Consider the following 115,343-nt stretch of genomic DNA (forward strand, 5'->3'; position numbering starts at 1 on the left):
AGACTCAGGAGGCAGCAGTAGCCTATTGGTTCCCGTATGCTTCTCCCTATACCGCTGAAGGGCATAGTGGCTGGTATGTGATGCCAGAGCTGGGGGATCGCGTACGCATTACCTTTCCGGCGCATCTGGAGGACGGGGCTTTCGCCAGCAGCTCAGCACGGGAGGGACGGAGTGAGGAGGGACAGCAGGGACAGAACCGTTTCAGTAATCCGCAGGTGAAGATTTTTCGTACCCCACACGGCAAAGAAATTCGGCTGACACCGGATGAGATCATCATTTCCAGCAAGGACGGAGCCGTCTTTATTCGCTTGAATGAGAAGGAAGGTATTCATATTACGAGTGATCAAGAGATCAGCCTCAGTGCAGGTGGAAGTATCTCATTGAGCGCAGGGGACAAGGTCAAGATCACGGCAGGACAGGAAATCCAGCTCTCTAGTCAGGGCAGTACGGTGTCTCTGGGCGGTCAGACGACGGTCATGGGCAGTGAGGTGAAGACGAATTAGCAGGAAAGAAGCTACAGAGAGAGACCATATGCAGACTTCAATTGATCTGTAGACAGGCTGAAGTAGAAGTAGAAGTAGAAGTAGAAGTAGAAGTAGAAGTAGGCAAGAGCAGTTTGAGAGAGACAAATGTTAGGAAATCAGGATGCGGTGGCCATGATGCCGCAAAGGAGTGAGGGTATTGTCACAGACAGGGAATAGTGCTTCTGCCGGGAAGGAAGATTTGCGGCCCGGAAAGGGAAGTAAGCTGGGATATGTCGTAGCCGGGGCCATTCTAAGCTGTAGCTTCGGCACACAGCCTACTCGGCTGAAGCGCCCGCTAAGCCATGGTGTATATATCAAAGGCAAGGCGCAAATGAATGTCGGCGATTGTGAGCCGGGAGTGAACATATCTGGCTTTGGCAGGTGCTGGTGTAAGGCCAACCCTGCGGTGAAGGCGAGCAAGCTGGTGGATATCTACGGAGTGCCCAAAGCACCGTGTGTCCCGGTCATCACGGGAGCATGGATTGGTGGAAAGAAGGATGTGCTGATTGAAGGTCAGCCAGCGCTACTGCAAGGCTGCTCTAACGCCTGTATGTATGGAGGCATGATTCGAATTGACGATGATGGACAGAACCTCGACTGAGCGGACGTTCATCACAAGGAAGGGAAGACGGGGGAGGAACAACGAGATGAGGAAGAATGGTGGTGAGTGAGATTCCGACCAATCAGAGCACAACAGTAGAACCTAGCCACATTCCACTGCATCGGCTGGAGCTGTCAGCGCCATTTGCGCTGCAACGGATTTCAGACATGCGAATGAGCCGCCCGCTGCACGATCACGCCAGACTGTTCCTGACAGGTATGGTAGACGAGGAGCAACAGGGACGCGTGCTAGAGCAGGCCCGAGCGGATCAGCCGCTCATACTTACGCTCCGAGGAGAGGAGGGACAGCCTGCCCGTACGCTGTTTCATGGGGAGCTCCAGCAGGTGCGCATGAGCATGGTTCGAGGGGTATACACCGTTGAACTGGAGGCGGTGTCTCATACCTATCAACTGGACGTCAGACCGCGGATGCGTTCATTCCAAGACTCGCAGATGACTTACGCTGAGCTCATTCGGCAGGTGCTGGAGCTTTATCCCGATGCGGACTGCATCCAGATGGTTGGCGACGAAGTGAGGCTTGGTGAGCTGCTCGTCCAGTATCAGGAGACGGACTGGGCATTCCTGCAGCGGATGGCCTCCCGTTTTGGAACGGTGCTGGTTCCTGAGGTGACGCTTCCTGGTCCGAAGCTCTGGTTCGGCGTACCGGAGGGACGCCCCGTCAGCTTGGACAACGCCCATTATCGGCTGAGACGGAGCTTCGAGAAGGACGCCACGGCGGAATTCAACCATATATTAGAGAGCGGAACACAGGCCCAACCGGGAGATGAGGTCGAGTGGGCGGGAACGAACTGGACCGTCGGTGAGATCACGACGAGCACCCAAAGAGAACTGTTGCTCCATGAGTACCGCCTGATGCCTGAAGGCAGCATTCATAAGCCGCTGCAGCACAATGCAAGATTGACAGGGGCGATACTGGAAGGCAAGGTGCTGGAGGTCAAAGAGGATCACCTGCGTGTGCATCTGGAGGTGGACGAGCAACAGGACCCTGCGAAGGCGTGGTGGTTCCCATACGGAACGCTTTATAGTGCCGAGGGGCATAGCGGCTGGTATGTCATGCCGGAGGTCGGGGATCAGATTCAGGTCTACTTCCCGAACGTGCGGGAGGCGGAGGCTGTGGCAACGGCCTCGATCCGTCGGGCCAAGTCAGCGTCAGCGAAGCTGGCTGATCCTCAGGTGAAGGTGTGGGAAACGGCGGCGGGGAAGTCAATACAGCTCAGCCCATCTGAATTGACGCTGACGGCGAGCAGCGGAAAGGTAGACATCCGACTTCACTCTGGTGGTGTGCAGGTGAGCAGTGAAAGTAACTTGTCGGTCTCTGCAAAGAGCCGTCTGTCGCTGCATGCAGACAGGCGTGTGCAGGTGGATGCAGGTAGCGCGATCTATCTACATGCCGGAGGCAGCAGCCTCGTACTGGACGGTGAGACCGATCTGCGCTCAGCTCAGGTGAAGCTGGAGGGAACGGTGAAGCGCCCGGTCTTCGTAGCGGATCTGGAGCCGATCTGGGAGCCGCCTATTGCTGGAGCCCCGACACCTGGAGACTCGTCCAGTGCTTCCGGGGGAGAGGGTGGAGACTCCTCTTCAGGTGGCAGTTCCGCGAACTCGAAGGGAAGTGAAGGGGGCCAAGCTGCGACAGCTCCTACGGCCAATCTGATGGGGGCACAACTCCATGCGCTGAAGCTGGGTCAGGCGGTAGCGGGCATGATTCCGGCTTTGGGAGCAAGCCCAGTGACCGCTGCTATTGGTGCCGTTGTCGCTGTGGCGATCGCTGGTGCGATGCCGTTCATGGGCCATGTATCACCGGGAGGAGCCAGAAGACGTTCCAGTTCAGCCATGTTCGGTCAGCATCTATTGTCGATCGTGGGTGGCCCGCTACTGGGTAAGGCGTATACCGCCGCCAGATTGTTCGGCAGAACACCGATGGCTGAAGAACTCATTAAGGCGATGAAGGAAGAGATGAAGCGGAAGCAGCGGTATAGTACGTATATGGCCCTGCATATGGAGAAGGATCTGTTGCGTCCACCAGCCCCGACTCCGGACTATGATTTCAGCCAATACAGTAAGAAATTTGTTGGGAACATGTGGATACTGAGTAAGAACGGCAATGTAGATCAGGAAGCGGCGAAAGCGACTTTAGCGTATAATGAAGCAATTAAGCGCGGAGAAATCAAGTTGGAAGTTCCAGAGGACGACTCGCTGGAGAAATTTATCATTGATCAGAACAAGGCATTATTAGCTGGGTATAATCCGTATACGGGAGAGCCTGTGTCCAAAGCTTATGCGTATTCTGTGGTCGCTGGGACAAGCCTTTCGATGTTCGTAGGCATCGCATCGATTCGACCAGGTAAAATAAATGGACCCGTCAAGATCCCAAAAATTGATTTCGAGAAGTATAAACCTAAGCCTAAACCGAAGCAACCGAATAAAGGCGGGCCGGGTGTCAACCAACCGATTGATGAATTTGACGACAGGTTGCATTATCAGGGAGCTGCAGATGGTAGGAAGGCTGAGGGGATGGACACTACAAGAGTTGGGAGATGGATGTCTCAAGCAGAGTATGATAAAATGGTAGAAACTGGTCGTATACAAATGTCGGGAGACAATAAAGTTCATGTTGCAAATCCTGCAAATATAGATGCATTCGGTAAACAAGCTCCAAAAGGTTCATTGTATGTTGAATTTGATGTATCTAATAGCACTATGACTCCTGGTGGTGCAGACGGTTGGGGAATTATTAATGGTCCAGGCTCATTGTTGGATAGGTTAAATTCTAAAAAAGGATTACCTCGAATAACAGAAGTCCCAAAAGTTACTAATATAGAGAAAAAAGGGAGTAAGTAAAGATGAGCAATTATACTCTTAAACAAATTAAAGAAACAGTGTCGAGATGGAGTAAAAGTGATAAATTAAAGCAAATAATCGGAGCAGATGATATTGAAATAACAAAAAATGAAGATGAGGTACTACTAATTGATTTAACATTTGAATATTGTTTGGCTCAAATAGTAGTTTCCAATCCAACTTTTGCCCCCTATCAGTATGTATCATTTGAAGCGATGACATTAGATTCTAAAATAGCACAGGAAACTGGGCAACCAGAAATGGTTTACTTTTTCTATGATTCTGCTAATTTTTCAGAAAATGATGTTATGGATGAATTGAATTTTGGCGTCAAACTTTGTTCTGAATATGTACCAGACCAGTTAAGAGAAATGTATCTTAATAAAGGTGGTCTATTAAATTTGAAAAATGCAAATTTATATCATGTAATGCATCCAAATGATGTAGTGAAATATAGCGAGGGTTTGGTTGATGTTGAATTTATTTGTACAGATATCGAATCTCAATTTTTACTTGTTAAAAACAACTTGATTTCGTTGAGAGTTTTACCACAAGTATTTACTATTAAATAAAATTTTGATTTACCATGAATTATCTCTACAAGCTCTTTCTTACTTGAATCCTGAGTAGGAATGAGCTTTTTTCACATGCGTCCTTTGCCCAGACTGAGAGGGTCAGTCCCGAATGATGAGAAAATTATAAGCTCTATAAAAAAACTAGCGATACACCAGCAGTTGGAAGCCGTACTTCAGATGGTGGAACTACAACTTTGCATAGCGGTACTGTAGATGGTGCTGAAAAAGATGTTATTAAAGAAGGGAATAACATTTACTCCTGGATATCCAGTGGGAGGTAAACCACAGCGCCAGGATTTGAACCAATAAATTAGTGGATAGTGGAGGGGAATATGAATAATTTTACAAATTCATAACTGAAATGTCTGGAAAGAATGCTTCAGATGATTATTGGTATGATGTTGGAGTAAATGATGCGATGACTTTATTGGGAAAATTTTCTTAATTAGATCGGAAATTGCTTAAGGGAATATAATAGATAAGTCGTTAGAATGGAAAAAAAGAGTAGTATATTGCTTTGAGGAAGAAAATGATGCAAGAGAAATTTAGTTGCTTTGATCATGTAAACTTTAAATAACTATATGCTAAAATCCCCCAGTTAGCGCGAATACCGCGTGTGGCTGGGGGATTTTTGAATACCATAATAAATAGTGGCTCAGCGTGCTTGATGATGGTGCATCAAGCTTGAGTCATCCGTAAGTTATCGGCTTAACCAAGCTGCTGCGCGAAGGTAATCAGCACGGTCATCGTAATCACATTCACAAGTGTAGACAAGAGGACGGTCTGCGCTGCAAAATCAGGCTCGTTCTTGTACTCCTCAGCCAGGATGGCCGTGTTCACACCTGTAGGCATGCCTGATGCGATCAGCAGCGCTTGTGCAGGAATACCTTCAAGTCCGAGCAGCAGCACAAGTGAAAATCCCACCGCCGGTCCGACAAGAAGGCGAAGCACCATACTGAGATAGACGGAAAAACGCTTCATGCGAAAAGGATATTGTACGATCTGTGCTCCGAGTGTCAGTAGAGCCAAAGCAACCATCGAGCGACTGACATAGTTCAGCGGCTCCATAAGCAAGGGAGGTAGGGGCTCATGCAGCAGATTCAGACCAAGACCAAGCACGAGAGCGTAAGGGACAGGCATTTTCAGAAAGTTCATTAATATTTTACGCGGGCTTGCGCTGCCGTTCTGCACGACAAATGCACCGTAGGTAAAGGTGATGAAGCTTTGAAAGGTCATGACAAGGGCTTGGACAGAAGCAGCGACAGGCTCGCCCTTGAAGACCAGCTCGTTGATCGGAATCCCATAATTTCCGGAGTTATCAAGCATGACGCTATTGGTAAAAGCACCGCGCATCCCGGGACTGTATTTCATTGAGCGTGCTACGACGGTACTGATCAGATACAGGATCAAGACGTACAGGATGTAGAACAGGGCTACAGACCCTAGCAAGGAGAAGGGAATATTCGAGCTATAAAGACTAACAAATACGATGGCAGGAGTAATGTAGTAAAAATTGATTTTTGCCAATGTGTACAGATCCAGACGAAAAGCATACTGCATAATGCATCCAAAACCGATCAGCACGAAGATGGGGAGTACAACCTCAAGTAAAATAGATAAGAACATGCCAAAGTCAACTTCTTTCATCCAGTAGTTACGCCGTATCAAGAATCTCCTGAGACAGACACTGATAAAAATTATACTGCAAAAGTGAAAGCCATCGAGTAGCAAATTTCTGAAATCGATAATAAAAAATGTGAACAAAGTCAAAATTGCATCAATATGTGCACAGAAGCAGGCTTTGGATAACTGTAATTTTGTTCGTATTAGGCACGAATAAGAACGTACGTTCCTTGATGAACTGAGAAACATGCAGCAGCAATATGCAATCATCGCTCCGCCAAAATGAGCTCATTATATCTTTATTTTCCTTAATTCAACATATGAAAAATTCACAATAGTAAAAGCAACGAATCTTGTACATCCCGTGCTATCCCAGCCTATCCCACATATCTATATAGAGAAAAGTTCGAGTTCCACAAATCACCCCGCCTACATACACTACTTGAGACCTGTTTTTCTAATCACTCTGAAGGGAGAGACACTTTCGTGCATCGATTCTGGGAGAAAGTGATCAAACCGATTTTGGCCGTAGTACAGCCGTCATCCATTGTGGAGATAGGCTCCCTGACCGGGCTGAACACGGTGAAGCTTCTGGATTACTGCAAGCATCTGGACGCCGTCTGCTATGTCATTGATCCCCATCCTAAATTTGAGGTGGAGTGGATGAAGATCTATTACCGGGAGAAGTTCGAGCTTCGTCAGCAGCTCAGCCTGGAGGCATTACCCGAGCTTGAACAGTATGACCTGCTTCTGATTGATGGCGATCACAATTACTACACTGTCTATCATGAGCTGAAGCATGCAGAGGATATGGCAAAGCTCAGTGGGAGGTTCCCGGTCATTTTGCTACATGATACTGCGTGGCCGTATGGACGGCGAGATATGTACTACGACCCTGATAATGTGCCGGAGGAGCAGCGCCAGCCATGCGCCTTGAGTGGGATCGTTCCAGGCTCATCCGCGCTGGTCGAAGGAGCTTTCAATCACACGGTACATAATGCTCTCACGGAATATGGAGAGCGAAACGGTGTACTGACGGCGGTGGAAGATTTTGTGAAGCAATCCGAGGTCAAGCTGAAGCTGTATTTACTGCATTCCAACAATGGTCTGGGTATACTGCTTCCCGAGGATTCGGAGCTGAATCCGGTAATTTCATTTATTGTAAATACCTCAGGGCTATAGAGCTTGAGATAAGGGTAAATGGAAAGGAGGCGGCCTATGAGCCTAACATCTATTATCATTCTGACCCACAACGGTCTGGACATGACACGTGATTGTGTGGATAGCATCTTCAGACATACTCCGGAGCCGTTCGAGCTAATTTTTGTAGACAATGCTTCAACTGACGGCACCGTGGAGTACCTGAAGACAGTTCCACAGTCTAGACTTATTTGTAATGACTATAACGCTGGGTTTGCGGCTGGATGCAATCAGGGTCTACTAGCTGCAGAGGGTAAATACCTGCTGCTATTGAATAATGACACGATCGTAACGAAGCATTGGCTGGGCGGATTGGTGGAACGCCTGGAAAAGCAACCCGAGTTAGGGGCGGTGGGGCCTGTAGCGACTCATGTAGCGCCGATACAGTGTGTGTACGATTATAACGGGAACAATGTAGCGGACATTGATGCATACGCTGCACACCGAGCTAATACGCATCACGGTCAAGGCTTTTATTCCCATAAGCTGATTGGCTTCTGTATGCTGATCAAGAGAGAGGTACTAGAGCGGGTTGGCGGGCTGGATGAACGTTTTTTTCCAGGGAACTATGAGGATGATGACCTCTCGCTGCGCATTCGGATTGCCGGGTATGCCCTGTGGGTGGCACAGGATGTATTTATCTACCATAAGGGACAGGGAACGTTTGAGCACACCGCAGCACAAGTTGGCTACCGGCTAACGTCAATGGAGAATGCGGAGCGCTTCCGTGAGAAATGGAATGTAGGATTGTCAGCTTTTGAGATTGCACTGCGTGGCTACAATCCGACGGACATCGTCTTGCGGGATACGATCTTCATACCAGAGCGGCATTGTATCCCTATAATGTCAGTTAGGCAGGAAGAGGCCAATACAGAGCCATCTGCTAAGACGGAGGATTCAGCAACCGATCAAGAAGACTAATCAGCAATTTAACCATTTCGTGCAATACGTGCAAGGGTAACAGGTAAAAGTAGGGTGATGAGTGTATAGCAAGTTGGGTCTAGTCCAAAAGACAGTCCGATGGTAGCCTAGGAATGCTCTTGTCAACATTATTGGCACTACATGCCATAACTTGACTGGAGGATTACTCAAGCTATATCGGACTGTTTTTTGATATTACTCTGAAGCTGAAGCTAATGAATTGAACCTATCAAGCTCTTATTCCAGATTAAGACTTAGGAATATCGCAGCCTTCGTCCGTACAGACATTACCGCCATCGTCATCAGTGGAATTCAGCACAGTCAGGGGCGATCTCTCTGCCCAGGCTTTCTGAAGCGCGTCTCTGAATACCTCTGGTGGCTGTGCGCCTGACACCGCGAATTTGCGATCGAACACAAAGAATGGCACTCCGCGAACTCCAATCTGGCTACCCTCAGTCTCATCCGAACGAACCTCAGCTACATACTGATCACTCGCAAGCACGGCCGCGGCCTGATCTCGATCCAGCCCCACTTCAGCAGCCAAAGCTGCTAGCGTATCTGGCTGCCCGATATGCTTCCCTTCCATGAACACAGCCTCGAACAAGCGCTCACTTAATTCAAGCATCTTATGATTAGCAGCTGCCCAATGTGTCAAGCGGTGAGCATCGAATGAATTAGTTGGCACCATATCATCGATCTGATACTCCAATCCTGCAGTTCTTGCGTTAGTCTTCATGTTATCATTCATGGCCTGCGCTTCCTCCAGGCTTACGCCGTATTTTGCAGATAGCTCCTCTTTGATTGTTTTTCCGCTATTGAGCTCGGCATCTGGATTTAATTCAAAGCTCTTGAATGTAATTTCGACTTCATCCCGGTGAGGGAATGTGGCAAGCACCTGCTCCAGACGGCGTTTGCCAATATAACAGAAAGGGCACATATAATCGGACCAAATTTCAATATTCATCAATAGACCTCCAATTGTAATTGCAGTAAATGAAACATTGATAGTTACATAATCAATCAAATTATAATCAATCTAAGAGTAAAATTCAAAATGAATTATACCAAGTTAACTCATAAGAATTATTGACTAACATTTGTGGGAGGGAATATAATCACCCTAATTCCAGATCAGTAGTCTAGAGAACGGATGTTCTAATCTAAAATTAGTCACATTTAATACTATAAAATTACAAAATATGATATGAATTTGATACAAATATATGGAAATGATCTCATAAACAAGCTAAAATGACTTATATCAGAGTGAGGGAACTTATTGGTATTGAACGTAATTAATCCCTCTCAGACTAAGAGTCTACTAATTGATAAATAATGATTTTGTAAGAAAAATATGGGAATACAACCCGAAAAATAACTGTATGTTGCTTTTTCGAGACTCGTTAATCATCTCTGATTAGTAACAAGTAATGATGTGGAGGTTTACATGCTGAACAAAGATTTTGAGCAATTAAAGCTGGAGCACGATCTGTTGTTACATCTTTCCAGATACGATACGCCTGTAGGAGCGACGACGCTCGTGCTAGTCATGGACAAGGAATTCGGACTAAGTCAGGCTTCGATCGGCAGAAAGCTGATGGAATTCGATGCTCTGGGCTATACCGAAAGTGTGGGGCGAAAAGGGCGTGTACTGGCAACGACTGGACGAGAGCGGCTCAAGAGCCTTGAGCGGGAGCTGGCCAAGTTCCGCGACAACGCCAAGCTGATGCAGGCTCTGCATGTATCGGACAAGCAGTCGCTTATTGATCTGCTTGTCGCAAGACGAGCCCTTGAAAGAGAGACCGTATGGCTGGCGGCTCAGCATGCTACAGAGGAGCAGGTAAATATGCTATGGGAATCCATTGCGCGTCAGAATAAACTAATGGCTGACGGAAAGATTCCAATCCAGGAGGATCGCGAATTCCATGAATTAATCGCCAAAGCCTCGGGGAACTTCATTCTTCTCCACGCACTTCAGCTTGTGTGGGGTGAAGGAGCACATCTTCCTGCTACTGCGTTAATTCGCAGGTCAGTAGGGAGTGAGCTGGTCGTCGATCATCAGAAGATTGTGGAATGTATTGCCACTGGCTCTCCGTATGAAGCAGCATCGGCCATGGTTACGCACATTAATCAGATGATTGAGGATGTTCATAAATATTACGATCAGATTCATGCGCAGCAATAACACGGTTCACAAGTGAAGGACATTCTAGGTCAGGGCTAGGCAGCATGAGGCATTGGACTGGCAATTAGGGGGAACAGACATGTCAACATACAGGCTCGGCATTGATATCGGGGGGACATTTACAGATGTCATGCTAACAGATGAAGCGGGTCACACGCACGCACTCAAGACACCTTCGGTACCCTCGGCACCGGAGCAGGCCATATTTAACGCGATTGAGCAGTTAAAGGAAAGAAATATACAGCCTGCTGAGGTAGAGCTGTTCGTGCATGGCACTACACTTGGGGTAAATACGCTCATTGAACGTAATGGCGCTACCACAGGACTGCTAGTAACGAAGGGATTTCGAGATGTACTGGAGATCCGTCGTCTGCGGCTGGAGAACACGACCGACCTGTATGGGGACAAGACAACGCCTTTGGTTCCCAGATATCTTGTGCGTGAGATAGACGAGCGAATGCTTGCGAGTGGACGGAAGTATCGAGCACTAGACGAGAACGAACTCAGGACAGAAGTCCAGGCTCTTGTAAAAGAAGGAGTAAGCGCCATAGCTGTCTCATTCCTGCATGCATATCACAATGCGGCACATGAGCAGCAGGCGGTGGAGCTGATCCGCCGGGAATTCCCGCAGCTATTCGTGTGCTCCAGTAGTGAGGTGTGGCCGCAGCAGCGTGAATACGAGCGGACTCTTGTCACGGTAATGAACGCATATGTAGGCTCCCGAATGAGTGAATATTTCCGTGGACTTCTACAAGGCACAAGAGAACGTGGGATGAGTGCTCAGGTGCTATCTACCATGTCTAATGGCGGGGTGATGACAGCTGAGAGAGCGGCGGCAGAGCCAGTAAAGACACTGTTATCTGGTCCAGCTTCTGGTGTAATCGGAGCTACCTATGTAGCAAGAATGGCTGGTATGGACAAGATTATTACCTTCGATATGGGAGGGACCAGTGTAGATGTTGCCTTGATTGATGGAGAGCCTGCGTATTCTACCGAGAATCAGATTGGTGATTTTCCCGTCATTATCCCGGCTGTTGATGTAACAGCAATTGGAGCGGGAGGAGGCTCTATCGCCTGGATCGATTCGGCGGGGGTACTTAAGGTCGGTCCGATGAGCGCTGGTGCAGATCCGGGTCCAGCCTGTTATGGCAGAGGTGGGGAGCAGGCCACCACGACGGATGCCTATGTACAACTGGGAATAATCCATCCTGACCGTTTTTTGGGAGGAGGAATGCAGCTGAATCCTGAATTGTCCAAGCAAGCACTTGCGGCGCTGGGTAGCTCGCTTGGGCTGAGCCCGACGCAGACCGCGCAGGCCATTCTGGATGTGGCGACTTCGAATATGTATGCCCAGTTCACTCCATTGATGGCACGCAAAGGGATTGATCCGCGTGATTATACGTTGCTGGCTTACGGAGGAGCAGGCCCAACACATGCCTTTCTGCTAGCAAGAGAGGTAGGGATCACAAAGGTGCTCATTCCTCCATCCCCCGGCACCCTATGCGCGACGGGCTGCATTGTAGCGGATCTGCGAAATGATTTTGTACACACCTTATATAAGGGTGGGGATCAGTTGCAGGACGGAGAATTGGAGCAGCTGTACGCCAGATTAGCTGGGCAAGGGCAACGGTGGCTGGAGGAAGAAAGTAGTCGTGGGATACCGCTGGAATCGACTTACTTGCTCTACAGTGCAGACATGCGATATGAGGGTCAGGCCTTTGATATTGAAGTGCAGCTCCCAGCTCATGCCGAGGGTGGGGGATGGATTCAGACGGCTATCGAGCGTTTTCACAGCCAATATGAGAGCATTTTTGGGATCAGTCAGCAGAGTGCGCCTGTGTCCTTTGTTAACTTGCGAGTCACAATTGTCGGTGTAACCCGCAAGCCAGCAGGCTCGCATCAGCCGCTTCGGCAGGCAGAGAGTAAAGTTAGCGACTTCCGCCTTATTCAGTTCGATGGGGGCGAGTGGGAGGCCAGTGTTGTTGGCCGGTCGAGACTATCTCCTCAGGAATGGCTCTCAGGGCCCGTCATCGTCGAGGAATATGATACGACTGTCTTCGTTCCACCAGGATACCGGGTACAGGCTGATGAGCAGGGTAACATCGTTGGGGAGGTGGAAGCATGAGTGGTCAGCAAGTTGATACCCAGATCGAAGGCATGACAACAGATCGTGTGTTTCTGGAAATATTCAAAAACCGGGTACAGGCAATTGTTGAGGAAATGGCAAATGTGGTGCTGAGAACAGGCTTTACGGCCTTCGTCAAAGAGACGGGAGATTTCGGTACTTACCTGCTGTCAGCCACAGGCGAGACTTTTGGTTCCCCGCTGGATACGGGATACAGCCTTTCGCTTGGCATTCCGGTAGAGGATGTACTGGCTACCATTGGGGAATGGCATGAGGGTGACATTGTCATCTGTAATGATCCATATTCCACAGGTGGGATGGCTACTCACTTGCCGGATGTATATTTGCTAAAGCCTATCTTTTATGACAACAAGATTGTAGCTTACGGCCTATGCTTCATTCATTCCTCCGATGTGGGTGGCAAGGTACCTGGCAGCGTCTCGCCGAGCTCGTATGATATTCATCAGGAAGGAATCCGACTCGCGCCAATGAAGCTCTATGACAAGGGTGTGCTGAATGAGCAGCTGCTGCGTATTTTTCTTGATAACTGCCGTATTCCCGATCAGAACTGGGGAGATCTTCGTGCCCTCATGGCCGGGCTTCATCGCGGTGAGCAGCGGATTCAGGAGCTGATCACCCGTTACGGTCTGTTGAAGGTGGAGCAGGGGATCGAGGATTTGCTGTCCTATGCGGAAGTAAGGGTTCGGCAGATGATACAGGACATTCCTGACGGTGCTTATGAATTCTGGGATTACATTGAGGATGGTCCCGGTGGCTACCCGGTACGCCTGCGCTGTCGAATGGTCGTGGCGGCTGATGAGATTTTTCTCGATTTCAAGGGGACCGATCCACAAGTGAGAGCTTCCTTTAATATTCCTACGCTGAACAAGCAAGGACACTATTACTTAGTGCCAGCACTGATTCGGTATTTCCGAACACTGGACCCATCCATTCCTTGGAACTCGGGTATGGTTCGCATGATCTCCAATGATGCCCCAACAGCCAGCATTCTGAACCCGGAATTTCCAGCGGCGATCGGTGCCCGTGCGGCGACATTCATCCGTCTCATGGATGTGTTGACAGGTGCGCTGAGCAAGGCGCAGGAGAACAAGCTGCCTGCGGCTGGCGCTGGACAGGCTGCCATTGTCATGCTGGCCATGACCGATCCGGTAACAGGCAAGCGCAAGGTGGGCGTCATTCAGCCGATCTGCGGGGGCTCAGGCGCAAGGCCCATGAAGGATGGTATTGATGGCATGGATTTTGCCGTCGGCCATCTCAGGAATATTCCGGCAGAGACGGTAGAAGCAGATATGCCGATCCTGATCGAGCGTTATGGGCTGCGGGCGGATTCAGCTGGAGCTGGCAAGTATCGCGGGGGCTCCGGAATTGAGCTACAGCTCAAGGTACTTAGTCCCGATACGGTACTGACGGCGCGAAATATGGAGCGGATGCAATTTCAGCCATGGGGCAGACTTGGGGGCAAGGCTGGTGCGGCTGGCATAGCAGTGAAGAATGCTGGATTGCCTGATGAGCTGGTGACTGGACGAATTGATGAGTTACTGCTACAGCCGGGTGATTCTGTTTCATTTTTTTCCCAAGGCGGTGGTGGATATGGTCATCCTTATGAACGGGCGACGACTCAGGTTCACCAGGATGTGCGAAATGGTCTGCTGTCAGTAGAGTCAGCTCTTGACGAGTATGGCGTTGTGATTCATGACGATGAAGTTAATGAAGCTGAGACTGCAGCAGTGCGGGCGGGAGGAGAACGCAAGCAGTCTCCATTCGACTTCGGCCCTAAACGTGAAGACTATGAGACTGTATGGACTGATGAACTGCAGCTCGCCGTGAACGCAGCGCTGATGCAATATCCTCTTGCTCTACGCGATTATTTGAAACGACGTACGATGCAGGATATGGATGAACGTGCGCTGCGAGGGGAGGTGCCTCGACCAGCAGACGCTGCCACGATCATGAATCAGCTTCATCAGAGCATTGTATCGCAATATGCATAGCCCTGGATAGCTAGCCTATATTGGCGTTCGGTGATGGTCTAATCTGATGATCCAGGGAAGGTAAATTATCGTTAGCTCATTATTAAGGGAGGTAATTGTTCATGAAACAACCATTTAGAAAGTCTGCGACCTGGCTCTCGTTACTCCTTACACTCACGATGTTTCTCTTAAGCGCATGCGGAAATGCAGCAGAGCCAGCAGCTACACCGGCAGATCCTGCAGCATCTGGAGATAACGGTGAGAAAATCAAGCTCACCATGTTCATCTGGGCGGGTGCGAATCAGGATGTCGTTCCTAAGGAAGTCGTTGCCGAATATGTGAAGAATCATCCGAATGTCGAAGTGACCTTTGAGGAATCTTCTAACTCCGTCATGTATCCGAAAATGGTTGCTGCCAAAAATGCAGACCCGAATAATCCGGTTGTGAATTTCGGTTATTTCAATGCAGATGCCTCCGCCAAGGGGATTAACGATGATATGTGGGAAGCGCTTGATCCATCGATCGTCACGAACATGAAGGATATACCGGAGCAATACCACACACCGGATAATCGCGGCATTGTATGGGGGGTCACGAATTTCGCTCTTGTCTATAACAAGGATCTGGTGAAGACACCTCCAACGAGTTGGAGCGATCTCTGGGAGAATCCAGAGTTCAAGGATAAGGTTGCCCTCTGGGATTACATGTTCTATGCCTATATCGCACCCGTCATTGAGTTGAAGGGTCAGGAACTGGGAGCAACCTACGAGAATCCGGAGCCTGCATTCAACTTCTGGGCTGAGCACACGGATCAGATTCGTACACTAGTCACCTCTAACGACCAACTTAAAAACATGCTGATCTCTGGTGAAGCCTTGATTGCACCGTTCAGCTCCCAGACTGCACAGACCTGGATTGATGAGGAAGGAGCACCGCTTGAGGTCGTAATTCCGAAGGAAGGCTTCGTATCGTTCCCGTACTCACTACAGGTAGTCAAAGGCTCTTCACCAGAACAGATCAGAGTAGCGAATGAAATCATTAATGAGCTGCTGGCTGCCGAAAATCTGCAAAAATACGCCGAAGCAACGGGTACACCGTTCACGAGTACAGCTGCACAGGTACCAGACAAATTCAAGGATGATCCTTCCTTCTCCGTAGAAGAGCAGAATAAGGGTCTGAATCCTGAATGGTCTACCATGGCTCAGAATGCTTCAGTCTGGAAAGACCTGTGGGATCGTATTGTCAAGACCAAACTGTAACTAGCAACAGGGAAGCGCACAAGAGGAGGCACAGTCATGTCCGTAACCGGGAATCATACAGCGATCGAAGCGCGTCAGGTGGTGAAGCGATATGGCAGCAACTTTGCTGTCAAGCATGTATCCTTTCAGGTCAAGCAGGGAGAGTTCGTCTCTCTGCTTGGACCAAGCGGCTGTGGGAAGACCACACTGCTGCGGATGCTGGGAGGCTTAGAACTGCCGGATGAAGGCTCCATCTATCTGTCTGAGAACGATGTGACCCGTGTCCCTTCTTATGGAAGAGACACGAACATGATCTTTCAGCAGCTGGCACTTTTTCCGCACATGGATGTCTACAATAATATAGCCTATGGACTTAAGATGAAGCGCTTGCCCAAAGCCGAGATTCGTTCGCGGGTAGAACAAGCTTTGGCTTTGGTGCAGCTACCAGACTATGGACGTCGCGCGATCTCTCAGCTCTCGGGAGGACAAGCCCAGCGGGTAGCCATTGCAAGAGCACTCGTCAATGAGCCGAAGGTATTGCTGCTCGATGAGCCATTGTCCGCCCTGGATGCGCAGCTAAGACTTGATATGCAGAAGGAGCTTAAGCGAATCCAACGTGAATCGGGCACGACCTTTATCTTCGTAACCCATGATCAGAGCGAGGCCTTGAACGTATCGGATCGTATTGGAGTCATGCATCAGGGTGTTCTGCTACAGTACGGTACACCGGATGAAATCTATGAGCAGCCTGTGAACCAATTTGTGGCCAAGTTTATTGGTGATACCAATCTGCTGCCGGCTCAGGTACAAAGCATGAATGAGGACCGTATGACGATTACTACCGTGGAGGGACAATTCACCATACATGTGAAGCCGCCAAAGACAGGCAAGGTCGAACTGGGCGAGCGTGGAGACATTTCCATTCGTCATGAGTATATTCGTATGGGAGAAGAGGCAGAGCAACTGGATAATCGACTGAAGGCCCTTGTCACAGAGGTGCATTATGCAGGTACCCTGCTCCGCTACGAGCTTCGCATTGATGGGCAATTGACCTTGCTGGCGAATGTCCCTCATGCTCCCGGAAAGATTCGCTATGCGGCGGGGGATATGGTGACCGTTGGCTGGAATGTGCAGGATGGAATCTATCTGACTCGGCGGGAGGAGGGAAGCTCGTGAAGCATCGGGTTGACCGTGTGCTGAGCTGGCTGACGCCGAAGCACTCGTCATGGATAACGCCGCTCCTGCTGCTTGTCCCTTCTTTACTCTTGATGGGCATTGTATTTATCGGCTCGCTGCTCATCTTTGGCAGATACAGCTTTGATGCCTTTGAGAATGGGAGATTAATGCCTGCCTTTCAATGGGATGCGTATATTGCCTTCCTGGCAGACCCGTATTACTGGAGTATTATCCGCGACACCTTCAGTCTCACGCTGAAAGTAACCGGAATTACGCTATTGCTGGCCTATCCGCTGGCCTATTACATTTCACAGCTACGTAATGGTACCTGGCGTCAGATGATCCTGCTGATCACGTTCATGCCGCTTCTGGTCAGTGCCGTTGTGAAGTCGTACGCGTGGATGGTATTGCTCTCCCGCCAGGGACTTGTGAATTGGTTATTCATACAGAGCGGGATCACGGACACTGGATATGAGATGACGTTTAATGAAGTAGGGGTTATTATCGCACTCGTGCATATTTTCTTGCCCTTCATGGTCATTCCGATTCTAAGTGTGCTGGATCAGCAGCAAGGCCAGCTGAAGGCAGCAGCACATGATCTCGGTGCAGGCAGTCTGCAGACCTTCTTAACGATAACCTTGCCGTTATCGGTTCGGGGCATTGTGTCAGGCGTTCAGATTGTATTTACACTGTGCCTAACAGCATTCACGACACCTGCTTTGATCGGCGGGGGACGAGTCATGACACTGCCGACATTCATCTATCAGCGTACCCTGGATACCAATTGGCCGATTGCTGCAGTAGCCAGCTTGTTCCTGATTGTATCCTCAACAGTTGTAGTATGGCTATTAAATCGACTAGCAGATCGCTTGACCTTCCTGCGTTCGAGAGGAGGTGAGGAGCGTGCGGCATAGACCATTATGGGTTACTGGCCTACTAACTGCGGCGGCATGGCTGGTATGTATTTTTCTGGCGACCCCGCTGGTCATCGTCGTAATTACTTCTCTGAATTCTGCGGCTTATAGTGTATTTCCGCCGAAGGACTTATCCTTCCGTTGGTATGAGAATCTGTCGTCGCAGCCGCAGTTTTTGCAAGCCTTTGGAAATAGTGTATTTACATCATTATGTTCCACCATACTGGCACTTGTAGCAGGGACGCTTGCAGCCCTTGCCATACAGCGCTACGAGTTCCCCGGAAGAAATCTACTGCGGGCTATCTTCATGTCACCGATGGTCGTTCCAAAGATTGCGTTGGGCGTGGCTTATCTCATTCTATTCTCCAAACTGAAGATTGCCGGGGGCTTATTTGCACTCATCCTGGGTGAGGCAGTAACGGTATTGCCCTTCGTACTCGCCATTGTGGGCAGTACATTGGCCAACATCAAGAAAGAATACGAGGAAGCCGCGGCGGATCTGGGGGGAGGACCCATCCGGGTGTTTTTCACGGTGACCTTACCCCAAATGAGGCTAGGCTTGCTGCTTAGTGGTGCTCTTTCATTTATATTCACGTTTGATCAGGTAGAAACGGCTTTGTTGATCCTAAGGCCACCCAATTATACACTGCCAATTGAATTGTTTCTGTACATGGAAAAATGGCAGGACCCTACGATTGCAGTAGTCTCTTCATTAATGCTGCTGTTTGCCATATTGCTCTTCTTCGGACTGAAGCTGATGCTTCGATCTGTGCCTGAGGTGCAGAAGTTTGTGAATAAGCAGCATGAGAAGTAATAGGATAGACGGTACCTGTTGATACAGAACGAAGCAAGGAGGTAATTTGCTGCATGAACAATCCATTGGAGATGAGGAACACAGTATCTGCCGATTCTGCAAGTACTGCGCATCGGGGACGTGCTGAATACATTATGGAGCGAGAGGGTCTGCAAGCGCTGGTTGCCACCACACCTGAAAATGTATCCTACGTCATCGGTTCACAGCTACGGGCGACGAATTGGACGATGCAGATCTATGCCGTACTTCCTCGGAGCGCTAAAGCAAGACCACGGCTCATTATGCCGACCAATCGGCTAGGGGTGATTGCCCAGATGGGATTGCCTGAAGCGGACATTTATCTCTACAGCGATTTTTTCCTCGAAGGCTCTCCAGATGGGAAGCCCTCTACAGCCGATATTGATCTCTTGTATCATTTGTTAGGCTCAGTACAGACATACTCCGGGCCACTGGAGGCACTACAGGCTGCGCTGAAGGACCTCGATGTGAATGATGGACCACTGGGCGTCGATGAGATGCGGATGTCTCCGGCGATCTATGGACGATTAAGCGACAGTCTTTCTGCAGGGGCACTTCGTTCAGCGTATGGCTTGTTCCGGGAGATTCGTCAGGTCAAGACCCCACTTGAATTGCTGCGTCTTCGTACAGTTGCGGCGTTAAACGAACGGATTGAGTTAGAGCTCATTCACAAGATCGCGGCCAATGTGCACGAAGAGGAATTAGCAGAGCATTACCGGCTAGAAGTAGTCAGAGCAGGAGGAGTACCTGCTATGGTCGCAGTCGGGGCAGGACCACGCAGCGCGTTGCCACTGATTGAACGTTACTTCCATCGGGTGCAGCCTGGTGATCTGGTACGCTTTGACCTTTGCTGTCAGCTCGATGGCTATTGGGCAGACACAGGCCGAACCGTTGTGCTGGGTTCTCCGTCCCCATGGCAGCGCAATCACTTTGCAGCTGTCAAGAGCGGATGGGAGCGGGCACTCGAGCTGGTGCGGCCCGGTGCCAAAGCATCCGAGATATTTGAAGCAGCCGTACAAACGGTTCAACAAAGTGGAATTCCGCACTATCGGCGCCAGCATGTTGGACATGCCATTGGCCTGGAGCTATATGATGATATCGTACTTGCGCCGGGTGATCAGCGGGTACTGGAGGAAGGCATGGTGTTCTGTGTAGAGGTTCCATACTATGAGCTCGGTGCAGGAGGCTTTCAGATTGAAGATACCGTTATTGTCACCAAGGATGGGTTCGACTCGATCACACATATGGAACGCAAACTATATCAGCAATGAGGTTCTCGCATGAGTTATATCCAAAAAGGAACCGGCTTGTTCCGTAAAACAAGCCTGGCCATGTTCGCCGGAGGGTTCAGCACCTTCGCTATTTTATACTGTCTTCAGCCGCTCATGCCTGAGTTCTCGAAGGAATTCGACGTATCTCCGGCTGTCGCCAGTCTATCGTTATCCATATGCACAATTGCTATGGCAGTGACAATGTTATTCGTAGGGACGATCTCGGATGTGAAGGGTAGGAAATTCATCATGTGCTGCTCCTTGGCCGGGGCAGCGCTGATTACCCTGCTGATTGCTGTCAGTCCGGGGTTCGAGTATGTATTACTGCTTCGGATTGTCCAGGGAATGATCCTGGCTGGGCTACCTGCGATTGCCATGACGTATCTTAGTGAAGAGATTGATCCGGTCAGCTTGGGCTATGCGATGGGATTGTATATTAGCGGTAATTCCATCGGTGGTATGGGCGGAAGAATTGTGACGGGCATTGTGACAGATGTCGCGAACTGGAGGGTGGCCCTTGCGATCATTGGCCTGATTAGCCTGATCTCCTTTGTCCTATTCTACTATTGGCTGCCATCATCCCAACATTTTCAGAAGCGTCGCTTTCGCATTAGAGACTTGACCAGCACGCTGCTGGAGCAGTGCAAGGACCCTCGGCTTCTTTGTCTGTATGGTCTGGGCTTTGTACTGATGGGCAGCTTCGTGACGCTTTTCAACTATATTGGCTATCGCCTGATGGACCCGCCATATGAGCTAAGCCAATCTCTGGTCGGCTGGATATTCCTGGTCTATATCATGGGAACAATCAGTTCAACATGGATGGGAAGGCTAGCAGATCGTTATGGGCGCTACATTGTACTTAGTATTGCTGCAGGAATCATTTTAATTGGAGCCGTCTTGACGCTCGCAGAGCCGCTGTGGCTTGTGATTTTGGGAATATCACTTTTCACCTTCGGATTTTTTGGAGGACATTCCATAGCCAGTAGCTGGATTGGCCTGCTTGCCTCTGAGCATAAAGCTCAGTCTTCTGCGCTATATTTGTTCTGTTACTATGTAGGCTCCAGTGTGAGTGGAACAGCAGGAGGGGTATTCTATATTTACTATGGCTGGAAGGGTGTCATTGGCATGATTGTGTGCTATATGATTGCAGCTTTACTGATGAGTCATGCCTTACGTAAGCTTGGTTGTCCGAAAAATCAAACAACTCCATTATAGGATATATATGGAACTTTCTGAGAACAGCTCAAATTGTTTGTTTTGATTCAATCATGTGGTTAACATAATAATAATTATGTAAATTTATGTGAGAGATAAATTCCAATCCAGCTACTCATAAGAGAAGCTGGATTTTTTTGTGTGCGAATTATGGGAATGGGAAAGGCTCCTATAAGGCAGTCACCGCCCAGGAAACGATTAACAAGAAGGTTTCTTCCATCTAAATACCGAATACTATAGGTGCTCTCTGATATATTAGAAGACCATCAAAAAGGTGAGCTGATAATAGAAGATAAGGCAAATGAAGCAAAACAATCAATAATAAATAGATTAGAAAATGATGGCAAGGAAGCTTTAAACAAACCTGATGGTGATATATTTGGCATATCGCGATCCACGAATACCCTTATTTCCAAAAATATTAGCAATTTGTGTAGTGGCGTATGCTTTTAGCCCTGTGGACTTGATACCTGATTTTATACCGATCCTTGGATATCTTGATGATTTAATTCTTGTACCGCTAGGCATCTATATAGCTCTGCGACTGTTTCCAAAGGAAGTACTTGAAGAGTACCGTACAAAGGCAGAGGAACAAAGGAAATTGGGCAAGCCTAAGAATTGGAACACAGGCACACTTGTAATAGCCATTTGGATTGCATTAGCTGTATGGAGTGGTTGGTATATCTATGAACTATTAAAATAACTGTTGGAGGATTAATCTCTCAGCCGCGTGCCCTTGCATTCGAAAGGGTTTCGCGGTACAAAAATTCAAATTTATGTAGACTTTTCGGCACTTTTCTTTCACTCCTGTTTGTGCCGACGTAGTCGGAATGGAGATTATTATGAAAAGAGTTGGAATTATTACTCTTTATTACAAAAATTATAATTACGGTGGCCAACTTGGAGCGTATGCACTGCAAAAAGCTATAGCTAAATTAGGATTTCATTGTGAGCAAATTACATTCAAGTGGCTAAACGAATACACCTTACAAGCATATGAAAGCGCTATAAGTGCTGAAAATTTTAGGACTTTTTCCGAAAGCATTCCCCACAGCGAACGCTTATATACAGTATCTGATATTGCAGAATGTGTTGATGATTACGATATTTTTGTTTGCGGTAGCGACCAAATATGGGGTTTACCATGGGTTATTTCCGACGACATTTTACCCTGTATGGCACTTTCTTTTGTTCCAGCATCAAAAACGAAAATTGCATACGCAGCAAGCATGGGAGGAGCAGAAATAGAGCCCGATCGAAAAAATATCCTTGCTCCACACGTTAATTCCTTAGACTTTGTTTCTGTTCGTGAAAAAAGTGCAATTCCTTTTGTGAAAACGATGAGAAATGGAGAGGTTACTCACGTATTGGATCCTGTAATGCTACTTGATAAATCCGAATGGGATGATATAGCTGCTACTCCGCCAGAAAAAGCCTATATACTCACTTATGATTTACGAGATACAGGGGTTCAGGAATATGCTGAAGCACTTTCACAAAAGTACGGATACGAGATTATATCTCTTGCAACTACTGGAGCAGCTACGGTTGGTCCGAAGGAATTTGTAGGGTACATAAAACACGCTAAATATCTTATTACTAGTGCTTTTCATGGGGCCGTTTTTGCCATTTTATATAAGGTTCCATTTTTGGTTTTCCCAGTATCTGATAATCCACAAGACCCCAGATCAATAGATTCAAGACTGATAGCTCTGCTGGATACGTTTGGCTTATCTTCTTGCTATGTTTATGATGCATCAAATATTCCAAATATTGATGATGTTACTTTCCATCATATAGACGAATCACAAACAAGTGCATTTCGTCATGCGTCACTTCAATTTCTTAAAATGATTAAAATAAAATGAACCGATCCTTGCGGATACGGGGCTTTTTGGCGTGAATGGAGAGTGATTAGTGACTTATCATATATTAGGGAATAGGCGGGCGTGTTATATTCGAACTTAACTTAGCATAGTACCGGAAGAGGTGGACACATGTAAGTCATAGCCGCAGAATACAATATTCGAATTAATCCAGTAAAATATGACGCAGCCTGCTATACGTTCGATATGGCCGGTTGCCGGGATACGTGTAGCATCGCTTGTGTTTACGATAAGGAGATTAACGGCGATGAACTTAACATGGGACTTGGAGAGTCTGTATCCCTCATTTCAGTCGGAGAAATATCAAAAGGATTATAAACATGCAGCAGAGCTTGCAGATGAACTTGGTGCGAGGGCAAAGCTTCATTTACACACTCAAGAGAAGGCTGCGATTCTAACGGAGGATTTTCTTAGGCAATATAATGCATTCAGGAGCGTGTATCTGTGCTTATTCAGCTATGCAGAGCTGGTATTCAGCATTGACAACGAGAATACAGAAGCTGCAAATCAGATGAACGTATTGGATGAAATGGAAGCTGATTCAGTAGAAGCTCTAGCAAGCTTCAGCAAATGGCTGGCTGGTATGAGTGCGGAAGAGCTTGATACAATTATTGGCTCGAGTGAGTATGTGGGTCACCATGCTTATTATTTGCGTCAGCTGCAGCAGCGGTCAAGGTATCTGCTCAGTGAAGAAGCGGAGGCGGTCATTGCTCGGATGCAGCTTACCGGCGCCAAAGCGTGGGAGAGGTTGTACATGAAGATACAGTCTAACTTGCGCGTAGAGGTCGAGATGAAAGAGGCAGTGCACCAGCTGTCTTTGGCGGAGCTGCGCAATCTGGTGTACGACCATGATTCTCAGGTTAGGCAGGCGGCATACGAAGCGGAAGCCGAGGCTTGTCGCAGTGTTGCCGAACAGAGTGCTGCTTGTCTTAATGCGGTGTGCGGAGAGGCGATAGGAATCTATGAGCTAAGAGGGTACAAATCGCCGCTGCATAAAGTACTGGAGACCTCACGTATGGATCAGGAGAAGCTAGAGGTAATGCTGCAAGCGATTGAGGAGAGCCTGCCTGCGTTTCATCAGTATTATCTTCACAAAGCAAAGCTTTTTGGTCATGCAGGACCGCTCCCTTCCCATGATATCTTTGCTCCGGTTAGAGGGAATTCTTCCGTCAAAATTAGCTACCTGGAGGCACAAGAGATTATTGTTGCCGGGTTTAACTCGTTCAGTACAGAACTAGGTGCGTTTGCCCGCAAGGTGTTCACCTCCAGTTGGATCGATGCGGAGCCACGGGCAGGAAAAGTGAACTTTAGTATGTGCCTCGATATTGCTCCAATCCAAGAGAGCCGGATTATTACCAGCTTCACCGGGAGCTATATGGATGTAGGTGTGCTGGCGCATGAGATTGGTCATGCCTACCATAGCAGTTGCCTTGCCGGAAAGACTATGGTCAATACGGATTATCCGATTCCGATTGCCGAGACGGCGTCGATCTTTTGTGAGAGTCTGATTAATCAAGAGCTACTACTGAGTACATCGGAAGGAGAAGTGTTGCCGATTCTCGAGCGGAGCCTCTCGGATGCCGGTTATTATATCGTTGATTTCTACGCCAGTTACCTGTTTGAAAGCCAGCTTTATGAGCAGAGGAAATCAGGTTCACTAACGGTGGAAGAATTGAACAGTCTGATGCTGGATGCCATGTCTTTGGCCTATGGAAGCAGTATTACCCCGAATTCTATTCATCCCTACCAGTGGATTAGCAAGGCCGGTTATTATATGACAGGCAATGAGTTTTTGAATTTCCCGAATTCGTTCGGGCTGTTGTTCTCTAAAGGGCTATTCGCGCAGTATAAGAAACGTGGGAGCGGATTCGTAGAGCAATATCAAGCCTTTCTGGGCGCCAGCACTACCTCCACAGTTGCAGATATTGGGCAGTTAATGGGTATCGATGTGCATTCATCGGAGTTCTGGAGAGATGCGCTGGCCTTAATTGGGGAGGATATTCAGCACTTCGTGGAGAGAATGTAGACGTTGTATCCTTCTTCGTATGGCCTCTCTCATTTCAAGAAATAAACTCATGAGCTGTTGAAGCGCGGTCTGGAGGTCCAGATCGCGAACTTCATCAGCAAGGAGGAAACAGGATCCTCCCAGTGTCCGGTCATTATTCAAATGACGCCGTTCGCATTCCATATTTGACTAACAAGATTCAAGTCAATAAAGGAGGAAAGGAACTGTATGCAAATAGAATCACTTACTTATAGCGATAAGTTATGGCAGGCCGTTGCTGAGTATGCGCAGAATTGCTCCTGGAAAGCAGGGGGTAATTTAGCGAAGCAAATGAAAGAAGGGCAATTTTCGGATTGGGAAAGAGTTTTTGCAGTATTTGATGATGATCATATTGCTGGTTATTGCACTTTTGCAAAAACCGACTGCATACCAGATGTCTCATATACACCGTATATCGGGTTCATGTTGTGGGGGAGCAGCACAGAGGCAATCGATTAAGCGAAAAGCTGATATTATCTGTTTTGACTTATGCGAAGGAACTGGGTTTTGAAAAAGTATACCTCGTTAGTGACCATGTTAATTTATACGAAAAATATGGTTTCGTGAAGATAGATGAGAAAGAAGCACCTTGGGGAGCAATGGAGACCATATTTATGCACCTGACGTAACGTGCTGCCACCTTGCAAAGGGCAATCCCACAAAGGATGGCCCTTATACTTCCCGTTAAAGGAAAATAAGGCTTCTACTGAAATGCGTTAGTAGGAGATATTCCCATGTTAATGGAAGCCTTATGAAGTATATTTCTCCACCATTTTATGCAAATAATCACGGAATTCATCAACATAGCTACTCGGCTCTACTACTTCCAGATTTGTTCCGAAGCTCGCTAAAAATTGAAAGCCAATGCTGTTTTGAGGAACATAGATGGTGGCTAAGAGATATTCAGGACTATAATTATCAATACATTTTCGACCGTATCTTTCAATGAATTGATCTGCTATGCCGGGCGAAATCAACACCTTAATAGGGACTAATTGCGGTTGAGCATTTGCTTCCTGCTCTTGTTCCAATACATAATTTCTAGGGGGAAAAGTGTTCTCATTCACAATAAGCTGGTTGATTCTGGATAATTTAAATGTTCTATAGCTCTGACGAGATAAACAAAATGCCTTCAAATACCAACTCGATTCACTAAAATGAAGTTGGTAGGGCTCCGCCATTCTACTCGTGGTACTCCCATTTCTATCTATATAATCAAACGTAACTAGCCTTCTCTTCACAATCGCTTCTTGGCAAATCCTCAAGGTGTTCGCAATCTCAGAGCGTCCCTCCCAATCATAAAATGACAGTTGGATTGAACCTGTGGCAGACAATGGGCTAACCATGGCTTCTATTTTTTTAATGGTGACTTCAACTTCTTCGCTAATTAGAATTTGTTCCAACCCACTGAGCGCGGTCAATATATTCTCCAAGTCAGAGCTACTTAAAAGACGTTTATCCACCTTGTATTCATCCATAATGCCGTAGCCACCATGAACCCCCTGGATAGAGTAGATCGGGATGTTGGACACACTCAGTGTTTCCATATCACGAAGAATCGTTCTTTTGGAAACGTTAAATAATTGTGAGAATTCTTTTGTTGAAACAGTATCCCTTCTCAGCAATATCATGATGATAGATATTAATCTCTCAACCTTCTCCATATTGTCTCCTTTATTTTGTTGAACTTTATTTTAAAAAGGTGACATACGTATGTCGCCGAATATACATTATACTTCATTTATCACAAGAAGGAGGTTTAGCTTATGGCAGCTATTGTATATTTAAACTTTGATGGAGTGGCAGAGCAAGCGATTGCATTTTATGCAGAGGCTTTAATGGCAATCAAGGTGAAAATGGTAAAGTTCAGCGATCTTCCACAAGATCCAAATTATGCAATGCCAGAAAATGAATTAAGTATGATCATGGAGTCTTCCATCGAGTTCGCTGGTGGGAAAATTATGATGTCGGATATTGTGCCTTCGATGAAAAGTGTGACAGGGGAATGGGTCCAAGGAAACAACATAGTTATTAGTATTGTAATGGCTAATAAACAGACCATGAAAAATTACTTTTCTAATTTGTCCGTAGGAGGCCATGTTATCATGCCTTTATCTGAGGTACCTTGGTCATCCTGCTTCGGAATGTTGGTTGATAAATTTGGAGTGGTTTGGAAATTTAATAGTGATGCAGATAGGTTCCTGGATGAAGTGATTTCCAATAAGGAAAATTTGAAAATTTAGTTCAGTAAATTCGATATAAGAGTTAAGAGGTTGGCTGCAAAATAATTTTATAACAGAAAAGTGTTGCTGGGTCTTAGTAAACTACGAAACGTATATGGTTAACATAATATTTATTATGTAATATCACTATGCTAATCTCATAACCTATTTCAGATGACAAGAAGTAGTCTTGATAGCGCTGCCTAAGAAATATGTAATATGCTGATTTGAAAAAAAGTAAACAGCTTAGAAGAGAAAGCAAAGCAGTTGCAGCTTAGTAATACAATGCCTCCAGCTAGCAACTGCTTGCCTACGTGTTCACTATCCTCCAGATGGACTATGACGGAGTTGGCCAGCTTCCTTGCTGCTTTCTTAGCAACACGATCTGCCCAATATGATAGGCATCATGTATCAACCAAGGGACAATCAGCTCAGCAAGGGTGGTAGTTTTAGTGGGGGTGAAGTAAGGCACATGAAGCTGCTCTTCGTTCATAGAAGCTAAGGTCTCCTCCAGAGACAGGGAAATCTTTGTCGTAAGAGCAACGGTATGTTGCCATGCAGCTTCATCTTCAGCATTCCCTGCTGCGCCAAAGGTTTCTTCATTTGTAATCGTTGTCGGTGCCAATGGGGCAGTGTCTCCAATGCGATTAAGCATGCGCCGATTGTAGTAATTCATATGGTTCACCATCTGCCAAATGGTTAAGCCGCCTACTGTTGGAATCCAGGCCGCCTGACTGGCTGTTAGACCTTCAATCGCTTTGGCTAATGGAACGATCCAGTCCTCTTGAGCCCACGTGTGTTGTCTTTGCAAGACAATGTAATCATTCAGGTTCATACTCATCGTGTTGCCTCCTTTTTCATTTATCCAATATAGAGAGCAGCAAAGGAGAGTAAGTGTAACTAGCTATTAGCTGTTATATTGGTTACAATAATCATAACACAAAGCATGGTTATTGGTAACTATCAATATTGTTTTTTGGTGGTTACACGCAAGTGATTCACCATGTAAAGCTTAGAGAGAGGTTCGTTATATGGAGAGATTATGGACAGATTTTGTTAACAGCTATTGGCGCGATTGGCGAGGCAGTGGTCATTCCGAGGATCGACTGGAGAAGAGTGAGTGGCAGCAACGCTGGCTGGAACGTTGGGAGCTACATGCACCAGTACCAGCATCTGTGTCAGAGGTGGACAACATGCGGGGCTTTAGGGAGCAGCTTCAGCGGACGGCTCATCGTTTAGCTGATGGTGGCTTATTAAACGAGGAAGATCGTGAGTGGCTGAATTTGATCTTGGCCAAGGGCTCAGTCTACCGCAGGCTTGATCTAGATCGGAGCCAGGAGGAGCAGCAGAAGATTCAACTCAAGCTGATTGCTATGGAACCTAGCTGGCAGCAGGTCATGGCTGAAGTGGCTGCTGATTTTATACAGACAATCGTGGAGGGAGAAGGGAGTAGGATACGGTTCTGCGATAATCCTGACTGCCTCTGGGTATTTTATGACGACACACGCAGTCGCACCAAAAAATACTGTGATGATAAAATGTGTGGAAATCTGATGAAGGTGCGCAGGTTTCGGGAGCGTCAGAAAAATTCCTAGTCGGAGATAAGAAGGCTTGGATGAATATGGAATATGAATATGAGCAGAAATACCTTCGTGTATGAAAAAGAGGACAGATGCTGGCATCCGTCCTCTTTTGCTTGTGAACTATTTCAATTGTAAGAAACGAAGAAACGATCTACAAGAATTCAATCCTACTTACAATCCGAATTGGCGTCCATTCTCGTCAACATACAACGACTGTACGATGGTGCGACGGTAAGGGAAGCCCTTCTCCGTGATGCCTTCTGTCTCAATTGTTATGCTGTAGATTCCCGGTTGGCTGATTGTAGACAGCTTAAGCCCCGAAGAAGAAGTATGTACTTTGTCTGAGAGGGAAGGGGATGATAGCTGGGATGCACTGGAGTCACCAGGATTACCATAGTAGTAGACACTATACGTAACATCGGTAACACTGGCTTGTCCTTGCTGTTGAAGCTTGATTTCAGATCCAGAGGACTTCAGGCTGATTTTGAAATCTTCAACACGATTGAACTGGGCGACCATCAGATAAGCACCAGCATCGGAAGTGGAGGCAGTCAATTGATAGGTCCCAGGTTCAGGCTGCTGCAGCACTGCCGTATGGTGCCAAGCTCCCTGGAATACCTCAGAGTCCTGATAGACATCGAGTTGAACGCTCTTGATTGAGCCGTCGGGCTGCATTAATTCCAGATTCTTCAGCGGTTGATCATTGATCCAATCCAGTTTGACCGTGTCTACTCCATCTTCAATCATAAGCGTCTGTGATGCTTGTCCATCATGCTTGCCACCACGAATGTAGAAGTTGCTGGAGGATGGGGAGGCCGACGAATGAATTGCACTCTGGTCATATGTGAAGCTAGAAGAGCTTAGCTGCGCAGGTTCTTTTTGCTGCAAATAAGGAGATAACAGAGAATATACATGAGAGCCAGTACGAACGGTGGAATGGTTCCAGGAGCCTACACTAATCATGCGTGCATGTGGAAGATATGAGTTCTGTACGGTCACGACACCATCGTTGTCACCGAAGGATGATAAATACAGGCCACCCCAAAAATGCGATGTACTGCCAGAGGACCAATTGTTGCCTGCGAGGGTATAAAAGGGAACAGCTTTGCTAGCACTTAGGCCATCTGTCTGGGAACGGAAGGATTTCATATATGAGGTCTGTACGGAGGCAGTACCCGGACTTTGTGAGCCGATAAGCTCAGCCAGCCAGCCGGCCCAACTACTGTATGCAAGGTCTGCCAGCTGTGATCCGTGGTGGGGGCTACCAAGGGTAATGACACGCTGTACATAAGGTGCTGCATCGTAATGGACGATCGCAGTCTGTGTATCCACGCCACCTTTACTGTGGGCCACAATAATGAGCTTCTTGCCGAAATGCTTGCTGATCTCTTTGATCTTGTCGGATAGCAAACGGCCATTGTCCCACATGCTTTGCGATGTTCCTGTAATGTCATACAAGTTGATAAACGCTGTCTGGTACCCATTGCTATGGAATTTTTCATACATATCGTTGTTCTCATACCATACACCTGCACTACTGTTCAAGCCATGCACGAATAAAATGGCTGGCTTGGATGGATCAATTCGATCAGGTGGTGTTCCTTCCGTCCAGCTCCCAGGTACACCTCCCGTATTCGGATTTGTTGGTTTGCCGGCTTGCACCGGTACTGCTGTGATGCTGTAAGTGAGCAGAGCAACAAGCAACAAAGACATCCACCTTTTCATCATAATCTTGAATCTCCTTCCAAAATTTATCATTTCTATGCTATTTTAGCACGTTTATTGAATGGAAAGTATATATTTTAATGCAAATTTTCGTTAAATATATTACCTTTTGTTAAATGTTGTTATCATGACTGTTGAAGGTTGGTATATACTGTGAAATTTAAATATTTACTGAATAATAGTAATTTGATACAATAAATACAGATGCATACGAATATGCAAAATAAGTAATGGAATAGTGCGGTAATAACATCAAGAATACGTATGGCATCTAACGACCTAATATATATGTTAGGAGAGGATGCGTTATGGAAAAGAAACAAGGCTATCTGCTCAAAAATGGCTGGGTGCTTACGATGGATTCGAAGCTAGGGGCATATCGCAAGGCTGATGTTCTCATTCGACATAAGCGAATCGAAGTCATTCAGCCGAATATGGAGCTTAATGATGAGCATGTGGAAGTGATTGATGCATCAGGTATGATCATTACTCCAGGCTTCGTGGATACGCATCGGCATGTGTGGGAATCTGTCGTGCGGACTGTGGGCACCAACTGGTCACTGCCAGTCTACTTACAAAATCTTTACTACGGCGCTATGGGAAGCAAGCTTCGCCCACAGGACAGCTACATCGCGAACTTGCTGGGAGCATTGGAAGCGCTTAATGCTGGGGTTACTACGTTATTGGACTGGAGCATGCCGTATTCGCCGGAGCATACCGATGAGCTGATTCGTGGACTGCAGGATGCAGGAATTCGGGCAGTATTTGCTCATGGCGTCCCTGGTGAGACGGAATATTGGAATCGGGACAGTCGCTTGACCTATTCCGCCGATCTCAGGAGAGTGTCGGAGCAATACTTCTCCTCGAAGGATCAATTGCTAACGTTAGGTCTAGCGATCCGAGGACCGGAATTTAGCCATTGGGATACAACGGTGGAGGAGATTCGGCTTGCACGTGAACTGGATGCAATTTGTTCCATGCATGTTGGTTTTGGTAGCTGGGGGAGTCAGGATCATTCTATCACTCGTCTTCATGAAGCTGGCCTGCTCGGTCCGGATATTAATGTAGTGCATGGTAACACAATGAGTACAGAGGAGTATAAGTTGTTAGCCAGCAGCGGTGCCTCGTTATCCGTAACGCCTGAGGTTGAGATGATGATGGGTCATGGCTACCCAGCTACTGGATTTTTTCTAGAGCAGGGAGGGGAACCATCACTAGGCGTGGATGTAGTCACTTCCACAGGTGGGGATCTGTTCTCACAGATGAAATTCATGCTGCAGGCAGAGCGTTCTAGAGTCAATGAGCAAATTATAAGTAGAGGAGATATGCCAGGGGAGCTTAACCTGTTGTCAGAGCAGGTGCTTCGTGCTGCTACAGTGACTGGCGCCAAGGCGCTGGGGCTGGACCGCACAATCGGTAGCCTAACTCCTGGAAAAGAAGCTGATTTGGTGCTGATCCGTACGGCGGATCTTAACCTGTTCCCGGTACAGGATCCCATTGGTGCTGTAGTGCAATTTGCCAATCCATCCAATGTGGACACGGTGTTCGTGGCAGGCAAAATGGTAAAGCGTGGGGGACAACTGCTGCATGTGAATCTCCCGAGTGTGCAGGAGCAAGTGCTAGCCAGTGTAGAGTATCTGAATGAGCAATACCATTTAACGGATGCTGATCGCGTAGTCTACGCTTAAGCTGCTAATTGATTGAAAGAGTTCATCGCCGTGTTCCAAAACGATCAGGATAAGGAAGGATTACAGCTTAAGCTTGAACAAGGCTGCCAGTTCGCTGGTGGTCTTGTTCTGTTATGTCTATCGATAAGGATCTTTACAATTCAATTGTTTTTAAATTCGATAACATCTATATTATTGGTCACTTGAATCAGCGTTTGCTCTGCCATATAAGTTGCTGAATATTTAAAACCACTCTCTGCCCAGTACATAATTACACCTACACAGGCAGACATGCGGTAGCTTAACATAATCTCGTAATCAATGGAAATACCAGCAGCGTCCATTTCAATGTGCATTTCTTTTCTCATTGAATTTCTAAGTAGATTATAGATCGCGTTACCTAACTGGTTATTCACTGAGAGAAGTACAAGGAATTTATTTTTATTCGCTTGGATATGCTCGAACAAACGCAAAGTGGACGGATAGATCTGGTTCGCTAGTACACGCTCCATTCCTTGATAGGGTTCTAATAGAGCTTGTTGAACGCCCAGTAGAAATTGTTCTTCAATTTCCTTAAGCAATTCCTCTTTTCCTGCATAATGATTATAAAAAGTTCCCCGATTGTAATCTGCCCGTGCCGCGATATCCATAATGGTAACGGCTTCGTAACCATTTTCAAGAACGAGTTCAATAAATGCTGTCTGTAAGGCTTGTTTGGTTCTCTTTGTTCTTCTGTCGTTCTGATCAAGCATGATATTACTGCTCCCGTCTCTTCTTAAAGATGTAGATCGCATATGTTTATATCATTATAACATTCGAATCGGATTGTACCCAAATGGGAATACTTAATGAATCAACATCATTACTACAAATGTTCAAAATCAATCATTAATTCAACATTGTTAAAGTATTTGTCCAATAGATGACATTTCAATGAATAGTGATTATTGTCATAGATAAGTGGTGGGTGTATGATGATATAGAAATATAAGTTAGTTACTATAATTTAGTTACAGTATTTTAAAAAAGGGAGCGATATATAATGGCTCAATCTCAAGCTAAGACAGCGATTATCACTGGTGCTGCTGGAGGAATCGGAAAAGAACTTGCACGTCGTTTCGCAGAGCGCAAACTGAATCTCGTACTGGTCGATCTAAAAGAAGAGCAAATCCAATCCGTCATTCAAGAGCTGGGGCTTAATGAAACTAACTCACTTGCCGTAGCGGCTGATGTGTCCAAAGAAGAGGATGTACAAAACTACGTTAATAAAGCAGTTGAGAAATTCGGTACAATTGATTATTTTGCAAACAATGCAGGGATTGAAGGTCCAATGGGGCCAATCGAAGAGCAAAGTGTAAAGGGCCTGGATCTGGTATATAACGTGAACGTTCGTGGTGTCTTCCTTGGGCTGCACTATGTGATCCCTGTAATGAAGAAGCAAAAGTCTGGAGCCATTCTGAATACCTCTTCGCTTGCTGGACTTATGGGAGCACCAGGGATGTCTCCCTACATTATGTCCAAGCATGCGGTGATCGGTCTTACTAGAGTAGCTGCCAATGAACTGGCTTCCTTCGGAATTCGTGTGAATGCCGTTCTGCCAGGTACCATTGCGACACGTATGATGGAACAGATTGAAGCCAATTCGGGTAATGCAGAAGAATTCAAGAAGGCAAATGAAGCAGCGACTCCGCTTGGCCGATATGGTAAGCCTGAAGAGGTAGCAGCGGTTATGAACTTCTTGCTTTCTGATGAAGCCTCTTTTGTAACAGCTTCACTCTATACCGTTGATGGTGGTATGGTGGCTCAATAAACCTATTCAATACGATTGTAGATTAAAATTTCAAGATTAAGCTTTTCAAGCAGAAAAAAGAGAGGTTCGAGCCTTCGGGTTCGAACCTCTCTTTTTTCTGTATTCACGCAGTAACACATATCTAGCATAACGAATAAAAACTGCGTATAATATAAATTATACGCAGTTTTTATTTAAAACGATTTTTGGCATAAGGAATGGACAATTATCCACCTTAATTCATGGCCTATTCCAGCAATTTTATGGGACTATATTCCTGATTTGTCCAAGACGGACAGGACTCTAGACAAGTGATTGCGAAATGCTATGGAAGGAACACCGAATGGAAGGAACACCGAAATGTTACAACGGAACCTATGAACTGAATAAAGTAGTAGAAAAAGATAGAGGCATGTCTTGAAGGAGGAATACATATGATGCACCATAAGACACTTAATATTCTGGATGGACAGGGAGAGATTTCGACACTTGCTTTTGCAGACTCAGCACCTCTGTCTTCATCGGTCTTGATGATTCAAGATGCTGCAGGTCATTCGATAGCTGGTAGTAGCGATAAAGGTGTTATACCCGTGGATCCACATCAGCACTTGCTGGAAAGTCGAAAGACGGTTGTAGTCATGGAATATAGCAGGGAGGCGGCAAGCTCCGACTGGGCTGAGATGGCTTATGGCTGCGAGATCGGTATTCATCAATATCAGCTTGAGCTTCCACCGGACTGTCATTTTATTCTGGGTGAGGTTGACGGATTGGAAGAAGAGCTGGCTATTCGTTGGGAAGGGATGCCAGCGGGACAGCATCAGATTCGAATTGGGCATTACATGAAAACGCCACGCATTGCCGAAGGAGAGCTGACACCCGAGCAGTCAGAACTGGTCAAATATGCTCAGGTAATTACGATATACATACATGTATCTCCTTTCGATGCAGAGCAGGATGCCGGATTGTACTCGAAGAGCCAGCATTTATTCGATTCGTATGGCAGCAGTGGATTTATTCTCGCTGATCTGCCGCGCATGCGTGAGCGTATTCGTCAGGAGTTGGGTGAGGGCAAGCTGGACCTGCTGAATGCTTTCGTGAAGGCGATTTGGCCGATCGTCTGATGGAAGAAGGCGTGATGTCGATTGTATGGGGCCTGACTCCATGGTGTTATTCGATATTCGGGATGTCTGACAAGAACTTAACAGCACGCCTTCCACTTGAAGGCTTGCCTGTACAGACAGGGATCTATCGCATCGCTGCTGACCTCAAACAATTGAGTGTTATCCCTGTAAATGCCCTGCGTAACTGGGAAGAATGTGCGGAGCTCACTTGGCCTGAATTATTAATAGAGGGAGTGGGCAGCACGCTACGGCTGGAGCTGTATCTGACACAATGTCAGTCTATGAACGGGCTTCATGAGAGCCCACTCCCCTATTTTCTGGCCCGGCGCTCAGAGCAACAGACCAATACCATCGTTCCTTTGGTTCAGGTGGATATTCTGGAAGAGGCAGAAGTATAGCGGCTACTTAGGCTCACATCAATAGCTACTAAGCTGAGATTCAATGGAAAGCTATACTCGCGTATTTTGAATGGGAAGCAGCAGGTGATTCTTGGGATGATGACAATCGAAGTAACAGAGCAATATGCTGATGAGCTGGAGGCTTTTCGGATCTGGCTAAGAGATGCTGGCTACACCTCCTACACGGTCCGATCCTATACTGGTGATGTGCTTGAATTCCTGAATTCCCTGGAGGGAAAGTCTTTGGCAGAAGCCAAAAAGCTGCATGTGCTCTCGTTTTTGAGTCGGGCGCGTGAGCGAGGCATCAGTGATGCGACACGGAATCGTAAGCACGCCGCTGTGCAATGCTTCTATAAGGCACTCATTGAGCTGGAATTACTGACGACCAATGCAGCTACAGGCATCAAGAAGGCAAAGACCGTCAAGCATCAAGCGCCCGTGTATCTGGATGAGCAGGAGCTGGAACGCTTTCTGGGCTCGGTGAGCGGGAAATATCGCATGCGCAATCTGGCTATTTTTCTGCTGATGGGGTACATGGGGCTGCGGGTCGGTGAGGTGCATGCCCTGAACCGTAAGGATTACAATGCTGATCGGCTTACATTGCAGGTGTTCGGAAAAGGGCGCAAATGGCGCACGTTGCCTGTGCCCAAGGTAGTGGGGGACATTCTGCAAGCAGCCATGTACGACAGACTTACGCCCTGGATTGCTAAGGAGGATGCCATGTTCGTCTCACAAAAGGGACGTAGGCTATCTATTCGTGGCATCCAGCTGATTGCAACCGAGAGCTTCGAACGTTTTCAGGCACATCTGCCTGAAAGTCAGCGTCTGTCCTATTCTAGCCATAAGCTTCGGCATTCGTTCGCGACGATGCTGCTGCGCAAGGGAGCTGATCTAAGGACAGTGCAGGAATTGCTTGGACATGCCTCGATTCAGACAACTACCGTCTATACGCACGTTACGAATCGTGAGAAAGAGCATGCCATGAATCAATTAATGATTCCGGAGGTGTCATTTTATGAAACTAATTCATCCTCTAGAGGCGGCAGAACGTCTGATGCAGGATTTGGAGATTCCCTCTGAGTATAACTTAATGAGTGCGGAGATAATACGCAATTCCCAGCCTGATGAGCTTCCGTTGTATAAGCTTGAGCTGCAATGGACATTCCCGGAGATTTATGACGCGATTACGAAACATGACAGAAATACGGAAGAGAGAATGAAGGCGGCGAAGCCAAACGATGATGTCGACCAAGGAGATGACAAGCACGTAACGGACGAATTTGAGACTGAATTGGTAAGCAATAGAGCGATTTATGCCGAGATGGATGCGGTCACAGGCAGGCTGATCTCATTGATCCGCCATGATCTGAAGCCTGTCCTGAATAAGCATGCCTTACCGAAGCCAGCGGATACGGACATGGACGACGCCACATTCAACAGACTGCTACATCAGCAGCTGGATTGGATGGAACGGATGAAGTTGAATATTCGGACGGATGAGCTGCAGCTTCAGAAGGCAGTTATCAAGAATGACGGCGGCTATCGCTTTTGCTTTGCTAGACAGCATCAGGGGGTTCGTGTCAGTAGCTACCAGACGGTAGATATGGAATGTAATGCTCAGGATGAGGTCATACAATGGTTATGTAAATGGGATGACTGTGAGTTCGAAGTGGCTGAGCACACACAATCCATTGATGACGTTTTGTCTAGCGCAGGTGCCGATGCTCTCTCGCTCGGTTACATTCTTCCGATATCCAAGCGATACCCTTATTATGTATGTCTTGGAGAAGGATATCATGCAGTTAGCGGTGAGCTGATCTTTCGAGAGAAGGCTCAGCAGAGGGAGATGATTCAGCTTAATCGTAACGCAAGTGCGGAAGAGAATACGGCTTATTTTCACCTAGAGCTAGACTCAAAGCAGGAGCAAAGGCCTGTCTTTGCGGAGGAGCATTACGAGGCCTTGAAGCTGGCAGCAGGGGTTACAGAGGTTGACCCATATGCTCCTCATCCATTTGCACCTGTCATCTCCGACGATGAGATTGTTCAAGCTAAAGCTGCTGCTGTCTCTTATCTGGAACAACAATATGCCCATGAGCCTTATGAATTTGCTTTTCTGGAGAATACGGAGCAGAAAGCCGTCGAAGCCATGCAGGGTCATCAGCTACAGGTCGATGTACATCGAGTGCTGCATGGAATTGTATTAGGGGGCGGACGGATTCGTATGGTTATCGACCGGGGCAGTGGCAGGGTAACTCATGCCATAGATGCGTTGGAGCTGCAACAGCTTTTGGATATGGATGCAACGTCAAAAGAGACCACTTTAGCTGGAGTAAGCGGCAGCCGTGAGAAGCAAGGTACATTTCTTATAGCCGAGCGATCACTAGAAGAGGCTTGGCGAGTGCTGAAGCCACATATTGATGTAAGGCTATCTTATCGAATCCAATATAACGGTCCGCTGGCTGCACCAAGAGCAATTCCGATCTACACGTTAGCCTGTGATCAATTGTTCAATGCCGTGACAGGCGAGCTCGTCAGCTTACACTGATTTACCCTATATTGCACTATGAGCTGCTTTATATGGATACACCTTGATTTCTAATTGATATATCGTAATTCATGAACTTATTCTAACAGACATGGCTCATCAGATGTGGCTCTAACTGCGTTTCTCTCATTGAAATCGCTCACAGGAGGTATTCACATTGTTAAAAACCAAGCTGGAACAGATTCATTTCCGTGATCCGTACATCCTGACGTCACCTCAGCATGGAAAGTATTACTTATATGGCTCAATTGGTCAGAATGTGTGGGACGGTCCTGCCATTGGCTTTGATGTCTATGAAAGTGAAGATTTGCTTCATTGGCAGGGACCGAGGGAATGCTTTCGCCCAGCGGCAGATTTCTGGTCAGATCGTCATTATTGGGCGCCGGAGGTTCATGAATGGGCGGGACGTTACTTCATGTTCGCCAGCTTCAAGGCTGAAGGTGTGCCGAGAGTCACTGGCGTGCTGGTAGCAGAACAGCCTGAAGGCCCTTTTGTTCCGTGGTGTCGTTCGCTGACTCCGCCAGACTGGGAATGTCTCGACGGTACATTATATGTGGACGAGCAGGGAGAGCCATGGATGATCTTTTGTAGAGAATGGGTGCAGGTAGAGGATGGAGAAATGTACGCTGTACGCCTCAATGCTGAGCTGAACGGTACGATTGGTGATCCTGTATTCCTGTTCTCGGCATCCGAAGCGGTATGGTCTGTTGGTACTGGAGAGCAGCGCAACCGTTATGTTACGGATGGCCCTTTCCTCTATCGCATGGAGAACGGGGAACTGGTTATGCTATGGTCGACGATGGGGCAGGAAGGATATACGATGGGTCTTGCGCGCTCACAATCTGGAGGGCCGACAGGACCGTGGACGCAGGATGAGATTCCACTATTTGCTAAGGATGGGGGACATGGCATGCTGTTTCGTACGCTATCAGGTGAGCTGGCGCTTACGATTCACTCGCCGAATATTCACCCGGATGAGCGGCCCATGATCTTCTATATTCAGGAACAAGCTGGACAGCTGCGGCTAATAGACAATTTACCAAATAATAAGTATGATCCTATATGAATGATTATGAACGATCATGAATTAGCTCAAGCATGAACCTAGCTTAGATCACAGCCGTTTAAGCGGAATAAAGCCACAAGCGCTAGAAGCGTATCCGTGGCTATTTTGTTGTAGGGACGATTCTAACATGAAGCTAACATACGTCTTGAACAATCAGTGTTTACATTTTTTTACATAACAATTATTATGTAAACCAAATTCGATGAGAAAGCTATTTCCAACTTAAGTGAAGTTCGAAAGCAGCAGTTCGATAAAGCTATAGATAAATGTAGAGCGGATCGGAACAGTCCCATTAGAGTCGGAGAGAATTGGGCATATCTTACTGTGCTGAGTTGGAATGACATGTTGTAGGCGGGTACCTCTTTTGCAATGAGAATGATATAATAACCCGTACAGATTGAGAAGGAGAGCGCATGAATGAATTTTACAGTGGAATTTTTGTCTTTTTTTGTGATACAGATCGATGGTAAGGATGGTCAGGGTGGTAAGAATTATAAGCACTATGCCACGATGGACGATTACGATTATGAAGAGAGCGATGTGAAGAAATTCCTGGATGGGGAATTCAGCCGGATCAGCAAGCGTAAGGTAGAGAAGCACCCAAGCACCGAGCAGGCACCTACCAAGATAGGACGCTTCATTGTCGAGCCGGAGCATGATCTCAGTAGCAATCCGAATTTCAATATGTTTGCCCGGTTGAGAGCCGCGTCGGATAAGGAGAACTTCAAGAACGCCTGTGATGATCTGGTAAGGATGTATCTGGACACCAGCGCTGTCCGCGGTGGGGCACTGATTGTCGTCCAAGCCATCATGGGGACACATTCGGATGATCGTTTTATTTTTGTACTGAAATGTGATTTCGAGCCCAAGATTGCACGCATTTCAGAAAGCAAGCTCGTGTCCGAAGTAGAGATGGCGATATCTGCTCGTAATATGAAATCTATCATGTATCCATATCTGATTGAAGAGGGGATGCTGGACGAGTGGGAATTGAAAATTCATCAATCCTCTCATGCGCGGTATTTTGAGGATTTCTTGAAGTTCGTGACCTACGAGCAGTCCATGCCTGAGATCGTCAACGAGCATGTGCTGGGCTTCGTTCAGGATTATGTAGAGACACGCTGGCCTGATGCGGATAACGAGGAACGTCAGCAGGAGGAGCGTGAGCTGGAGCTATGGGCAGGCAGCGAGAAGAGGGATCTGCAGGAGAAGTGGGAGCCAGTTCAAGTCATGGAGGCTGCTGAGCGCATTGTGGAGCTGAAGCCAGAGATGGATATACGCTTCAAGCTGGATGATACCTCAATACGTGGCTTGCTCGCAGACTTTGGCGTAAAGCTTCATATTACCCGACTTCATGATCGCTATGCACTCATTCTGGAAGGCGATTCATTCATGTTCGATAAGTCCTACTCTCCTATAGAGCTGCTGCAGCCAGAGGATTTTTCCACCGTGGCACAGCGCCTGCAGGCCAAGCGCAACGATGAAGAAGAATAGCGGGAGACCGAGCTATAGTAAACAGACTATTTAAGAAATGCATACCTGATTAAGCGAATAGTTTAGTTAGATAAGACCTGGACAAGACCTGAGTAAGACCTGAACAAGGCCCAAATATAACCGCCCTTATAAGCGCTGGCTCGGAAGGTACATGGCAGCAGCTTGCAAGGACGGTTAGGTCTGGTTAGGCATGTATTTTTGTTAAAATATTGTGTATGCGCTTTCGCGTGAGTAAGCTTGATAGCTATAGATCAAGCTGAATTACAGGTCAAGCTTGGAGATCTGATCCTTCAGCTTATTGGCTGAGCGCTGGAATGCATCCTTTTCAACGTCATTCAGTGGCAGATCCAGAATCTCACGCACACCATTGTGATCTACGACACAAGGTACGCCCAGATACACATCGGATACGCCGTTATAGTCAGTCAGCAGGGTAGACACATTCAGCACAGATGCTTCGTCACCCAGAATCGCTGCGGTAATCCGGTCCAGAGCAAGAGCTATGGCATAGGAAGTAGCGCCCTTGGCATCAATGATCTCATAGGCTGCATTTTTGGTATTTTCAAAAATCTGCTCCTGATCCGCTTCAGGGATGTCAAGTGGAGTACCTGCGACATTCGCGAGGCTCCATACAGGCAGCTCCGAATCTCCATGCTCACCAATGATGTGAGCGTGAATGCTACGCGGGTCGATCCCCTTATTGAGTCCGATGAGGTAACGGAAGCGAGCGCTGTCAAGCAAGGTTCCTGAGCCGATGACCCGCTCCTTGGGCCAACCGCTTAATTTCCAGGATACATAGGAGAGGATATCCACAGGATTCGTTGCGATCAACAGTATGCCGTGGTCGTTCACCTTTGTAATGTTATCAATGATTTCTCCAAAAATGGATGCGTTACGCTTAAGCAGATCAATGCGTGTCTCACCAGGCTTCTGGGAAGCTCCGGCCGCGACAATGATAATATCAGCATCCCGGCAATCCTCGTAGGTTCCGGCCCATACTTTAACCCCACCGAGGAATGGCAGGCCATGATTCATATCCAGCATTTCACCGCGGGCTTTTTTTGCATTGACATCAATGAACACCAATTCGGACATTCGCTGCCTCAATAGCAGGGTGTAGCCAGTGGTAGTACCCACAGCTCCCATGCCGACAATGGCGACTCTGCTGCGTTTAAAGGGCTTCTGATTCATCAATGATCATCTCCTTCCTGAGATAAATGATGGACATGCTAATACCCATCATTAACCATAATCGCTTAAGATCATATAAAATTCAAGACATTTCTCCAAGTGTGTCACAAAAGCAGAGGCAACTTGCACAAAAGTGTGCGTCTATCAGCTTTATGCTATAATAGGCACTTGAGATGGTGGCTTTGGTAGATTCATTCAAATTTACTTACATTTGATCCAGTCAAGGTACTAGTATCGTAGAAGTTACATGATTTTATTCAGAGATACATATTGATGCATTCAGAAAGTATGCGCTGTACGTTGATTTCTATAGAAGACAGACATGGATATGGAGTCCTATCCTATTTAGAAGTCATATCTGTTAAACAGCTTGTCTCGGCAAAAGGAGGACACCTTACGATGAAAAAGTCATGGCGAGTATGGACAGTGGCCTTTACCCTACTCACAGGAATGACTCTCGTCTCCTGTACGTCTACGGAGCCTGATTCGGTTGTCATGCAGACACCTACCGAGCCGGCTCAAGAGGAAGGACAGACCATCACGATCATTCCTACAGATCAGGAAAAAAATGGCGTGGATACAACCAAGTATCAGATTCAGACGAGATTAACTGATTTCCATCTATTCGATGGTAACAGTGGCATAGCCTGGGGCGTCACTCGCAATGCCCTTAGACTCTACTATACACATGACGGAGGCGTCACCTGGACGAATATCTCCCCATCGGAGAACATTCCCTTTCCTGGTGAGCTCCATTACGGAACAGAGATTTTATTCGCAGATGCCCAGAATGGGTGGATTGTCCGTCAGGCTTGGGGGTCTGCTGATACGATTGTGCTTCGTACCTCTAATGGGGGGGAGACCTGGAATATAGCTGCATTACCCGATTCGGGAACCGTTGAAGGCATTCACTTCACAGATGGGTCCAATGGATGGATTGCTTCTGAGCTAGCTTATAGCGGCAGGATTCTGAGCAGAGCGGTCTATCGAACGACTAATGGAGGAGCCAGTTGGAGCAGACAAATGACGAACCCGAATATAGATGGACAGGTCGTCAACAACGTCAGTGAGCTATTGCCTTTGATGGGAGAAGTGACAGGTATTCATTTTACGGATGATGAGCATGGCTTTGTCTCGATGAATGTGAATAACAGGCCACGTATCTACAATACGTCAGATCAAGGCCGTAGCTGGGCTCCATCAAAGGCTGTCGAGACCCCGAACGCCTGCTCAGCCCCGGAGAATGGAGCGCCGCAGTTCAGAGACATCCGTGATCCTGACGGCTGGATGCCTTTGCAATGTGATAAGAATGGATACATAAGCTACAGCGGCTATTTTACCGCGGACGGTGGGCGCAATCATTGGCAGTATGCACAATTGAATCTGCGTGTACCAATGGGAATGGCTTCGACCGTACCTACTTTTCTCAATGACAGGCAAGGCTGGGTCTTAGTCGGCCCAAGCGTGTATTACACCGAGGATGGAGGCAAGGTCTGGACTTCCCTTGGAGCTAACAAGGTACTGCTTGATATGCTGGAGAAGTACCCAGAGCCGGTAAAATTGCGATTTGCCTCATCGAAGGTAGGCTGGCTGTTAATTGAGAAGGCAGAGGATCGCAAGTCCCTGTTGATGCAAACCATCGACGGCGGAAGAACGTGGAAAGTGCTGTAGATGATAGCTTGATCGACAGAAAGTCAGTAAATATCCAACAGATATTACTGGCTTTTTGCTTTTTCATTTTAAATTTTCGATTTCTTGTGAAATAAATCACAATATAATCTACTTACTGCTGTTATACTTAAGCCATAAAGAACAAGGAGTGATTACAATGAGAAGAAACGAAAATGGAACGGTTGATATGACACAATATTTCCTGCAATTCTGCTACACATGCCAGGACGCACATGAGTGTATGACGGAGGAAGAATGCAAAGAATGTGCAGAAAGATACGCCATGGAGACAGATGATGCGAACGATGAGACTCGTCACTTGCTACAAATGGTGCACGCTTAACATGTCTCTCGAAATCGTCGCTTCTCCATCCTTACCATCTATAAGCCCGTAAGCAAGAACCTCTGCGACCTAACGCGAGGTTCTTTTTGCTATGCTTGATCAAGATATAAGATCTCGTGCATATACTCTTCTTAGCAAGCTTTCACATGTCGGGCTGCAAGGGCGATGGGCTAGGGAGGGGATCGAAATGGGATTTGAATCATTGTGGATGTTTGATTGGCTCGGTACGGTATTGCCGGTCTTTTTTGCAGTTGTCCTTGGAATCGTCGTTCTCTCTATTGTCAGGGAGGCCTTGTCGTGGAATCGCAATCGGCAGCAGCCTGTCTTGACGGTCAATTCGAAAATTGCTGCACGCCGCACACATCTGAAGCAGGTACACCATGAGCCTGAGGCTCCGCATACGATTACAGTCTATTACGTAACCTTTGAGGTAGAAAGTGGTGATCGGCTGGAATTTCAGCTGTCTGGAGAAGACTATGGGATGTGTGCCGAGGGGGATGAAGGAGAACTCACCTTTCGGGGAACGAAATTCTACAGCTTCGAGCGTCGGCACCGGACGATGAATGGATCCATGGGTGGACATTCAAGTGGTTCCACTGCAGGCTAGAATAGGACCTCCGGAAGTGAGCTTCCGGGGGATTTTTCTGTTTTTGGCGGAATATCGTTTCTGCATGCTGTTCATCTGTTTGATATATAATAGGATGTTGTAAGACGAGGAGGCAGATCAGGATGAGATTCGTGGAACAGATCGTGGTTGTAACTGGAGCTGCACAGGGAATTGGACTAGCCTTGGCTGATGCATATGCCCGGGAGGGGGCGAAGGTTGTCTACGCAGACGTGGATGAGACGAATGGGGCTGCAGCAGCCGCTGCTGCGCGGAATCAAGGTCAGGAAGCCATATTCGTTCGCTGTGATGTAAGCATTGAACAGGATATAATTGACCTCTTCAAGCAGGTTCAGGAGGAATACGGTACGGTCCATACGCTGATTAACAATGCTGGTGTATCTGTCTGGAAATCTCCCTATGACTTGACCGTAGAGGAGTGGGACCGGGTGATGAATACCAATGTCAGAAGCTGCTTCATCGCGTCCAGAGAAGCGGCCAAGCTCATGCGTCATAACCAGACAGGGGGGAGTATCGTGAATATGGCCTCCACACGAGCAACAATGTCCGAGCCAAGCAGTGAAGCCTATGCGGCTTCCAAGGGGGCAATGGTTGCGTTGTCCCATGCGCTCGCAGCCTCGCTGGGGCCGGACCAGATAAGAATTAATTCCATCAGCCCAGGCTGGATCGAGACTGGAGACGAAGCAGCGCTTCGTCCCGAGGATCATAACCAGCATCCAGCTGGACGAGTAGGACGACCTGCGGATATTGTGCGGGCTGCCTTTTACCTGACAGATCCGGAGAATGACTTCGTGACAGGTGAGAACATCGTTGTTGACGGGGGAATGACCCGGAAGATGATATATGTACCATAAATGAATGAACTATTATGAAAATATCAGCCTGAAGTATGAGTACTAAGCAGATCCTTTCCGAAGGATTTGCTTTTTTTTCGTTCAGTTGAACTGCATCTGAGTATGAATTCGTGTCTCCTCTGTGAGGATAGGCAGTCTGTGCTGTGAAATAGGGAAGTCCCTTATAGCTCCAGTCTGACCTTACCGCCTAGAATTAAATAGTACCGAGTTCGGTGATGGGTGGAGCCAGCCATCATGCCGACTCCTTGTGCGGAATGTCGTGACTTATGATACACGAAAGGGTGTACACAGATGATATCCTTGGATAACACACGTAATTATGAGAAAGATCCTTTTATTGTCATTTGGGAGGTGACCCGGGCTTGTGCCCAGAAGTGCCTTCATTGCCGGGCGGAGGCCCAATATCGACCAGATCCGCGTCAGCTTTCTTTAGAAGAGGGCAAACGATTATTAGACCAGATCGCCGAGATGAATCATCCTCTGGTGGTCTTTACGGGCGGTGATCCGCTCATGCGTCCTGACCTGTTCGAGCTTGCCCGCTACGCGATTGAGGAGCATAAGCTTTCTGTATCCATGACGCCAAGCGCGACGCCCAAGGTCACACGGGGGGCTGTAGAGAAAGCAAAAGAAGTAGGATTGTCACGCTGGGCCTTCAGCCTCGACGGATCATGTGCAGAGATTCACGATCATTTCCGAGGCACGCCAGGGTCTTACGCAACCACGATGAAGGGGATCGGTTATTTGCAGGAATTGGGGATTCCGATTCAGGTGAATACGACCGTCTCCCGATATAATCTAAATGATCTGGAGAAGATTGCGGAGCGCGTTCAGGAGATGAAGGCGGTGCTGTGGAGCTTGTTCTTCCTGGTGCCGACAGGCCGGGGAATGATCAAGGATATGATTAGCCCAGAGGAGCATGAGGCGGTCATGAAATGGATGCAGGCCAAGCAGTCACAGATGACTTGCGGAATCAAGGCTACTGAGGCTCCACATTACAGAAGAGTTGTGCTGCAGGCTAGCAGGAATGCAAGTGATGCTCCCTTGGCTGCTGAACGCAAACGGCCAGATCTGCTAGGGAGAGCGCCTAAGGGTGTGAATGATGGGGACGGGTTCGTATTCATCAGTCACATCGGAGAAGTCTATCCTAGCGGATTCCTTCCTGTCGTGTGCGGTAATGTCAGGGACCAGTGCCTGGCTGATATCTATCGCGAATCGACTATTATGAGAAGCCTGAGAGACAAGACACTGCTCAAGGGTAAATGCGGTGTCTGTGAATTCAAGCAGCTTTGCGGTGGATCAAGAGCTAGGGCCTACGGAATCACAGGAGACTATCTAGAGAGTGACCCGTATTGTGCATATATACCCCAGAGATGGAGGGACACAGGAGTCAATGAAGCCAATTGCTAAGAAAGTAGTCATTTTGGGTGGAGGGATCAGCGGCTTAAGTGCGGCGTTCTATGTGCAAAAATTAGCCTCGGAAAGGCAGCTTCCCGTTGAGATCACCATTATAGAGAAGAGCAAGCGGATGGGGGGCAGGATTGAGACACTTCACCGACAGGGCTTTGTGCTGGAAAAAGGGCCGGACTCTTTCCTGTCAAGAAAGACCGCCGTACTGGATTTGACGAGAGAGCTCGGATTAGAGGAGGAGCTGGTGCCTACCAACCCACAAGCCAAAACAGCGTATATTCTTCACAAAAATAAGCTTCATCCGATGCCTATGGGCTTTGTACTGGGTATTCCAACCAAGCTTACTCCATTCATCCGCACAGGTCTGATCTCCCCGGCAGGCAAGCTGCGTGCGGCTTTGGATCTAATCCTGCCAGCTCGTAGGGAGAAGGAGGATGAGTCACTGGGAGCCTTCATACAGCGGCGCTTGGGACAAGAGGTGCTGGAGCACATCACAGAGCCTCTGCTGTCGGGAATTTATGCAGGTAATACACATAGCCTTAGCTTGAATGCAACCTTTCCGCAATTCAAGCAGATGGAGCTGACGCACCGCAGCCTGATCAAGGGGATGGCTAAGGGAAGCGGGAGTAAGCCGAGTCCCCACGCTACAGAGGGGCAAGGTGGATATAGTGCACTGGTAGCCAAAAGCATGTTCCTCTCCTATCGCGGCGGACTTTCTACACTGATCAAGCGCCTTGAGGAGCGGCTTCGTACGGCTCAGTATGTGGTCGGCCAAGGTGCCGTTGCTATTGAAAAAGAGGAGAAATATCATGTAGTGCTTGAGAATGGACAGCAGCTTGAGGCAGACGCGATTATATGTGCTGTGCCAGCCCGCGAGGCAGCAAGGCTGCTGGCAGAGGTGCCGGGGGCCGACCGTCTGCAGGATATTGCCTATGTCTCTGTGGCCAACATTTCACTTGCGTATCGCAAGAAGGACCTGGGTGTGGCCTTTGAAGGTACAGGCTTTCTTGTCCCGCGGAAGGAGGGCAGAATGATTACTGCCTGCACTTGGTCATCTAGCAAATGGAAGCATACGGCTCCTGAGGATTATGCGTTGGTACGAACCTATATTGGTCATGCGGGCGCTCAGGATTGGACGCAATGGACCGATGAAGAATTGGTTGAAGCTGCTCGCCGAGATCTACTCGAATTGACAGGATTGAAGGCAGAGCCGATGCTGGTTGAGGTAAGCCGCTGCAACGAGGCGATGCCACAATATCCGCTTGGACACTTAGAGACTCTAAAGAGCTTGAGGGATACGCTGGCAGAGCGCCTGCCTGGTATATGGTTATGTGGTGCAGGATATGGCGGTGTTGGTATCCCGGATTGCATCGCTCAAGGCAAGGCTGCGGTAGAACAGCTACTGGCCGAATATACAGATATTTAAGGCTCATCAGCGTATAGCTCAGATACAGCTCGGATAGAACCTAGATAGAACCTGAACCTAGATACAGCTTAGATACGTTACTAAGCCATATCGCTGAGCTATATTATTAAGGTACGGGCCAAGACACTTTTAAGAGCTATAAAACAGTCTTTCCTGATGCTACCGTGCAATATGAGTAGCTGTGCATAACGTACAATCGCGCCACCGTGCAAGCCCTACTGTGTAGGGCTTTTTTGCGTTAGAAATTGCGATTCCAAGCGGATGGATAAATTTTTTCTGAAGTAACAGTCACAACATGGGCGAATGTACAATACGATATCATGTGCAAAAGGAAGAAGAGGAGGGCTGAAGTTGGCTGTCATCAAAGCAAATTCGGAGGATGTAAAGACGCTGGCCCGTCTCATGAGAGCCGAGGCGGAGGGCGAAGGCGAGCAAGGGATGTTGATGGTAGGGAACGTCGGAGTCAATCGTATTCTTGGTAATTGTCTGGATTTTCGGAACATCCGATTGATGAATGACATGGTATTTCAGAGCCCGGGGGGCTTCGAGGCGACCCAGAAGGGTTATTTTTACCAAAGAGCCCGCGATCGTGACATTCGTTTGGCCCAGCGGGTTATCAATGGAGAGAAAATCCGCCCGGCGAGCAATGCGCTATGGTTTTTTCGACCAGCAGGAGAATGCCCTGGGACCTGGTATAACCAGGAAAATACCGGACGCTACAAGGCGCACTGCTTTTTCCGTCCTACTGCTGAGGACTGTCCAGCCGTCTATTAGTCTGCAACTGTACTTAATGTCATGAAGTAACAACAGGGTTAACAGCATGAATTAACACGATGAGGTAACGCCGAGACGTACTAACACACCATATTTTCTTATTGTCTGCAATGCCATTTTAGTTCGACAGAATCAAGGAGGAATCACGAATATGTATCCACAAGCTTTTCAACCGACGTTTTTTCCACCTGTTAGCGGAGCATCTTATCCTGCAAGAATGGCAGCCCCGAATTCGCCTAACATGCCTATGGTAAGTCCATCCATGACAGGTATGCCCAATTCCCCGATGATGGGGGGCATGATGGGAGCTTCGATGGCTCCTCCGCAGGTCAGCAGTGGAAGCGTAATGACCCCGTCCGGAACCGTTGTGCAGACACAGACTCCTCAATTCGAGCAATCGTATATTGAGAACATTTTGCGTCTGAACCTGGGAAAAGTCGGTACCTTCTACATGACCTATGAAAATAACAGCGAATGGAATGCAAAAATCTTCAAGGGTGTGCTGGAGGCAGCTGGACGTGACCACATCATCATCAGCGATCCCAAGACGGGTGTTCGGACGATCCTGCTGATGGTCAATCTGGATTATGCTACCTTCGATGAGCCACTTGTATACCAGTACCCTGGAGTACAGGGGAACCCGCCTACACGATTCTAGTCCATCCAGCGAGGCTAGATTGTGAGGATGCTGTGAACAGTGCATGAAAATATTGTATCCTATCCTCTGTGAAAGCAGAGGATTTTTGCTGTACATGGAAAAAAAGTGAAACTGAAGGACAAAACGTCGCAAAATCGGGCATTCAGGCCCTTTAATAGCTGAAAACCGCCGAAATTTGGGTGAAAACAGCTTCTCAACCAGTTTTGCAGTGATAGCTGACTGTTTCGTTGTGTATGGTATATCTATATAATTAAGTATAAGTTTTTACTTATGCTACGCATGTTGCATCAATCTTGCGAATGATATCCCATCAGCAGTAGGTAGGTGGAAAGCGTCTTGTAACGTCTACATAAGCTACCCCTGATTGAATACATTCGAATTATTATGCTATGTGCCGATGTGAAGAGAGGAGTGGGCCCATTGGGGAGTTGAAGCTGCAGTCTGCAGGAAGTCCGGTATATGTGCAAACCATTCGAAGGAGGTGCACCTGGCTGCTAATCCATTGGTGGTCAGGGAATTGATTGAGTAGTGACCCTTTACCCATTATATTTAATATTTTTGCAGTGTTTTTCTTGGTGCTGCTGAACGGCTTTTTTGTATCTGCAGAATTTGCCATGGTCAAGGTGAGAGGCAGTCGGGTTGATAGTCTGTTGGAAGCAGGCAACAAGAAGGCTGTATATGCATCACAAATGATTCACAATCTGGACGGCTATTTATCTGCTTGCCAGCTTGGGATCACATTAGCATCCCTAGGACTCGGCTGGATTGGGGAGCCAGCCATCGCAAGTCTCATTGAACCTGTATTCGCAGCTGCCGGACTCGGTCCGATTTATGTACATGGCGCTGCGATCATAGTAGCTTTTATCATCATTACCATCATGCATATTGTACTTGGTGAGCTTGCACCCAAGACATTGGCGATTCGAAAATCGCTTACGATTGTACTTTATTCTGCGATGCTAATGACCTGGTTCTACAAGCTTATGTATCCTTTTATCTGGGTACTGAACGGGCTGGCGAATCAACTGCTCAGATTGTTCCGCGTCGAACCGGTAAGTGAGCAGGAGGAGTCTGTTCACACAGAGGAAGAAATCCGTATACTGATGAAGGAAAGTAATAAGAGCGGTCTAATCGATAACACGGAATTGGCGCTTGTTGATAATATATTTGATTTTACTGATACGACAGCGCGCGAGATTATGATTCCCCGTACAGAAATGATCTGTCTATATAGTCATCTATCGGCGGAGGAGAACCTGGATATTGCTTCGGATAACATGCGAACACGGTATCCAATATGCGGTGAGGATAAGGACCATATTATTGGCTTTATCCATATCAAGGATCTGTTGCGTGACAGGTCACTGGATACCCGAACGATGATCCGACCGATTCTGGCTGTTCCGGAATCAACACAGATCAGTAGTCTGCTGAAGCAAATGCAGCGGAGCAAGACACAGATTGCCATCCTGATTGATGAATATGGAGGCACGTCTGGTCTGGTGACGCTGGAGGACATCATGGAAGAGATCGTCGGTGAAATTCAGGATGAATTCGACCATGAGCGCCCACCACTAGAGAAAATAGGCAAGGATGAGTTCTCTGTGGATGGCATGATGCTTATCGAAGAAATGAACGAGCGCTTCGATCTGGGTCTGGACAGTGAGGATTATGATACGATTGGAGGCTGGATGTACTCCCGTATTGAAATGATTCCACCCGACCCCGGGCAAAGCATCGCGTTCAATGGCTTTCTACTGCGTGTAGCGGAGACGGAGAATAAACGAATCTCGCGCATTCATATTTCCAGACTAGAAGATGAGGTAATGCTGGAAGAGGAGGGCGCGTAAGCGCAAACGCAAACGGTCTTCATTTCGGTGAAGCTTACCTATTTGATATATCCAACTGCTCTTATCTAAAAACTGAAAGAGGCCGGTACAAGGTAATCCTTGTCCGGCCTCTTTGCAGTATGTGCGATATTTACTAGTAATTTATACGGTGTTGTGCCTGAATCGCACATAATTCAAGTATTAACATCAGGCACCTACATCAAGTCTTTCAACAACAGCAGACAGCGACTTATCGTGCGGTTAGATCTAGATTGCCCAATTGCCGTCGCGGAATACAGCTTCTCTAGTGCCATCGTGGTTAATTCCATCGATGTTCATCTCACCAGAGCCGACCATGAAGTCTACATGCGTAAGACTGCTGTTCAGACCATTCTCCGCAAGCTCCTCCTGAGTCATCTTCTTGCCACCATTCAGTGTAAAGGCATAGGCGCTGCCAATAGCCAAGTGGTTGGAAGCATTCTCATCAAACAGTGTGCTGTAGAACAGCAGGTTGGACTCCGAGATAGGAGAATGATGAGGAACCAGCGCCACTTCACCAAGGTAATGGGAGCCTTCATCAATCTCAACCAGACTCTTCAGGGTCTCCAGGCCTTGTTCTGCTTCTACCTTCACGATCCGCCCATTCTCAAACGTGATTGTGAAATTATCAATGATGTTACCACCGTAGCTAAGTGGCTTCGTACTGGATACCTTGCCGTTCACACCTGTCTTCAGCGGTGCAGTGAACACTTCCTCTGTTGGCATGTTCGCAACGAACAAGTTGCCTTGTTCATTCTTGCTATCTGCAGCAACCCACAGATGCTCTTTCGGCAGCTCAATGGTAAGGTCAGTACCAGGAGCTGTATAGTGCAGCTTGTGATACTTCTTGGCATTAAGAATATCTGACTTGGATTGAAGGTTATCCATATGAGCCTGCCAAGCCGTAACCGGTTCTGGCTGGTCCACACGAACCATTTTGAAGATGGTCTCCCAAAGTGTATGTATGCGCTCTTCTGCAGGAAGATCCGGGAAAATCTTCTCAGCCCACGCTTCGGAAGGTACAGCTACGATCGACCAGCTGAATTTGTCAGCCTGCTGATAGGCTCTGTACTTGGCCATAGCTGTAGCCTTGGCCCGTTGGGCAGCGGTAATGCGGTCCTGCTTGATGCCAGCTAGCAGATCGGGGTTATCCGCAATGACGTGTAGTACAGCAGCACCTTGCTCGACCAGCTCGGTCATCTCCTCTGCATGCCACTTCGGTGGAATGCTAAAGCTCTCGTCTGGAGCCAACTCGTAGTACAGACGGGTGACCGCCTCGTCGGACCAGATCACCTTCACGTATTTGGAACCCACTTCGTAGGCTTTCTTGACAATCAAGCGAACGAATTCCGCTGCGGAAATCGGTGCGTTCACAACCAGGGTCTGTCCAGGCTGGACATTTACACCTACGCGAACGGCGAGCTCTGCATATTTTTCTAAATTTTGCTCAAAATCAGACATATGTTCTTCCTCCGTTAAAGGTAATTCGATACGCAGTATGCTACGTGTCACAACTATTGTACAATGGAATTATGAGGTTCACAAATGATCGCTTCAATCACCATGAATCATCATAAGCACAAAGTGATATTACGCTGAACAAGAAAGGATGTATGAACAAATGTCAGAGCAGTCCAAGGCGACAGTAATTAGTGCAACCATGCGGCAAGAGGAGGACGGAAGCTTCCTCGGACAGGCAGTATTTAATATGGAAGGACAGAAATCCAATTTTGAAATCTCCTTCTTCAGCAAAAAGGGCAAGGAGTGGGATTACAGTCTACATTTTGCTGAAGGAGAACGGGTCGAAGAGGAGCTATTGGCGATTGACGAGCTGCTTGAGGATGATGACGATCTGTTCGACATGCTGCTCGATGCGGCGAGAGCTGCGATGGAGTCCAAGTAATATATTGTCACATAAGCGTGCGCAAAGTAGCACTTTGACCCATTTCCAATAGGGGCCAATTCATGATATAGTCAAACCGAAATGATCAGCGCTTACAATGCTGCATGCTGCCCTTGCGCAAGTTACAAAAATGGCCAGTATGTAGCTGTGTTACTGTCTGGTTCTATACATATGTCAAGGAGGTTCGTATATGTCTTATCAACATACTGCACTAGAGGAGCCATTTCACGGCGTACCTGCTGTATGGCTGCGCTTTGCCGGTTATGAAGCAGCTGTTATACCTTCTGTTGGAGCTAATCTCGTTGCTTTTCGGGATACGGAGTACGGCTATCGCTTTCTAAGAGAGCCAGAGGCCGATGGAATGGAGGAGTTCCTGAGCAGTCCTGTGGTATTTGGGATACCGTTCCTGTTCCCGCCTAACCGCTACGAGGATGGTAAATTTCCTTGGAACGGTACAACCTACGAGCTGCCGATCAATGAGCCAAAGACCAACAATCATTTGCATGGATTTCTGCACAATGTGCCATGGAATCTGGAGGAGTATGGCTCATCTGAGGCAGAGAGCTATGTTATTCTGACACAGCAGGTGGATGAGGAGCATCCGATGTATGCCTTCCTGCCATTCACCTTCACGATTCAGCTTCGCTACAGCCTGGATGCGTTCGGACTGCGTCAGCAGTACACGATTGTCAATCAGGGCGAAGAGGCGATGCCGAATCTATTCGCATTCCATACGGCGATTAATGCGCCATTCGCTCCAGGTAGTAGTGCAGAGGATTATCGTATCAAGGTGACGATTGGTGAGCGAATTGAGCTAAGCGACCGCTCCTTGCCTACGGGCTCGCTGCAGCAGCTGTCTGCCGAAGAGGAGGCCCTCAAAGGTGAGGGGATCAATCCCTATTTTGAAGAGATGGATCACCACTATACAGCGGCTCCGCAGAACGGTCGCAATTACATGTCCCTGACTGATACTCGTGTGGGTGCAACGCTGATCTATGATGTAGGTACCAGCTATAAGCACTGGATGATCTGGAATAACAAGGCGTGCGGGCAGTTCATTTGCCCAGAGCCGCAGATGAACCGTGTCAATGCACCGAATTTGCAAGGCATTGCAGCAGAGGAATCTGGCTTGATTGCGCTTCAGCCTGGTGAGATTTTCGAACAAACAGCACGTCTGTACTGTATTCAACAGGTGGCTGAGTAACTGCTAATATGAGCAAGTGCAGTGCAGTGAGATAAATTAATGTTAATTAGAGGTAAAGTAAAGTGCTGGACCTAGCACATGTACAAGGTGTATATAGTTCTAGTACTGCGGGGGCCGTCTTTCGAGACACCCCCGTTTTGCGTTGGAGGATAGTGGCTATGACGGAGGATATACAGCACGACTCGGTTGGCATTGTTGTACATTTGTATATAGTTAGTCCAATCTGATCATCATTTCGCCTACCATAAAGCCTGCCTACCATATAAATATTCTTCATACAATTCCCCGTTCTCTGCCTTGTCAATGCTGCTTTGTTGCTTTTCTTCAGTTGCATGTCCATTGGATTAGACGAGATTCTCGGCGATCTATGTGTATTTGATTGGTTATGTAATCTCTTGACAATTAGAGACATCAAGGATATTATAGACTCTCAAAGTCTTTTATTTATTTGTTTGATTCTTCTTAGGAATGCTCACGAAGAATCTTCGAAGGAGGCGAATATTTATTGTCCTAACTATGACCAATAGGTTTCTCTAATTCCAGAATACTGAGAAAGTTTACGAAATAAAATCCAAGAATGAATCGGAATGGATAAAGTGCATGAAGGGATGAGATATCCCATACTTCAGCTAGACCCGCGATGCCAGTAGATTAAGATCATTTTTTCGGGAGGATTCTAAATGTCAACTATAAAATTGATTTCAGAACAGGAAGCTCAAGGCGAAGTTAAAGAGATGTTTGAACAGGCCAAGCAAATGTTTGGAGAGTTGCCACAATCTATACAAGCAATGGCTAATCATCCTGAGTACATGAAGATTGTAGCCCAGAAGGCTCAACTCTTCATGAATTCTCAAGAGCTCGACCAAAACACAAAACTAATCATTTGTTTGACAGTATCAATCATGAATAACTGCGAAATGTGTATTTCAAGTTATACAAAATATCTAAAGAATGCTGGCTTTACGGATAAACAGATCGTTGAAGTAATATCTATTATCGATTTTGCCGGTGCTATGAATCAATTTAATAACGCTGCATTATTGAAGCCGTAATGATGTAAATAAGACGGATTGTGCTGCTCCCACATACATAGAGTCTTGGTGCGTCGAAGGCTGAGACTCTCTTTACCCAGTGCATGAGGAACTTGACCAACATTTAGATGACATACGGCTACATAACACTAGTACAGTGATTTAGTTTACATAATATTTGTTATGTGGAATTATAGAAAAGCGTTTACAAAAAAATGTGAAGAACGCTGTTGAATCATGTATAATATGACAGAAGTCACATTCAGGCTGTACCTAGCTCATTACATATTTGAGGGAGGAATACACGTGCAATACCGGATTGAGAAAGATACGATTGGTGAGATTCAGGTCCCGGCAGATCGACTCTGGGGAGCGCAGACACAGCGCAGTAAGCAGAACTTCCCGATTGGTACGGAAAAAATGCCGATTGAGGTCATTCAGGCCTTTGCTATTCTCAAGAAAAGTGCAGCGATCAGCAATCACAAGCTGGGCAAGCTGGCTGAGAGTAAAAAGGATGCTATTGTCTTTGCTGCTGATGAGATTATCAGCGGCAAGCTGGATGATCATTTTCCGCTTGTAGTATGGCAGACAGGCAGCGGCACCCAGTCTAATATGAATGTGAATGAGGTAATTGCTCATCTGGGAAGCCAATGGCTGGCAGAGCAGGGCAAGGAAGAGCGACTGCACCCGAATGACGATGTGAACATGTCCCAGAGCTCGAACGACACGTTCCCGACTGCGTTACATGTATCCGGTGTTATTGCGGTAGAGGATCGCTTGCTTCCTGCCATCGAGAAGCTGAAGGCCACTTTGCAGGACAAGTCTGAGCAGTTCAAGGACATTATTAAGATCGGTCGTACCCATCTTCAGGATGCCACGCCGCTGACGCTGGGGCAGGAGATCAGCGGTTGGTATGCCATGCTAGATAAGAGTGCGCGTATGATTATAGATACCGTTAAATATATGAAGGAGCTGGCGGTTGGAGGCACTGCTGTCGGGACGGGCATCAATGCTCATCCAGAGTTCGGCAACTTGACGGCGGCTGAGATTTCTTCCTTTACAGGGAAAGAATTCATCTCTGCGCCGAACAAATTCCATGCGTTGACGAGTCATGATGAGGTAGTTACTGCCCATGGTGCGATCAAAGCGCTGGCAGCAGATCTGATGAAGATTGCCAACGATGTGCGTTGGCTGGCAAGTGGGCCACGAAGCGGCCTGGGCGAGATTATCATCCCTGCGAACGAACCTGGTAGCTCCATTATGCCTGGTAAAGTCAATCCGACACAGAGCGAGGCACTGACCATGGTAGTTACCCAGGTGATGGGAAATGACGCGGCTATTGGCTTTGCAGCTAGCCAAGGAAATTTCGAGCTGAATGTATTTAAGCCTGTCATCATCTATAACTTCCTGCAGTCTGTGCAGCTGCTGGCTGACTCCATCGTGGCATTCAATGATAACTGTGCTGTAGGAATTGAGCCAGATCGAGCGAAGATTGAGCACAATCTGTACAATTCATTGATGCTGGTAACGGCATTGAATCCGTACATTGGTTATGAAAATGCAGCGAAGATTGCCAAGCTGGCACATGCCGAGGGCTTATCCTTGAAGGAAGCTGCACTCCAGACAGGCTTGCTCACTGAAGAGCAGTTCGACCAGTACGTGGACCCTGCCAAGATGATTGAACCGAAGGCTTAGGTATTGCCGTAGAGACAAAGGCATTGCATTCAGGGCACGGCTTAAGCAGATAACTTAAAGTAAACAAAAAAATCGCACCTTTATGGACTATGGAGGCTTAATACTTCCATTAATCTAAAGGGCGATTTTTTTTTGTATCCAGTGCCCATTTATAACCTCCTGATGACCAGCACCAGTTTATCGTGTTATAATAAGTTACAAACAAAGGTATATAACGCGACATGTGAAAAGAATGGGAGGTCTATAACATGCAGCTTACGGTACAGGAGGCACTCGAAATATACCCGCTATCGGAAGCCAAGTTAGTTGCTGGGGCAGCGGGAACCTCTCGCAGGATGAATTCAGTTAATGTGATGGATGCGCCTGATATTGCCGATTGGGTCAAATCCGGAGAGCTGCTGTTCACTACCGGGTTCTTGCTCAGGGACAGTCATGAGGATGCGACGAAGCTGCTCAAGAAGCTTCACGAGCGAGGATGCGCAGGGCTCGGAGTCAAGCTTGGCCGTTTTTGGGACAGCATTCCGGAGACTGTGATGGCGGAGGCGGATCGTCTCAGCTTTCCGCTCCTTGAGCTGCCCTTTCAGTTCACTTTCTCGGATCAGATGAATGCGCTATTCAGAGCGGAATATGAACGCAGCACGAAGGCGCTGCAGTCCGTTGTCAGCAGGCAGAAGGAGCTTATGCAATTTGCCTTGCGAAAGGGAGCAGAAGCAAGTATTTTTGCGGGATTGTCTGAGATTCTGGACTGCCGAATCGCCGTTGTTGGATCGAGAGGCCATATCCTGTATACGAATGGCGAATGGGAGCAAGAGCAGGGCTGGATGAAGGGCTGGCCCTGGAAGTCGGTATATGCCCGGGTGAAATGGGATGCCGGCAGCTGCCATCGAGTACCGATTCGTCAGCTGGAGGAGGATTTTGGATTTCTGCTCGTCTTCACAGAATCCTCGATATCCTTCAAGGCAGAGGAGGGGTTGTTTCAGCAGGCAGCTGAGGTGCTTGCCTACTACATGAATCAGACGGATCAGGTGCATATGAGTCCGACCTCACAGGATGAGATGAAAGCTGTCATGATGCAATATTTGAACGGGAGGATTACGGCTAGCGAGCTTGCCGAGTACCTGGAGAGTAGGAGAATGAGTGTCTGTGAGGGCCCGTATCAATGCGTACTGACGACTCTTGAGCCAGAGGTTTTTGCTTCACATACCTTATTAAAGCAGCTGTATCATGAGCTTCAATACAATCCGTTGATGAAGCTGAACCCTGCGCGTCACTTTTTGGTGGATACCGGCATCTTGTCCATCTTCAGCAGTGTATCAGGGCAGGATGAGGGAGATAAGCTCGCCCGCTTTCTGACCAATCGCTTCAGTGACGTCATTGCCACACAGCACACGCGTGGAGAGCCTGGTCCTCGATTCTGGATCAGCAAGCTGAAGACCGAGCAGCAAGGGCTCCAGAGTGCATACCAGGAATGTGTGGAGACGCGCAAACTGGCTCTTCGCTTCGCTATGAGGGATACGGCGCTTCAGTTTGATAGCTTGGAATTCGCGTATGTGTTCCAGCATGTGCCTACCGAGATCATGGCGAATTATTGCAGCAAGCTGCTGGAGCCTCTCGTTCGTGAGGACCCGAATGAACTGCTGATGCATACGCTGGAAGCCTTCGTCGAGCATGATGGCCTCATTAACGAGGCAGCCAAACAGCTCTACGTCCACCGGAATACGGTCACCTATCGTATGGAGAAGATCGGTGCGCTGCTACAAATGGATTTCAAGAAAACTAATGATCTATTGAAGCTCAAGATGGTTTTTACATTTCGCAAGTTCCTTAAGCAACAAAAGGCACAGTGAGCCAAGCGAGCATATTCAATTCAATGCAGCCCAATGCAATGAAATCCTACGATACCCACCCGAATCCATTCCAACTCTAACCAATTCTATTCACCCGATCCATCCCAATCGAATTTATTGGAATTCAGCCCTCCCGTTCAATCGGGAGGGCTGTTCTCATGGAGCGGTCAGGAACCAAATACAAAAATCATACATAATGTTAGTTTAGGTAACAAAATTGCGTAATTATTATTGTCACGCTATATACATACATATACAATAACTCTCAATTATCCGATGGGGGGCTGACAGGATGAAGCCATCCACGCTTCAACTTATTAATGATATGCCACACGAAGCTTTTATGCATGAATTCGGAGCACTATTCGAGCATTCTCCCTGGATTGCAGAGAAGACTGCGGGGTATAGACCTTTTCCGGATTATACAGCCATGTTGGATGTAATGGAATTGATTGTTATGGAGGCTGATATCGAGCAGACCCTGGATCTTCTACGTCGACACCCTGATCTGGGCTCCAGACTGGAGATGAGCAGCAATTCTGTACAGGAACAGACAGGAGCAGGATTGAGCCAGCTGTCTGAATCTGATTTTCACGAGCTGCAACGTCTGAACGCGATATACACTCAGCGTTTTGGATTTCCGTTCATTCTCGCGGTCAGGGGCCATACAACTTCCTCGATCATTCAGATTATGCGCGAACGGGTGGAGGGCACAAGACAGGAGGAATTGAAGACCGCTACTCAGCAGGTATTGCGCATTGCATCAATCAGGCTGGAGCAGTGGGTCGAGCGCACTGAACAAATCTAACTGTTGATCAGGAAAGGACCTGTCTAATGATTACACATACAGGAAAATTAACAACTCACGTGCTGGATACAGGCCAGGGATTGCCCGGTAGAGGGATGAAGATTGAGTTGCTTTACTATGGAGAGACTACTTCACGGACTGACAAAGGGAATCTTCTAATTGAGACTACAACGAATGAGGATGGGCGAACCGATAAGCCATTGCTGCAGGGTGAGGCTGTGCGAACGGGGATCTATGAGCTGAGGTTCTATGCCGGAGCCTATCTGGAGGATACCAGGCATTCTTCTGGAGCCCATATAGCGTTGTGGGACTGGATTCCAATTCGGTTTCATATCCGGGACAGCCATCAGCATTATCATATTCCACTTCTGTTGGCACCTGGGGGCTATAGTACGTATCGGGGGAGCTAAGGGAGGAATTCGCAATGACAGGACATGGACAATTCGATCTGGTAATCAGACACGGTATGGTTGTGCTACCAGAGGTATGCATAGAGGCAGATATCGCTGTGAAGGATGGCAAAATAGCTGCTATAGGTCACCTTGAACACATTGCAGAGGAAACGACGGTCTTTGATGCAGCAGGGCTGACCATACTTCCTGGGGCGGTCGATATCCATGTGCATTTCAACGAGCCTGGTCTGGAGAGCTGGGAAGGCTTCGAAGCAGGCTCTGCAGCTCTCGCAGCTGGCGGATGCACAACATATGTGGATATGCCGCTAAATGGAGTTCCTCCAACGGTGAACAGAGAGGCGCTGAACCTGAAGCTTGCACGAGCACAGGAGCGCTCTTGTGTGGATTATGCTTTATGGGGCGGGCTTGTTCCGGGCAATATCGAGACATTGGATGAGCTGGCAGCGGCAGGGGTCGTCGGCTTCAAGGCATTTATGTCCGATCCTGGTGGCGAGGGCGAAGGGATCTTCGCACGCTCGAATGAGCTTACGCTGCTGGAGGGGATGAAAAAGATTGCCGCAATAGGCGGTCTACTGGCCTTGCATGCAGAGAGTGAAGATATTGTGCAGGCGTCTACGGCTTCAATACGGCAGCAAGGGCGTATGGGCATGCAGGATTATATTGAATCCAGACCTGTAATCGCTGAGGTGGAGGCCGTTAGTCGTGCTTTGCTATACGCAAAACATACGGGCTGTCGGCTACATTTTGTTCATATAAGCACACCAGAGGCTTTGGAGCTGATTGATGCAGCCAAGGCCAGTGGGATGGATGTCAGTACGGAGACTTGCCCTCATTATTTGCTGCTCACCAATGAGGATGCTGATCGTCTCGGAGCTGTGGCCAAATGTGCTCCGCCGCTGCGAAGCGCGGATAACCGGGAGCGGCTGTGGAATGCATTGCTCCATGGTTCAGTGGATATCATTGCGTCGGATCATTCACCATGCCCACCGTCGCTGAAGCAATCTGATGATATGTTCGAGATTTGGGGCGGAATCTCCGGCGCTCAGAGTACACTGTTGCTCATGCTGGAGGAGGGATATCTCGCCAGAGGCCTCTCACTGCCACAGATTGCTAGACTCGTTGCCTTGGCACCTGCCTCCAGAATGGGGCTGGACGACCGCAAGGGAAGTATTGAGATTGGCAAGGACGCTGATTTTGCCTTGGTAGATTTCAACAAGGCTTTTACGTTAACGGCTCAGGAGCTTCTTTATACCCATGTACAGAGTCCTTATTTGAATCACACGTTTCCATGCTCGATTGCGGCTACCTTTTGCCGGGGGAATCAGGTATATGACAAGCAGCATGGGGTTAGCGAGAGTCGGTCAGGAAGCTGGTTAAAGCCCAGGATGGCTGGGGTTGATCCAAGGGAGGAACGTTATGCGTGAGGCTCATGAGCAAGCAGTATCCTCACTCAATGGACATGAAGAACGACAGACTTATGGTCCCCAACTGATTGAGCTGCTTCAGGAATTGGCGGATATTGGTCGAGATGATACTGGGGGAGTTACGCGTCTTCTTTATACGAGATCATGGCTGTCCGCACAGCAGAAGCTTATGACATGGATGAAGGAGGCTGGATTGGAGGTGTTTTTTGATCGTGCAGGTAACCTTACTGGCAGACTTCAAGGAACAGATCCAGATCTGGCTCCAATTGTAACAGGCTCCCATGTGGACACGGTGACATCAGGCGGAGATTACGACGGTGCTTTAGGTATTGTAGCTGGCCTGCTGGCACTGATCGAGCTGAAGGAGCAATATGGTAAACCAACCAGAACACTGGAGGTAGTCGCGCTTTGCGAGGAGGAGGGTAGTCGATTCCCTACCGCTTACTGGGGCTCCGGAAGTATCGCTGGGCGTGTCCGCTGGGAGGATGTTGGCCTGCTCCCGGATCGTGAAGGCATCAGCATGCTGGAGGCTGCAAGAGAATGTGGCTTTGGGCCTGATAGTTCATATGCTGAGCCCGCGAGGAAACTGGGTGCTTACCTGGAACTGCACATTGAACAGGGCTCCGTGCTGGAGCGATCCAACATTCCGATCGGCATTGTATCGGCGATTGTCGCTCAGCAGCGGTATCGCATCCAGCTCCATGGCGAGGCGAATCATGCAGGAACGACACCGATGGGCCATCGAAAGGATGCCCTGACTTGTGCCGCCCGGATGATTGTAGCCGCCCAATCGTATGCACTGGAGGCTGACGATGGACTGGTAGCTACTGTAGGGAGTATCTCTGTAACGCCAGGAACCCCAAACGTCATTCCGGGTGGAGCTGAATTCACACTAGACATTCGCCATGCAGAGGATGCGGAGCTGCAGCGGCATAGCAGAGAGCTACTGCGACAATTTTCAGTAGTGGCAGAGGAAGATGAGGTCAGCTTCGTCAGCATTCAGACACTGGATGCAGCTGCTGTACCCATGGGCCGCCAACTGATGGACTCTCTGATAGCAGTGTGCCACAGCAAGCAATTGGCTTTCCGCGTAATGACTAGTGGTGCGGGTCATGATGCACAGATGTTCCGGCATGTCTGCCCTACGGCCATGATTTTCGTACCAAGTCGTGGAGGCATTAGCCACAGCCCGGACGAATACACGTCCCCCGAGCATTTAATATTAGGCTACAGCGTACTAGCATCAGCATTATATGAACTAGGTTACGGGGGTGCAGGCGCTTGAGTAGTTACAGAGAGCTTTCTCCATCACCGCGGACAATAATGACTCCAGGTCCCGTAGAGGTAGATCCACGAGTGCTAAGGGCTATGTCTTATCCGATTTTGGGGCAATTTGACCCGGAATTCACAGCGTTGATGAACCAGACGATGGAGATGCTGCGCATGATATATCAGACGAACAACCAGTGGTGCTACCCGGTAGATGGCACATCACGCTCAGGCATTGAGGCGGTCCTAACCAGTCTGATCCGTCCGGGAGACAAGGTGCTGGTTCCTATTTTTGGACGCTTCGGTCATCTGCTGGTGGAACTTGCCGAGCGCTGTGGAGCGGAAGTCTGTATCCTGGAGCGGGACTGGGGAGGGGTCTTTGACCCCGAAGATATCATTCAGGAGGCCAAGCGAGTAAGGCTGGATCTAGTGGCCATGGTGCATGGCGAGACCTCTACGGGCCAAATACAGCCGCTCGCTGAGATCGGTGCAGCTTGCCGGGAGATGGACATTTTACTTGTGGTGGATGCTGTGGCTACCATTGGAGGGGTGCCAGTCGAGACCGACGATTGGAAGCTTGATGCAGTTATGGGAGGAACACAGAAATGTTTGTCTGTCCCGGCAGGAATGGCCCCCCTAACCTATAATGAGCGCGCAGAGCAGCGGATTCAGGCACGGAAGCGAGTGGAACGGGGGCTGCGAGGTCCGATTGAGGACGCTAAGGTGGCACTAACGGTAACGGACCCAATCAAGTGTCGCCCCATTCAGAGCAATTATCTCGATCTGAGCCAGCTTCAGGATTACTGGAGTCCAGCGCGCCTGAATCATCATACAGAAGCGACCAACATGCTCTATGCATTGTATGAGGGCTTGCGGATTATTCTGGATGAAGGGCTGGAGGCACGCTTTGCCAGACACCGGCTGCATGAAGCAGCGCTGATGGCCGGACTTCAGGCATTGGGCCTGCAACTGTACGGGAATGTTGCGAGCAAGCTTACTGTAGTGACCTGTGTCCATATTCCAGTGGGAATCGATGGGGAGCAGGTGCGCTCGATGCTGCTTCATGATTTCGGGATCGAAATTGCTAGCTCATTTGGGCCATTACGAGGGAAAATCTGGAGAATCGGAACGATGGGCTATAGCTGTAGGCAGACAAATGTGCTGCATACGCTTGGAGCACTGGAGGCAGTATTGATTCGAAGTGGATATCGTGCACCAGCGGGAGAAGCTGTACAGGCAGCGCTGGATGTGTATCAAGGTAAGCATTAGAGGGGGAGCACATATGGGGAGTATTTTAATACAGAGAGCACAGATCGTTACCATGAATGCCGAAGAGGAGGTATTCATTGGCGACGTTCTTATAGAGAATCAGGTAATTAAGGAGATTGGTCCACATATTGAAGCACAAGCTGATCGTGTCATTGATGCTCGCGGCAAAGTACTGCTGCCAGGCTTTGTGCAGACGCACATTCATCTGTGTCAGACCCTGTTTCGCGGGCGCGCAGACGATATGGAGCTGATGGATTGGCTTCGCCAAAGAATCTGGCCGCTGGAGGCTGCTCACGATGAGGAATCCGTCTATTACTCGGCTCTGCTAGGCATAGGAGAGCTAATATCAAGCGGGACCACTACAGTGCTGGATATGGAGACGGTGCATCACACCGAATCTGCATTTCAGGCCATGGCCCAGAGCGGCATACGAATTATCTCCGGCAAGGTGATGATGGATCATGGAGATGAGGTGCCCCTCCCGCTACGTGAGCGCACAGAGGATTCCATTCAGCAAAGTGTAGACCTGCTGGAGAAATGGAATGGCTTTGGCGGTGGACGTATCCAGTATGCCTTCTGTCCAAGATTCGTAGTGTCCTGTACTGAGCAGCTTCTGACCGAGGTACGTGACCTGTCAGCACAGTATCATGTGCGGGTGCATACGCATGCTTCAGAGAATCAGGGCGAGATTGCGCTAGTTGAATCCGAGCGCGGTATGAGAAATATTATTTACCTGGATCATATTGGTCTGGCTCATTCAAGACTAATTCTGGCGCATTGCATCTGGCTGAGTGAGGAGGAGAAGGAGATCATTCGTAAACGCGGGGTGAAGGTGACTCATTGCCCGGGCTCCAATCTGAAGCTTTCCTCAGGCATTGCGGATATTCCTGATCTGCTGAACCGCCATATTCATGTCGGACTTGGTGCCGACGGAGCACCCTGCAATAACAATCTGGATATGTTCCAGGAAATGCGCCTGACTGCGCTCATTCAGAAGATTCCACATGGTCCAACGGCAATGGATGCACGTACTGTCCTGAGAATGGCAACGATGGGCGGAGCTGAGGTGCTGGGTATGGCCAAAGAGATCGGCAGCCTGGAGGCTGGGAAGAAGGCCGATATGATCTTGCTGGATCTGGATGACTATCACACATACCCATCGTATGATACAGACATTTACTCCCGCATCGTCTATTCCACTACCCGGAGCAATATGGACACCGTTATTATTGACGGAGCTGTAGTGTTTGAGAATCGTATGGTGACAACCATAGATCGGGGCATCGTATTGCAGGAGGCGGATAAATCCATTGCGAGGTTGATACGTACAATGTAATTTTCGTTTCTACTTGATGTGAACTGATGGACATTCATGGGATTGTTGCAAGTTCTGAACCGTTGGCTCTAGAGATTATTACGAACTATATAAGCTCGCGCAGCCAAGTGAAGCCAAGGTGCATACCACGCTGAAGGGAGGAAGCCTCGTATGGATATGGCGGAATTATGTGTTCATGCTGTCAAAGGCGGAGAACGAAAGGTGCTAGTAACAGCCGTATATGTTGAGGGTCATGCGTACCGCAAAGAAGGGGCTTCCATGCTGCTCGGGGAAGATGGGGGAGTCTGGGGGAGCATTAGTCCCGGCTGTATAGAGGAGGATCTTCGGGAACGGGTCTGCGAGGTACTGTCCACAGGGAAAATTGCCAAAGTTCCCTATGATATGAGACCTGTGGACGATCTGTCCTGGGGTGAGCATGTCGGCTGTGGTGGACTGATGCATCTGGTGCTTGAGCCAGTCGTGCAGCAGCTCCAGATGGCCATGGAGACGATGGTTGATCTGTTTGGAAAAGGACACCATGTTATCCTCACACGTACCTACGATTGGCTTGCCGAGTGCGCAGAATATAGGCTGGAAATTGCCGGGCATGCTATTGATAATGGGCTAGTTGCGTCAGGCAATTTGGCATCATTGGCTGCAATTCATGTAGACAATAGCCATGAGCAGATGCTCGCACATACTGAGCATCAGCCTTGGCCTGATAGCTATGTGCGGACTTATCGACCCCAGCCACGCCTTGTGATCTTCGGTGCTGGACCTGATGCGGAGCCCGTATGTAAGCTGGCTCTTGCCACAGGCTTCCGTGTAGTTATGGCGGATTGGAGGACAGCGCGGCTAACTGCAGAGAATTTTGCAGGAGCTGATCTGATCCATGGCTTCCCACAGGAATTATTGTATGGACAGCTTCGTATCATGGAGACGGATTTTGTGCTCCTCATGAGCCATCAATATCAGCGTGAGCGTGAGCTGCTAGAGCTGCTGGCAGAGAGCACATGTGCGTACATCGGCATTATGGGAACGAAGGGAAGAACAGCACGCTTGCTGGAGGGATTGCCCACATTCTTGAATTTGCATTCTCCTGTTGGGCTCTCCATTGGCTCAGATGGACCGGAGGAGATTGCTGTCAGCATCATGGCTGAGTTGATTGCGATTCGAAGGGGAACAGCCAAGGCGCAGTCACAGTCCTTGAAGGAGGGGTGGTATTATGAGCGTCACCGGAGTGATTCTGGCAGCCGGCCAAAGTTCGCGACTGGGTCGTGACAAGCTGGCGGAGCTACTGCTGGATGGTCGTTCGATCGGAGCAAGAGTAGTAGATACTGCCCTGAATTCACGGCTTGACCATGTGCTTGTAGTGGGACGGCAATGCTCCCAGCCAGATTGGCTTACATCCATCTTCGATGAAGCACTCCGACAAGACAGAGCAGAATATCTACATTGTACAAAGGCTGACACGGGCATGTCTGCTTCCCTGCAATGTGGACTGGAAGGGGCTATTCGTCGAGGAGCGCAAGCGATTATGATTTTGCTGGCTGATCAGCCTTTCATGCAGGCGAGTAGTCTGGATGCATTATTACAGCTTTATTATGATCTCCACAATTCCACTCGACCAGAGCAGAGCTTCGATTATATTGCTGCCCGTAACGGAGCCTCCCCCCAGCCCCCGGTTATATTGACATCCACCATGTATGAGGCAGTGCGACAGCTACAGGGAGACTGTGGTGCAGGCATACTGCTCAAGAGCGCTAGATACAGAGGTATCTATTGTGACTACTCTGCTGATCTGTTCATGGATGCAGATACGGAGACGGCGCTCATGCACCTTCGAGAACAAGAGAGGAGGGTGATGAGTCTTGCAAATGAATAGCCACTCGATCTCTCCTTCAATGAGCCAGCCGACTGTGAGCTTGCCAACGACACAGGAGGAGTTGCTGCATACCAGATCAGTATTGGGTGTCGGGGCAACTATCGTGGCAGGAGGAACCCTGCTACGGACCCAATGGGAAGGGGGCGCAGTGCCTGTCCCATCCAACCTGATCGGCTTGGATGCGCTTGAACAGCTGCACGGAATCTCTGAACAAGAACGTGCTCTACGCATCGGTGCGATGACACGACTGAAGGATTGTATCAGCAATACAGCCGTTGTAGAATGTGCGCCGCTACTGTCAGAGGCAGTTCGTCATATTGCTGCCCCTTCTATTCGGAATTTAGCCACGCTCGGCGGTAACATTGTATCTACGGTTGGCGATGCTCTGCCAGCTCTGCTGGTTATGAATGCCGAATTGGAATGGCTCGGGCAGGAGAGCTTCATAAGACAATCTCTTAGGGATTGGTTAGATAGCGCCCGTAGCAATGGCATTGATCGTGAAGCTGTTCTATGTGCCGCGCATATCCCGCGAGTGGCTGGACCCCAAGTGAGCTTTTTCAAAAAAGTAGGCAGAAGAGCGGCTTTCACCCCTGCCCTTGTGAGCGTTGCTTTTGAGGGAGTCCAGGATTCGGGCAGGAAAGTGGATATCGGCTGCTCTGGCGGCTGGTGGCGGTGCATGTATCCCAGCAAGACTCCCTCGCTCGGAGGAATTACTGTTATCCATGCAGCCATGGATGACAGATTACGGTAAACTTGCACGAACGATACAAGAGGAATTTGCGGCGAATACAGATGTGTTCGCTACAGCCGAATACCGAAGCAGTCTTGCCGCCAATCTGCTTACCGCTGGATTATTTGAGAGCATGGAGAGTATTCACAAAGCAAAGGAGTGAGCCGAATGTTGCTGAATCGTGAGAACAGCGGCACACGCTGGTATAAGCGGCCTGACGGACCTGAGAAGGTCACAGGCCGTCTTTCATATCTGACCGACCTATCCCATCCGGATATGCTGTATGGTCGTGTGCTACGAAGTGAATATCCACATGCCAGAATTGTAGCCGTTGATCTGGAAGCTGCGCTACGTCTCGACGGTGTACGTGCAGTCCTTACCTGGCGGGATGTACCCGGTCTGAATCGATTTGGCATCGCCACACCAGACCAGCCCGTCTTCTGTGAGGATCTGGTCAGATATACAGGAGACGCGATAGCTGCTGTTGCAGCAGACACGCCTGAGCTGGCGGAAGCAGCTCTGGCACTGATCAAGGTCAGCTACGAGGAATTGCCGGTTGTGGATTCGCCCGAAGCGGCACTGGAAGAGCAGGCACCGAAGCTACATCCCCAAGGCAACGTACTACACCGTACTGAGGTGAAGCGTGGCGATGCTGAGGCCGCTTTTGCGGAGTGTGTGCATGTTGTAAAGGAAACATATTATACCCCGCGCCAAATGCATACCTACATGGAGCTGGAGGGAGGCCTCTTCGTTCCTGAGGAGGATGGCAGACTTACGGTGTATGCTGCCACTCAGCACGGCTACAAGGATCGAATGCAGCTATCCCGCATTCTTGCCCTGCCCGAGGAAGCGATTCGGGTCATTTCCAGTCCGATTGGGGGCTCCTTTGGTGGAAAGGACGAGTTGAATGTACAGCCATACGGTGCGCTGCTTGCCCTGCATTGTGGTCGTCCAGTGAAATTTCATAACTCACGTAAGGAATCTGTCCGGGCAGGACTCAAGCGACACCCAATGAAGATCGAGATGATGACAGGTACGGATGAACAAGGCTACTTGGTTGCCCATCGGGTAAGAATGATGTCGGATACCGGAGCATATGCGACATTGGGCGCTCCCGTATTGAATTTTGCGACAGAGCACTGTCTCGGGCCTTACAGCATTCCGCATGTGGATGTAGAAGGAATGGCTGTATACACGAATAATGGTGTAGCAGGCGAGTTCAGAGGTTTCGGGGGTAATCAGACTATATTCGCCGTAGAAGGACAGATGGATCGACTTGCTGCTCTTCTGAGCATGGACCCTTGGGAATTCAGGCGCAGGAACATGCGGAGTAGCAGTGACCCAGGCCCCTTGGAGCAACGAATACTGGAGACGGAGGGGCTAGCTCAGGTGTGGGAAGCCGTAGAGAGCTCTTCGCTGTGGCAGAGCAGGAGAGGTAGTATAGAGGAAGAGAAGCGTCTACCATGGATACGTCGGGGGATCGGCGCCTCTCTAGCCATGCATGGAGCAGGACTGGGCTATGGACTACCTGATCCAGCAGGTGGCCGACTGTCACTTACCGAAAAGGGGCTTATTGAGGTGGCCTTCAGCTACGAGGAATTCGGTCAAGGATTGGTGGCTACGCTCGAAATGATGCTGATGGACCTGTTCAACTGCTCCGCCTCGGATCTTAGCATCATCATTGGGGATACAGACCTCGTGCCGCACAGCGGGTCAAGTACAGCTTCGCGGTCTACGACGATGGCATGGATGGCCCTGCAGCGACTGAAGGACCCTTTCCTGAAGCAAATCGTGGGGATTGCTTCAGCCTTGACAGGCATTATTCCAGAGCAGCTGGTTACGGGACCCGGAGGTGTATGGCAGGTGGAGGAATACAGGCGCATGGCTGCGACACGGTTACGTCCACGCGTGACTTATGCAGAGATTGTGGCAGCTGCGACGGAGCCCCTTGTGTTCGATACACGGTTCGATTATCCGACTACACCAGATGCGGTCATGGGCGGCCATTTTCTATATACGTATGCAGCCGTCATCGCAGAGGTGGAAGTGAATCTGTTGACTGGCGAAGCCAAGCTACAGGATACCCGTCATATCGTAGCTGCGGGGCCAGTTATGAATCCCATGGGATATTTGGGACAAATCGAGGGCGGTAGTGTCATGGCACTGGGCTTCACTTTGACAGAGGATGCGGTTATGACACAAGGCCGCTATGCAACACCGAATCTGGATACGTATATCATTCCGACGGTGCGGGACATCCACAGCTCGCTGGAGGTAGAGGCGATTGAAGCGCTGCCGGAGGGCGATCCTTACGGACCACGTGGTGTAGGTGAGGTCGGATCAGTGGCGCTGGCTCCTGCGATTGCTGAGGCTATATATCAAGCTACAGGTGTGCGAGTGAAGCACCTGCCAGTCAGAAGGGAGCTGCTCATGAGACCTCTTGATTCGCTCATAGGGCAGGAGAAAGGAGTGAAGTGGGGATGAGTGAGCAAGCGTATCTATGGAGAGCAGAGCTGAATGGCCGTCAGATCGAGCTTGCGGTAGCTCCTTCTCGCCGTTTGATCGATATACTACGTACAGATCTGCAACAAACAGGAACGAAGATTTCCTGTGAGATTGGACGATGTGGAGCATGCATGGTATTGATCGACGGGGTCGCAATGAATTCCTGCCTGCTCATGGCTTATCAGTGTCAGGACCGCAGCATCGTGACTATAGAAGGATTAGGTTCAGAAGACTGTGCTGACCGAGCCATTGCCAAAGATTCAACAGCAGAAGACGATCAGAAGATGAACACGAGCGTTATCGCTATCCAAGGAAAGAAGGCTATTCTTCATCCGATCCAGGAAGCCTTTGTGGAAGAGGGTGGCTTTCAGTGCGGTTATTGTACACCGGGTATGATTCTGTCCACCAAAGCACTGCTTGATCAGAACCCGAGCCCCGTGAAAGCAGACATTGAAGAAGCGTTATACGGCAATCTATGCCGTTGCACAGGCTATAGCGGAATTATTCGAGCTGTTGAGCAGGCTGCTGTGAAATGCCGACAGCAGAAGCTACAAAAGCAAGAACAGTGATATATAGAGTCTGCTTCCAATTCAGTGAGCAAAATAAATCTTGCAAGCAAGGCATCATGTATCTCACGGTTACTTCTCTTCATTACCTTCTGAATCGAATAGGATGCATCCCGGACTAACATAGTCGAAGGAAGGCTTCGCAGGAAGCGCTCACCTTCGACTTTTCTTTTGCTTCTGAAAGAAAAGGTATCAATTATGTTAAAAAAATGAAACTTTCCGCCAATTATATTAGTTTATGATAGGCGTAATTATTGCACATTTCGTCATTATGCATTCAATCCAACAATCGTGTAGAACGAGCATAAGGAGATGATCAGGGTGAGTGAGCGTCCCTTACCCAACAGGTCTGTTCGACGACAATCTGGCAGACGACAGCAACGAAGACGGCTGCGAAAAGCCACGCTACATGTCCTCGTCTTCTTCCTCATAGCTGGTCTAACAGGCGGCGGCTGGCTCATGTTCACATCCTCAGGTGAGGAGTTCCGTTACCGTATAGCGGATACGCTTATAACCACTCAGCATCGACACTGGGCCAAGTACATTATTGGACAGGACGAGCTGGATAAAAGAGTGGCTGAATACCAGGCCAGATTCGAGCAAATGGGCGAAGAGACGGATCATCATACGATTCAGACTCCTGCAATACCTGTTGCAGCCGTACAAGAGGAGCAGCCGCTAATAGAGATTGAGGAAGTATCCGGCAAGAGCTATCACGGCTTCGTAATGACGGTCCACGATCCTACCAAGATCAGATTAGGTGTCCCGGCACAGCAGGGTAAAGGCGAGAAGGTATCCAGCATGGTCAAGCGTCTGGGTGCCGTGGCTGGAGTGAATGGTGGTGGCTTTGCAGATCCTAACTGGAAAGGCAATGGCTTCAAGCCGATTGGTGTTGTCATTTCTCAAGGGAAGTTATTTTATAACGGCTTGGGTAAGAAGGCTTCTACCCAGATCGTCGGAATCGATAAGCAGGGCAAGATGATCGCAGGGCACTATTCTCTGGAAGAATTGAACCGGATGGAGGTTCAGGAGGCTGTAACCTTTCAGCCAAGGCTGATCGTGAATGGCAAAGGTCTGATCCGTAATCATGCAGAAGGGTGGGGCATTGCTCCGCGAACAGCCATGGGTCAGCGAGCTGATGGAGCGATACTCTTCGTTATCATTGACGGAAGACAGCCAGGTTATAGCATTGGTGCGGATCTCTATGACATGCAGAATATTTTGCTGGAGCGGGGTGCCGTCATTGCGGCGAATCTGGATGGAGGCTCTTCTACGGTGCTTGTACACAACGAAGCAATTGTCAATAAGCCTTCCTCCGAGTATGGAGAGCGTTACCTGCCAACGGCATTCCTCGTATTTGAGCATCCGGAGCAGGCGAATATACCAAATATCTGGGAAGGCTTGAGACCTGAGAATATTGATGCCGGGAAAAAGTAGATTGCCGCGTTAGTTTTAGCCTATGCAAGTCATGGCAAGCCTATGAAAGGGGATGAATGTCGTATGTTCAAGCAACGAAAAACAGTCATTCTTACAGCCATCCTAGCTGCTGCCGCTTGTTATCTGATTGCAGCGAACGCTGCTCTGGCATTCCCGTCCTCTGAGCTGGAATCCGTAGCGAGCCCGCTACCGGAAATCTACTTGAACTGAGCATTTTGCAAATCCAGCAAGCGATATTCAATCAACAATAGATAGATCGAAATGGTTCTATTCGTCTATCAATTGCACTTTATAGCGATACTAATCGAATCATGCAACATGCTTAAACTTTGAATAGAGTTGACGCATTCTTTATTTTGCTCCATAATTCTCCCATAAATTCTGATAACGGAGCGGAGGATTGAATGGAGCAGTTAAATGTACGTAGCAAGCCCACTATGGCAATTCGGGAAGACAGCTTCCTTCAGGGAGTGAAGGATTGTGTACCGACGTTGCTTGGGTATTTAAGCATAGGATTCGCAGTTGGCGTTGTTGCCAAGACAGCTGGTCTATCGATCCTGGAGATTGCCCTGCTTAGCCTACTGCTGTATGCCGGTTCAGCCCAGTTCATTATTTCAGGCATGGTGGTCGCAAGCACATCACCAACGGCAATAATTCTTACGGTCTTTTTGGTGAACCTCAGGCATTTATTATTGAGCGCGGCGGTCTCGCCGTATTTTCGGCATTTGAGCGCAGCGAGGAGCGGTCTTGTGGGCGCCTTGTTAACCGATGAGACCTTCGGCGTAGCTATGATTAAGGCAGCGGAGCATAAGAAGCTCGGCGAGAAGTGGATGCATGGTCTGAACCTGACGGCCTATCTCAACTGGTTCGTGGCGACCCTGGCTGGAGCTTACCTGGGGCAGTGGATTAGCAATCCGGAGCTATGGGGCCTCGATTTTGCATTAACAGGGATGTTCATCGGCATATTAGCTGTGCAAATTGCCAGCCGCTCCAAGCTGCTGGTGGATCTGATTGTCGCAGCGAGTGCCATCGTGATCGCCGTCGGGGCCAGTGTGCTGGTATCAGGTAGTATGGCTATTATCATTGCTACGGTAGGAGCGGCAACGGTTGGGATGGTGATGAGCCGATGGAAGTGAGTGGATATATGCTCGTTATTATTCTGGGTAGTGCACTTGTCACCGTCATTCCACGTGTGCTGCCATTGATGCTGTTAAGCCGTGTCCAACTGCCTGAGTGGGCTATGCGCTGGCTGCATTACGTTCCTGTGTCTGTCATGGCCGCGATGATTGGCCAGGAGATATGGATCAAGGATGGTGAGCTTGAGCTCTTCAATCTGAAGGTACTCGCCGCCGTTCCGACGCTGTTGGTTGCTATCTACACCCGAAGCCTGCTTGGAACAGTCATTACAGGGATCATTACCCTAATGATCCTGCGCTATTGGTTCGGGTAATTACTCGTATATATTCCTCTTCGTATGGGCTGTAATGGCACGTCTGGAGAGGTTTTTTTGTTGTAGGTGAGGCTTTGTTTTTTTAATTCAGTTTCAGGATGGCATTTGTACTAACTGAACAAGTACCTGTTAGTGAGAAGAAGCCATTCGAATACATATAGAAACAATAAAACATTTTATCATTGACTTACTTTTTGTTACATGTTAATTTATTGATAACAAATAACCAATCAGCCATAGTTATACAGAAGTAATCTTAGACTTTTACTTTAGGCAACATAGAATGACTGGCTTACGGTTGGGATAATGTAATGATTAGCCAATAAAAAAATGGACAAAAGGGGATTGAATCAAATGAACAAGTACGTATCTGCATTGCTTCGAGTGGGACTGGGGATCATGTTCCTGATCCATGGTCTGGACAAATTCCAGACAGGCATAGAGAATGTGGCAGGTTACTTTGGCAGTATCGGATTGCCTGGCTTCTTCGCCTATATTGTCGCTTCAGCTGAGGTGGCCGGAGGAATAGCACTCATTCTGGGCTTGCTGACGCGTGTGGTATCTGGCGGATTTATTCTCATTATGCTGGGAGCCATCATCTCAGTGAAGCTGCCGCTGGGGTTCCTTGGAAACGGACAAATGCCCGGGTATGAACTGGATATCGCTTATCTGCTGATTGCCTTGCATCTCATGTTCGCTCCAGCTACTGCGTTCGCAGTGGATCGCCTGCTGTTCAGAGACAAGTCTGGGGTAGGGGAAGTTGCTGAATAACAGCCACTTCTAAGATGAACTTAAGAACCAGGCGGATTAAGAGCCTAATTATGAAGTTAATGTAAGAAACTGATTAAGAGCCTTCTTAAACTTCAGAAAACAAATTCGTTCAATTAATATTATTAAGAGTTCTGCTCCGCTTTAGACGCCAGTCGTGAAATAATAGCCGCTGGAAAATCACCGGAAGTAGAAAATCAGAGAAAAGAGGAGTTCTAATGAGCCAAACATTACATTCAGCTACGAGAATTGGCAAGGTGGCCCTGAAGGTTAGCAATCTGAAGCGTTCCATTGTGTTCTACACTGAGGTCATTGGCTTCCAACTACTGCATGAGTCTAGTCAGACTGCCCAATTGACAGCGGATGGAAAGACAGTATTGCTGACACTGACCGAGCACAAGGATGCGTTAATTTTACCAGAGCGTGCAGGAGCGGGTCTCTATCATTTTGCCATCCTTCTACCTGATCGTGCTTCTCTCGGCCTGGCAATTCGGAATCTGGCGAAGCACAATATGGAGATTGGTCAAGGGGATCACCTCGTGAGTGAGGCGTTCTATCTGAATGATCCGGATAATAACGGAATTGAAATGTATGCAGATCGACCAAGAGAGACTTGGAAAAGAGATCAAAATGGCCATTATATTATGGCTACGGAGCAGGTAGATGTCCAAGGATTGCTGGACGAGTCGTCAGATAAGACCTGGACTGGGCTTCCCGCTGGCACGACGATCGGACATGTTCATTTCCATGTATCCGATCTGGGCAATGCTGAGAAATTTTACGTGCAGACGTTAGGCTTCGACATTGTAGCTATGTATGGTTCCATGGCCATGTTCATTTCCGCAGGCGGTTACCACCACCACATCGGTCTGAATACGTGGGCAGGAGTGGGTGCGCCACCCGTACCAGAAAATGCTGCCGGACTTGACTTCTATAGCCTTGTGTTGCCGAATGATGATGAGCGACAGGCTGTGCTGGATAGACTTCGTCAGGGAGGCTATCAGGTAAGCGAGCAGGCTGGCAAGTGGTTCGCCAAGGACCCATTCAATATTCAAGTCCAACTGGTGACGGAGCAAGAGCATCTTCTCGGGTAAATGTCGCCAAGGTAATTAACGACATGAACTATATGAATGACATGGGCTCCATAAGCTATGTTCCGGTCAATTGCGATTTTTGTGCATTTGATTAACTCAATGAATTATTAATGCAATTAATTTCTTGCTGATTGTGCGTGTTCTGATTCGTTATCGGAAGAAAAAGATGACGATCCAAAGCGCTAATTGCTTGCTACGGACTTACAACAAATAAGACTTTACTGCTAGAGGAACAGCCTTGTCCCCTAGCAGTAGAGTCTTATTTTTGTTGCTATATATACTCACTAGATCTACAGTTATTAACTCTGTGTACTCAGAACATGCTCCAGTCGAGCGACTGCGATATCGTCTCCAACAGATGAACCCCAGTCGTACTGTTACCCATCCGATTAAGCGCAGGCCCTATGACTCCAATCCCGTAGCGACCAGGAACCATGGACAGAATTCCACCGGACACACCACTTTTTGCTGGCAGCCCGACCTGTATGGCGAATTGACCAGAAGCATCGTACATTCCACAGGTGGTCATGAAGGTCTTGGCAATCTGAACATAACGGCGGGGAATGAGCGGGACGCCGGCCACTGGATCATAGCCGTTATAAGCCAGGATCAATGCCATCCGCGCAAGATCAGAGCAGTTTACAGTGATGGCACAATGTCTGAAGTAGACCTCCAGCACATCCTCAACCTTCCCCCTGAGAATGCCTTTCTCGGTAAGAAAGTAGGCTAGGGAGCGATTTAAGTGTCCTGTGGCAGATTCAGAGGCATAGGTGTCCTCATCGAACACAAGAGTATCATTCTGTGTCAACAGCTTGAAGAACTGGAGAATGCGTGTGAACTTCTCCTCGGTGCTGTTCCCCGCAATGAGTGAGGAGATGGCGATGGCCCCGGCATTAATAAGCGGGTTGAAGGGGATACCAGGCTCTACAAGCTCCAGCTTGAGCATGGAATTGAAGCGATCTCCGGTAGGCTCCATTCCAACTTTGGAAAATACGACCTCCTCGCCATTATCCATCAGTGCAAGGATTAGGGTGAACACCTTGGATATACTTTGCAAAGTAAAGCTCAGGCCGCAATCACCTGCGGATATGGATTGTCCCTTGCCATCCATGATGTATATCCCTAGCGCATCTCTCGGTGCCTTGGACAGCTCCGGGATATATGAAGCTACATTGCCATGAACGTGGTGCTGACGACTTTCTTCAAGCCATGCGGGTAAGTGCTCTCTTAATTGTTCCCATTCATAAGTTGACATGCTGCTTCCTCCGATCCTGCAGGCTCTGTATCTATAACTACTCTTATATACTTCTCCAATTTATTCTATCCATCTATGAGTCTCACCTCAAGAGATTACGCACGGAGTTCGCAAATTTAGCCTATGAATTCGCAAAAAGTTGACGTACAGGCACATGTATACTATTGTTTTGTTAATAACATGATGATTATATGAATAAAGAATATGAAATTACAGGTGATGAATAGATGCAGGAGCACTTGCCCGTTGATCGGAATGGTATGAATGAGGAACAGTTCTTGAAGCAATATGATGCTAGTCAATATGACAGGCCCTCACTTACAGTGGATATGTTGATCTTCACCGTAGCAGACAAGGAACAGAACAACTACAGGAAGCTTCCTGAGAAGTCACTGCAGCTCTTGCTGATTAAGAGAGGTGAGCATCCTTTTCTGGGGCAATGGGCGCTTCCAGGCGGCTTCGTGGGAATGCATGAAGATCTGGATTCGGCAGCACGACGTGAACTGAAGAGCGAGACGAATCTGGATGACGATCAGCTCCATTTGGAGCAGCTGTATACCTGGGGTGAGGTGGGACGAGATCCGCGTACGCGTGTGATCAGCTGTTCTTATATGGCACTTGTAGATCGTAGTGCACTTCAGGTGCAGGCAGGTGACGATGCTGCTGAAGCTTGCTGGTTCGACCTGACGCACAGGATTGTACACGAGCAGAAGACAACGTTGAAGGATGGCTACACGCTGGAGCGGCTAGTAGAGCTTTGCTTAACCCATGGGGAAGTGACATTGTCAGCCCAGGTCAAAGTGGTGCAGCGGGTAAGCGGCAAGTCCAACACGATAGCTCGCGAAATCGTGGCAAGTGATCAGCTTGCATTTGACCATGCGCGGATTATTCAGTATGCGGTCGATCGTCTGCGCAACAAAGTCCAATACACAAGCATCGCCTTCAATCTAATGCCGCCTTTATTTACTCTAACAGAGCTCCAGCAAGTGTATGAGGTACTACTGGGCAAGGAGCTGCTAGCTCCGGCCTTCCGCCGTAAAATTGCTGATATGGTGGAGGAGAGCACGGAGTACAGGAAGGATGCGGGTCATCGGCCTTCCAAGCTATTCAGCTATAGACCATTTGTTGATGGCGAGTGATCAATTCCTGAGTGTTTTTTTATGATATGTCCTACTTATCAAGTCGCCTCTTAGGCGGCTTTTTTGAGATGTTAGAATTTAAAGGTTTTCAGCGGAGCTGAAGCATTCGATCATGGCAAGAAAAACTTCAATTACGGTGGCCTGTCGTCTGTGAAAGTACACCAATTAACGAGCAATAGCAAAATTTGAATGATCATTTCAATTGATTATGTATGCCAAATGATGGATGTGCTACATTATTGCTAGTTCTACAATTATTGAGAATTAGACAATTCGTATCCAATCATGGTGTCGAAAAAAGCAAAGTGCTTTACACAGCTCAAATGATGCATATTGGAGCTGTAAGCAGCAGTCACTGAGCATCCTGATGATAGGGAGGTGATTCCAGGGCAGTGAATTGGCGGAGCTTCGTGGATACGTTCAAGCGGATGCGCTTCATGTGTCACACATCAAAATGCAAACGCTTACTTACTGCTTTTCCTGTGCAGTGGCTTGTAGCCTAACCTAGCTGGGTACACGAAAGGATGGATGTTAATGATCGCGAAGATGCGACAAATGGGCTTGATCTTACTTATGAGCGTTTTTACTTTGTCCAGTCTTGGATGGGGTACAGTATTTGGGAACGAGGCGGTGAGCGGGACGGCTGATAATAATGAGGCACTGGAGGCCATCGTTCATCAATTTGACTTCGGGCCTGGAGAAGCGGTTGCTGACTATACCGGGATTGACGCCTATACGCCGTATTCTGCAGAGCAAGGCTACGGCTTCACAGATCTGACACTCGTTAGAGCTGAGACGCGTGACACAGGCAGTTCGCTACAATCGGATTTTGTTGTGCTGGAAGCTGGAGCCGGATTCAATGTAGACCTACCTAATGGTGATTATACCGTCTCACTGATGGCTGGCGATCCAGAGGGAGACACGAATATTGCTATTAAAGTAGAGAATATGGACAAGGTACAGCCAACGACCAAAGCAGCTGGCGAATATTTGGAGATGGACTTTGATATTGCTTTGGTGGATGGACAGTTGAATTTTGTATTCTCTGGTACAGCAGCCAAGCTGAATGCCATTACGATTACTAAGCTGCCTGAACGCGATGCGGGTACCAAGCCGGTCGTATACCTTGTAGGTGATTCAACGATGCAGACCTACGATCCATACTGGAAGCCACAGGCTGGCTGGGGACAGATGCTGCCCGACTTTTTCAGCGATGCGGTAGAGATCAAGAACCATTCCATTGGTGGACGCAGCTCCAAGTCGTTCCTGTTCCAGGGCAGATTGGATGAGATTCTGCGTGTCATTCGTCCTGGCGATTATTTGCTGGTGCAATTCGGACATAATGATGCAACGATTAGCAATCCAGAACGCTATGCCTCGCCCGCTGATTACAAAAATTATCTTAAAACCTACATAGACGGGGCACAGCAGCGTGGAGCAACACCCATCATGATTACTCCAGTGGGACGTAGAGATTTCAATGCGGGGACGGGAAAATTCAATGTATCCTTCCCTGAGTATGTTCAGGCGATGAAAGAGGTCGTCGCTGAGAAAGAAGTGCCTATGATTGATCTCAGCAAACGGAGCGTTGAGTACTACGATTCCATCGGTCCTGAAGCAGCACTGTCCGTCTTCCTTCACGTTCCGGCCGGAATCTATCAGGCGTTCCCTAACGGGGCTACGGATAATACTCATTTTCAAGAGTATGGTGCCATTCAGCTTGCACGGATCGTAGCGGATGCTGTTCGTGAGCTGGATATTCCATTAGCAGCAGCTGTTGAGGATGCAGAAATACCAGCTGAGCTACCGGCGAAGCCTGTGGACCTCAGGGTAGGGGGTGTCAGTAATGCGGGAGCCGAATTGAAATGGACGGCCGATTCTGCAGCGGACATCTACAAAGTCTATAGCAAGCTAGCTGCAGAGCCTGAGTCATCGTATAAGCTGGCTGGAACGGCAACCGTACCCACGCTTACGCTCAGTGGTCTGCTTGAGGGCCAATCCTACACCGTCCGAATCACAGCCGTAAATGGACGCGGGGAATCTGAGGCATCAGATGAAGTTACCTTCACCACAAAGTCCGCAACATATCGTTATGACTTCGGTCCTGTAGGATCGCCGGTAGCCGAAGGATATACAGAGGTCAACCGGAATACGATCTATACTCCGGAGCGCGGCTACGGGCTGACATCATCAGCCAACATGGCAGATCGGGATCGCGGCGGTGCGACTGATGCCCTGCGTAGGGATTTCGTCATTTATTTTGGCGGCTCCTACGAATTCAAAGTGGATCTTCCGAATGGAACCTACGCTGTGAAGACGTACACAGGAGACTGGATTGGGTCCGCGCGGACCAATGTGAACATTGAAGGAAAGGATTATGGGACCGTATCCTCTGGTGCTCAAAATATAGCAGAGAAGGTGTACAATCAGATCCAGGTCCAGGATGGACAGATGAATCTGGTATTCAGTGGTCAGACTGCCCATCTTAATGGGCTTGAGATCACACCTGTAATGGTTGCTCCATCCCAATTAAAGCTGGATGAGCTGGAGCTGGGTACCGATCCGATTACAGCTACAATATCCTGGCAAGCGACTAGTGATGACGCACAGTATAAGGTCTATCGTCAGTCTGCTGGTGCCAAGAAGCCTGAGCTTCTGGCAACAACCGATGTAGCTAGCTATGTCGACAGTGAGATCGACCTGGGAATGGAATATGTATACACCGTGACTGTCGTTGACGCGACTGGCACGGAATCCGTGCCTTCCAATGCATTGGAGGTATCTACGCTAGACCCAAGTGTTGAGAAAGCTGCGGTACCTGCTGGCCTGAATGTTGTGAGTGTCAACAAAAGTGATGCTACGATAGGCTGGTCCGAGGTAGCTGGAGCACGCGCTTATCAGATTTATCGTTCGAACAGCGTAGAGGGACCCTATGAACTGATTGGGCGCACACAAGCAACGCTCTATAAGGATGCGACGATTCTGAGCACGATTCCTTACTACTATAAAGTCGCATCGGTCAATGCAGGCGGAGTATCTGAGCTATCAACTGTACTTGAGACTCCTGCGGTCACACAGTTGGACCGTGCGATGGAATACCTGGATCGTGCTCCCGTTGCTGTTCGCACAGAGCGAGGCAACTATATCGGCTGGCGTATGCTGGGGCTGGACCCGGAGTCTGTGACCTTCAACGTGTATCGGGATGGTATAAATCTGAATGACGAACCGATCTCGGGTAGCACGAACTTTGTGGACAGCGAAGGGGATGCCTCATCCAGATATCGGATCATGATGGTGGATAACAATACGGAAAAAGCAGTGACCAAGGAATTCGGTGTCTGGGAGGATACGTACTTATCCATTCCGTTACAGAAGCCTGCTGATGCATACACCAAGGATGGGCAGCCCTACTCCTACGTTGCCGGGGATGCCAGTGTCGGCGATCTGGACGGTGATGGGGAGTATGAAATCGTGCTGATGTGGACACCGACGAATGCCAAGGACAACTCCCATTCAGGTTATACTGGCATCGTCTATATGGATGCCTACAAGCTGGATGGAACCCAGCTGTGGCGCATTACGATGGGACCGAATATTAGAGCTGGGGCTCACTATTCTCCGTTCCTCGTTTATGACTTTGACAGCGACGGTAGAGCCGAGCTAATGATGCGTACTGCAGATGGTACAGTAGATGGGCAAGGCAAGGTTATTGGAGATGCCCATGCCGATCATCGAAATAGCTCAGGTTATGTGCTGCTTGGGGACGAATTCCTTACTGTCTTCGACGGGCAGACGGGAGCTGCACTGGATACGGTGGACTATGATCCTCCGCGGGGGGATGTCGCAGCATGGGGAGATGGATACGGCAATCGCGTGGACCGCTTCCTGGCAGCAGTTGCCTACCTGGATGGAGAGCATCCAAGCGCCATGTTCAGCCGCGGTTATTACACGCGTACGGTACTAGTGTCTTACAACTTCCGCAATGGCAAGCTTAGCAAGGTGTGGCGTTTTGACACCAATGACGATGGGTATGCAGGCTATACGGGGCAAGGCAATCATAATCTGTCCGTTGGTGACGTGGATGGAGACGGCAAGGATGAGATCACATTTGGGGCGATGGCGATTGATGACAATGGGAAGCCATTGTACAACACCAAGCTGGGACATGGCGATGCCATACATCTGAGTGATCTTGATCCGACCCGACCGGGACTGGAAGTGTTCGGAGTTCATGAGAATAAAAGCTCTGAGTACGGTATGGAAATGCGCGATGCAGCTACAGGCGAGATACTGTGGGGGGTGCACACGGGTCTCGATACAGGCCGAGGCATGGCTGCTGATATTGACCCGAATTACCCTGGAGCGGAAGTATGGGCAGCTACGATCACCAATGAACAGCATATTCCGATTACAGGACTCTACAGTGCTCAAGGTGAGCTGATCTCAACAGAAATCCCTTCCTCCACGAATTTTGGTATCTGGTGGGACGGTGATCTATTGCGTGAACTGCAGGATGGTATTCGAGTCGATAAATGGGATTACAACAATCAGACAACTGTGAATCTACTGACAGCCACCGGAGCAGCCTCTAACAACGGTACCAAGGCCAATCCGAGTCTGCAAGCCGATCTGTTCGGTGATTGGCGCGAGGAGGTCATCTTGCGCAGTCAAGACAGCTCGCATTTGCGTATATACACGACAACAGATGAGACGGATGTAAGGATCCGCACGCTTATGCATGATCCGATCTATCGTCTCGGCGTTGCATGGCAGAATGTAGCCTACAATCAGCCACCTCATACAGGCTTCCATCTGGGAGTGGGCATGGCTCAGCCACCTGCACCGAGCATTTATTATGTCGGTTCCCCAGCAGACCCGGAGGATACTACGCCCCCTGTCATTACGGGAATGCCTGCAGAGCGAATGAGCGAGGATGAGATATTGAGGGTAGACGTCAGGGCAGAAGATCCTGAGTCTGGCATCGTCCGACTTGAGCTTACATGGGACGGTGAGCCGGTAAGCTCTGGTGACGAGATTAGCCTAGAGGGTCTGCTAGGAACGCATACCTTCACCGCACGGGCTGAGAATGGCGTCGGCTTAGTTACTGAGCTTACGACAGAGGTAACAGTTGTAGGAGCGGATCAGGTGGATGGACCACCCGGGGTACCTGTTCTGTCCGACAATAACGGCCATGATACGGGGTTAGCCGATGGTCAGTACACCATAACGATGAACATGTGGTGGGGAAATAATGCGACAGAATACAAGCTATACGAGAACGGAGAGCTCATTGATACCCAGAAGCTTACAGCCGCGACACCTGCCGCTCAGACGGCAGTGACGGACATTTCTGGTCGTTCCAATGGCACATATGTATACACCTCTGAATTGATCAATGCAAAAGGCAAGACGGAGAGCAGCCCACTAACGGTGACTGTCCGCGATGCAGCCCCGACCAAGCCGGTCCTCTCGGCTGACAATTGGGATGGTGATGGAAATTATACGATTACCATTAATATGTGGTGGGGAACGAATGCGACCTCCTACCGTCTGTACGAGAACGGAGCACTGCTTCATGAACAGTCGCTTGATACAGCTTCTCCTGGTGCTCAGGAGTCCAAGGTAACCATTACGGATCGAGCCCCAGGCGAATATGAATACTACGTGGAGTGGATAAATGAGAGTGGGACGGTGACGAGTGATACGCTTAAGGTTACACATGTAGGACGAAATTCATTTTAAATTCACTTGAAAATAAGTCCTAAGAGATATTGTTCCTCATAATTCAGAGAGCAAGCGAATATATTTCGATGCATCCTATATGATATAATACAACATCAGACTCAGCTGAAGCTTCATTAGAACGTATTCACATCTTATCGTAAGACAGGAAAACACAACTGTATGGGGATATAAGCATCCTTCTATACTTAAACCTCTCGTGATTTGAGTTATGAAAAGGTTTAACTAGAAGAGTGCTAGTTCCTTTATAGGCTGTGTTTTTCTTCTTTTATCTTTGTGATTCAATGTAGGTGATCACATTGAGAAATAATAAAGGCTAGCATATTCTCTAGCAGATTGTGCTGAATAATTTGCGGGTTTCGTAGCATGACAAGTGGAAAACAAAGCTTCACTAGTGTGTTTTATACCAGCCAATATTCTTTTTTTTCATCAAGGTCGATGATGTTACCAAGTATTATTTTTGATGTTGCTGTCACAAAATGACCTGCATCGGTGTATTAAGAGTGTAGGCAGGAGGGGGGGATGATTTTTGGATAGACACTACAGAGAGTATAAATCAGACTCAGAAGAAATTGAGAGGCTGGTTGAAAGGACTAAACTTGGTGATAAGGAAGCTTTCGCTTCAATTATAAGAAACTTTGAAAAACCAATGTATATCTATTGTTACCATATGCTCAAAAGCAAGGAAGAAGCAGAGGATGCTCTACAAGAAATATTTATTAGAGTGTATGAACAGATACATAAGTATCGTTCAAATATGAGTTTTTCGGCATGGCTGTACAAAATTGCCTACAATTACAGTCTGAATCAAATCCGGGGCAAAAAAAGGTGGTTTCGTTTTATAGATCGTTATAAGTATGATCAGCCTGAGACCACGACTCAGCAAGTAGATAGTCAAACTACACTGAAGGATCTTCTAAAGCCACTGACTACAGAAGAGAGACATATATTACTTCTTCGGGCGATTCATGGATATCACTTTGACGAGATTAGTGAAATGATGAATATGAAACCAGCAACGGTGCGCAAAAAGTATGAACGTCTTCGCAAAAAACTACAGACGAAGGAAGTTAAGGAAGGAGGAACAGTGAATGCGTCGATCACCAAGTCCATCTAAAAACGTAAGTGTTCACCAGGTGGAGCAAATGATTCGGGATACGGAGACGCCAGAGCACAGCATGAGTCAACAGATTGTAGAAAAACTTGAATCAAAGAGTGTACCATCACAAAAGCCATTCTTCACAAGAAGAGTGGGAGTCATCGCAGCGTCACTGGTTGCTTTTTGTGTGTTTCTGACACCTGTCATGGCTGAAGCCATAGAGCGGCTATCCTTGCTTGAATATATCAATCCTTTTGCCAAAGAAGTGAAAATAAATCCAAATGAGAAGGTAGAGACAATTTATAAGCGGGATTTGGATGGGAATAAGTCTTTTCATGCGGGGATGATTCAGTTTGATGACATTGAGGACCAGGAGTTTAAGAGCCAGCTGCAAAGGGTGTGGAAAGAGGTTTTTCCCCAGGGAGAAGAAATTAATGATGTGATCATATACGAATATGAGGCGGACACCTATCACATAGAGGCACGAAACGAAAGCAGATCTATCCAATTTGACCAGGGTAACTGGTATTTAGCGAGACAAACGATTGGAGAGAATCAGGTTCCAGATGCTGTAAAAGTTGCAGCGGATCAAGCTTTTAATCAAGTTGGGGAGTTTAAACAAAGTAAAAGGTCAGTAAGTCAAATGATCTTAAGACCCCATCAAAAGCCGGTGTATAAGTTCGTGTACGAAACAAACAAGGGTTCTATCCTCATTGATGTACAAAAAGATACCAATCAGATCACAAGGGTAGTAGCCTTTCCGCTGTCGGATCATCTTAATAAATTGGAGGATCAAAAGAAATATCGTGACTTAGTCGAGAAAACAAAAGCAATTGAGCTGGATAAGGTTCGTGAGGAAACCGTGAAACAAGCTAAAGTATGGATGAATTTGGACTTAGCTGATTATAAAGTATCCAGAGTTGAATACCGGTTTGATACATTCACTTTCACGAAAGAGGGCTATCCATCCGTGACTGCGGTGATCACCTCTAAAGGAACGATCTATTGTATGGAAATCGAGCTACGAGAGTTATCTGAAAAAGGAGCGGACTAATCAAGGAAATGCTGGGATTAGGCTGAATTAAAATGGCTCCAAGCTGTATTGCCTTGCAAGTTGAACGTGGGTGCTGCTCGGTCTAAGGCAGAGAGAGGAGGTGATGACTACTGCTTTTCTATAGATTTATTTCAACGTGACTGAACCATTCCATTAAAAAGCTGTGGGCAAAGCAAAATAAAAAATAAAGGAGTTTATTCATATGAAAAAAAAAAAAAAATTTCCTATCCTCGGAGTAGCCTTATTATCAGGAGGTCTGCTGGGATACCAAACACTCGTTCAGGCAGATGCGCCTAACAACGTAAATGTCAATGTTTCGCAGGGTGTTAAGCTTGATCAGAAGCTGATACAACAGGCTCAGGATAAGCTTAAGGAATTGACAGGGAATACGTATACGTTAATTCAAGGAACGGCTACGAAAGATTCTATTCATTTTAAAAGAGAGAGCTTCAAGGACGATATTATTGAGTACAAAACGAATGGAAAGCTCGAAACTATCATTATTAAAATCAATTATGAAGATTTAAAAGGTGGAAAATATCAAACCAAACTGAAGGAAACGTGGGAAGCTTTGTTCCCAGGGGAAGAACCAAAATATGTGAGTATCTCAGAGTCAATCTACAGTGTGGGTACAATCTCATCGAATGCTATGCAAAATAAGCAAATTTATATGCAGGAGAATGGTGAGATTTATGGCGTGAATTATGCTCCTGGCGATGCCTCAGCAAGCGTGCAGCAGAAGGCTGCTCAGGTATTATCCAAGCTGACCGATGGAAAGGTCAAGCAGGGTGCTAAGTTGGATCGTGTGTTTGTCCGTGAGGGAAAACCCAATATATATAGATATAAGTATAAATCAGAAGCTATGAAAGTCAGCTTTGTCATTGAAGAACAAACGCTGGAACTGCTCCAAGCAGATGTATATCATACCGATGGTAAAGGTGTAGACAGCTATGAAGAATTTCAGAAACGAGAAAAAGAAAAAGAGGCAAAGATTGAGAAGTTGACGTTAGACACTTTAATGAAGAACGCAATGAAAGACGCGAAAAATATGCTAGATCTGGATTTGGAAGGATATAAGGGAGCAAGAGCAACGAATGCATGGGATAAGGATTATATGACCTTCACCAAAGAAGGGTCTCCCTCAGTTACTGCTAGATTTGATAAAGACGGATCGTTTAACAGCTTTACCATTCATAAGTATAATCAGAACATCGACTTTTACGGAATGACCATCGCAGGTCCCCCAAATGAAGAACTCAAAGTGTTAATTGACTGATATGTATGCAAAGTAGCTTGGAGATGCATTTATATTTCATTACAACTATGAGGTCGCAAAAGAAAGGAGTTCATTGCTATGAACAAAAAGAAAATCCCTCCTATCCTCGGTGCAGCTTTATTATTAGGAAGTTTGTTGGGATGCCAAATATTTGCTCAGGAAAATTCTCCTAACACGGTAAATATTAATGCTTCACAGGATGCTAAGCTTGATCAGAAGCTTATGCAAACGGCTCAGGATAAGCTTAAAGAATTGACAGGAAATACGTATACGTTAATTCAAGGAACTGCCATGAAAGATTTTGTGAGCTTTAAAAGAGAGAATTTCAAATATGATACTATTACTTATAAAGCTAATGGAAAGCTCGAAAATATCGGTATTAAAGTTAATTATGAAGATTTAAACGGTGGAAAATATCAAACCAAACTGAAGGAAACATGGGAAGCCTTGTTCCCAGGGGAAACACCAAAGTATGTGAGTATCTCAGAGTCAATCTACCGTGTGGGTACAATCTCATCGAATGCGAAACAAAATAAACAAGTCTATATGGAAGAGAATGGCGAGGTGCATGGTGTAAATTATGCTCCTGATGATGCCCCAGCAAGCGTGCAGAAGAAGGCTGTTCAGGTATTATCCAAGCTTACCAATGGAAAGGCCAATAAGGGTGAAAAGTTAGATCGTGTGTTTGTCCTTGATGGCAAACCGAATGTGTATCAATATAACTATAAATCAAAAACGATGAATGTGAGCTTTGCAATTGAAGAACAAACGCTGGAACTGCTCCAAGCAGGCGTACATCATAGTAATGGTAAAAGCCTGGATAATTACAAAGAATTCCAAAAGAAAGAAAAATCAAAAGATGCAAAGATCAAGAAGCTGACGCTAGATACATTAATGAAGAATGCAATGAAAGACGCAAAAACGATGCTAAATCTGGATCTAAAAGGATATAAGGGAGCAAGAGGAACAAATGCGTGGGATAAGGACCAAATGACGTTCACCAAAAAAGGGGCTCCCACAGTTATTGCCACAGTGGATGCAGACGGTTCGTTTAATGACTTTATCGTAGAGAAGTATGGTCTGCAACTCAGTTTCGGCGGAAACACGATCGTAGGGGCTCCAAATGAGGAACCAAAATTATTAATCAACTAATCGACTCCATTTATGGAAGCTGCACTTGATCCCGTGGGATAAACTGTGAACGAAAGCTTGACGATGTTATATGAACGGTTGGGCCTGGAACGCAGAAAATTTAGCTGATGTACTAATCAAAAAACACCTCTCTGTAGGCAGACCTTCAATACATAGAAGCGTCTGCCTACAGAGAGGTGTTGCCTGTTACAGCTACAATACTTCAGTAACAATGATTCATCATTACGTAGCGGAGCTGTTATGAGTATAGACCGCAGCCTTCTTCGTTAGGATCTGTCTTGCATTTCCCCCGATGATACCTCCCAATATGAGAGCAACGCCCAGCCATTGAGGCCAGCCCACTTGCTCTGCCAGCACAAGAGATGACATAAATACAGCTACTGGTAGCTCAGAGGCTGTCAGAATGGTACCGAGCCCCGGCCCTACATGCGGCATACCGATTGAGAATAACAGAGGGGGCAGTACGACCCCGAAGAAGCCCAGCATCAACCCATAAGGAACCAATTCCAGCAGAACAGGCGGATTCAATAAGAACGCAGGTGGAAACACTGCAAATACAGTAAGCATGCCCCCGGTGGCAAGCAGAGCGCTTTTTAGGATTGGGGGAGTATTTCGCTCAACAGCACTGCTAAGAAAAATGAACGTTGTAAAGGTCAGTGCAGCAAGCATTCCCCAGACACAGCCTTGCCAGGTCAGAACTACTCTTTCTTGAGCTACCATGTTGGCAGCCAGACCCGAGCCGACGAGAAGTATCACGATGGATATCAGCTTAGCTGTAGTGGGTCTTCTCTTGTAGATGATCCATTCAAACAGCGTGCCAATCCACACGAACTGGAATAAGAAAATGATGGCAAGCGATGCATTCAGTGTCTGTAGAGACTGATAGTAAAAGATGCCTGTCAATCCAAATGGAATGCCTGAGAGCAGCAGCTTCAATGTCGGTCTGAAAGATAGTGTCTTCCGTCTGGTGAACATAACTACAATCCATGTAAGCAAGGCCCCGAACATATATTGGCTTCCTGTTACCTCGGTAACAGAGAACCCGGTAGCGTATGCCAGCTTCACAAATGTCGATAATACACCGTAGCAGCATCCTCCCAAAAATACAATTAGTGCATAATGCCAAAGCTTCATCACATAATCCTCCTTCATTTGAACGCAAAAAAGCCACACAAATGCTCTATTGAACATTCGTGTGGCGAAAATAGAGATAGCTCTTAGAGATAGCTCCAGAAAAGTCCACAGCCTAAAACAGGTTTTAGTATTCCATTGAGGTTATCAGTATAAATCGGAAGCATGTGAGTTGTCAATGTATGATAAAAATAGGTCATTGCATAACTCATCGAGGTTCGGCAAGACTATTCGAGAGAAATCGATCTGGGTGAAATGACAAGGAAGGGAGTAATTTCATACATGCAACGACAGCCATTGGCACCGCATGAGTCGCTGGAGCTGCACGAATTGCTTAATTTCAAGACGCTATGCTTGGCCAAGTCCAAGCTGATGCAGGGCCTCGTATTTGACCAAGAGCTGAAGGACTTAATGCAGAAGGATGTTGAGCATACTTCTCAGGCTATCGCAGAGCTTCAGGCTGTATATGTCAACGCTCCATTTCAGGCGCCCGTTCCCCATAACCGTCCTACACCCATCTTGAACTAAAGGGGAGATTTTTTTCATGAATAATGATAATCTTGACCCAATTAATGCACTGAATATGCCGGAGATGGCGGATATGACCTTTGCTATGGATTTTATGATGCGGGCGAAGGAAGGGGTAAGAAATACCGCTGTTGCCCTTACCGAGACTGTATCGCCAGAAGCCCGTACACTACTCCGCAGACAATTGCATGATAGTATTGCCTTGCATCAGGAAATTACGGAGCTCATGGTGCGCAAGAAATGGTTCCACCCGTATGAGCTGGAGGAGCAATATAAGCTGGATCAGTTGTCGGCACAGAACACACTTCAGATCGGTCAAATGAATCTGTTCCGGGATGATACACGGCGCAAAGGAATGTTCGATCGAACGCCAGATGAGCATCTGGGGGTGGATCAGGCATGAAAGCCGTAACCTATCAAGGGATTAAAAATATCGTAGTGAAGGACGTGCCTGATCCGAGAATTGAGAAGCCTGACGATATGATTGTCAAAATGACCAGCACAGCGATCTGTGGCTCTGATCTGCATCTGGTGCACGGCATGATTTCGAATCTGCAGGAGAATTATATTATCGGGCACGAGCCTATGGGAATTGTGGAAGAAGTAGGATCGGGTGTCACCAAGCTCAAGAAGGGCGACAGGGTTGTGATTCCGTTCAATATTGCGTGTGGCGAGTGTATCTACTGCAAGCATGAGCTTGAATCTCAATGCGATCATTCGAATCCGAACGGGGACATGGGCGCATATTTCGGTTATTCAGGCAACACGGGTGGTTATCCTGGGGGACAGGCGGAGTATCTGCGAGTACCCTTCGCGAATTTTACCCATTTCAGAATACCAGAGAGCTGTGAGGAGCCTGACGAAAAGCTGTGTCTCATTGCGGACGTGCTACCGACGGCCTACTGGAGCGTGGAGAATGCGGGTGTCAAGAAAGAGGATACCGTTATTGTGCTGGGCTGTGGACCTGTGGGACTTCTCGTGCAGAAGTTCGCATGGTTAAAAGGAGCAAAGCGTGTAATCGCCGTGGATTATATCGATTATCGCTTGCAGCATGCGAAGCGCACCAATCATGTGGAAATTGTTAATTTTGAACAGCACCCAGATACAGGCAACTATCTCAAGGAAATGACCCATGGTGGCGCCGATGTCGTCATAGATGCTGTAGGTATGGATGGAAAGATGAATGATCTGGAATTTCTGGCAAGTGGCTTGAAGCTGCAGGGTGGCACTATGAGTCCGCTGGTTATGGCCGCCCAGGCCGTCCGCAAATGTGGAACGATCCAGATTACGGGTGTCTACGCTGGTCGTTACCATGGATTTCCGCTCGGAGACATCATGCAGCGTAATATTAACATTCGTTCTGGGCAGGCTCCGGTTATTCACTACATGCCGCATATGTATGATCTAATCACATCCGGGAACGTAGATCCCGGTGATATTATCACTCACATCATTCCCCTTAAGGATGCGAAGCAGGGGTATGAGGTGTTTGATACCAAGACGGACAATTGCATCAAAGTGATTCTGAAGCCATAGGTAGCATGAGGATGATATTTGTATACTCTGTACCTGAATTTGGGGGAATACCGTGATGGAGATAAACTCGAAATATGCCTTACATGAGACCTTGGAGGTACAGGAGATCGTTGCATTCAAGACTGTATGTATGACAAAGAGCTTGACGATGCAGGCTTTGGTCACAGATCCAGAGCTACTGAGCCTCCTGAGTAACGATGTTAAAGTAACCACACAGCAACTGCAAGAGCTTGGCGGAATTCTGTCCAAATCACAGCAAGGGAGCTGAAGGGATGAATCCGATTCTGGAATATATTACAGGTATGGGGTCCTTAACCGATCAGGTCATTGCCATGGATCTCCTCATGAACGCCAAAAGTGGGGTGCGAAACTACGCCATGGCAGTCACAGAATGTGCCTCACCCGAAATCAGAGCTGTACTTACCAAGCAATTAAATGAAGCGATTGATGCGCATGAAAGGATCGCCACCTACATGATCGAGCGTGGATTATATCAACCCTTTGATGTTCAGGAGCAGCTTCAGTTGAATTTGAAAAACATGCAGACGGCTTTGAATATAACAACTTAATCCTGTTTCCCTTATGGGACTGGATCAAAGAGCACTCTCCAGAGTGTTCTTTTTTGTCTATATCGCTTACACAGCATTTTATTTCATGTCTTTGCAAAGTGCTATAATACGTCTAATGCGTCTAAAAAGATTATGCTGTGCTTGTCTTCGAGTGGTACACTATATCTGATTAGCTATCATTAATGTCACGACAGGAGAGAACACGCTATGCACAATCAAACTAAGCGTACACGCGCTGCAATCATAGGCTTGGGAGGCATTGCTCAAAAAGTATATTTGCCACTATTATCCGCTCATGCCCATGTAGAGATAGCAGGGCTCATGAACCGGTCCGTAGAACCGATCGAACGCATGCAGCAGCTATATCGTATTGAACAGGGTACTACAGATATTAAAGAGCTGCTGTCGTGGGATCTGGATGCAGTCTTTATACATACAGCTACAGAGGCTCATTTCGAGCTGGTTATGCAGTGTCTGGAGCGTGGACTTGCAGTATATGTAGATAAGCCACTCTCCTATAATATTCGGGAATCTGAAGAGATGACAGCTTTCGCAGAGGCGCAGGGGCTACTGTTGGCTGTCGGCTTCAACCGCAGATTCGCTCCATTATACAAGAAGGCTAGAGCGTGGATGGAGGAAGGAGCGCTACTGGAGTCCTTATCTGTCATCAAGCATCGCACGGGGCTCCATAATCGTCCTGCCAAAGAGACCATCTATGATGATCTGATTCATATGCTGGATCTATTGGTGTGGTTGGCCAAGGATGATTATGAGCTGCTGCATCATTATGCTCGCACAGACGATGCAGGAAGATTACTGCATAGTGCCGGCGCGGTAAAGCTTAGCAATCATGCTTATAGCACATTTGATATGGTACGGCAGGGTGGAACGGATATTGAGAAAATCGAGCTACATGGTGGCGGAAGATCAGCGATAATCACGAATCTGGAGCAGGCGCTATATTACGAGAAAGGCTCCCTTCCTCAGGAAGAAACGTTCGGAAGCTGGGATGGTATTTTGCATCGACGTGGCTTTGCAGGGGCAGTGGATGAATTCCTCCAGACCCTGGAGCGTCCAGAGGATTGCCTGATCAGTGCGGATCGTGTGATCGAGAGCCATCATTTGGCTGAATTGATTATCAAGTCTTAGCAGGGGTTCTTCTCGTCATGAATTTGTTCGAACGATCCAATAAGGCGATTTTGTTGACTACTGGGTCAACAAGCAATAGAATGGATGCATGAGCAGACCGAGAGAATTTGATGTTGATGACGTGCTACACCAATGTATGGAAGTATTCTGGGAAAAGGGCTTCAAGTCAACCTCCTATGAGGATTTGACTCGTTCGACAGGAGTTAAGAAGCAAAGCCTGTATTGCGTGTTCAATGATAAGCGCAGTCTATTCTTGAAATCCTTGGCACACTACCGCAGCTATAGTATTGGAGTGCTGAAGGAACTAGATGCCGAGGACAAGTCTCCGTTGAGCAAGCTGGAAGCACTGCTAGACTCGCTACTGAGTGATGAGATGATGAGTCGCGGCTGTATGATGGTCAATACGTCCCTGGAATTCGGAACAGATGACGCACAGATCTCCCGCGAGGTGGAGCTGTTGTTCGTAGAGTCAGTGCAGATCATCGAGCGGATCATTCGCAGTGGTCAGGAGCAGCAACTGATTACGCGACGATATACTAGCCAGGAGCTGGCAGCTTATCTGAACAATGCGATACTAGGTGCGAGAACCTTGGGTAGATCCGGTGCAGCTCCAGAGCAGATCAAAGCCGTCTTGCAAACATCGTTTGCAATGATCCTGGCTTGATCTTTTTTTTTGAACTTTGTTCCTGAAAGCAGCGAGATGATGGGTCATCCAGCATTTTGCACAATGATTAATTTCATGAATAAAAAGGGGGAGACAAAGCGTATAGCGAATATTAAGGTGAGACAAGGAGGGTGATTGGATATGGGGCGAACAACATTAGAGATTGGTGTCTTGTCTGGATACGAGCCTGAGATAGGACGGTGGCTTTGGTGTCTGGAGGATGTGCGCAGGACGATTGTGAACAAGCTGAAGGGCTTAGATCAAGAGTTGCTGGATGAAAAAGTTGACGGTCGGCACAGCATCGGCTCGCTGCTGTATCATATTGCGCTGATTGAGGCGGATTGGCTATATGTCGAGGTGCTTGAAACCGAATATGAGCCGGAAATTCGTTCTTTGTTCCAGCTAAGTGACAGGTTGGAGAATGGGTCTCTGGTTCATGTGGAAGGAGAAACGCTGGAACAACATCTTGCTCGCTTGCAGACTGTCCGTGACAGGTTACTGTATCATTTTAGGCAGATTGATCTGACGGACTGGAGAACGCCAAGGCACTTGGAAGACTATGATGTCACCCCTGAATGGGTTGTTTATCATTTAGTTGAGCATGAGGCTCATCACAGAGGACAAATATTCGAGCTATTAAGAACATTGCAAACAACGAATTAATAAATCAACTTGCCCGGAAGGCAGCAGAGCCTCAAATCATCATACAAATGACCGATACGCAGAGCAGCGATTCTCACATTAGTGGAGAATCGCTGCTCTGTTGAGGTTTTAGGCTTTTGAGAGGAGAGGGAGCTGTCTCCGCCACTACAAAATCTCGAAAAGAGACCTTCTAAAAATCATTTTAGGGGCAGCTCCTCTAGAAGAATTTGAGCAGTTCTTTAAAGATTGGAATAGACAGGGTGGACAGGAAATAATCCTAGAAGTGACAGTAATAATCCAATGAATGGAAGTACCCAGTCATATCTGTGTTGTATCGAGAAAATACGCAATACTGGAGGGAAATGATGACATGAACAACGCTAGAGATCCCCTGATCGGTACACAATCATTAAAGAGGCCCAGAAGAGATAAATATCATTTATTTCTAATGGCATTACCCTTCCTAGTGTTGGCCTTTCTCTTTTCTTACCTGCCTCTTTACGGATGGATCTATGCTTTTTATGATTATCGGCCAGGCATCCCGCTCTCTGCTTCGGAATACATGGGTTTTGAATGGTTCACCTCAATGGTAGCGAATGAAATACAACGTCAGGAAATTATCAGGGTGCTACGTAACACAGTTGCCATAAGCAGCTTAAATATTGCGACCTCCATATTCCCAGTAATCTTTGCCGTATTTCTGATTGAGCTTAGAAGCACGAAATTCAAAAAAATCGTACAAACGCTTACAACCTTGCCGAACTTCATCAGCTGGGTGCTTGTATACTCGTTCGCGTTCATGTTGTTTTCTGTAGACAATGGCTTCCTTAATAACTTTCTACTGGAGATGGGATGGATTTACCAGCCGCTGAATATTCTGGCCTCCGATGATCATACCTGGCTGGCGATGACGTTATGGAGTGTGTGGAAGGGTCTCGGATGGGGCGCAATAATGTATATCGCGGCCATTACAGGAATCGATCAAGAAATCTATGAAGCAGCGCGGGTCGACGGCGCAGGACGCTTTCGTTTGATGTGGCATGTGACCGTTCCGGGACTTATGCCAACATTTTTCGTACTGTTGTTACTCTCCATCGGGAACTTCATCAATAACGGGATGGAGCAGTTCTATGTATTCCAAAATGCGATGAACACGAGTCATATCGAAGTGCTAGATCTGTACGTCTACAATATTGGGATGACCAATTCCAACTTTGGGTTTGCCACGGCTGTTAGCTTGCTGAAATCGCTGGTTAGTCTGTTTCTGCTGTTCGTAGCCAATAATCTGTCCAGAGTTATTCGAAAAGAAAGTATCTTCTAAATCCTGGTAATAGCGTAAAGGAGGGGAAGTGCAGCATGCCGATCAAAGAGAAATTCACATGGTTTCACTTCATCAATTATACGGTATTTACGATCATCACGATCATATGTGTATTTCCATTTTACTATCTGTTTATTAATACGATCAGCAACAATGACCTGAGCAGTAGAGGGCTGGTCATGTTTTACCCGAAAGGCTTACACTTTACCAACTACACGGATGTCTTCAAAATCCCAGGTCTGGGTCAAGCAGCGCTTGTGTCTGTTGGTCGTACGCTAATTGGTACCGTATTAACGGTACTTGCATCTGCTTTTCTCGGTTATCTCTTCACCACACACATGTGGGGACGAAAATTTTGGTATCGCTTTCTCGTCATTACGATGTACTTTAATGCCGGTCTTATTCCGTGGTATTTAACGATGCTACATCTGGGGCTGACCAATAATTTCTTAGCTTATATCTTGCCTGCCATCGTCCAACCGTTCTTTATTATCCTTGTCAAAACCTTTGTAGAGTCTACACCTATAGCTCTGCAAGAATCCGCACAAATAGATGGTGCAGGTTATTTCAAAATCTTTACATCCATCATCTTCCCGCTCATCACACCCATTCTAGCGACCATTGCTATTTTCTCCTCCGTCAGCCAGTGGAACAGCTTTACGGATACCTTGTTCTTGATTACGGACCAGCGTCTGTTCACGCTCCAGTTTATATTGTATCGCTACATGAATGAAGCCACGTCGATAGCACAGTTAATGAAGCAATCTACAGGTGGCATGGATCTGGACTTGGCCAACATGGCTACCCCGACTTCCATCCGAACTACGGTCTCCATGGTTGTTGTGCTGCCTATTCTGCTCGTGTATCCGTTTTTCCAGCGTTTTTTTGTCAAAGGAATCATGATTGGTGCCGTTAAGGGATAATCTCCGCTACTTCACTTGAAGGGAGGAAGGCTACACGAAATGCTGATGACATCTATAATAATTGAGCTCTATAGAAAGTGATAACTCCAAGGGCTTGAGTAGCAAAAGAAGGATCACACATAAGGGAGGACGTATGTATATGAAAAAAAGATATCAACCGGTGCTACTTGTTCTTATGTGCGTCATATTTATATTTACTTCAGCCTGCAGCAGCAAGGATAATGACGGAGCCGAAGCAGGAGACTCCACAAAGCTGACAATCGACGTATTCTCTATGCTTGCTAACTATGCCGGTGAACAGCCTGGATGGTTCGCCAAGCTTGTCGAGGACAAATTTGATCTTAAGTTAAATATCATCTCTTCCAATCTGGCTGGCGGACAGCAAAAAATCGCAACCATGATGGCCTCTGGCGATCTAGGCGATCTCGTTGTGTTTGGCACGAATGGTAAGGACTATCAAGACGCAATCAAGGCGGGCCTTTTGCTCGATTGGACTCAGGATGGGCTGCTTGACACACATGGTCAAGGCTTATTGAAATATGCTCCTGAAGCAATTGAAGCCAACAAGACGCAATTCGGTGGCGGTACGAGCGTGTACGGAGTGGGCTTTGACGTGGGTACAGGAGAGGGACCCTCAGAAGGTGTAACGATGAGCTATGGGCCGAATCTGCGCTGGGACTTGTACCAGAAGCTTGGCAGCCCCAAAATCAAGACATTGAATGATTACTTGCCGGTACTGAAGAAAATGCAAGAGCTGGAGCCTAAAAGCGAATCTGGTCGTCCGACCTATGGAATATCGCTTTGGTCTGATTGGGACAGCAACTACATGACACTTGCCAAGGTCATTGCTCAGTTCCATGGTTATAATGAAGGCGATGGACTTAACCCGGCAGGTCTGACTTTGACGCATCAGAATAAGAATGAGTGGCAAGGCATCCTCGATGAGGACGGGTATTACCTTCAAGGGCTTAAATTCTATTTTGACGCTAATCAGCTGGGGTTGCTAGATCCCGATTCTTTGACGCAAAAGTTCTCCGATGTCTCCAACAAGGTCAAGGATGGACAAGTGCTCTTCTCCCATTTCCCTTGGGTAGATAACGTGTACAACACTTCGGAACGTACTGCTGAAGGTAAAGGCTTTGCTTTGGTGCCTTTTGAAGAGGAGAAGATCACATCCTACGGGATGAGTCCGTATGGTGGGAACCGAATATGGGCCATTGGGTCAAAAGCGAAGAACCCGGAGCGAATTATGGAATTTCTGAGCTGGCTGTATTCTCCAGAAGGTGTGATGGAATCCAATTACGGCCCTAAAGGGCTCGCATGGGACATTGACGATCAAGGCAAACCATTCGTCACAGAATATGGATGGAAAGCATTGCCTGCGAGCTCGGAGCCAGTTCCAGCGGAATATGGAGGCGGTACTTTCAAGGATGGCATGAATCAGATCAATAACACGACACTGAAGCTTACCAATATTCACCCAGACACAGGCGAGCCGTATGACTATAATCTTTGGAATTCAACCCTGAATCATGACCCGGACCCCGTAACCCAAAGCTGGCGGGAAGCCATGGGCGCTACCACTGCGAAAGAATATTTTGTGAATAACGATATGATCGAGGTGTCAAAACCGTTCTTCACGACGGAGACTCCTGCTACAACACCGGCCCAGCTACAGCAAAAGCTCGACGGCATCGGTAAGATTATCAAGGAGTATTCCTGGAAAATGATTTTTGCCAAGAATGAAGCAGAATACAATAGCCTCAAAGAAGAGATGATGACTAAATCCAAAGGTCTGGGGTATGACGAGGTTGTACAATATGAAGTCGAACTAGCAGAGCGGACAGTATTCCCTCACAAAAAATAACTTTGGCATCTTAGGTGTTATTAGGCACTGTAGTCGCTTAAGCAGTTTAAATCGCCAGCTATTCACTCTTGCGAACAAGAAGAAGGCCTGACGTAGGCATATAGCACACGTCAAGCCTTCTTATTTTATTCTGCGTATGTGATTGGTTCTTGTTATGCATGTCTTTATGCATTCCTGTTCCATCGGGAGAAGCTACTGCGGCTGGACGAGATGGTCCATATCCGGCTGCAATCTGGTCCGCAGCGCATACATCATGATGGCACCAACGAGGAAAGCAACGACATCTGCAATGACAAGCGACCAGACTACACCGTGCAGGCCGCTCATTTGATTAGCGATGTAGAGCACAGGAATCAGCGTAATTCCTTGAATAACAGACATTACAAAGGCGGCAGTTCCTTGCCCTGTTGCTTGGAAGATCCCCGTGAACAAGGTGGTAGCTCCTGAGATGAACAGGGATAAGAACGTCACATGAAGAATGTAGCTACCCATTTCAATGAATAGCGGATCATTCGTAAATAAACTAATTAAGTGGTCGGAGGTGAGATAGACGATGACGCCGAACACGGCGGCTAATGACACAATTACTTTGATTGTAAATCCAATGGTATGCTTCATGCGTAATTTGTTCGCTGTAAAAGTGTAGGCAATGAGCGGCACAACTCCCTCGCATAGGCCCATCAGAATGAACTCGGGAAATTGCAGTAACCGTGATGAAATACCGTATCCTGCTACGGCCTGTTCTCCATATTCGATCAGAAAATGATTCACGATGAGTAACATGGCACCCAAGAAGATGCTCATAACAAAGACGGGAACGCCGATTTTGAGTACATTGCTCAGAATCTCCTTGGTAGCCTTGAACCATTTTACGGAGATGGTTAAAAAGGGGCTCTTATTTCCGATATGGAAGGCGTAGAATGTGCTCGCAACGACATTAGAAATGACTGTAGCAGACGCCACCCCGATCACGTCCCAATGGAAGACGAAGATGACTAGTGCATCGAGAATTATATTAACGACCACACTGAGAAGCATGCCGATCATTGAAGTGATCGCTGCACCCTCCGAGCGTACGATATTCTCCAGCGTAAAGAATAATACAACGAATGGTGAACCCAACAGCATAATCATGACATAGTCCTTTGTGAATCCGAACGATTCAGGCGTGGCTCCCAGCCCATGAACGATGGGGTCAATCAACGGCAGACCCACGGCCATGACGATAAAACCGAGAACCAGACTGCTGTAAAAGGCGAATGATGACACGTGCTTCACATCATCGTATCGGTGCTCTCCAAGCAATCGGGAGATGAATGTACCGCTCCCCATACCCATCAGATTGCCTAGCGCCATAATGAGCGCAAATAGAGGCAAGGTTAGTGTGAGTGCGGTAAGCATGGAAGTATTGCCTAGCGTACCAAGGAAATAGGCATTCAATATCGAGTATATGACACTCATTGACGTACCTAGCATCATCGGTACAGCGAAGTGGGCTACGGCTTTGGCGATGGGTGCCTTTTCAAAATAATAGAGATTTTCTGCATCCATATGGAGTCACTACTTTCTTCATTTATTTTTGCTTCAGCTACTCTGGAGTGCTTTTTCAACAGTCTAACAGTGTTAGATTGCGCCTTACAGTGTTAGATGATATCATGAACCTAATCAACCTGTAAAGCATAAACTTACACCGTTAGATAAAAGGATGGATAGCTATGAAAAAACAGCAGCCACAGATTTCGGAGGATAAAATTTTGGAAGCTTCCTGGGAGCTTCTTGGGGAGGATGGCATCGAGAAATTCAGTATGAGACGATTGGCCGACCGTCTGGGAATTCAGGCCCCGTCTTTGTACTGGTACTTCAAAAGTAAGCAGAATCTCTATCAGCGCCTGGCCAATCAAATATCGAAAATAATACTGGAGGAGTTCCACTCCGATGGAGACTGGAAGGAGCAGATGGCGGGGCTGGCTGTAACGGTAAGAAGTGTGCTTGGTCGGTATCCGTGCTCCACGCAGCTGATGATGATGACGCTGCCTCACGAGCCAGACATGATCCGGTTCACCAACCGTATGCTGCTCTGCATGGAATCGACGCCACTTGAGCAAGAGCAGAAGTTGCAGGCGGTTCTTACGCTCGTGAACTATGTTTTCTATTTCGTTCTGGACAACTATCAGCATGAGCGCAATATAACTGCGATCCTAACTGAGCAGGGTGTGGTTCCGATCGGGGAGATGGACGATATGCTGGATTCGATGAGTGAGTCGGAAGCAGGATTGTTCCGAAATATTTACAGGAGCGGGCTATTCAAGGTGATGGGGAGCGACGGCGCGTTCGAGTTCGGCTTGAAGCTGATTTTGCTTGGAATTGAGCAGGTCGTAAAGGAGCAGGAGAAGTAAATCTACTAGAAGTATTTATTTAAATCCACATTCATCGTCCTATGGTTTCATTAATCGCCCTATAGTTTCTTTCCTTTTGGACTGTTCTTTTTTCTGTTTTTGGATATGTCTCACCCATCCACTTGTTGGTATACTGGCACAGGGATTGACGTATTTAATATCTGAAAGAGGGTAGAGGAGTATGGACCAACTTGTAGAGGAGAATCTCATAACCGTTAGACAGCAAATGGAGCTGGCTTGTCGCACCTCTGGTCGCCAAATTGAGGATGTGACATTGTTATTGGCCACGAAGACAGTTCCACTAGAAAAGCTGCAACAGGCTATACGGGCTGGTGAAACTTTATTTGGTGAAAATAAGGTTCAGGAGTTAAGGGACAAGTTCCCACTTATGCAGCAACATGAACAACTAGAATGGCATTTTATTGGTCACCTGCAAACGAACAAAGTGAAGGATGTAGTGAAGTATGTGACGCTCATTCATTCAGTAGATCGTCTGAAGCTGGGCCAGGCTCTGCACCATCAGCTCATGAAGGAAAATAAAAGCATGGATATATTGGTGCAAGTCAACACCTCCTATGAGGAAAGTAAATTTGGAGCTGCTCCAGAGGCAGCCGTTGAACTGGTAGAACAGTTGTCCCAATTCGACACATTAAACATAAAAGGCTTGATGACCATTGGTAAGTTTAATGCCACTAACGAAGAAACCCGGGATTGTTTTCGATTGCTTAAAAATATACAAGCACAAATTATAGAAAAAAACATGCCGAAGGTGAACATGGATATTCTTTCGATGGGGATGTCTGCTGATTTTAAAGTGGCGATTGAAGAAGGAGCCACGATGATCAGAGTAGGGACGAGTGTGTTCGGCCAGCGATATTTACCGGACGGCTACTATTGGAATGAGAACATTCAACAGTTGGATTAGCCAGCCGCCATTCCGGCTGCAATTTGTACGGGGAAAGCTGCGCATGAGAACTCTTCTAAGCGTAATATGGCAGGCATCGCTTGCGTTGTTTTTACACTTACATGGCAAGGTACTTACGGAATAAGTATCCTTGCCAGACGTTTAATTCCTTCCTCAATGGTAGCCTCATCTACTTTAGCAAATCCGAGGACCCACCCTTTTCGGTCACTTGTATAACAGTATTTGCTGAGTGGATAAATACGAATACCATCCTCCATAGCTAATTGTGTAACTGCTTTTTCATCAAAAGACGGATCTGCCTCTAGAAGCATGTGCAGTCCAGTTTCTACTCCACTTAGCTTAAAATGTTCGCTTAATCCCGTTGTGGTTATGGCTTTAGACAAGGCTTCGTGCCTACGTCGGTACACATTTCGTACTCGCCTCATATGACGCATAAAGTGGCCTGTCTCGATAAAATGGGCAAGCGTGAGTTGCTCCATAATAGGAAGGTGGCGGTAGGTCAATTCCTGGACCTGAGTCATTCGATGAATAGCTTCATGCGGACCGATGACCGCAGATATTCTAATGCCAGGAGCGATCATCTTGGAAAAGCTCATCATGTACAGCGTGCTCTGGGGCCGCTGGCTAAATAAAGTAGGGAGTGGGTCTCCACGGTACCGAAATTCGCTGTCATAATCATCTTCTACGATCCAAAATTGAGATTGTGCGGCCAGATGGATCAATTGCTGACGACGAGGCTCCGACATAATTACTCCTGCAGCGCATTGGTGAGATGGCGTTACGAACACAAGCCTTGATTTGGGATGAATCTGATCGACACAAAGACCGTATTCATCGACTGGGGCTGGTTCAATGATCATTTGTCGATAATTCATGGTCATCCATGCAGCAGGAAATCCCGGATCTTCAACCGTAACCGTATCCCCTTCCTGCAGAAGGGCTTGAGACATTAGATCAATACTATGTTGGGCTCCAGAAGTTAATAAAATTTGATCAACATGTACGTCAATGCCTCTCTCAAGAGACAGGTATCTTTGAATTTGTTTGCGAAGCGGCAAAAAACCTTTTGGATCACCATAAGACCAGACGTTTACATCTGCTTTTGTTGAAGCATGTAAGAAGGATTGCCTCCAATTCTTTTGAAATAGATCATCTACATAAGGCTCGTGGGGATTGAAATCAATATCTGTTTCCAGCTTTTCTTTATTACCAAACCAGCTGTGCAGAGGGTCAATCGAAAATGTTAAAGGTGGCAATTCGGGTGAAGCAGGTTCGTTCAGCTCTGTTTCCTTTGAGAAAGGGGCGGTATAGATTGATTCATTTACTCTAGTCCCACCTCGACGCGAGGTGACCGTGTATCCACGGCTAAATAATTCCTCATACACAATCTGTATGGTGGAACGCGACACACCAATCAGCTGTGCAAGCTCACGAGAGGGGAGTAGCAATTCACCAGGAGGCCATTTTCCAGTAGTAATATTATGAATAGCCTGATCCAGAAGTTGCTGCCAAATGGGGCGTTTATCATCACGATTTACGTTGAGCATGTTGTCACCACCGGTTGCTTTATGGATTTATGGATTGCTTCAAAAGATAGATTATGGATGTTCATTGCCAATCCATTGATTGATATACTAGCATAGCGATCATTACATCCGCAATGGCATCAAGCTATAGCAACACAACTGAATCTATATTCAGAGGGGTGTCAGGGGCTGAAGTCTTTCAAAAAGAGAACGGAAAGGAAGTTACATATGAACCATTTGGAGCAGCAGGATGCAATAATAGCGCAAGCGATCCAAAAAGAGCTTGGACGACAACGGAATAAAATTGAACTTATAGCATCTGAGAATTTCGTAAGTCGAGCCGTTATGGAGGCTACAGGCAGTGTGCTGACTAACAAATATGCTGAGGGATATCCTGGTAAAAGATATTATGGCGGATGTGACTATGTTGATCAGGTGGAGCAGCTTGCCATCCAACGTGCGAAATCGCTCTTTGGTGCAGAGCATGCTAATGTGCAGCCACATTCAGGTTCTCAGGCGAACATGGCCGTGTATCTCTCTTCAGTTAAGCAAGGCGATACTATATTAGGTATGAACCTGTCTCATGGCGGTCATCTTACACATGGAAGTCCAGTGAATTTTTCAGGATCATTCTATAACTTTGTGCCTTACGGGGTTGATGAACAAACGGGATATATTGATTATGACCAGGTTCGAAAAAGTGCCTTTCAGCATCGACCACGGATGATCGTCGCAGGTGCAAGTGCCTATCCACGCATCATCGAATTTGAGATAATCGCAGAAATCGCGAACGAAGTCGGGGCTCTGTTTTTTGTAGACATGGCTCATATTGCTGGTATTGTGGCAGCCGGACTGCATCCTAATCCATTACCACACGCGCAATTCGTCACAACGACAACACATAAAACACTGCGTGGCCCTAGAGGAGGAATCATCTTATGTCAAGAACCATGGGCAAAAGCTCTGGATAAAGCAATATTCCCAGGGTCACAAGGTGGTCCGCTGCTGCATGTCATCGCTGGTAAAGCAGTGGCGTTAGGTGAAGCCTCGCAGCCGGATTTCAAAACGTATATGGAACAAGTTTTAGAGAACGCAAAAGTATTGGCTGACACACTAATAGCTGAAGGGCTGACAGTGGTATCGGGAGGAACAGACAACCACATGGTATTGGTTGATTTACGTCCTACTGGATTGACCGGGAAGGAAGCTGAAACTTTACTTGATGAAATAGGGATAACTGCTAATAAAAATGCAATACCGCATGATACAGCAAGCCCATTAGTAACGAGTGGTATTCGTTTCGGTACCCCCGCCATGACATCTAGAGGATTTGGAATCCAGGAGATGAAGGAGGTTGCACAATTAATCAGTCTTGTTTTTAAAAATCCAAAAAGCTTGAAGAATAAAGAGGATGTAGCGGGGCGTGTGCAGGAAATGACGTCAAAGTTCCCTTTATATGAAGGCCTTTAGAATTCTTTAGAACCCTGTAGAAGCCTAGTTTCGTATCCGACAACACCTGTAAATCAAGCACTAAACATGCAGGGATAGAACATTGACCTCCCTCCTTTGGAAACGTTTTAATTAAGGTAGCTAAGCAAGTGAACTATGGGGAGGTCGTTACCATGCTAAAAGTGAAAACGCTTCGATGCGAACATTTCAACAATCCAATTGGACTAGGCTGCCTGCAGCCACGATTAAGCTGGCACATCGAATCGGATAAGATGTATGTCACCCAAAAACGGGTTCAGCTACAGGTGTCTTTAGATAGTGAATTCGATTCGCTGCTCTGGAACCATTTCACTTATTCGGAGCAATCCGTTCTTGTTCCATATGAAGGCCCCCCGTTGGAATCTGGGCAACGATATTATTATCGGGTCAAAGTATGGGCCCAAGGGGCGGGGGACACAGAGCCGGAAGAGTCGGCGTGGAGTGATACAGCATTTTGGGAAATGGGCTTATTGCATGAGCGGGATTGGAAAGCACAATGGATCACTGCCCAGGAGCGAAGCATACATGAGGGTTTTCAGGCGCGGGCACCATTTGCAACAACGAAAGGTTTCTCGGTAGAGGGCAGGGTTAGTAAAGCCGTCATTTATGCGACTAGCCTCGGTTTGTATGAATTGCAGCTGAATGGGCAAAGAGTGGGCGATGTGTACTTCACCCCGGGATGGACGGACTATAATAATCGTGTTCAGGTGCAGACGTACGACGTTACGGATCTCATTGATCAGCAGCATAACCGAATTACGGCGATGGTGGGTGAGGGGTGGTACAGTGGTTATCTGGGGTGGCAAAAACGTAAAGACACTTACGGGGATACGAATGCCTTGCTGCTGCAAATGAAAATTAGCTATGAAGATGGCCGTACTGAATTGATCTGCTCAGATGCCACATGGGAGGAAACGGGCTCCGCTATACTAATGTCGGATATCTATAACGGCGAAATCTATGATGCAAGGCTAGAACTATTGGAAGACGGAGATTATCCCACCAACGAACGGAGAATGGAACGAAAAAAGATGAAAGTCTTATCGTTTCCTTTGAGTCATCTCGTCGCTCAGGAGAACGAGCCGGTGCGGATTATGAATCGTCTCAAGCCAGTTGAGCTCATTCGAACCCCTAAAGGTGAACTGGTTCTTGATGTGGGCCAAAATATGGTGGGATGGCTGGAATTTAAAGTTAAGGCACCAGCCGGTACGGTGTTGAATCTGGTTCATGGCGAGGTGCTGGATCAGGACGGTAACTTCTATCGGGATAACATTCGGGATGCAGCACAGCAGATTACCTACATTTGCAGTGGAAAAGGCACGGAGACGTATCGCCCGCATTTTACGTTCCAAGGCTTTCAATACGTGAAGCTTGAGGGCTTTCCGGACGGGGTAAGAATTGAAGATTTCACCGGTGTTGTCCTGCATTCTGGCATGGAGGCAATTGGAACGTTCGAGACATCCAGCCCGAAGCTCAATCAGCTGCAGCATAACATCGTGTGGGGACAAAAGGGGAACTTCCTGGATGTACCAACGGACTGTCCGCAGCGCGACGAAAGGCTGGGTTGGACGGGGGATGCGCAAATTTTTGCGAGAACGGCCAGCTTCAACATGAATACAGCGTCTTTTTTTCGCAAATGGCTAAGGGATTTGGCTTACAATCAGCTGGAGGACGGGGCAGTTCCTTTTGTTGTTCCAGACGTTCTCAAAGGAACCTTTGCGGATAGCATAAGTAGAACGACAGCAGCTTGGGGCGATGCGGCCGTCATTTGTCCTTGGACGATCTATCAGTGCTATGGGGATAAACAGATTTTGGCCCAGCAATACGACAGCATGAGAGCTTGGGTTGATTATATTCGTACACAAGGAAGCGAAGAGTATCTGTGGGACACCGGATTGCAGCTTGGGGACTGGCTGGCATTGGACAGTGAGGAAGGAAGCTATTTCGGAGCAACGGACGGAACATTGATTGCGACGGCGTACTTTGCGTATTCAACACAGATCGTAGCTCAAACGGCGAAGCTGCTCAATCGTTATAGCGACTACAAAATTTATCAATCTTTACATGCAGGCATTAAAGCTGCCTTTATCACCCGATATTTTAATGATGCAGGCCAGCTCACTTCGAATACACAGACTGCGCAGGTTATCGCCTTGTATTTCGATCTGGTGCCTGAACCGTATAAAAAGCAGGTCATTCAAGAGCTTGTCAGTCTTATTGAAAAGAAAAACATGCATTTGGATACCGGTTTTGTCGGTACCCCGTATCTTTGCTTAGTTTTATCCGATCATGGCTATGCAGATGTAGCCTATACGCTATTGTTCCAAAATGATTACCCTTCATGGCTCTATCAAGTTGAACGGGGAGCAACGACGATGTGGGAGCACTGGGACAGCATCAAGGAGGACGGATCGTTTTGGAGCACAGCGATGAACTCTTTCAACCACTATTCATATGGTTCCGTCGGCGATTTCATGTACCGGAACATTACGGGAATTGACCTGATTGAACCAGGCTACAAAAAATCACGTATCGCACCCAAACCACCTATGAAATTAACGTCAGCTAGTGGTGAATTGGAAACACCGTATGGAGCTCTTAAGGTTCATTGGCAAATTGAGAATGAAGAAATGCGGTGCAAGGTTCATATTCCGCACAATACAACAGCTCATATCACGCTACCAGGTGTAGTGGATACAGACGAATTGAAGCGGACCATTGCTAAGCAATATCCTTCGATTGCGAATCCGCCAGTAAGCATTCCGCTGGAGTTGGCGAGTACAATGGGGACTGATGGGAACGATAAGATTTTCCAAGAAAGTGGAGAGCACGCGTTGTCATTTACAGTAGGTTCCGGCCAGTACGAATTCAATTATAAGTACCAACAGCAGGTTCAGCATCCTACACGTGCATCCTTAAGCTAAATCACGTACACTAGAGGAAAGACTAGGCATCATTTAACAATTCCATTCATCAACGGGCGGACCGGTGCTGCCCGTTTTTTTCATTATCGTCGTGGGAGGGACATTAGTGGAGCTTCAAGAGCTGGATCAGTTGCTGCGAACCAAAACAGAAATTGAACTGCTGCAACAGCAGAACAATGAGGTCTTCAATGACCTTTCTGCAAAATCGGAGGATGAACGATATTTCGACATGCAGCGAAACATTTATCGTATGCCAGCATCGTTTTTCTTTGATAAACATGATATTTTCATCAACAAGCACAACCGCTTCGCTCCGATGTTGGAGCACATGCACGAATTCATCGAGTTGAACTATGTATATTCCGGGACATGCAACCAGATCATAGCAGGGAGGGAAGTTCGGCTTGAGGAAGGCCAGATGTGCGTTCTGGATCGGGATGTACCTCATAGCATCGCTCCTCTAGGAGAGAACGATATCCTGATCAATATTTTACTGCAGAGGGAAACGATTTCCTCGTTGTTCCTGCAACGGTTGTCGAAGAAAAAAAGTGTAATCGGCGAATTTTTAGCCAACTCAGTGCTGCAGCATCAACACTATGATCATTTCATTATTTTCAATTCACAGGGTCACGAGAACCTGCAGTACATTTTGCGAAGAATTTTGATAGAATACTTTTCAGAGCATGATGATTCGATGGAATTGGTGAAGTCATACTTACAGATTGTGTTTGGAGAATTGGTCCGCGTATTGAAGAGCGAGCACAACATGCGCCTGAATGAACAGGAAAGTAACATAACGGCCATTCTGAATTACATAGAAGAGCACTATAGGGACCTGAGTCTGCAGCAATTATCGGATCATTTTAACTATAACAGTACATACTTGAGTAATAAGTTGAAAAAAGTAACCGGTCTAACGTACACGCAAATGATCGCGAACATCAGACTGAACGCAGCTTATTCATTAGTCGTAAATACGCAGCTGTCGTTTGAAGCTATCTTTAAACAAGTTGGATATGACAGCATGAGCTTTTTTTATAAAAAGTTCAAACAGGCTTACGGAGCCACTCCGCAGACTATTCGGAACAAAGCGGTGAAAGAAAATAGAAATGAATGATCCATTTTATCGGTACAAGTTCTTGTTCCAAGCCAAGGACAAGAACTTGTACCGATTTGCTTGCATTACTTGAGCCCTATTGATAGTACCCATGTCAAGCATAAAGCAAGGGGGATACCTTTACTAATCCTAACTGTTAATTATGCTCTTGATGTTCTTAATAGTCGCAAAGTGCATTGCTTCATGGTAAATTAGAAAACCCAGTAACTGTTCTACCGTTGTAAAGGTAAGTCCTGTAGACGACTTGTAATGAGGTTCGATTTCTTCTTTCAATTTGCTTGAAAGTACCGATTCAACCCTTTCTATTTGTTCAGTTAACAAGCCAATTATTTGAGACATCGTTGGAGACTCTATATCCCAGTCAGAAGGTTTAGTTCCTGGATCAAACAACTTGCTAAAATTAGTAGGATATTTAGTTTCTTCCCCAGTAAGCTGGAAAGCGAATTTCTCATGTACAACATACATGTGGCCTAGATTCCATTTTATATTGTTTTTCAATCCTGCTGGGATAGTTTCCGCGGCAGATTCACTTATGCTACTCACATAATCCACTGCCTGACGGCGAACAAATCCCAATTGATCTACGACAAAATTACTCAAGATTTTGAACCTCCCGTAAAGTCACTTTATTCAAGGATGTAACCTCATAACCTTAACTCACCAAATACCTCAGTAACGAGAGGAGTTACGTCAGATTTTCAAAACAGTGCAAGTTACAGGTTTAACTCGCTTAGGCTTGGATGTTCAGCGGGACGCGAGCCAAGAGGCCAATGAAATTTGCGTTCCTCTTCCTTGATCGGCATGTCATTAATCGAAGCAAATCTACGCTTCATCAGGCCGTCGTCAGCGAATTCCCAATTCTCGTTCCCATACGATCTGAACCAATTGCCACTATCATCATGCCATTCATATGCGAATCTTACAGCAATACGGTTATCCGTAAATGACCAAAGCTCCTTGATAAGTCGGTAGTCCAGCTCTTTGGCCCATTTTCTAGTTAGTAAAGAGACAATTTCTTGGCGGCCTGTGATAAATTCACTCCGATTTCTCCAATAACAATCCTCAGTATATACAAGTGAGACGCGCTGGGGATCTCGGCTATTCCAGCTGTCTTCTGCCATCCGGGTTTTTTGGATTGCCGTTTCAAGAGTGAATGGGGGAGTTAAATTGTTCATTAAATTTCCTCGCTTTCTGTACCGTTTGTGTTAGTATAAACCGATTGGTTTAGATATGCAAGTTAATATTATTCCAAAGCGAGCACAAAAGGTTATTCCTTCAGAACTTTAAACTATTTCTTTTAAGGATGCACGATCTCTCAAATGTCGAATCGGTTCATATTCATAATGTACCAAGTAGCTACTATCTTATGCATAGTGGCTCTTTTTGTATATCAACGATTGTAATAATCAAAAAAGCAGAACACCCATACGAAGAGGGGTGTCTGCTTGTTTCACTTTGTGCTTTTTGCTAAAATTTTCAGCCTAGTTAAACTTAACCCTGCAAAAATTCAATCAATGCTGCGTTAAATTGATCAGAGTGGGTCGCATTAAATCCGTGTGGTCCACCTTCGACAACCACCAGACGGCTACCAGGGATGGATTCATGAGTACGCTGTCCACTCACCTCCAAAGGCACGATGGCATCTGAATCACCATGGATAACCAGTGTTGGAATATTGAATTTCTCCAGATCCTGACGGAAATCGGTAAGGGCAAAGGCAGCAATACAATCCAAGGTACCTTTAGGAGAAGCCAGAGATGCAATATCCCGGTTATAGATACGGAATGGTTCGCTTACGAGATCTGTACGGTCTCCTGCAGCGAAAAAGTTGTTTGTGAAACCGTCCAGGAATGCCAGACGATCCGCTTTTACCCCATTTTGGAATTCTGCAATAGTTGCATCATCCAATCCTCCTTGAGGATTATCTTCGGTTTTATAAAGATAAGGAGGGACTGCTCCTGCAAATACGGCTTTGGAAACGCGTTCTGTTCCGTATGTTCCCACATAACGTGCTACTTCGCCGCCACCCATGGAGAATCCGACTAGTGTGGCATCGCGCAGATCAAGGTGCAGAATCAATTTATGTAAATCCGAAGCAAAGGTATCATAGTCATAGCCATCCCAAGGTTGGGAAGACTGGCCAAATCCACGACGGTCATACGTGATAACACGGTAGCCCGCTTCAATCAGGGCAGGAACTTGCTTCTCCCAGGATCGTCCACTCAAAGGCCAGCCATGAATCAGGATGATGGGTTTTCCCGCTCCATGATCTTCATAATACAGTTCAATTGGTTGAGCATTCTCTTCGCCTACATTTACTTTAGCCATGGAAAATCCCTCCGTTAGTAATTATATTTTAGTTTAAATTGTACATATGCAATCTTCCATTGTCAATTTTATCCAATGATTGCCGTTTGAAGTGATTATTAGGAGATCGTACACATTGTAATAATGTGAGGCGCTACGATACATACAATCAATAACAGAAGCTTTGTCTGGCTCAGAAACATGAATGGGAAGGCTTGTTCATAAAATCTCCTCACTTTCTATACCGTTTGTGATAGTATATACCGATCGGTTTATAGTTGCAAGTTAATATCGCAACTAAGCTTATTTTGCAGCCTGCAACGAACATCTATGGAGAAGGAATCAAAGAATCAGAAATACAGAGAATGCTTTTAATAGATTTTGTTGAAAATAGCGGGGATTAAATTCCAGACACCGCTGCTTTTTTAATACTTCTTCACAAAACTCGTATTTTGTACATATGTATTAAGATCCTTTAGTTATAAGCTTGTCCTCGGTTCCTGTCGGATGACAAGAACTTATACCGTTAAAGGACAAGAACTTGTACCGATTTCCGTACCCTTTCTGCTTTGGATATTTAAAGCATCAAAAAAAACCGTAAATCATTTTCAGATTAACGGTTTCAAAAATTCAACTTTTTCACATATTCCTCGACTGTTTTTTGAAGCATCTTATGCTCATTACTTGGATCACTCATGATTAGCATTGTAGTTTTTTGTGGTGTGTATGATACCATCGATTGAATATCATGTTTAGCACCTTCATGCTGATAGGGGCAATCACATTTGTTTAGCAACAGCTCTTTGCTTTTCATATGGTAAATTCAATGCTGCTTGATGAACTGCTCTCATTAAAGTTGTATTTAAAAGCTACATTCGGGAAAGACCGATCTCTCATATCCTCAATTTCGCTCCAAGAAGGTACGCTGATTTCCTTACTTCTCTTCCCTGCGATCGCCAACCAAGCACAAAAGAAATTCTTACAGAACTGCATAACCAGTTTTTCAAGAATCCAAGAAAGAACCTTCACATCAAGAGTACTATGGATTTTCATTTGATATCTGGCAACCTGGTCAACGAAATACTCCAGGATGTCTCTGATTATTAGTGGCGCTGTATCAGAAATCAAGTTAGTTCTTAAAGAATTGAAGCCATAGAAATGTTCCTCCTTTAAGAGAGATTTTCTCCAAAAGACATAAGTGTATGCATAGGGGCAAATTTCAGGGAATGCAGCCGTTTTATCAGATTTTCTAAGTTCCATTAATTGAGAAATGCAATGTTGATGGTATTGAAGTGAATCCTGGAATAGTTGCTCTACAACTTGCTGAAATGCATTAGAACAAACTTGCTGTAAATCTTTTTGACAACGGTTAGAGAAATATTCAAGTCTGTGCATGGGTTCTACTGAAATAAAATGTTTAATTTCCTCAGGGTCAGTATTTATTAATAGCTTCAGGTTACAATGTTGTGCATGAATTATCCATTTGGAATGCATGTTTGCTGTCTTCATGTTTGCTTGAAGCCACAATAGAACTGTTTGATTTAATTGATTAGGCGGCCTCCACTCGTTCCAACTGGATCTATGAAAGTTAGCAAGGGCATATCCACACTTGCAATGAAATGCATGTTCTAACTGTTTATTAGACAACAAAAAGGGTATCGTTGCCCTGCAGTCCGGACAAAAGTTAGTCAATTTAAGATCATGAAATGCACATTCATCGAAAAGTTTAAACTGATGAAACCATGAATGAAACCCTCCCTCTATACATTTCGGACACCAGTGCAAATCTCTATGGAACCAATGCTCCCAAGAACTATATAAATCAGAAAATGGTGCTATCAACGACTGAATGATCTTATGACTGTGTTCTAGTAAGTTGAAATTCAGTGCATGATGAAGATTTTCAAGATGGAAACCACTTAAGTACAATAGTTCTCTCTGCTTGTCTCCTATGTGATGTTTAATTTTTTTTACTTCTATACTGCCAAAGACTTGTAGAATCTCGTTACGATCTGCAAGGTTTACCAAAGCTAATTTTTCAAATACAGACCAAGGTGATTCGTATTCGTGGATCCATCCTTCTCTCCATACGATATTCATTATCTATCTCCTTTATGTGCCAAAGCCATGTAAATTTCAGATTCAATGTAGCCGGTAAGCTTTATGGAATCAAGCCACTGTTGAGCTGAGATCCATTCAAGATGCTCCCCATTTGTTCCATAAATTTTCAAGGCGTTCTCAACAGCATACGTAAAGTATTCCATAGGGATTTCAAGTTTTGAATTCACACCATGTTCTCTGCGAAGATTTTGGAATTGATTAAAAATTACACCAGCATCTTTTTCTAATCGCAGCCCTTTCTCATATCCTTTTGGAAAAAAATATCTCGTGAAGCTCCAATCACTATTTTCAGGATACGCAGAGATCTCTGGTGAATCGTAGCATCGAAGAACAGCTTTGATATCTTCTAAGGAGGTAATACCGAAAAAACGATGTTCATGTGTCATAAATCTTCCAATGATTTGAGATTTACGTTGCTCTAGAAAGAATGTTCTTCTAGTCAACAATTCTTCTTGACCTACGCAAATTACAGTCATACTGATTTTCGCACGATCTAGTTGATTGTAGATGTCCATTAACCAATGATAATGTGATTCTGTTAAGTGATGTGCCTCATCCATAATTAAAATCGCTCTTCTTAAACGAGACTCGGATTTTTCTTTGAGTAAATTGACAATTTGATTTCGCATTTCACCAGGTTTTCGTCTAGCGACAAACGGAAATTCAAAATCATAAAGAAGATCAGCATAAAATTTCTCTTCACTTGGAAATCGATATGTGTTGCTGTTGGCTATGAATATTGGAATTGGTGCATTTATAAATTGTGACAAATTCTCTAATGCAAACTTTAATGCATAGGTCTTTCCAAGACGTGGCCTACCATAGACAATCATTCCTGGTAATCGGTTCAGTACAATTTTTTTGAGGTTATCCATTAAACGGAGTACTTCTTTGGTCGGGAGTAAATAATGTCCGACTTCAACAGGATGTGTTCCAACAGGTATCTGATTTTCCAATGACATCTTCTCCTTTAATACATCTTGGTTTTAAATTGTTTTAATAAGCGTTCGTAATCATCCATCTCGTTTTGCTTTACCCTTATGATCTGTTCTTCACGAACTTTATCTAATATTTCATACTGTGCTTTTGCTTCCTCCAATGCTATGGTTTGTTCCCCAGTTGGATCCGATGGTTTTTGTTTACTAACCTCATTCACTTGAGTGATCTTATTCGTCGATTTTTTCAGATTTTTTTGACTCATAAGGTAATCAGTATAAACAAAAATAGGGTCATCCCAAGTCGTGTGATGCATTAGATTTCGCGAAACTAATGA

Annotated in this window: 101 protein-coding genes and 3 pseudogenes (1 of these 104 running past the window's edge); 85 read left to right on the plus strand and 19 right to left on the minus strand. The window is 47.1% G+C overall.

The genetic code is table 11. From position 1 onward, the window contains the following. The 4 genes and pseudogenes from K331_RS32270 to K331_RS0117715 form a co-directional block, all read left to right on the plus strand. A pseudogene (locus K331_RS32270) lies at positions 1–503 on the plus strand (hypothetical protein); the annotation flags it as partial. Between the two features lie 178 nt (positions 504–681). Then, on the plus strand, positions 682–1,125 hold the full coding sequence (locus tag K331_RS0117705; RefSeq protein WP_084165502.1) for a DUF4280 domain-containing protein: 444 nt from the start codon (positions 682–684) through the stop codon (positions 1,123–1,125). Between the two features lie 62 nt (positions 1,126–1,187). Then, positions 1,188–3,983 carry a TreTu family toxin gene (locus K331_RS0117710; protein WP_169718360.1) on the plus strand — a complete coding sequence of 932 codons (2,796 nt, stop codon included), beginning with the start codon at positions 1,188–1,190 and terminating at the stop codon, positions 3,981–3,983. 2 nt (positions 3,984–3,985) lie between these two features. Further along, the gene (locus K331_RS0117715) at positions 3,986–4,555 is read left to right on the plus strand and encodes a hypothetical protein (protein WP_028591348.1); all 570 of its coding nucleotides are present in this window, start codon (positions 3,986–3,988) and stop codon (positions 4,553–4,555) included. A gap of 711 nt (positions 4,556–5,266) precedes the next feature. Here the strand turns inward: K331_RS0117715 and K331_RS0117720 are convergent. After that, on the minus strand, positions 5,267–6,184 hold the full coding sequence (locus tag K331_RS0117720; RefSeq protein ID WP_028591349.1) for an AEC family transporter: 918 nt from the start codon (positions 6,182–6,184) through the stop codon (positions 5,267–5,269). Positions 6,185–6,667: 483 nt separating this feature from the next. On the opposite strand from K331_RS0117720, the gene K331_RS0117725 reads away from it, so the two are divergent. Both K331_RS0117725 and K331_RS29860 read left to right on the plus strand, forming a co-directional pair. Then, positions 6,668–7,363, plus strand: a complete 696-nt coding sequence (locus K331_RS0117725; protein WP_025677151.1) for a class I SAM-dependent methyltransferase — start codon at positions 6,668–6,670, stop codon at positions 7,361–7,363. Between the two features lie 36 nt (positions 7,364–7,399). Beyond that, entirely contained in the window at positions 7,400–8,302 is a 903-nt protein-coding gene (locus K331_RS29860; RefSeq protein ID WP_051289899.1) for a glycosyltransferase family 2 protein, read from the plus strand. Between the two features lie 247 nt (positions 8,303–8,549). On the opposite strand, the gene K331_RS0117735 is transcribed toward K331_RS29860, so the two are convergent. Next, a complete protein-coding gene (locus K331_RS0117735) occupies positions 8,550–9,266 on the minus strand; it encodes a DsbA family oxidoreductase (protein WP_028591350.1) in 717 nt (238 codons plus the stop codon). A 483-nt stretch (positions 9,267–9,749) separates the two neighbouring features. Here K331_RS0117735 and K331_RS0117740 point away from each other — a divergent pair, with 483 nt between their 5' ends. The 12 genes from K331_RS0117740 to K331_RS0117795 all read left to right on the plus strand — a co-directional run bounded on the left by K331_RS0117740 (position 9,750) and on the right by K331_RS0117795 (position 25,161). Continuing rightward, positions 9,750–10,487 carry a FadR/GntR family transcriptional regulator gene (locus tag K331_RS0117740; protein WP_028591351.1) on the plus strand — a complete coding sequence of 246 codons (738 nt, stop codon included), beginning with the start codon at positions 9,750–9,752 and terminating at the stop codon, positions 10,485–10,487. 79 nt (positions 10,488–10,566) lie between these two features. After that, on the plus strand, positions 10,567–12,612 hold the full coding sequence (locus K331_RS0117745; RefSeq protein ID WP_028591352.1) for a hydantoinase/oxoprolinase family protein: 2,046 nt from the start codon (positions 10,567–10,569) through the stop codon (positions 12,610–12,612). Further along, positions 12,609–14,624: a hydantoinase B/oxoprolinase family protein gene (locus K331_RS0117750; protein ID WP_051289900.1), complete on the plus strand. Its 2,016-nt coding sequence runs from the start codon at positions 12,609–12,611 to the stop codon at positions 14,622–14,624. The genes K331_RS0117745 and K331_RS0117750 overlap by 4 nt, the downstream gene beginning before the upstream one ends. Positions 14,625–14,725: 101 nt before the next feature. Next, positions 14,726–15,862, plus strand: coding sequence for an ABC transporter substrate-binding protein (locus K331_RS0117755; RefSeq protein ID WP_028591354.1), 1,137 nt, complete (start codon positions 14,726–14,728; stop codon positions 15,860–15,862). A 36-nt stretch (positions 15,863–15,898) separates the two neighbouring features. After that, on the plus strand, positions 15,899–17,017 hold the full coding sequence (locus tag K331_RS0117760) for an ABC transporter ATP-binding protein (protein WP_028591355.1): 1,119 nt from the start codon (positions 15,899–15,901) through the stop codon (positions 17,015–17,017). Then, on the plus strand, positions 17,014–17,931 hold the full coding sequence (locus tag K331_RS0117765; protein ID WP_028591356.1) for an ABC transporter permease: 918 nt from the start codon (positions 17,014–17,016) through the stop codon (positions 17,929–17,931). Before K331_RS0117760 ends, K331_RS0117765 begins: the two co-directional genes overlap by 4 nt. Beyond that, entirely contained in the window at positions 17,921–18,745 is an 825-nt protein-coding gene (locus K331_RS0117770; protein ID WP_028591357.1) for an ABC transporter permease, read from the plus strand. The genes K331_RS0117765 and K331_RS0117770 overlap by 11 nt, the downstream gene beginning before the upstream one ends. A gap of 53 nt (positions 18,746–18,798) precedes the next feature. After that, positions 18,799–20,034: a M24 family metallopeptidase gene (locus K331_RS0117775; RefSeq protein ID WP_028591358.1), complete on the plus strand. Its 1,236-nt coding sequence runs from the start codon at positions 18,799–18,801 to the stop codon at positions 20,032–20,034. Between the two features lie 9 nt (positions 20,035–20,043). Then, on the plus strand, positions 20,044–21,249 hold the full coding sequence (locus K331_RS0117780) for an MFS transporter (protein ID WP_028591359.1): 1,206 nt from the start codon (positions 20,044–20,046) through the stop codon (positions 21,247–21,249). Positions 21,250–21,619: 370 nt separating this feature from the next. Further along, positions 21,620–21,952, plus strand: a complete 333-nt coding sequence (locus K331_RS29865) for a YkvA family protein (RefSeq protein WP_404821506.1) — start codon at positions 21,620–21,622, stop codon at positions 21,950–21,952. Positions 21,953–22,091: 139 nt separating this feature from the next. Continuing rightward, a complete protein-coding gene (locus K331_RS0117790; protein ID WP_028591360.1) occupies positions 22,092–23,117 on the plus strand; it encodes a polysaccharide pyruvyl transferase family protein in 1,026 nt (341 codons plus the stop codon). Positions 23,118–23,718: 601 nt separating this feature from the next. Next, positions 23,719–25,161 carry a M3 family metallopeptidase gene (locus tag K331_RS0117795; RefSeq protein WP_455430262.1) on the plus strand — a complete coding sequence of 481 codons (1,443 nt, stop codon included), beginning with the start codon at positions 23,719–23,721 and terminating at the stop codon, positions 25,159–25,161. Here the strand turns inward: K331_RS0117795 and K331_RS33235 are convergent. Next, positions 25,154–25,323, minus strand: a pseudogene (locus K331_RS33235) (IS4 family transposase); the annotation flags it as partial. The gene K331_RS0117795 and the pseudogene K331_RS33235 overlap by 8 nt on opposite strands. A gap of 45 nt (positions 25,324–25,368) precedes the next feature. On the opposite strand from K331_RS33235, the gene K331_RS32500 reads away from it, so the two are divergent. Then, complete coding sequence (locus K331_RS32500) at positions 25,369–25,638, plus strand: hypothetical protein (RefSeq protein WP_211237342.1); 270 nt, start codon at positions 25,369–25,371, stop codon at positions 25,636–25,638. Continuing rightward, on the plus strand, positions 25,608–25,808 hold the full coding sequence (locus K331_RS33135; protein ID WP_211237343.1) for a GNAT family N-acetyltransferase: 201 nt from the start codon (positions 25,608–25,610) through the stop codon (positions 25,806–25,808). The genes K331_RS32500 and K331_RS33135 overlap by 31 nt, the downstream gene beginning before the upstream one ends. A 120-nt stretch (positions 25,809–25,928) precedes the next feature. On the opposite strand, the gene K331_RS0117805 is transcribed toward K331_RS33135, so the two are convergent. Beyond that, entirely contained in the window at positions 25,929–26,843 is a 915-nt protein-coding gene (locus tag K331_RS0117805; protein WP_028591362.1) for a helix-turn-helix transcriptional regulator, read from the minus strand. Positions 26,844–26,945: 102 nt separating this feature from the next. Here K331_RS0117805 and K331_RS0117810 point away from each other — a divergent pair, with 102 nt between their 5' ends. Next, entirely contained in the window at positions 26,946–27,422 is a 477-nt protein-coding gene (locus K331_RS0117810) for a VOC family protein (protein ID WP_028591363.1), read from the plus strand. 316 nt (positions 27,423–27,738) lie between these two features. On the opposite strand, the gene K331_RS0117815 is transcribed toward K331_RS0117810, so the two are convergent. Continuing rightward, entirely contained in the window at positions 27,739–28,242 is a 504-nt protein-coding gene (locus tag K331_RS0117815; RefSeq protein ID WP_028591364.1) for a DinB family protein, read from the minus strand. 190 nt (positions 28,243–28,432) lie between these two features. Here K331_RS0117815 and K331_RS0117820 point away from each other — a divergent pair, with 190 nt between their 5' ends. Continuing rightward, complete coding sequence (locus K331_RS0117820) at positions 28,433–28,996, plus strand: CGNR zinc finger domain-containing protein (protein WP_028591365.1); 564 nt, start codon at positions 28,433–28,435, stop codon at positions 28,994–28,996. Between the two features lie 159 nt (positions 28,997–29,155). Here K331_RS0117820 and K331_RS0117825 read toward each other — a convergent pair whose 3' ends face one another. Further along, positions 29,156–30,712: an esterase/lipase family protein gene (locus K331_RS0117825; protein ID WP_084165506.1), complete on the minus strand. Its 1,557-nt coding sequence runs from the start codon at positions 30,710–30,712 to the stop codon at positions 29,156–29,158. Positions 30,713–31,017: 305 nt separating this feature from the next. Between K331_RS0117825 and K331_RS0117830 the strand changes: the two genes are divergently transcribed. Continuing rightward, positions 31,018–32,397 (plus strand): amidohydrolase family protein, encoded by a 1,380-nt coding sequence (locus K331_RS0117830; RefSeq protein WP_028591367.1) that lies wholly within the window; start codon positions 31,018–31,020, stop codon positions 32,395–32,397. A gap of 140 nt (positions 32,398–32,537) precedes the next feature. Here the strand turns inward: K331_RS0117830 and K331_RS0117835 are convergent, their stop codons facing one another. Next, positions 32,538–33,128: a TetR/AcrR family transcriptional regulator gene (locus K331_RS0117835; protein ID WP_028591368.1), complete on the minus strand. Its 591-nt coding sequence runs from the start codon at positions 33,126–33,128 to the stop codon at positions 32,538–32,540. Positions 33,129–33,418: 290 nt separating this feature from the next. Here K331_RS0117835 and K331_RS0117840 point away from each other — a divergent pair, with 290 nt between their 5' ends. The 7 genes from K331_RS0117840 (at position 33,419) to K331_RS0117870 (ending at position 40,789) form a co-directional block, all read left to right on the plus strand. Further along, complete coding sequence (locus tag K331_RS0117840) at positions 33,419–34,186, plus strand: SDR family NAD(P)-dependent oxidoreductase (protein ID WP_028591369.1); 768 nt, start codon at positions 33,419–33,421, stop codon at positions 34,184–34,186. 413 nt (positions 34,187–34,599) lie between these two features. Further along, a complete protein-coding gene (locus K331_RS0117845) occupies positions 34,600–35,286 on the plus strand; it encodes a hypothetical protein (protein ID WP_028591370.1) in 687 nt (228 codons plus the stop codon). 14 nt (positions 35,287–35,300) lie between these two features. After that, positions 35,301–35,684 carry a hypothetical protein gene (locus K331_RS0117850; protein ID WP_156897681.1) on the plus strand — a complete coding sequence of 128 codons (384 nt, stop codon included), beginning with the start codon at positions 35,301–35,303 and terminating at the stop codon, positions 35,682–35,684. A 96-nt stretch (positions 35,685–35,780) separates the two neighbouring features. Further along, a complete protein-coding gene (locus K331_RS0117855; protein WP_051289901.1) occupies positions 35,781–36,764 on the plus strand; it encodes a tyrosine-type recombinase/integrase in 984 nt (327 codons plus the stop codon). After that, positions 36,700–38,229: a hypothetical protein gene (locus tag K331_RS0117860; RefSeq protein WP_028591373.1), complete on the plus strand. Its 1,530-nt coding sequence runs from the start codon at positions 36,700–36,702 to the stop codon at positions 38,227–38,229. Before K331_RS0117855 ends, K331_RS0117860 begins: the two co-directional genes overlap by 65 nt. A 157-nt stretch (positions 38,230–38,386) precedes the next feature. Further along, positions 38,387–39,295, plus strand: a complete 909-nt coding sequence (locus K331_RS0117865; protein ID WP_028591374.1) for a glycoside hydrolase family 43 protein — start codon at positions 38,387–38,389, stop codon at positions 39,293–39,295. Between the two features lie 417 nt (positions 39,296–39,712). Then, positions 39,713–40,789 carry a DUF3900 domain-containing protein gene (locus K331_RS0117870; RefSeq protein WP_018884369.1) on the plus strand — a complete coding sequence of 359 codons (1,077 nt, stop codon included), beginning with the start codon at positions 39,713–39,715 and terminating at the stop codon, positions 40,787–40,789. Positions 40,790–41,050: 261 nt separating this feature from the next. Here K331_RS0117870 and K331_RS0117875 read toward each other — a convergent pair whose 3' ends face one another. Then, positions 41,051–41,980 carry an L-lactate dehydrogenase gene (locus K331_RS0117875; RefSeq protein ID WP_018884370.1) on the minus strand — a complete coding sequence of 310 codons (930 nt, stop codon included), beginning with the start codon at positions 41,978–41,980 and terminating at the stop codon, positions 41,051–41,053. 399 nt (positions 41,981–42,379) lie between these two features. On the opposite strand from K331_RS0117875, the gene K331_RS0117880 reads away from it, so the two are divergent. The 9 genes from K331_RS0117880 to K331_RS0117920 all read left to right on the plus strand — a co-directional run bounded on the left by K331_RS0117880 (position 42,380) and on the right by K331_RS0117920 (position 51,588). Further along, positions 42,380–43,651, plus strand: coding sequence for a YCF48-related protein (locus tag K331_RS0117880; protein WP_028591375.1), 1,272 nt, complete (start codon positions 42,380–42,382; stop codon positions 43,649–43,651). A gap of 157 nt (positions 43,652–43,808) precedes the next feature. Further along, positions 43,809–43,994 carry a hypothetical protein gene (locus tag K331_RS0117885; RefSeq protein WP_028591376.1) on the plus strand — a complete coding sequence of 62 codons (186 nt, stop codon included), beginning with the start codon at positions 43,809–43,811 and terminating at the stop codon, positions 43,992–43,994. A gap of 187 nt (positions 43,995–44,181) precedes the next feature. After that, entirely contained in the window at positions 44,182–44,601 is a 420-nt protein-coding gene (locus tag K331_RS29875) for a DUF2500 domain-containing protein (protein ID WP_036635244.1), read from the plus strand. 122 nt (positions 44,602–44,723) lie between these two features. Then, positions 44,724–45,473, plus strand: a complete 750-nt coding sequence (locus tag K331_RS0117895; protein WP_018884374.1) for an SDR family NAD(P)-dependent oxidoreductase — start codon at positions 44,724–44,726, stop codon at positions 45,471–45,473. A 291-nt stretch (positions 45,474–45,764) separates the two neighbouring features. Beyond that, positions 45,765–46,880, plus strand: a complete 1,116-nt coding sequence (locus K331_RS0117900; RefSeq protein ID WP_028591377.1) for a TIGR04053 family radical SAM/SPASM domain-containing protein — start codon at positions 45,765–45,767, stop codon at positions 46,878–46,880. After that, positions 46,864–48,306, plus strand: coding sequence for a protoporphyrinogen oxidase (gene hemG / locus K331_RS0117905; protein ID WP_028591378.1), 1,443 nt, complete (start codon positions 46,864–46,866; stop codon positions 48,304–48,306). Before K331_RS0117900 ends, hemG begins: the two co-directional genes overlap by 17 nt. A 351-nt stretch (positions 48,307–48,657) precedes the next feature. Next, a complete protein-coding gene (locus tag K331_RS0117910) occupies positions 48,658–49,080 on the plus strand; it encodes a cell wall hydrolase (protein ID WP_028591379.1) in 423 nt (140 codons plus the stop codon). A gap of 262 nt (positions 49,081–49,342) precedes the next feature. Further along, on the plus strand, positions 49,343–49,738 hold the full coding sequence (gene gerQ / locus K331_RS0117915) for a spore coat protein GerQ (protein WP_404821507.1): 396 nt from the start codon (positions 49,343–49,345) through the stop codon (positions 49,736–49,738). Positions 49,739–50,259: 521 nt separating this feature from the next. Continuing rightward, the gene (locus tag K331_RS0117920) at positions 50,260–51,588 is read left to right on the plus strand and encodes a hemolysin family protein (RefSeq protein ID WP_028591381.1); all 1,329 of its coding nucleotides are present in this window, start codon (positions 50,260–50,262) and stop codon (positions 51,586–51,588) included. A gap of 246 nt (positions 51,589–51,834) precedes the next feature. Here the strand turns inward: K331_RS0117920 and K331_RS0117925 are convergent, their stop codons facing one another. Further along, complete coding sequence (locus tag K331_RS0117925) at positions 51,835–53,067, minus strand: aminopeptidase (protein ID WP_028591382.1); 1,233 nt, start codon at positions 53,065–53,067, stop codon at positions 51,835–51,837. A gap of 160 nt (positions 53,068–53,227) precedes the next feature. On the opposite strand from K331_RS0117925, the gene K331_RS0117930 reads away from it, so the two are divergent. The 23 genes from K331_RS0117930 to K331_RS0118040 all read left to right on the plus strand — a co-directional run bounded on the left by K331_RS0117930 (position 53,228) and on the right by K331_RS0118040 (position 76,219). Next, on the plus strand, positions 53,228–53,509 hold the full coding sequence (locus K331_RS0117930; RefSeq protein ID WP_226383629.1) for a hypothetical protein: 282 nt from the start codon (positions 53,228–53,230) through the stop codon (positions 53,507–53,509). A gap of 190 nt (positions 53,510–53,699) precedes the next feature. Beyond that, positions 53,700–54,713, plus strand: a complete 1,014-nt coding sequence (locus K331_RS0117935) for an aldose 1-epimerase (protein WP_028591384.1) — start codon at positions 53,700–53,702, stop codon at positions 54,711–54,713. A gap of 680 nt (positions 54,714–55,393) precedes the next feature. Next, positions 55,394–55,765 (plus strand): carboxymuconolactone decarboxylase family protein, encoded by a 372-nt coding sequence (locus tag K331_RS0117940; RefSeq protein ID WP_028591385.1) that lies wholly within the window; start codon positions 55,394–55,396, stop codon positions 55,763–55,765. 285 nt (positions 55,766–56,050) lie between these two features. Further along, positions 56,051–57,439 carry a class II fumarate hydratase gene (gene fumC, locus K331_RS0117945; RefSeq protein ID WP_028591386.1) on the plus strand — a complete coding sequence of 463 codons (1,389 nt, stop codon included), beginning with the start codon at positions 56,051–56,053 and terminating at the stop codon, positions 57,437–57,439. Positions 57,440–57,687: 248 nt separating this feature from the next. Beyond that, entirely contained in the window at positions 57,688–59,286 is a 1,599-nt protein-coding gene (locus K331_RS0117950; RefSeq protein WP_028591387.1) for a PucR family transcriptional regulator, read from the plus strand. 292 nt (positions 59,287–59,578) lie between these two features. Further along, positions 59,579–60,094: a 2-oxo-4-hydroxy-4-carboxy-5-ureidoimidazoline decarboxylase gene (uraD, locus tag K331_RS0117955; RefSeq protein WP_028591388.1), complete on the plus strand. Its 516-nt coding sequence runs from the start codon at positions 59,579–59,581 to the stop codon at positions 60,092–60,094. A 26-nt stretch (positions 60,095–60,120) separates the two neighbouring features. Further along, positions 60,121–60,504, plus strand: a complete 384-nt coding sequence (gene uraH, locus K331_RS0117960) for a hydroxyisourate hydrolase (protein ID WP_028591389.1) — start codon at positions 60,121–60,123, stop codon at positions 60,502–60,504. Between the two features lie 14 nt (positions 60,505–60,518). Then, complete coding sequence (locus tag K331_RS0117965; RefSeq protein WP_028591390.1) at positions 60,519–61,931, plus strand: allantoinase; 1,413 nt, start codon at positions 60,519–60,521, stop codon at positions 61,929–61,931. Further along, a complete protein-coding gene (locus K331_RS0117970; protein ID WP_084165508.1) occupies positions 61,924–63,216 on the plus strand; it encodes a M20 family metallo-hydrolase in 1,293 nt (430 codons plus the stop codon). The genes K331_RS0117965 and K331_RS0117970 overlap by 8 nt, the downstream gene beginning before the upstream one ends. After that, entirely contained in the window at positions 63,213–64,469 is a 1,257-nt protein-coding gene (locus K331_RS0117975) for a pyridoxal-phosphate-dependent aminotransferase family protein (protein WP_028591392.1), read from the plus strand. The genes K331_RS0117970 and K331_RS0117975 overlap by 4 nt, the downstream gene beginning before the upstream one ends. Before the next feature lie 13 nt (positions 64,470–64,482). Further along, positions 64,483–65,805 (plus strand): 5'-deoxyadenosine deaminase, encoded by a 1,323-nt coding sequence (locus K331_RS0117980; RefSeq protein WP_028591393.1) that lies wholly within the window; start codon positions 64,483–64,485, stop codon positions 65,803–65,805. Between the two features lie 150 nt (positions 65,806–65,955). Then, a complete protein-coding gene (locus tag K331_RS0117985) occupies positions 65,956–67,065 on the plus strand; it encodes an XdhC family protein (protein ID WP_028591394.1) in 1,110 nt (369 codons plus the stop codon). Further along, complete coding sequence (locus K331_RS0117990) at positions 67,010–67,669, plus strand: nucleotidyltransferase family protein (RefSeq protein WP_028591395.1); 660 nt, start codon at positions 67,010–67,012, stop codon at positions 67,667–67,669. Before K331_RS0117985 ends, K331_RS0117990 begins: the two co-directional genes overlap by 56 nt. After that, on the plus strand, positions 67,662–68,420 hold the full coding sequence (locus tag K331_RS0117995) for an FAD binding domain-containing protein (RefSeq protein WP_226383631.1): 759 nt from the start codon (positions 67,662–67,664) through the stop codon (positions 68,418–68,420). The genes K331_RS0117990 and K331_RS0117995 overlap by 8 nt, the downstream gene beginning before the upstream one ends. Then, positions 68,350–68,562 carry a hypothetical protein gene (locus K331_RS32275; RefSeq protein ID WP_264177761.1) on the plus strand — a complete coding sequence of 71 codons (213 nt, stop codon included), beginning with the start codon at positions 68,350–68,352 and terminating at the stop codon, positions 68,560–68,562. Before K331_RS0117995 ends, K331_RS32275 begins: the two co-directional genes overlap by 71 nt. Positions 68,563–68,567: 5 nt before the next feature. Beyond that, entirely contained in the window at positions 68,568–70,883 is a 2,316-nt protein-coding gene (gene pucD / locus K331_RS0118005; protein WP_028591397.1) for a xanthine dehydrogenase subunit D, read from the plus strand. Then, complete coding sequence (locus K331_RS0118010; protein WP_028591398.1) at positions 70,880–71,473, plus strand: (2Fe-2S)-binding protein; 594 nt, start codon at positions 70,880–70,882, stop codon at positions 71,471–71,473. The genes pucD and K331_RS0118010 overlap by 4 nt, the downstream gene beginning before the upstream one ends. A gap of 309 nt (positions 71,474–71,782) precedes the next feature. Then, positions 71,783–72,907, plus strand: coding sequence for a phosphodiester glycosidase family protein (locus K331_RS0118015; protein WP_036635249.1), 1,125 nt, complete (start codon positions 71,783–71,785; stop codon positions 72,905–72,907). A gap of 63 nt (positions 72,908–72,970) precedes the next feature. Next, complete coding sequence (locus tag K331_RS31960; RefSeq protein ID WP_156897683.1) at positions 72,971–73,117, plus strand: hypothetical protein; 147 nt, start codon at positions 72,971–72,973, stop codon at positions 73,115–73,117. Positions 73,118–73,311: 194 nt separating this feature from the next. Beyond that, positions 73,312–74,043, plus strand: coding sequence for an AzlC family ABC transporter permease (locus tag K331_RS0118025; protein WP_028591400.1), 732 nt, complete (start codon positions 73,312–73,314; stop codon positions 74,041–74,043). Next, positions 74,034–74,357 (plus strand): AzlD domain-containing protein, encoded by a 324-nt coding sequence (locus tag K331_RS0118030; RefSeq protein WP_028591401.1) that lies wholly within the window; start codon positions 74,034–74,036, stop codon positions 74,355–74,357. The genes K331_RS0118025 and K331_RS0118030 overlap by 10 nt, the downstream gene beginning before the upstream one ends. A gap of 354 nt (positions 74,358–74,711) precedes the next feature. After that, positions 74,712–75,128, plus strand: a complete 417-nt coding sequence (locus tag K331_RS0118035) for a DoxX family protein (protein ID WP_208115150.1) — start codon at positions 74,712–74,714, stop codon at positions 75,126–75,128. Positions 75,129–75,343: 215 nt separating this feature from the next. Then, positions 75,344–76,219, plus strand: coding sequence for a VOC family protein (locus tag K331_RS0118040; RefSeq protein WP_028591403.1), 876 nt, complete (start codon positions 75,344–75,346; stop codon positions 76,217–76,219). Between the two features lie 313 nt (positions 76,220–76,532). On the opposite strand, the gene glsA is transcribed toward K331_RS0118040, so the two are convergent. After that, the gene (gene glsA, locus K331_RS0118045) at positions 76,533–77,474 is read right to left on the minus strand and encodes a glutaminase A (protein WP_028591404.1); all 942 of its coding nucleotides are present in this window, start codon (positions 77,472–77,474) and stop codon (positions 76,533–76,535) included. Between the two features lie 227 nt (positions 77,475–77,701). Between glsA and K331_RS0118050 the strand changes: the two genes are divergently transcribed. The 6 genes from K331_RS0118050 (at position 77,702) to K331_RS0118075 (ending at position 88,936) form a co-directional block, all read left to right on the plus strand. Continuing rightward, entirely contained in the window at positions 77,702–78,613 is a 912-nt protein-coding gene (locus K331_RS0118050) for an NUDIX hydrolase (RefSeq protein ID WP_028591405.1), read from the plus strand. Positions 78,614–79,147: 534 nt separating this feature from the next. Next, the gene (locus K331_RS33055; RefSeq protein WP_028591406.1) at positions 79,148–84,355 is read left to right on the plus strand and encodes a rhamnogalacturonan lyase family protein; all 5,208 of its coding nucleotides are present in this window, start codon (positions 79,148–79,150) and stop codon (positions 84,353–84,355) included. Between the two features lie 529 nt (positions 84,356–84,884). Next, positions 84,885–85,472 carry an RNA polymerase sigma factor gene (locus tag K331_RS0118060; RefSeq protein ID WP_028591407.1) on the plus strand — a complete coding sequence of 196 codons (588 nt, stop codon included), beginning with the start codon at positions 84,885–84,887 and terminating at the stop codon, positions 85,470–85,472. Continuing rightward, positions 85,447–86,508, plus strand: a complete 1,062-nt coding sequence (locus tag K331_RS0118065) for a hypothetical protein (RefSeq protein WP_028591408.1) — start codon at positions 85,447–85,449, stop codon at positions 86,506–86,508. Before K331_RS0118060 ends, K331_RS0118065 begins: the two co-directional genes overlap by 26 nt. Before the next feature lie 202 nt (positions 86,509–86,710). Next, positions 86,711–87,784: a hypothetical protein gene (locus K331_RS0118070; protein WP_028591409.1), complete on the plus strand. Its 1,074-nt coding sequence runs from the start codon at positions 86,711–86,713 to the stop codon at positions 87,782–87,784. A 78-nt stretch (positions 87,785–87,862) separates the two neighbouring features. Next, on the plus strand, positions 87,863–88,936 hold the full coding sequence (locus K331_RS0118075) for a hypothetical protein (RefSeq protein ID WP_028591410.1): 1,074 nt from the start codon (positions 87,863–87,865) through the stop codon (positions 88,934–88,936). A 222-nt stretch (positions 88,937–89,158) separates the two neighbouring features. Here the strand turns inward: K331_RS0118075 and K331_RS0118080 are convergent, their stop codons facing one another. Next, the gene (locus K331_RS0118080; protein ID WP_028591411.1) at positions 89,159–90,070 is read right to left on the minus strand and encodes an EamA family transporter; all 912 of its coding nucleotides are present in this window, start codon (positions 90,068–90,070) and stop codon (positions 89,159–89,161) included. 279 nt (positions 90,071–90,349) lie between these two features. Here K331_RS0118080 and K331_RS0118085 point away from each other — a divergent pair, with 279 nt between their 5' ends. The 11 genes from K331_RS0118085 (at position 90,350) to K331_RS0118135 (ending at position 99,266) form a co-directional block, all read left to right on the plus strand. Continuing rightward, the gene (locus K331_RS0118085; protein WP_028591412.1) at positions 90,350–90,595 is read left to right on the plus strand and encodes a hypothetical protein; all 246 of its coding nucleotides are present in this window, start codon (positions 90,350–90,352) and stop codon (positions 90,593–90,595) included. 16 nt (positions 90,596–90,611) lie between these two features. After that, positions 90,612–90,998, plus strand: a complete 387-nt coding sequence (locus K331_RS0118090) for a spore coat protein (protein ID WP_028591413.1) — start codon at positions 90,612–90,614, stop codon at positions 90,996–90,998. Then, on the plus strand, positions 90,995–92,131 hold the full coding sequence (locus tag K331_RS0118095; protein WP_028591414.1) for a zinc-dependent alcohol dehydrogenase: 1,137 nt from the start codon (positions 90,995–90,997) through the stop codon (positions 92,129–92,131). The genes K331_RS0118090 and K331_RS0118095 overlap by 4 nt, the downstream gene beginning before the upstream one ends. A gap of 55 nt (positions 92,132–92,186) precedes the next feature. After that, on the plus strand, positions 92,187–92,399 hold the full coding sequence (locus K331_RS0118100) for a hypothetical protein (RefSeq protein WP_036635254.1): 213 nt from the start codon (positions 92,187–92,189) through the stop codon (positions 92,397–92,399). A 4-nt stretch (positions 92,400–92,403) separates the two neighbouring features. Continuing rightward, positions 92,404–92,700, plus strand: coding sequence for a spore coat protein (locus tag K331_RS0118105; RefSeq protein ID WP_028591416.1), 297 nt, complete (start codon positions 92,404–92,406; stop codon positions 92,698–92,700). Positions 92,701–92,907: 207 nt separating this feature from the next. Then, positions 92,908–93,849, plus strand: coding sequence for a Gfo/Idh/MocA family protein (locus K331_RS0118110; protein ID WP_028591417.1), 942 nt, complete (start codon positions 92,908–92,910; stop codon positions 93,847–93,849). A gap of 88 nt (positions 93,850–93,937) precedes the next feature. Continuing rightward, positions 93,938–94,513, plus strand: a complete 576-nt coding sequence (locus K331_RS0118115; RefSeq protein ID WP_028591418.1) for a TetR/AcrR family transcriptional regulator — start codon at positions 93,938–93,940, stop codon at positions 94,511–94,513. A 141-nt stretch (positions 94,514–94,654) separates the two neighbouring features. Beyond that, positions 94,655–95,176: a DinB family protein gene (locus K331_RS0118120; RefSeq protein ID WP_028591419.1), complete on the plus strand. Its 522-nt coding sequence runs from the start codon at positions 94,655–94,657 to the stop codon at positions 95,174–95,176. A gap of 349 nt (positions 95,177–95,525) precedes the next feature. Further along, positions 95,526–96,476 carry an ABC transporter permease gene (locus K331_RS0118125; protein WP_051289902.1) on the plus strand — a complete coding sequence of 317 codons (951 nt, stop codon included), beginning with the start codon at positions 95,526–95,528 and terminating at the stop codon, positions 96,474–96,476. A gap of 35 nt (positions 96,477–96,511) precedes the next feature. After that, positions 96,512–97,399, plus strand: a complete 888-nt coding sequence (locus K331_RS0118130; protein WP_028591421.1) for a carbohydrate ABC transporter permease — start codon at positions 96,512–96,514, stop codon at positions 97,397–97,399. A 139-nt stretch (positions 97,400–97,538) separates the two neighbouring features. Next, on the plus strand, positions 97,539–99,266 hold the full coding sequence (locus K331_RS0118135) for an extracellular solute-binding protein (protein WP_036635256.1): 1,728 nt from the start codon (positions 97,539–97,541) through the stop codon (positions 99,264–99,266). A gap of 192 nt (positions 99,267–99,458) precedes the next feature. Here the strand turns inward: K331_RS0118135 and K331_RS0118140 are convergent, their stop codons facing one another. Beyond that, positions 99,459–100,817: an MATE family efflux transporter gene (locus K331_RS0118140; protein ID WP_028591423.1), complete on the minus strand. Its 1,359-nt coding sequence runs from the start codon at positions 100,815–100,817 to the stop codon at positions 99,459–99,461. A 164-nt stretch (positions 100,818–100,981) separates the two neighbouring features. Between K331_RS0118140 and K331_RS0118145 the strand changes: the two genes are divergently transcribed. The 3 genes and pseudogenes from K331_RS0118145 to K331_RS32965 form a co-directional block, all read left to right on the plus strand. Continuing rightward, positions 100,982–101,662 (plus strand): TetR/AcrR family transcriptional regulator, encoded by a 681-nt coding sequence (locus K331_RS0118145; RefSeq protein ID WP_028591424.1) that lies wholly within the window; start codon positions 100,982–100,984, stop codon positions 101,660–101,662. Between the two features lie 181 nt (positions 101,663–101,843). Further along, the gene (locus tag K331_RS0118150) at positions 101,844–102,587 is read left to right on the plus strand and encodes a YggS family pyridoxal phosphate-dependent enzyme (protein ID WP_028591425.1); all 744 of its coding nucleotides are present in this window, start codon (positions 101,844–101,846) and stop codon (positions 102,585–102,587) included. A 21-nt stretch (positions 102,588–102,608) separates the two neighbouring features. Beyond that, a pseudogene (locus K331_RS32965) lies at positions 102,609–102,689 on the plus strand (hypothetical protein); the annotation flags it as partial. A gap of 11 nt (positions 102,690–102,700) precedes the next feature. On the opposite strand, the gene pdxR reads toward K331_RS32965, so the two are convergent. Next, on the minus strand, positions 102,701–104,134 hold the full coding sequence (gene pdxR / locus K331_RS0118155; RefSeq protein ID WP_028591426.1) for a MocR-like pyridoxine biosynthesis transcription factor PdxR: 1,434 nt from the start codon (positions 104,132–104,134) through the stop codon (positions 102,701–102,703). A 207-nt stretch (positions 104,135–104,341) separates the two neighbouring features. Here pdxR and K331_RS0118160 point away from each other — a divergent pair, with 207 nt between their 5' ends. From K331_RS0118160 to K331_RS0118170, 3 genes are all read left to right on the plus strand, one after another. Continuing rightward, complete coding sequence (locus K331_RS0118160; protein ID WP_028591427.1) at positions 104,342–105,583, plus strand: serine hydroxymethyltransferase; 1,242 nt, start codon at positions 104,342–104,344, stop codon at positions 105,581–105,583. A gap of 152 nt (positions 105,584–105,735) precedes the next feature. After that, positions 105,736–108,525, plus strand: a complete 2,790-nt coding sequence (locus tag K331_RS0118165; protein ID WP_028591428.1) for an alpha-L-rhamnosidase — start codon at positions 105,736–105,738, stop codon at positions 108,523–108,525. A gap of 106 nt (positions 108,526–108,631) precedes the next feature. After that, positions 108,632–109,642 carry an AraC family transcriptional regulator gene (locus K331_RS0118170; RefSeq protein WP_028591429.1) on the plus strand — a complete coding sequence of 337 codons (1,011 nt, stop codon included), beginning with the start codon at positions 108,632–108,634 and terminating at the stop codon, positions 109,640–109,642. Between the two features lie 129 nt (positions 109,643–109,771). Here the strand turns inward: K331_RS0118170 and K331_RS0118175 are convergent, their stop codons facing one another. The 6 genes from K331_RS0118175 to K331_RS29885 all read right to left on the minus strand — a co-directional run. Further along, on the minus strand, positions 109,772–110,242 hold the full coding sequence (locus K331_RS0118175; protein WP_028591430.1) for a DinB family protein: 471 nt from the start codon (positions 110,240–110,242) through the stop codon (positions 109,772–109,774). A gap of 113 nt (positions 110,243–110,355) precedes the next feature. After that, positions 110,356–110,817: a nuclear transport factor 2 family protein gene (locus tag K331_RS0118180; RefSeq protein WP_028591431.1), complete on the minus strand. Its 462-nt coding sequence runs from the start codon at positions 110,815–110,817 to the stop codon at positions 110,356–110,358. Positions 110,818–111,133: 316 nt separating this feature from the next. Then, positions 111,134–111,970 (minus strand): alpha/beta fold hydrolase, encoded by an 837-nt coding sequence (locus K331_RS0118185; RefSeq protein WP_028591432.1) that lies wholly within the window; start codon positions 111,968–111,970, stop codon positions 111,134–111,136. Positions 111,971–112,759: 789 nt separating this feature from the next. After that, the gene (locus K331_RS0118195; RefSeq protein ID WP_028591434.1) at positions 112,760–114,049 is read right to left on the minus strand and encodes a hypothetical protein; all 1,290 of its coding nucleotides are present in this window, start codon (positions 114,047–114,049) and stop codon (positions 112,760–112,762) included. Further along, positions 114,049–115,026: an ATP-binding protein gene (locus K331_RS29880; RefSeq protein ID WP_051289903.1), complete on the minus strand. Its 978-nt coding sequence runs from the start codon at positions 115,024–115,026 to the stop codon at positions 114,049–114,051. Before K331_RS29880 ends, K331_RS0118195 begins: the two co-directional genes overlap by 1 nt. 14 nt (positions 115,027–115,040) lie before the next feature. Beyond that, positions 115,041–115,343, minus strand: partial view of a hypothetical protein gene (locus tag K331_RS29885; protein ID WP_051289904.1) — the final stretch only. The gene runs 1,674 nt beyond the window's last position; the window shows 303 of its 1,977 coding nt (coding positions 1,675–1,977); its start codon lies beyond the right edge, outside the window; its stop codon occupies positions 115,041–115,043.

Origin of the sequence: Paenibacillus massiliensis subsp. panacisoli DSM 21345 (assembly GCF_000426545.1) — a bacterium.
Classification (GTDB): Bacteria; Bacillota; Bacilli; order Paenibacillales; family Paenibacillaceae; genus Paenibacillus; species Paenibacillus panacisoli.

Bases quoted from the DNA above. Each gene is read 5' to 3' on its own strand.
- pdxR (WP_028591426.1), bottom strand. From the start codon at position 104,134: ATGCTCAACGTAAATCGTGATGATAAACGCCCCATTTGGCAGCAACTT.
- K331_RS0118115 (WP_028591418.1), top strand. From the start codon at position 93,938: ATGAGCAGACCGAGAGAATTTGATGTTGATGACGTGCTACACCAATGT.
- K331_RS0117755 (WP_028591354.1), top strand. From the start codon at position 14,726: ATGAAACAACCATTTAGAAAGTCTGCGACCTGGCTCTCGTTACTCCTT.
- K331_RS0118110 (WP_028591417.1), top strand. From the start codon at position 92,908: ATGCACAATCAAACTAAGCGTACACGCGCTGCAATCATAGGCTTGGGA.
- K331_RS0118040 (WP_028591403.1), top strand. From the start codon at position 75,344: ATGAGCCAAACATTACATTCAGCTACGAGAATTGGCAAGGTGGCCCTG.
- K331_RS0118070 (WP_028591409.1), top strand. From the start codon at position 86,711: ATGAAAAAAAAAAAAAAATTTCCTATCCTCGGAGTAGCCTTATTATCA.
- glsA (WP_028591404.1), bottom strand. From the start codon at position 77,474: ATGTCAACTTATGAATGGGAACAATTAAGAGAGCACTTACCCGCATGG.
- K331_RS0118015 (WP_036635249.1), top strand. From the start codon at position 71,783: ATGATCAGGGTGAGTGAGCGTCCCTTACCCAACAGGTCTGTTCGACGA.
- K331_RS0117735 (WP_028591350.1), bottom strand. From the start codon at position 9,266: ATGAATATTGAAATTTGGTCCGATTATATGTGCCCTTTCTGTTATATT.
- K331_RS0118065 (WP_028591408.1), top strand. From the start codon at position 85,447: ATGCGTCGATCACCAAGTCCATCTAAAAACGTAAGTGTTCACCAGGTG.
- K331_RS0117840 (WP_028591369.1), top strand. From the start codon at position 33,419: ATGGCTCAATCTCAAGCTAAGACAGCGATTATCACTGGTGCTGCTGGA.
- K331_RS0117720 (WP_028591349.1), bottom strand. From the start codon at position 6,184: ATGTTCTTATCTATTTTACTTGAGGTTGTACTCCCCATCTTCGTGCTG.
- K331_RS0117745 (WP_028591352.1), top strand. From the start codon at position 10,567: ATGTCAACATACAGGCTCGGCATTGATATCGGGGGGACATTTACAGAT.
- K331_RS0117820 (WP_028591365.1), top strand. From the start codon at position 28,433: ATGGAGAGATTATGGACAGATTTTGTTAACAGCTATTGGCGCGATTGG.
- K331_RS0117860 (WP_028591373.1), top strand. From the start codon at position 36,700: ATGAAACTAATTCATCCTCTAGAGGCGGCAGAACGTCTGATGCAGGAT.
- K331_RS0117870 (WP_018884369.1), top strand. From the start codon at position 39,713: ATGAATTTTACAGTGGAATTTTTGTCTTTTTTTGTGATACAGATCGAT.
- K331_RS0117775 (WP_028591358.1), top strand. From the start codon at position 18,799: ATGAACAATCCATTGGAGATGAGGAACACAGTATCTGCCGATTCTGCA.
- K331_RS0117740 (WP_028591351.1), top strand. From the start codon at position 9,750: ATGCTGAACAAAGATTTTGAGCAATTAAAGCTGGAGCACGATCTGTTG.
- K331_RS0117965 (WP_028591390.1), top strand. From the start codon at position 60,519: ATGACAGGACATGGACAATTCGATCTGGTAATCAGACACGGTATGGTT.
- K331_RS0117995 (WP_226383631.1), top strand. From the start codon at position 67,662: ATGAATAGCCACTCGATCTCTCCTTCAATGAGCCAGCCGACTGTGAGC.
- K331_RS0118180 (WP_028591431.1), bottom strand. From the start codon at position 110,817: ATGAACAATTTAACTCCCCCATTCACTCTTGAAACGGCAATCCAAAAA.
- K331_RS0117930 (WP_226383629.1), top strand. From the start codon at position 53,228: ATGTCAGAGCAGTCCAAGGCGACAGTAATTAGTGCAACCATGCGGCAA.
- K331_RS0118135 (WP_036635256.1), top strand. From the start codon at position 97,539: ATGAAAAAAAGATATCAACCGGTGCTACTTGTTCTTATGTGCGTCATA.
- K331_RS0117900 (WP_028591377.1), top strand. From the start codon at position 45,765: ATGATATCCTTGGATAACACACGTAATTATGAGAAAGATCCTTTTATT.
- K331_RS0117790 (WP_028591360.1), top strand. From the start codon at position 22,092: ATGAAAAGAGTTGGAATTATTACTCTTTATTACAAAAATTATAATTAC.
- K331_RS0117805 (WP_028591362.1), bottom strand. From the start codon at position 26,843: ATGGAGAAGGTTGAGAGATTAATATCTATCATCATGATATTGCTGAGA.
- K331_RS0118075 (WP_028591410.1), top strand. From the start codon at position 87,863: ATGAACAAAAAGAAAATCCCTCCTATCCTCGGTGCAGCTTTATTATTA.
- K331_RS0117780 (WP_028591359.1), top strand. From the start codon at position 20,044: ATGAGTTATATCCAAAAAGGAACCGGCTTGTTCCGTAAAACAAGCCTG.
- K331_RS0117835 (WP_028591368.1), bottom strand. From the start codon at position 33,128: ATGCTTGATCAGAACGACAGAAGAACAAAGAGAACCAAACAAGCCTTA.
- K331_RS33055 (WP_028591406.1), top strand. From the start codon at position 79,148: ATGATCGCGAAGATGCGACAAATGGGCTTGATCTTACTTATGAGCGTT.
- K331_RS0117750 (WP_051289900.1), top strand. From the start codon at position 12,609: ATGAGTGGTCAGCAAGTTGATACCCAGATCGAAGGCATGACAACAGAT.
- K331_RS0118130 (WP_028591421.1), top strand. From the start codon at position 96,512: ATGCCGATCAAAGAGAAATTCACATGGTTTCACTTCATCAATTATACG.
- K331_RS0118100 (WP_036635254.1), top strand. From the start codon at position 92,187: ATGGAGATAAACTCGAAATATGCCTTACATGAGACCTTGGAGGTACAG.
- K331_RS0117970 (WP_084165508.1), top strand. From the start codon at position 61,924: ATGCGTGAGGCTCATGAGCAAGCAGTATCCTCACTCAATGGACATGAA.
- K331_RS32500 (WP_211237342.1), top strand. From the start codon at position 25,369: ATGCAAATAGAATCACTTACTTATAGCGATAAGTTATGGCAGGCCGTT.
- K331_RS0118150 (WP_028591425.1), top strand. From the start codon at position 101,844: ATGGACCAACTTGTAGAGGAGAATCTCATAACCGTTAGACAGCAAATG.
- K331_RS29860 (WP_051289899.1), top strand. From the start codon at position 7,400: ATGAGCCTAACATCTATTATCATTCTGACCCACAACGGTCTGGACATG.
- K331_RS0118025 (WP_028591400.1), top strand. From the start codon at position 73,312: ATGGAGCAGTTAAATGTACGTAGCAAGCCCACTATGGCAATTCGGGAA.
- K331_RS0117850 (WP_156897681.1), top strand. From the start codon at position 35,301: ATGTCGATTGTATGGGGCCTGACTCCATGGTGTTATTCGATATTCGGG.
- K331_RS0117810 (WP_028591363.1), top strand. From the start codon at position 26,946: ATGGCAGCTATTGTATATTTAAACTTTGATGGAGTGGCAGAGCAAGCG.
- gerQ (WP_404821507.1), top strand. From the start codon at position 49,343: ATGACAGGTATGCCCAATTCCCCGATGATGGGGGGCATGATGGGAGCT.
- K331_RS0118145 (WP_028591424.1), top strand. From the start codon at position 100,982: ATGAAAAAACAGCAGCCACAGATTTCGGAGGATAAAATTTTGGAAGCT.
- uraD (WP_028591388.1), top strand. From the start codon at position 59,579: ATGAAGCCATCCACGCTTCAACTTATTAATGATATGCCACACGAAGCT.
- K331_RS0117990 (WP_028591395.1), top strand. From the start codon at position 67,010: ATGAGCGTCACCGGAGTGATTCTGGCAGCCGGCCAAAGTTCGCGACTG.
- K331_RS29875 (WP_036635244.1), top strand. From the start codon at position 44,182: ATGGGATTTGAATCATTGTGGATGTTTGATTGGCTCGGTACGGTATTG.
- K331_RS0118105 (WP_028591416.1), top strand. From the start codon at position 92,404: ATGAATCCGATTCTGGAATATATTACAGGTATGGGGTCCTTAACCGAT.
- K331_RS0118185 (WP_028591432.1), bottom strand. From the start codon at position 111,970: ATGGCTAAAGTAAATGTAGGCGAAGAGAATGCTCAACCAATTGAACTG.
- K331_RS31960 (WP_156897683.1), top strand. From the start codon at position 72,971: ATGTTCAAGCAACGAAAAACAGTCATTCTTACAGCCATCCTAGCTGCT.
- K331_RS0117980 (WP_028591393.1), top strand. From the start codon at position 64,483: ATGGGGAGTATTTTAATACAGAGAGCACAGATCGTTACCATGAATGCC.
- K331_RS0117950 (WP_028591387.1), top strand. From the start codon at position 57,688: ATGCAGCTTACGGTACAGGAGGCACTCGAAATATACCCGCTATCGGAA.
- K331_RS0118140 (WP_028591423.1), bottom strand. From the start codon at position 100,817: ATGGATGCAGAAAATCTCTATTATTTTGAAAAGGCACCCATCGCCAAA.
- K331_RS0117825 (WP_084165506.1), bottom strand. From the start codon at position 30,712: ATGATGAAAAGGTGGATGTCTTTGTTGCTTGTTGCTCTGCTCACTTAC.
- K331_RS0118085 (WP_028591412.1), top strand. From the start codon at position 90,350: ATGCAACGACAGCCATTGGCACCGCATGAGTCGCTGGAGCTGCACGAA.
- K331_RS0117830 (WP_028591367.1), top strand. From the start codon at position 31,018: ATGGAAAAGAAACAAGGCTATCTGCTCAAAAATGGCTGGGTGCTTACG.
- K331_RS0117940 (WP_028591385.1), top strand. From the start codon at position 55,394: ATGTCAACTATAAAATTGATTTCAGAACAGGAAGCTCAAGGCGAAGTT.
- K331_RS0118050 (WP_028591405.1), top strand. From the start codon at position 77,702: ATGCAGGAGCACTTGCCCGTTGATCGGAATGGTATGAATGAGGAACAG.
- K331_RS0118090 (WP_028591413.1), top strand. From the start codon at position 90,612: ATGAATAATGATAATCTTGACCCAATTAATGCACTGAATATGCCGGAG.
- K331_RS0118195 (WP_028591434.1), bottom strand. From the start codon at position 114,049: ATGAATATCGTATGGAGAGAAGGATGGATCCACGAATACGAATCACCT.
- K331_RS0118165 (WP_028591428.1), top strand. From the start codon at position 105,736: ATGCTAAAAGTGAAAACGCTTCGATGCGAACATTTCAACAATCCAATT.
- K331_RS0117895 (WP_018884374.1), top strand. From the start codon at position 44,724: ATGAGATTCGTGGAACAGATCGTGGTTGTAACTGGAGCTGCACAGGGA.
- pucD (WP_028591397.1), top strand. From the start codon at position 68,568: ATGTTGCTGAATCGTGAGAACAGCGGCACACGCTGGTATAAGCGGCCT.
- K331_RS0118125 (WP_051289902.1), top strand. From the start codon at position 95,526: ATGAACAACGCTAGAGATCCCCTGATCGGTACACAATCATTAAAGAGG.
- hemG (WP_028591378.1), top strand. From the start codon at position 46,864: ATGAAGCCAATTGCTAAGAAAGTAGTCATTTTGGGTGGAGGGATCAGC.
- K331_RS0118030 (WP_028591401.1), top strand. From the start codon at position 74,034: ATGGAAGTGAGTGGATATATGCTCGTTATTATTCTGGGTAGTGCACTT.
- K331_RS0118160 (WP_028591427.1), top strand. From the start codon at position 104,342: ATGAACCATTTGGAGCAGCAGGATGCAATAATAGCGCAAGCGATCCAA.
- K331_RS0117845 (WP_028591370.1), top strand. From the start codon at position 34,600: ATGATGCACCATAAGACACTTAATATTCTGGATGGACAGGGAGAGATT.
- K331_RS0118010 (WP_028591398.1), top strand. From the start codon at position 70,880: ATGAGTGAGCAAGCGTATCTATGGAGAGCAGAGCTGAATGGCCGTCAG.
- K331_RS0117880 (WP_028591375.1), top strand. From the start codon at position 42,380: ATGAAAAAGTCATGGCGAGTATGGACAGTGGCCTTTACCCTACTCACA.
- K331_RS0117760 (WP_028591355.1), top strand. From the start codon at position 15,899: ATGTCCGTAACCGGGAATCATACAGCGATCGAAGCGCGTCAGGTGGTG.
- K331_RS0117925 (WP_028591382.1), bottom strand. From the start codon at position 53,067: ATGTCTGATTTTGAGCAAAATTTAGAAAAATATGCAGAGCTCGCCGTT.
- K331_RS0118035 (WP_208115150.1), top strand. From the start codon at position 74,712: ATGAACAAGTACGTATCTGCATTGCTTCGAGTGGGACTGGGGATCATG.
- K331_RS0118120 (WP_028591419.1), top strand. From the start codon at position 94,655: ATGGGGCGAACAACATTAGAGATTGGTGTCTTGTCTGGATACGAGCCT.
- K331_RS0117715 (WP_028591348.1), top strand. From the start codon at position 3,986: ATGAGCAATTATACTCTTAAACAAATTAAAGAAACAGTGTCGAGATGG.
- K331_RS0117855 (WP_051289901.1), top strand. From the start codon at position 35,781: ATGATGACAATCGAAGTAACAGAGCAATATGCTGATGAGCTGGAGGCT.
- K331_RS0117875 (WP_018884370.1), bottom strand. From the start codon at position 41,980: ATGAATCAGAAGCCCTTTAAACGCAGCAGAGTCGCCATTGTCGGCATG.
- K331_RS0118095 (WP_028591414.1), top strand. From the start codon at position 90,995: ATGAAAGCCGTAACCTATCAAGGGATTAAAAATATCGTAGTGAAGGAC.
- K331_RS0117935 (WP_028591384.1), top strand. From the start codon at position 53,700: ATGTCTTATCAACATACTGCACTAGAGGAGCCATTTCACGGCGTACCT.
- K331_RS0117985 (WP_028591394.1), top strand. From the start codon at position 65,956: ATGGATATGGCGGAATTATGTGTTCATGCTGTCAAAGGCGGAGAACGA.
- uraH (WP_028591389.1), top strand. From the start codon at position 60,121: ATGATTACACATACAGGAAAATTAACAACTCACGTGCTGGATACAGGC.
- K331_RS0117795 (WP_455430262.1), top strand. From the start codon at position 23,719: ATGAGTGCGGAAGAGCTTGATACAATTATTGGCTCGAGTGAGTATGTG.
- K331_RS0117815 (WP_028591364.1), bottom strand. From the start codon at position 28,242: ATGAGTATGAACCTGAATGATTACATTGTCTTGCAAAGACAACACACG.
- K331_RS0117885 (WP_028591376.1), top strand. From the start codon at position 43,809: ATGAGAAGAAACGAAAATGGAACGGTTGATATGACACAATATTTCCTG.
- K331_RS0118080 (WP_028591411.1), bottom strand. From the start codon at position 90,070: ATGAAGCTTTGGCATTATGCACTAATTGTATTTTTGGGAGGATGCTGC.